Origin of the sequence: Burkholderia catarinensis, assembly GCF_001883705.2 — a bacterium.
GTDB classification, from domain to species: Bacteria; Pseudomonadota; Gammaproteobacteria; order Burkholderiales; family Burkholderiaceae; genus Burkholderia; species Burkholderia catarinensis.
Genome location: NZ_MDEQ02000008.1, coordinates 1 through 115343, shown reverse-complemented (window position 1 = coordinate 115343; position 115343 = coordinate 1). Strand labels below are relative to the sequence as shown.

General features: G+C 66.0%; 87 protein-coding genes and 11 pseudogenes (1 of these 98 running past the window's edge). 43 read left to right on the top strand and 55 right to left on the bottom strand.

Translation table 11 applies throughout. From position 1 onward, the window contains the following. The 3 genes in view from xylG to BFF94_RS14905 are tightly spaced (at most 35 nt apart) and all read left to right on the top strand, a layout consistent with a single transcriptional unit that may run on beyond the window. A protein-coding gene (gene xylG / locus BFF94_RS14915) for a D-xylose ABC transporter ATP-binding protein (protein WP_128849917.1) crosses the window boundary here: on the top strand, window positions 1–85 show its end. It extends 1475 nt beyond the left edge of the window; only the last 85 of its 1560 coding nucleotides appear in the window; its start codon lies beyond the left edge, outside the window; the stop codon is at window positions 83–85. After that, on the top strand, window positions 82–1281 hold the full coding sequence (locus BFF94_RS14910; protein WP_128849915.1) for a sugar ABC transporter permease: 1200 nt from the start codon (window positions 82–84) through the stop codon (window positions 1279–1281). The genes xylG and BFF94_RS14910 overlap by 4 nt, the downstream gene beginning before the upstream one ends. Window positions 1282–1316: 35 nt before the next feature. Continuing rightward, window positions 1317–1604, top strand: a complete 288-nt coding sequence (locus tag BFF94_RS14905) for a hypothetical protein (RefSeq protein ID WP_219139501.1) — start codon at window positions 1317–1319, stop codon at window positions 1602–1604. Between the two features lie 124 nt (window positions 1605–1728). On the opposite strand, the gene BFF94_RS14900 is transcribed toward BFF94_RS14905, so the two are convergent. The 3 genes and pseudogenes from BFF94_RS14900 to BFF94_RS14890 form a co-directional block, all read right to left on the bottom strand. After that, window positions 1729–2754 (bottom strand): mannuronate-specific alginate lyase, encoded by a 1026-nt coding sequence (locus BFF94_RS14900; RefSeq protein WP_246637316.1) that lies wholly within the window; start codon window positions 2752–2754, stop codon window positions 1729–1731. Between the two features lie 179 nt (window positions 2755–2933). Further along, window positions 2934–5039, bottom strand: coding sequence for a TonB-dependent siderophore receptor (locus tag BFF94_RS14895; protein ID WP_128849913.1), 2106 nt, complete (start codon window positions 5037–5039; stop codon window positions 2934–2936). A gap of 241 nt (window positions 5040–5280) precedes the next feature. Beyond that, window positions 5281–5733, bottom strand: a pseudogene (locus tag BFF94_RS14890) (FadR/GntR family transcriptional regulator); the annotation flags it as partial. 24 nt (window positions 5734–5757) lie between these two features. Between BFF94_RS14890 and BFF94_RS14885 the strand changes: the two are divergent. After that, window positions 5758–6168: pseudogene (locus tag BFF94_RS14885) on the top strand (altronate dehydratase); the annotation flags it as partial. Here BFF94_RS14885 and BFF94_RS14880 read toward each other — a convergent pair. Then, the gene (locus tag BFF94_RS14880) at window positions 6133–6708 is read right to left on the bottom strand and encodes a DUF308 domain-containing protein (protein WP_128849911.1); all 576 of its coding nucleotides are present in this window, start codon (window positions 6706–6708) and stop codon (window positions 6133–6135) included. The pseudogene BFF94_RS14885 and the gene BFF94_RS14880 sit on opposite strands and share 36 nt — an antisense overlap. 296 nt (window positions 6709–7004) lie before the next feature. On the opposite strand from BFF94_RS14880, the gene BFF94_RS14875 reads away from it, so the two are divergent. Beyond that, window positions 7005–8480 carry an HD domain-containing phosphohydrolase gene (locus BFF94_RS14875; protein ID WP_128849909.1) on the top strand — a complete coding sequence of 492 codons (1476 nt, stop codon included), beginning with the start codon at window positions 7005–7007 and terminating at the stop codon, window positions 8478–8480. 214 nt (window positions 8481–8694) lie between these two features. Here the strand turns inward: BFF94_RS14875 and BFF94_RS14870 are convergent, their stop codons facing one another. The 3 genes from BFF94_RS14870 to BFF94_RS14860 all read right to left on the bottom strand — a co-directional run bounded on the left by BFF94_RS14870 (window position 8695) and on the right by BFF94_RS14860 (window position 10900). Then, the gene (locus tag BFF94_RS14870) at window positions 8695–8994 is read right to left on the bottom strand and encodes a hypothetical protein (protein ID WP_128849907.1); all 300 of its coding nucleotides are present in this window, start codon (window positions 8992–8994) and stop codon (window positions 8695–8697) included. A gap of 369 nt (window positions 8995–9363) precedes the next feature. Beyond that, window positions 9364–9762: a cupin domain-containing protein gene (locus BFF94_RS14865; RefSeq protein ID WP_128849905.1), complete on the bottom strand. Its 399-nt coding sequence runs from the start codon at window positions 9760–9762 to the stop codon at window positions 9364–9366. 274 nt (window positions 9763–10036) lie between these two features. Beyond that, a complete protein-coding gene (locus BFF94_RS14860) occupies window positions 10037–10900 on the bottom strand; it encodes an SDR family oxidoreductase (protein WP_128849903.1) in 864 nt (287 codons plus the stop codon). Window positions 10901–11010: 110 nt separating this feature from the next. Between BFF94_RS14860 and BFF94_RS14855 the strand changes: the two genes are divergently transcribed. Next, window positions 11011–11910 carry a LysR family transcriptional regulator gene (locus BFF94_RS14855; RefSeq protein WP_219139500.1) on the top strand — a complete coding sequence of 300 codons (900 nt, stop codon included), beginning with the start codon at window positions 11011–11013 and terminating at the stop codon, window positions 11908–11910. A gap of 51 nt (window positions 11911–11961) precedes the next feature. Here BFF94_RS14855 and BFF94_RS14850 read toward each other — a convergent pair whose 3' ends face one another. The 9 genes and pseudogenes from BFF94_RS14850 to BFF94_RS14810 form a co-directional block, all read right to left on the bottom strand. Beyond that, window positions 11962–12132 carry a hypothetical protein gene (locus tag BFF94_RS14850; protein WP_006397039.1) on the bottom strand — a complete coding sequence of 57 codons (171 nt, stop codon included), beginning with the start codon at window positions 12130–12132 and terminating at the stop codon, window positions 11962–11964. Between the two features lie 68 nt (window positions 12133–12200). After that, window positions 12201–12409, bottom strand: a pseudogene (locus BFF94_RS14845) (DUF72 domain-containing protein); the annotation flags it as partial. Between the two features lie 183 nt (window positions 12410–12592). Then, on the bottom strand, window positions 12593–14551 hold the full coding sequence (locus tag BFF94_RS14840; protein WP_219139499.1) for a phosphatase PAP2 family protein: 1959 nt from the start codon (window positions 14549–14551) through the stop codon (window positions 12593–12595). A 231-nt stretch (window positions 14552–14782) separates the two neighbouring features. Continuing rightward, the gene (locus BFF94_RS14835) at window positions 14783–16303 is read right to left on the bottom strand and encodes a sensor domain-containing diguanylate cyclase (protein ID WP_128849899.1); all 1521 of its coding nucleotides are present in this window, start codon (window positions 16301–16303) and stop codon (window positions 14783–14785) included. Window positions 16304–16519: 216 nt separating this feature from the next. After that, window positions 16520–17992 (bottom strand): NAD-dependent succinate-semialdehyde dehydrogenase, encoded by a 1473-nt coding sequence (locus BFF94_RS14830; RefSeq protein ID WP_128849897.1) that lies wholly within the window; start codon window positions 17990–17992, stop codon window positions 16520–16522. Window positions 17993–18092: 100 nt separating this feature from the next. After that, entirely contained in the window at window positions 18093–18584 is a 492-nt protein-coding gene (locus BFF94_RS14825; RefSeq protein ID WP_006749694.1) for an Lrp/AsnC family transcriptional regulator, read from the bottom strand. Between the two features lie 86 nt (window positions 18585–18670). Then, window positions 18671–20071, bottom strand: a complete 1401-nt coding sequence (locus tag BFF94_RS14820; protein ID WP_128849895.1) for an aspartate aminotransferase family protein — start codon at window positions 20069–20071, stop codon at window positions 18671–18673. Window positions 20072–20233: 162 nt separating this feature from the next. Continuing rightward, window positions 20234–21160 (bottom strand): 2-hydroxyacid dehydrogenase, encoded by a 927-nt coding sequence (locus tag BFF94_RS14815; protein ID WP_219139498.1) that lies wholly within the window; start codon window positions 21158–21160, stop codon window positions 20234–20236. 12 nt (window positions 21161–21172) lie between these two features. After that, a complete protein-coding gene (locus tag BFF94_RS14810; RefSeq protein WP_219139497.1) occupies window positions 21173–22033 on the bottom strand; it encodes a GNAT family N-acetyltransferase in 861 nt (286 codons plus the stop codon). 463 nt (window positions 22034–22496) lie between these two features. On the opposite strand from BFF94_RS14810, the gene BFF94_RS14805 reads away from it, so the two are divergent. From BFF94_RS14805 to BFF94_RS14745, 13 genes are all read left to right on the top strand, one after another. Next, a complete protein-coding gene (locus BFF94_RS14805) occupies window positions 22497–23165 on the top strand; it encodes a haloacid dehalogenase type II (RefSeq protein WP_128845345.1) in 669 nt (222 codons plus the stop codon). A 174-nt stretch (window positions 23166–23339) separates the two neighbouring features. Beyond that, window positions 23340–24878, top strand: a complete 1539-nt coding sequence (locus BFF94_RS14800; protein ID WP_219139496.1) for a methyl-accepting chemotaxis protein — start codon at window positions 23340–23342, stop codon at window positions 24876–24878. 690 nt (window positions 24879–25568) lie between these two features. Then, window positions 25569–27152 carry an ABC transporter substrate-binding protein gene (locus BFF94_RS14795; RefSeq protein WP_128845347.1) on the top strand — a complete coding sequence of 528 codons (1584 nt, stop codon included), beginning with the start codon at window positions 25569–25571 and terminating at the stop codon, window positions 27150–27152. A 79-nt stretch (window positions 27153–27231) separates the two neighbouring features. Further along, a complete protein-coding gene (locus BFF94_RS14790; protein ID WP_128845349.1) occupies window positions 27232–28185 on the top strand; it encodes an ABC transporter permease in 954 nt (317 codons plus the stop codon). 30 nt (window positions 28186–28215) lie between these two features. Further along, window positions 28216–29172: an ABC transporter permease gene (locus tag BFF94_RS14785; protein ID WP_219139495.1), complete on the top strand. Its 957-nt coding sequence runs from the start codon at window positions 28216–28218 to the stop codon at window positions 29170–29172. Next, window positions 29172–31037: an ABC transporter ATP-binding protein gene (locus BFF94_RS14780; RefSeq protein WP_219139494.1), complete on the top strand. Its 1866-nt coding sequence runs from the start codon at window positions 29172–29174 to the stop codon at window positions 31035–31037. The genes BFF94_RS14785 and BFF94_RS14780 overlap by 1 nt, the downstream gene beginning before the upstream one ends. 197 nt (window positions 31038–31234) lie before the next feature. Further along, on the top strand, window positions 31235–32512 hold the full coding sequence (locus BFF94_RS14775) for an NAD(P)/FAD-dependent oxidoreductase (protein ID WP_128848800.1): 1278 nt from the start codon (window positions 31235–31237) through the stop codon (window positions 32510–32512). A gap of 154 nt (window positions 32513–32666) precedes the next feature. Then, window positions 32667–33122, top strand: coding sequence for a helix-turn-helix transcriptional regulator (locus tag BFF94_RS14770; protein WP_128848927.1), 456 nt, complete (start codon window positions 32667–32669; stop codon window positions 33120–33122). A 302-nt stretch (window positions 33123–33424) separates the two neighbouring features. Then, entirely contained in the window at window positions 33425–34159 is a 735-nt protein-coding gene (locus BFF94_RS14765) for a cupin domain-containing protein (protein ID WP_128848803.1), read from the top strand. Between the two features lie 2 nt (window positions 34160–34161). After that, a complete protein-coding gene (locus BFF94_RS14760) occupies window positions 34162–35487 on the top strand; it encodes an NAD(P)/FAD-dependent oxidoreductase (RefSeq protein ID WP_128848806.1) in 1326 nt (441 codons plus the stop codon). Window positions 35488–35624: 137 nt separating this feature from the next. Beyond that, window positions 35625–36902, top strand: coding sequence for an NAD(P)/FAD-dependent oxidoreductase (locus BFF94_RS14755; protein WP_128848809.1), 1278 nt, complete (start codon window positions 35625–35627; stop codon window positions 36900–36902). Beyond that, a complete protein-coding gene (locus tag BFF94_RS14750) occupies window positions 36899–38368 on the top strand; it encodes an aldehyde dehydrogenase family protein (protein WP_128848812.1) in 1470 nt (489 codons plus the stop codon). Before BFF94_RS14755 ends, BFF94_RS14750 begins: the two co-directional genes overlap by 4 nt. A gap of 68 nt (window positions 38369–38436) precedes the next feature. Continuing rightward, window positions 38437–39624, top strand: coding sequence for a M20 aminoacylase family protein (locus tag BFF94_RS14745; RefSeq protein ID WP_128848814.1), 1188 nt, complete (start codon window positions 38437–38439; stop codon window positions 39622–39624). A 288-nt stretch (window positions 39625–39912) separates the two neighbouring features. Here BFF94_RS14745 and BFF94_RS14740 read toward each other — a convergent pair whose 3' ends face one another. Beyond that, window positions 39913–40965 (bottom strand): RNA-guided endonuclease InsQ/TnpB family protein, encoded by a 1053-nt coding sequence (locus BFF94_RS14740; RefSeq protein ID WP_128848816.1) that lies wholly within the window; start codon window positions 40963–40965, stop codon window positions 39913–39915. 92 nt (window positions 40966–41057) lie between these two features. On the opposite strand from BFF94_RS14740, the gene BFF94_RS14735 reads away from it, so the two are divergent. After that, window positions 41058–41942 (top strand): GNAT family N-acetyltransferase, encoded by an 885-nt coding sequence (locus BFF94_RS14735; protein WP_128848818.1) that lies wholly within the window; start codon window positions 41058–41060, stop codon window positions 41940–41942. Between the two features lie 33 nt (window positions 41943–41975). Here BFF94_RS14735 and BFF94_RS14730 read toward each other — a convergent pair whose 3' ends face one another. Then, window positions 41976–44186: a LamG-like jellyroll fold domain-containing protein gene (locus tag BFF94_RS14730; protein WP_219139493.1), complete on the bottom strand. Its 2211-nt coding sequence runs from the start codon at window positions 44184–44186 to the stop codon at window positions 41976–41978. Between the two features lie 694 nt (window positions 44187–44880). Then, window positions 44881–45999 (bottom strand): helix-turn-helix transcriptional regulator, encoded by a 1119-nt coding sequence (locus tag BFF94_RS14725; RefSeq protein ID WP_128848823.1) that lies wholly within the window; start codon window positions 45997–45999, stop codon window positions 44881–44883. A 244-nt stretch (window positions 46000–46243) separates the two neighbouring features. Here BFF94_RS14725 and BFF94_RS14720 point away from each other — a divergent pair, with 244 nt between their 5' ends. Continuing rightward, window positions 46244–48307, top strand: a complete 2064-nt coding sequence (locus tag BFF94_RS14720; RefSeq protein ID WP_128848825.1) for a hypothetical protein — start codon at window positions 46244–46246, stop codon at window positions 48305–48307. A 156-nt stretch (window positions 48308–48463) separates the two neighbouring features. Here BFF94_RS14720 and BFF94_RS14715 read toward each other — a convergent pair. Next, window positions 48464–50023, bottom strand: a pseudogene (locus BFF94_RS14715) (methyl-accepting chemotaxis protein); the annotation flags it as partial. 285 nt (window positions 50024–50308) lie between these two features. Between BFF94_RS14715 and BFF94_RS14710 the strand changes: the two are divergent. Continuing rightward, window positions 50309–50717: pseudogene (locus tag BFF94_RS14710) on the top strand (transposase); the annotation flags it as partial. A gap of 146 nt (window positions 50718–50863) precedes the next feature. On the opposite strand, the gene BFF94_RS14705 reads toward BFF94_RS14710, so the two are convergent. From BFF94_RS14705 to BFF94_RS38450, 6 genes and pseudogenes are all read right to left on the bottom strand, one after another. Further along, window positions 50864–51748 carry a patatin-like phospholipase family protein gene (locus BFF94_RS14705; protein ID WP_128848831.1) on the bottom strand — a complete coding sequence of 295 codons (885 nt, stop codon included), beginning with the start codon at window positions 51746–51748 and terminating at the stop codon, window positions 50864–50866. A gap of 299 nt (window positions 51749–52047) precedes the next feature. Further along, the gene (locus BFF94_RS14700) at window positions 52048–52764 is read right to left on the bottom strand and encodes an O-methyltransferase (protein WP_128848833.1); all 717 of its coding nucleotides are present in this window, start codon (window positions 52762–52764) and stop codon (window positions 52048–52050) included. A 105-nt stretch (window positions 52765–52869) separates the two neighbouring features. Then, window positions 52870–53166 (bottom strand): 4Fe-4S binding protein, encoded by a 297-nt coding sequence (locus tag BFF94_RS14695; RefSeq protein WP_128848930.1) that lies wholly within the window; start codon window positions 53164–53166, stop codon window positions 52870–52872. A gap of 2 nt (window positions 53167–53168) precedes the next feature. After that, window positions 53169–53477: a hypothetical protein gene (locus tag BFF94_RS14690; RefSeq protein WP_128848836.1), complete on the bottom strand. Its 309-nt coding sequence runs from the start codon at window positions 53475–53477 to the stop codon at window positions 53169–53171. Between the two features lie 12 nt (window positions 53478–53489). Continuing rightward, the gene (locus BFF94_RS14685) at window positions 53490–54071 is read right to left on the bottom strand and encodes an RNA polymerase sigma factor (RefSeq protein WP_201260448.1); all 582 of its coding nucleotides are present in this window, start codon (window positions 54069–54071) and stop codon (window positions 53490–53492) included. 354 nt (window positions 54072–54425) lie between these two features. After that, window positions 54426–54632: pseudogene (locus tag BFF94_RS38450) on the bottom strand (IS66 family transposase). A gap of 614 nt (window positions 54633–55246) precedes the next feature. Here BFF94_RS38450 and BFF94_RS14675 point away from each other — a divergent pair. Continuing rightward, window positions 55247–55516: a type II toxin-antitoxin system TacA family antitoxin gene (locus BFF94_RS14675; protein WP_128848842.1), complete on the top strand. Its 270-nt coding sequence runs from the start codon at window positions 55247–55249 to the stop codon at window positions 55514–55516. Further along, window positions 55513–56001, top strand: a complete 489-nt coding sequence (locus tag BFF94_RS14670) for a GNAT family N-acetyltransferase (RefSeq protein ID WP_128848844.1) — start codon at window positions 55513–55515, stop codon at window positions 55999–56001. The genes BFF94_RS14675 and BFF94_RS14670 overlap by 4 nt, the downstream gene beginning before the upstream one ends. A gap of 704 nt (window positions 56002–56705) precedes the next feature. Here BFF94_RS14670 and BFF94_RS14665 read toward each other — a convergent pair. From BFF94_RS14665 to BFF94_RS14645, 5 genes and pseudogenes are all read right to left on the bottom strand, one after another. Beyond that, window positions 56706–57020 (bottom strand): annotated as a pseudogene (locus tag BFF94_RS14665) (transposase domain-containing protein); the annotation flags it as partial. A 129-nt stretch (window positions 57021–57149) separates the two neighbouring features. Next, the gene (locus tag BFF94_RS14660; RefSeq protein ID WP_128848846.1) at window positions 57150–57968 is read right to left on the bottom strand and encodes an oxidoreductase; all 819 of its coding nucleotides are present in this window, start codon (window positions 57966–57968) and stop codon (window positions 57150–57152) included. Between the two features lie 35 nt (window positions 57969–58003). Continuing rightward, window positions 58004–61144 (bottom strand): efflux RND transporter permease subunit, encoded by a 3141-nt coding sequence (locus tag BFF94_RS14655; RefSeq protein WP_128848849.1) that lies wholly within the window; start codon window positions 61142–61144, stop codon window positions 58004–58006. Beyond that, on the bottom strand, window positions 61141–62256 hold the full coding sequence (locus tag BFF94_RS14650) for an efflux RND transporter periplasmic adaptor subunit (RefSeq protein WP_128848851.1): 1116 nt from the start codon (window positions 62254–62256) through the stop codon (window positions 61141–61143). Before BFF94_RS14650 ends, BFF94_RS14655 begins: the two co-directional genes overlap by 4 nt. An 83-nt stretch (window positions 62257–62339) precedes the next feature. After that, complete coding sequence (locus tag BFF94_RS14645; protein WP_128848854.1) at window positions 62340–62957, bottom strand: TetR/AcrR family transcriptional regulator; 618 nt, start codon at window positions 62955–62957, stop codon at window positions 62340–62342. Between the two features lie 77 nt (window positions 62958–63034). On the opposite strand from BFF94_RS14645, the gene BFF94_RS14640 reads away from it, so the two are divergent. From BFF94_RS14640 to BFF94_RS14630, 3 genes are all read left to right on the top strand, one after another. After that, window positions 63035–64495 (top strand): efflux transporter outer membrane subunit, encoded by a 1461-nt coding sequence (locus tag BFF94_RS14640; RefSeq protein WP_128848856.1) that lies wholly within the window; start codon window positions 63035–63037, stop codon window positions 64493–64495. Between the two features lie 177 nt (window positions 64496–64672). Next, window positions 64673–65287, top strand: coding sequence for a TetR/AcrR family transcriptional regulator (locus BFF94_RS14635; RefSeq protein WP_128848859.1), 615 nt, complete (start codon window positions 64673–64675; stop codon window positions 65285–65287). Window positions 65288–65477: 190 nt separating this feature from the next. Then, window positions 65478–67676, top strand: a complete 2199-nt coding sequence (locus tag BFF94_RS14630) for a TonB-dependent siderophore receptor (protein WP_219139492.1) — start codon at window positions 65478–65480, stop codon at window positions 67674–67676. Window positions 67677–67698: 22 nt separating this feature from the next. Here the strand turns inward: BFF94_RS14630 and BFF94_RS14625 are convergent, their stop codons facing one another. After that, entirely contained in the window at window positions 67699–68505 is an 807-nt protein-coding gene (locus BFF94_RS14625) for a response regulator transcription factor (RefSeq protein ID WP_128848862.1), read from the bottom strand. A 1090-nt stretch (window positions 68506–69595) separates the two neighbouring features. On the opposite strand from BFF94_RS14625, the gene BFF94_RS14620 reads away from it, so the two are divergent. Then, window positions 69596–73189 carry a YadA family autotransporter adhesin gene (locus tag BFF94_RS14620; protein ID WP_128848865.1) on the top strand — a complete coding sequence of 1198 codons (3594 nt, stop codon included), beginning with the start codon at window positions 69596–69598 and terminating at the stop codon, window positions 73187–73189. Window positions 73190–73342: 153 nt separating this feature from the next. On the opposite strand, the gene BFF94_RS14615 is transcribed toward BFF94_RS14620, so the two are convergent. The 4 genes and pseudogenes from BFF94_RS14615 to BFF94_RS14600 all read right to left on the bottom strand — a co-directional run bounded on the left by BFF94_RS14615 (window position 73343) and on the right by BFF94_RS14600 (window position 75012). Next, entirely contained in the window at window positions 73343–73765 is a 423-nt protein-coding gene (locus BFF94_RS14615) for an ACT domain-containing protein (RefSeq protein ID WP_128848868.1), read from the bottom strand. Between the two features lie 267 nt (window positions 73766–74032). Continuing rightward, window positions 74033–74376 (bottom strand): annotated as a pseudogene (locus BFF94_RS14610) (transposase); the annotation flags it as partial. A gap of 46 nt (window positions 74377–74422) precedes the next feature. Next, a complete protein-coding gene (locus BFF94_RS14605; protein WP_128848870.1) occupies window positions 74423–74809 on the bottom strand; it encodes a type II toxin-antitoxin system VapC family toxin in 387 nt (128 codons plus the stop codon). After that, window positions 74806–75012, bottom strand: coding sequence for a type II toxin-antitoxin system VapB family antitoxin (locus BFF94_RS14600; protein WP_128848932.1), 207 nt, complete (start codon window positions 75010–75012; stop codon window positions 74806–74808). Before BFF94_RS14600 ends, BFF94_RS14605 begins: the two co-directional genes overlap by 4 nt. Before the next feature lie 192 nt (window positions 75013–75204). Between BFF94_RS14600 and BFF94_RS14595 the strand changes: the two are divergent. Next, window positions 75205–75561: pseudogene (locus BFF94_RS14595) on the top strand (IS66 family transposase); the annotation flags it as partial. A gap of 129 nt (window positions 75562–75690) precedes the next feature. Here the strand turns inward: BFF94_RS14595 and BFF94_RS14590 are convergent. From BFF94_RS14590 to BFF94_RS14575, 4 genes are all read right to left on the bottom strand, one after another. Next, the gene (locus BFF94_RS14590) at window positions 75691–76224 is read right to left on the bottom strand and encodes a P-loop NTPase family protein (RefSeq protein WP_128848873.1); all 534 of its coding nucleotides are present in this window, start codon (window positions 76222–76224) and stop codon (window positions 75691–75693) included. A gap of 477 nt (window positions 76225–76701) precedes the next feature. Next, a complete protein-coding gene (locus tag BFF94_RS14585) occupies window positions 76702–77550 on the bottom strand; it encodes an ABC transporter ATP-binding protein (protein ID WP_246637314.1) in 849 nt (282 codons plus the stop codon). Then, a complete protein-coding gene (locus BFF94_RS14580; protein WP_219139491.1) occupies window positions 77547–78401 on the bottom strand; it encodes an ABC transporter permease in 855 nt (284 codons plus the stop codon). The genes BFF94_RS14585 and BFF94_RS14580 overlap by 4 nt, the downstream gene beginning before the upstream one ends. A gap of 11 nt (window positions 78402–78412) precedes the next feature. Then, window positions 78413–79405 carry an aliphatic sulfonate ABC transporter substrate-binding protein gene (locus BFF94_RS14575; protein ID WP_128848878.1) on the bottom strand — a complete coding sequence of 331 codons (993 nt, stop codon included), beginning with the start codon at window positions 79403–79405 and terminating at the stop codon, window positions 78413–78415. Window positions 79406–79740: 335 nt separating this feature from the next. On the opposite strand from BFF94_RS14575, the gene BFF94_RS14570 reads away from it, so the two are divergent. Beyond that, window positions 79741–81168: an MFS transporter gene (locus BFF94_RS14570; RefSeq protein WP_128848881.1), complete on the top strand. Its 1428-nt coding sequence runs from the start codon at window positions 79741–79743 to the stop codon at window positions 81166–81168. A 64-nt stretch (window positions 81169–81232) separates the two neighbouring features. Here the strand turns inward: BFF94_RS14570 and BFF94_RS14565 are convergent, their stop codons facing one another. Continuing rightward, entirely contained in the window at window positions 81233–82633 is a 1401-nt protein-coding gene (locus tag BFF94_RS14565; protein WP_128848884.1) for an LLM class flavin-dependent oxidoreductase, read from the bottom strand. Beyond that, complete coding sequence (locus BFF94_RS14560; RefSeq protein ID WP_128848887.1) at window positions 82630–83889, bottom strand: acyl-CoA dehydrogenase family protein; 1260 nt, start codon at window positions 83887–83889, stop codon at window positions 82630–82632. Before BFF94_RS14560 ends, BFF94_RS14565 begins: the two co-directional genes overlap by 4 nt. A 173-nt stretch (window positions 83890–84062) precedes the next feature. On the opposite strand from BFF94_RS14560, the pseudogene BFF94_RS14555 reads away from it, so the two are divergent. Both BFF94_RS14555 and BFF94_RS14550 read left to right on the top strand, forming a co-directional pair. After that, window positions 84063–84227: pseudogene (locus tag BFF94_RS14555) on the top strand (UPF0182 family protein); the annotation flags it as partial. 341 nt (window positions 84228–84568) lie between these two features. After that, complete coding sequence (locus BFF94_RS14550; RefSeq protein ID WP_128848893.1) at window positions 84569–87328, top strand: UPF0182 family membrane protein; 2760 nt, start codon at window positions 84569–84571, stop codon at window positions 87326–87328. A 19-nt stretch (window positions 87329–87347) separates the two neighbouring features. Here BFF94_RS14550 and BFF94_RS14545 read toward each other — a convergent pair whose 3' ends face one another. Next, on the bottom strand, window positions 87348–88718 hold the full coding sequence (locus BFF94_RS14545; RefSeq protein WP_128848935.1) for an MFS transporter: 1371 nt from the start codon (window positions 88716–88718) through the stop codon (window positions 87348–87350). A 340-nt stretch (window positions 88719–89058) separates the two neighbouring features. Here BFF94_RS14545 and BFF94_RS14540 point away from each other — a divergent pair, with 340 nt between their 5' ends. From BFF94_RS14540 to BFF94_RS14530, 3 genes are all read left to right on the top strand, one after another. Next, complete coding sequence (locus BFF94_RS14540; RefSeq protein ID WP_128848896.1) at window positions 89059–90297, top strand: SfnB family sulfur acquisition oxidoreductase; 1239 nt, start codon at window positions 89059–89061, stop codon at window positions 90295–90297. A 294-nt stretch (window positions 90298–90591) separates the two neighbouring features. Next, entirely contained in the window at window positions 90592–91269 is a 678-nt protein-coding gene (locus BFF94_RS14535; RefSeq protein WP_128848899.1) for a heavy metal response regulator transcription factor, read from the top strand. Then, window positions 91266–92747, top strand: coding sequence for a heavy metal sensor histidine kinase (locus BFF94_RS14530; RefSeq protein ID WP_128848902.1), 1482 nt, complete (start codon window positions 91266–91268; stop codon window positions 92745–92747). The genes BFF94_RS14535 and BFF94_RS14530 overlap by 4 nt, the downstream gene beginning before the upstream one ends. On the opposite strand, the gene BFF94_RS14525 is transcribed toward BFF94_RS14530, so the two are convergent. Genes BFF94_RS14525 through BFF94_RS14515 form a run of 3 tightly spaced genes read right to left on the bottom strand, consistent with a single transcriptional unit; the run spans window position 92728 to window position 98900 of the window. After that, complete coding sequence (locus BFF94_RS14525; RefSeq protein ID WP_219139490.1) at window positions 92728–94221, bottom strand: efflux transporter outer membrane subunit; 1494 nt, start codon at window positions 94219–94221, stop codon at window positions 92728–92730. The two genes, BFF94_RS14530 and BFF94_RS14525, sit on opposite strands and share 20 nt — an antisense overlap. 31 nt (window positions 94222–94252) lie before the next feature. Beyond that, window positions 94253–95620, bottom strand: coding sequence for an efflux RND transporter periplasmic adaptor subunit (locus BFF94_RS14520; RefSeq protein ID WP_219139489.1), 1368 nt, complete (start codon window positions 95618–95620; stop codon window positions 94253–94255). A 49-nt stretch (window positions 95621–95669) separates the two neighbouring features. After that, entirely contained in the window at window positions 95670–98900 is a 3231-nt protein-coding gene (locus BFF94_RS14515; protein WP_128848905.1) for an efflux RND transporter permease subunit, read from the bottom strand. Window positions 98901–99170: 270 nt separating this feature from the next. Here BFF94_RS14515 and BFF94_RS14510 point away from each other — a divergent pair, with 270 nt between their 5' ends. Next, a complete protein-coding gene (locus BFF94_RS14510) occupies window positions 99171–99452 on the top strand; it encodes a DUF4148 domain-containing protein (RefSeq protein ID WP_128848908.1) in 282 nt (93 codons plus the stop codon). A 32-nt stretch (window positions 99453–99484) separates the two neighbouring features. After that, window positions 99485–99694 carry a hypothetical protein gene (locus tag BFF94_RS14505; protein WP_219139537.1) on the top strand — a complete coding sequence of 70 codons (210 nt, stop codon included), beginning with the start codon at window positions 99485–99487 and terminating at the stop codon, window positions 99692–99694. Between the two features lie 234 nt (window positions 99695–99928). Here BFF94_RS14505 and BFF94_RS14500 read toward each other — a convergent pair whose 3' ends face one another. Continuing rightward, window positions 99929–100312 carry a hypothetical protein gene (locus BFF94_RS14500; protein ID WP_128848913.1) on the bottom strand — a complete coding sequence of 128 codons (384 nt, stop codon included), beginning with the start codon at window positions 100310–100312 and terminating at the stop codon, window positions 99929–99931. A 249-nt stretch (window positions 100313–100561) separates the two neighbouring features. Here BFF94_RS14500 and BFF94_RS14495 point away from each other — a divergent pair, with 249 nt between their 5' ends. The 4 genes from BFF94_RS14495 to BFF94_RS14480 all read left to right on the top strand — a co-directional run bounded on the left by BFF94_RS14495 (window position 100562) and on the right by BFF94_RS14480 (window position 102396). Next, complete coding sequence (locus BFF94_RS14495) at window positions 100562–101002, top strand: Hsp20/alpha crystallin family protein (protein WP_128848916.1); 441 nt, start codon at window positions 100562–100564, stop codon at window positions 101000–101002. Between the two features lie 15 nt (window positions 101003–101017). Then, the gene (locus BFF94_RS14490) at window positions 101018–101425 is read left to right on the top strand and encodes an Hsp20/alpha crystallin family protein (protein WP_128848919.1); all 408 of its coding nucleotides are present in this window, start codon (window positions 101018–101020) and stop codon (window positions 101423–101425) included. 144 nt (window positions 101426–101569) lie between these two features. Continuing rightward, on the top strand, window positions 101570–101770 hold the full coding sequence (locus tag BFF94_RS14485) for a hypothetical protein (protein WP_246637313.1): 201 nt from the start codon (window positions 101570–101572) through the stop codon (window positions 101768–101770). Window positions 101771–101823: 53 nt separating this feature from the next. Then, window positions 101824–102396: an Hsp20/alpha crystallin family protein gene (locus BFF94_RS14480; protein ID WP_128848922.1), complete on the top strand. Its 573-nt coding sequence runs from the start codon at window positions 101824–101826 to the stop codon at window positions 102394–102396. Between the two features lie 145 nt (window positions 102397–102541). Here BFF94_RS14480 and BFF94_RS14475 read toward each other — a convergent pair whose 3' ends face one another. The 8 genes and pseudogenes from BFF94_RS14475 to BFF94_RS14445 all read right to left on the bottom strand — a co-directional run bounded on the left by BFF94_RS14475 (window position 102542) and on the right by BFF94_RS14445 (window position 111746). Continuing rightward, window positions 102542–104524 (bottom strand): heavy metal translocating P-type ATPase, encoded by a 1983-nt coding sequence (locus BFF94_RS14475; RefSeq protein WP_219139488.1) that lies wholly within the window; start codon window positions 104522–104524, stop codon window positions 102542–102544. Then, entirely contained in the window at window positions 104521–105564 is a 1044-nt protein-coding gene (gene hflK, locus BFF94_RS14470; protein WP_219139487.1) for a protease modulator HflK, read from the bottom strand. The genes BFF94_RS14475 and hflK (BFF94_RS14470) overlap by 4 nt, the downstream gene beginning before the upstream one ends. Next, on the bottom strand, window positions 105561–106598 hold the full coding sequence (gene hflC, locus BFF94_RS14465) for a protease modulator HflC (protein WP_128843570.1): 1038 nt from the start codon (window positions 106596–106598) through the stop codon (window positions 105561–105563). Before hflC ends, hflK (BFF94_RS14470) begins: the two co-directional genes overlap by 4 nt. Before the next feature lie 93 nt (window positions 106599–106691). Continuing rightward, a complete protein-coding gene (gene hflK, locus BFF94_RS14460; protein ID WP_219139486.1) occupies window positions 106692–108587 on the bottom strand; it encodes a protease modulator HflK in 1896 nt (631 codons plus the stop codon). Window positions 108588–108926: 339 nt separating this feature from the next. Continuing rightward, a pseudogene (locus BFF94_RS37870) lies at window positions 108927–109031 on the bottom strand (ABC transporter substrate-binding protein); the annotation flags it as partial. A 250-nt stretch (window positions 109032–109281) separates the two neighbouring features. Further along, window positions 109282–109683 carry a hypothetical protein gene (locus tag BFF94_RS14455; protein ID WP_219139485.1) on the bottom strand — a complete coding sequence of 134 codons (402 nt, stop codon included), beginning with the start codon at window positions 109681–109683 and terminating at the stop codon, window positions 109282–109284. A gap of 178 nt (window positions 109684–109861) precedes the next feature. Beyond that, window positions 109862–111100 carry a dicarboxylate/amino acid:cation symporter gene (locus tag BFF94_RS14450; protein WP_164497741.1) on the bottom strand — a complete coding sequence of 413 codons (1239 nt, stop codon included), beginning with the start codon at window positions 111098–111100 and terminating at the stop codon, window positions 109862–109864. Then, window positions 111084–111746 (bottom strand): GntR family transcriptional regulator, encoded by a 663-nt coding sequence (locus BFF94_RS14445; RefSeq protein ID WP_128843572.1) that lies wholly within the window; start codon window positions 111744–111746, stop codon window positions 111084–111086. Before BFF94_RS14445 ends, BFF94_RS14450 begins: the two co-directional genes overlap by 17 nt. A gap of 150 nt (window positions 111747–111896) precedes the next feature. On the opposite strand from BFF94_RS14445, the gene BFF94_RS14440 reads away from it, so the two are divergent. Further along, the gene (locus BFF94_RS14440; RefSeq protein WP_128843573.1) at window positions 111897–112361 is read left to right on the top strand and encodes a GNAT family N-acetyltransferase; all 465 of its coding nucleotides are present in this window, start codon (window positions 111897–111899) and stop codon (window positions 112359–112361) included. A 562-nt stretch (window positions 112362–112923) separates the two neighbouring features. Further along, complete coding sequence (gene rpoD / locus BFF94_RS14435) at window positions 112924–114951, top strand: RNA polymerase sigma factor RpoD (RefSeq protein WP_246637312.1); 2028 nt, start codon at window positions 112924–112926, stop codon at window positions 114949–114951. Window positions 114952–115343: the final 392 nt, after the last annotated feature.

Below are 115343 nucleotides of genomic sequence, written 5' to 3'. Positions count from 1 at the left end.
CGGCCTCACGCAGGAACAGATCCTCGGCGCCGCGCTGAAGCCCGCGCGGCGTCCGGCCGAACCCATTGCAACGAGTCCGACATGAATACCGAACTTTCCTCCTCTTCCGCCGTGCCGCCGGACGCCGACGTGCGTCGCGCGCACGGTCATCCGTTGCGCCAGGTCTTCGTGCGCTACAAGGTGCTCGCGCTGCTGGTCGCGGTCGCGGCGATCTGGGCGTTCTTCTCGGTGCTGACCGACGGCGCGTTCGTCACGCCGCGCAACGTATCGAACCTGTTGCGGCAGATGTCGATCACCGGGATGCTCGCGTGCGGGATGGTGTTCGTGATCATCGCGGGCGAGATCGACCTGTCGGTCGGCTCGCTGCTCGGGCTGCTCGGCGGCGTCGCCGCGATCCTCGACGTCAATCGCCACTGGCCGGTCGCCGCGACGGTGCCGGCGGTGCTCGCGCTTGGCGTGCTGGTCGGGCTGTTCAACGGCTGGTGGTCGACCTACCGGCGCGTGCCGTCGTTCATCGTCGGGCTGGGCGGGATGCTCGCGTTCCGCGGCATCCTGCTCGGCGTGACGGGCGGCTCGACGATCGCGCCGGTGTCCGACGGCTTCGTGTTCCTCGGTCAGGGCTACCTGCCGCGCGTGGCCGGCGATGGCCTCGCGGTGCTGCTGTTCGCGCTTGTCGCGCTGCTGGTCATGCGGCAGCGCGGTACGCGGCGCCGCTACCGGCTCGCGGTCGCGCCACTGTGGCAGGACGTCGCGAAGATCGTCGGCGCCGGTGCCGTGCTGTTGGCGTTCGTCGCGACGCTCGACCGTTACGGCGGTATCCCCGTGCCGGTGCTGCTGCTGCTCGCGCTGCTCGGTGCGTTCTCGTGGATCGCGACACAGACCGTGTTCGGCCGACGCATCTATGCCGTGGGTTCGAACCTGGAGGCGACGCGGCTGTCGGGCGTCGACACCGATCGCGTGAAGCTCGCGATCTTCGCGCTGATGGGGCTGATGTGCGCGTTCGCGGGCATCGTCAATACTGCGCGGCTCGCGGCCGGCTCGCCGTCGGCCGGCACGATGGGCGAGCTCGACGCGATCGCCGCGTGCTTCATCGGCGGCACGTCGATGCGCGGCGGGTCGGGCACCGTCCATGGCGCGCTGATCGGCGCGCTCGTGATGGCGAGCCTCGACAACGGGATGTCGATGCTCGACGTCGACGCGTACTGGCAGATGATCGTCAAGGGCGCGGTGCTGGTGCTGGCGGTGTGGATCGACGTGGTGTCGCGGTCGAACCGGCGGTGAGGCGGCGTTTGGCCACCACTCGACGAGAGGAAGACATGAAACGGAACCCGGTTCCCATGCCCGGTATCTCCGCGCTGGCGGCTGCGCCGATCACGGAACCGGACGTCGCACAGGATCACGAACCGGTGCTCGGCCTGGGCGATCCGCGCGACCGCCGCGTCATTGAGGACGCGCTGCGCGCGCTGCTGCGGGAGCGCTCCGAAGCGCTCGCGTTCGCGATGCGCATCGCGGACGAGTGCGACCGGCCGAGGCCCGACGTGAGCGATTTCACGCTGACCGACATCATTCGGCTGGCGCGTGTCGTCGAGCGAGCGCAGCGTTAGGGCAACGCAACCCAGGAACTCGCGATCGTCGGCATCCGCCACCGCTTCTGAACGCCAAACGCCAAACGCCAAACGCCAAACGCCAAACGCCAAACGCCAAACGCCAAACGCCAAACGTTGCGCGTCATGGCAGCGGCACGCCCCACGCCGCTGTCACGTCGCCGCCGAGCCGCCATTCGCTGAACGGGCGGCGCGGCGCGATGATCGCCGGCAGGCGGCGATCGCCGAAACGCGCGTAGTACGGCTCGATCCAGCTCAGTTCGTCGCGGAACGTCCACGGAAACAGGTCCTGCTTGATCGGCGTGATCTTCCTGAAGCTCGCGGGGTCCTCCACCGCGTCGATCACGAGATTGGCGAGGCGGCCGATCGCACCATCGTTCTCGCGATAGAGATCGATGTTGCGCCGTTGCACGAGTTCGGCCGCGAAAACGAGCGGCAGCAGGGCAAAGGTGTGATAGTGGAGTGCGCGGTTTCCGCGCTTGACTTCGCGCGCGAGCGAACCGTCCGGGCCGATGTCGCGAATGCCTTCGCGTACCCGCAGCAAACCGGAATCGATCAGGCTTGCATTGTCGGTGACGGTGCCGATGGCGATCAGGTCGAGCCCTGCCCAGTACACGAGATTGTTGTGCAGGGGGTTGATCGCTTCCGAATTGCGGGTCGCGATCGCGATGCGTTCGAGCCATGGGTCGATCGCGTTGAATTGCGCGCGGTTCGCTTCGCGCAACCCGCGCGGCATGCGCAGGATCACCATCGCGAAATCCGTGCCGGCCCACGAGCGCTCGTAATAGCCCTGATAACCGGATATCCGGCCCATCAACGCATCCGATTGTGCCCAGCTGTCGAGCAGGCTCAATGCGCACGACCAGTCGCCGTGATCCGCCGCGGTGTTCAGCTTCGCGACGAAGTCGCGCATCGGCTTCACGTCGCGCGCATAACCGGTGGGATCGTCATAGTAGCCGGGCGGATCGATCGTCCGCGCGGGGGCCGGCACTTCGCATGCGTGGCTGGCGGAGCCAGCGCCGACGAGCGTGCCGACGGCGAATGAAACGGCCAACAAGGTTCGAACGGAAAGGGCGCGCATGGGGTGCTCGACGGTGGCGTTGCGGGGCGGGCGCTGGACCGGAGGCAGTCTAGCGTCCCGGGCTTTCACCCGGCTTTCCCGGTCGAGCCGTTGCGGTTCCGATCCGGCAGGCCACCGGTGCGATGCCTTGCGGCCACGCCGGCCCGGCCGACCTGCTTTGGCACGTCGCGCAGCGCGGCGCTTACGCCCGGCCGCGCGGTTCGGGTTCGGCGGCTGACGCGCGATATCCGTCAGCCGTCCGGGCCGGCCTAGAACGAGTAGGCGAGTGATGCGAACAGGCTGCGCGGTGCGCCTGGCGTGACCCACAGGCTGTTGTACGAGCTGACGTAGGTGGTGCGATTGAACAGGTTGTTCAGCACGACAGACGCACGCAAGTGCTTGTTGACCTGAAGGTAGCCGTTGAGCTGGACGGTCGCATAGGCCGGCAGTTCGAAACCGTCGCTCGTGTTGGCCGTGTTGCCGGCCCGGCGCCCGACATAGATCACGCCGGCACCGGCACCGGCCTTGTCCGCGAACGGCAGCGTGGTCTCGTACATGAGCAGCGCGCTGCCGCTCAGCCGCGGTATGTCGACGAGGCGTGAACCGGGCGCCAGCACGGTGTCGCGCGTGACTTCGGCGTCGACGTACGCGAAGTTGGCGACGCCGCGCAAGCCGTGACCGAGGTCGCCGCTCCATTCGAATTCGACGCCGCGGCTGCGTACTTCGCCCGCCGCACGCGAGAAGCCCGCATTCGCCGGATCGGCGGTGAGCACGTTGCGCTTGGTGACGTAGAACGCCGAGACGGTCGTGAGCCAGCGCGCGCCCGCCCATTTCGCGCCTGCTTCGTAGCCATGGCCCTTCTCGGGATCGAATGCGCGGCCGTCGACGTCGGCACCGTTGTTCGGCCGGAACGAATACGCGGTGTTCGCATACAGCGACAACGCGGGACTCATTTCATACACGACGCCGATACGGGGACTCAGCGCGCTCTGCAACTGGCTGGTCGTCACTCCCTTCAGGCGGTTCTCGATCGATTGATGGAAGCGATCCCAGCGCAGCCCGGCCAGGATTTTCCAGTGCGGCCCGAACGCAAGCGTGTCCTGTGCGTAGATGCCTTGGCCGTTGTCGCGTTCGAGCAGGTCGGTCGCGGTGCGCGGCGTCGGCGCAGGCTGGCCATAGACCGGATCGAAGATGTCGATTGCATAGGGCGCAGCGGCGCTCGGCGTGGAGCGTGTGACGAACTGGTCGTAGTTGAAGCGATACGCATCGACACCCATCACGAGCGTATGGCCGATGCCGCCCGTGCGAAACGTGCCGGTCGTCTCGAGGCGGCCTTGCAGGTCGTTCGAGTGAAACGCGACTTGCCGGTAGCGGCGCCACAGTGTGCGGCCGTCCGGTTGCAATGCGAATGCCTCGGACGAGCGTCCCGACAGGTCGGTGTCGCGTTGCGCGACGCCGGCGTTGATCGACCAGCTTGAATCGATGCGATGCTCGAGCGTGAACTGGTGGCCCGTGTTGCGCACGTCGTAGTCGCCGTCGCGCGGCTCGCCGAGGAAGCGCGACGCCGGAATCGCGCCAAGCTGCCCATTGACCGCCAGCACGCCGCGATCGAGCGGTGCGCGCTGACGCGCGCTCTCGAACTCGTAGTGGAGCGTCGTATCCGCACCGATGTCCCAGGTGAACGACGGCGCGAACAGGTAGCGTTTGCTCGACACCGTATCGCGAAAGCTGCCGTTGTTCTCGTCCATCGCGATGAAGCGGTACGCCAGCGATTTCGTGACGGGGCCGGTCGAATCGAGTGTCGTGCGCAACGCACCGTAGCTGCCGGCCGACACGCCGATGGTGTTCGAGCGTGCAAACTGCGGCTGCTTCGTCGTATAGCTGATGATCCCGCCCGGATCGCCGCGGCCATACAGCGCGGACGCCGGCCCCTTGAGCACTTCCATGCGCTCGAGGGTGGCGGTGTCGCGCGGGACGCTCATCCCGCGATTCCACGAGAAGCCGTTGACCAGGTAGTCGGTGCCGGACGTGTTGCCGTCGCCGGCGAAGCCGCGCACCGCGTAGTTGTCCCACAGGCCGCCGAAGTTGTTCTGTCGCGAGACGCCCGCGACCCAGTCGTAAAGATCATCGCCGCGTGTCGCGGCAACGGTCTGGATCAGTTTCGTATCGACGCTGCTGACCGCGAACGGAATCTCCATCACGTCCGCCTCGCTGCGCGTCGCGCTCGTCGATTCGCGCGTTCGAAACGGCGCCGTCGCGCGTTGCGAGGAGATCTCGATGGCGGGCAGCGACATTTCCTGCGCGTCGGCGGTGCCCACGCCGGCCGTGCCGACGACGATGGCCATCGGTGCGGCCGCCCAGTTCTTCCTGCTCATACCCGTCCTTTGGTGTGGTTCGCGTTCGGGCACGGCGGGCGGCCTCGCGCCGGCATCGGTGTTCCAAACAGTACATTCGCGCGGAAATTTAATGCAAATGAGAGGCATTTGCAATCGTAATTTCAAGAATCGGCGAACGAAGCGAAACGGAGGGCAACGTGGACAAGGTCGGGGGTTACGCATGGCGCCGCACGATGCATCGCAACGCGGACGCAAACGCGTGCCGGCGCCCGTGCGCCGATCAATCCGGGTCGGTTTTCAGGCCGCCGTCGATCCATCGCGCTTCGGACGCGCGAAGATGGGCGCGAATCGCCGTCTGGGCCGCAATCGGATCGCCGGCCTGCAACGCGAGGAGTACGTCCTCGTGCTCCCGCACGGCGGCGGTCCAGGTCTGCGGATTCTCCGCGTGGCCGCGCATGGCTGCCGCGATCGGGTCGTGGCGGCTATCGAACAGCTCGCCGACGAAGCGGGTGAGCACCGAATTGCCGGCGGCTTCCGCGATCAGCATGTGGAACTGCCGGTCGGCTTCGACGGGTGACTTGCCGGCCTCCGCGAGTCGCTTCATCCGCTGAACCGTGCGCCGCAGGCGATCGAGCATCGCGGCCGTCATCCGCGCGGCGGCCAGTCCGGCGACGCTGCCTTCGTCGGCCGCTCGAGCCTGCATCAGTTCCGACGGACTGTCGCCGAGCGTGACCATCGTGCCGACAGCGTCGGCCGGCTGGAGGTGGCCGATGGCGCGCGTCGCAGCGCGGTGCCGGCATCGCGGCTGACGGTCGGCCTGCAATGCGGCGGGTCCGACGGCTACTCGGGGATCACGGCGAATCCGGCGCTCGGCGCGGCCGTCGATCTGCTGGTGCGCAACGGCGGCACGGCGATTCTGTCCGAGACGCCCGAGATCTACGGCGCGGAGCATCTGCTGATCGCGTGTGCGGCCTCGCGCGACGTGGCCGAGCGTCTCGTCGGCAGGTTGCAGTGGTGGGAGCGCTACGTCGCCGACAACGGCGGCGAAATGAACAACAATCCGTCGCCGGGCAATATCGCCGGAGGCATCACCACGATTCTCGAGAAGTCGCTCGGCGCGGCACGAACGCGCTCACGAAACCTTGCTCCTCACCTGCCGTACGTGCAGCCATAGCGCGGATATCAGGAAATAGACGGCACCTACCGCCGCATAGCCTGCAATCTTGATGATGGCCGGCGGCGTGGTCGCGTGGCTTTGGACGATGAAGAACGTGCCGGCCAGCGCGGATTGCGCGCCGCTCAGGACCATCACCCACTGCGCACCGAAATGCTTCCAGCGACGTACCGCGGTGCCGAGCTGAAGCCCGCCGGAAAGAATCGCCCAGATGCCGAACACCGTGAGCACGGCCTGCATGCCCGCATTCAACGCCAGCAATGCTGCAACCGTCGTGATGGCGCTGATCGCGACGTTGACGGCCTGCGTGCGGTTTTCGGCCATCCCGCCGCTGCGAGACATGTCGACGAAGTTGGCCAGCGCATCCCAGGCCGGATAAACAAAGAGCAGGACCGCCGCGCCGGCCGGGTTTTGCCGACCGACGGAAAACGCCAGCACGACCCAGATCGCCGAGAATATCGCTCGGGAAAAGTAATATCGTTTCAGCCATTGTTCTTCGCCGGGGAGACTGTATTCAGGGTAACGATCAACCATTCTTTCACTCCTTGGTACATCAAACCATCGTTCCGGTCGGCCTGGATGGTTTCCACGATCGGGACAGCAACGTGACCGGATTTCCACTGCGCCGAGTATCTCAATCGCCCTGACCGCCCGCTATCGGTCAGATGACCGATAGGGGCACGGCCAGCCGCTCGCGTCGGTGCGGACAGGCATTGCCCGTCGGTTGTCGCGGAGCGCTGCGCGCGGCCGCCGATGCGCCGGCTCACGCGTGACTCGACGTCGTCGCGTATGATCGATTGCCCATCCCCGTGAATTTCTCCCCCCTTCCGATGTTCGACGCCGAAGCCAGTCACGCCCCGCTGCGCATATTCGACTCCGTGAGAGCGCTTGCTTTTATCGGCGATCTCAGCATGGGACAGCCGACCGACCATTCGCTGCGTACCGGCTGGCTGGCGGCAAGCCTCGCGCACGCGGCAGGATTCGACGCGGCGGTTTGCGCGACGGTCCGCGAGGTGTCGCTGCTGCGTTGGTCGGGCTGTACGGCGAACGCGGCAGGTTTCGCGCAGGTGTTCGGCGACGACGTCGCGATCCGCACCGCGATGCTCGAGAGCCGGCCCGGCATGGCCGAAGCAATCGGCGGTGCCGGCGCCGCGCTGATCCCGCTTGCGCAGATTCACTGCGAAGTCTCGGGCGAAGTCGCGCGAATACTGGGTCTTTCGACGGCAACGGAAACCGCGCTGCGGCACATTTTCGAAACCTGGGACGGCAACGGGCTGCCCGCGCGACTCGTGCACGAACAGGTGCCTGCGCCCGTGTCGATCGTGGCGCTTGCCGGCGATCTCGAGGTGCTGAGTCGCGCGTACGGCATCGAGCGGGCCCTGGAATTGATCGGGCAACGCTCGGGGGCACGCTATCCGGCCGTTCTCGTCGAGACGACCGCACGCCAGGCGAGGGACTGGCTGACGGAACTGGAGCGCGTATCGGCGGACGACCTGGGTGCCGCATTGGCGACGCCGGACATGCAGGGCGCGACGTCGGCGGAATTGATTGCGGACATCATCGATCTGAAACTGCCGTGGATGACGGGTTTTTCGCGCTCGGTCGCGTCGACGGCGGCCGCGTGTCATGCCCGTCTCTCGCCCGATGAAGCGGGGCGCGAGCTCGTCTACCGGGCTGGATTGATTCATGGCATCGGCAGAGCCGCGGTGCCGAACGGTGTGTGGAATCTGCCGACGCGGCTGCCTGCGAGCGCATGGGAAAAGGTGCGCCTCGTGCCGTACTGGACCGAGCGCGCCGGCAGACAGACCGGCGCACTGGGTGAAGCCGCGGTGCTTGCGTCATATGCGTATGAACGGCAAGACGGTTCCGGGTATTTTCGCGGCGCGCGCGATCCGGCGCTGACGCTGGAAGCGCGCGTGCTGGCGGCGTCGGTGGCGTGGGTCGCGTTGCGCTCGACGCGTCCGTGGCGCACGGCGCTGACCGATGTGGCTGCCGCCAGCCTGTTGCAGGAAGAAGCTGCGCGTGGCCGGCTATGCGGCGAAGCGGTGGAGGCGCTGGTGACGGAAGGCGCACCTGTCGTCACGCGCGCCGCGAGACGCACGTCGCATGATGGCCCACGCCTGTCCGCACGGGAAGTCGACGTACTGCGCGCGATTTCCCGCGGCGCGAGCAACAAGGAAGTCGCGAAGGAACTGGCCATGAGCCCGAGCACGGTACGCACCCACGTCGAGAAGGCGTTTCGCAAGCTCGAATGTTCGACACGCGCTGCGGCGACGCTCAAGGCATCGGCGATGGGGTTGCTCTAACGGGATTGGCGTTGCGTATCCGCTTTCGTGCCGGTGTCGACGAGACGGCCCGGCCAGCACGATATCCGGTGTACCGCCGACCCGCACCGTCATGTGCCGGACCGTGCAACGCGCTTCGCGTAACGGCATCCGATACTGCACGTTGCCGTTGGCAAGCGGGATCTCCTTGTCGTCCGCTTCAGCGACTCGAAGTATCGATGATGCGTTGCGCCGTTCAAGTGGGCCAGTCATTCACGCGTTCGTGACGATCCAGCGCCCTTGCGTCGGCGTCTGCCCACCGGCACCACAACCCCGCGATAACGAAGTAGACCGCGCCCATGGCTTCGCTCGAAAGCAGCGCGCCGGCCAGCGCCGATCCTGCCCCGCACGAGATCGCTCTCCACGGTGCGCCGGTGCGCTTCCAGCGACGCGCCGCATTGCCGATCTGAAACAACCCCGAAAGAACGGCGCACACGCCGAATACCCGAGGTAGCCCGCTCGCCAATGTCATGATGAAGATTTGACGTACCGACATTGCAGTCATCCTCCTGGCATTCGGGCGAGCGATTGCTGATCGTGACATTCAATTGTTCGCGGCGCCATCGGACAAAAGACCGATAGCGCCGGAACAGAGCGGCCAGGATAGCGACGAAGCCGGACGTGTCGAACGTCGTTCGTGCGCGATGGGTAAAAAGGCAATCGCGTCGCCACGGAGAAGTTGCGAGCGAACCAAAGGGGCACCTCCGGTGCCTGCGCCGATACAGTTCGTCGCAGGCAGGAGAGGGGTGGCCACGGCTGGCGGTCACGGTTGTTTGCGTCCAGGGCCGAGCGCTGACCCGCAACGCGCTTTGCAGAGGCTCCGCGGCACGGTGATGGCCTCGTACATTTGCGCCGGCGCAGGAAATCAGCGAGCCTGCCCCAACTGCTCGTCGATCGTCCGGGTGAGCGGAGACTGGACATCTCCCGTGTGCCTGGTCTGCACGGGCTCGATCAGCACGATCCAGCATTCGTCGTCGGCGACCGGATTGTGCTGCGTGCCGCGCGGCACGACGTGCATCGAGCCGGCGGGCAAGTCGACGACGCGGCCGCCTTCATACTCGATCCGGAGGTGTCCGCGCACGACGAAGAACAGCTCGTCTTCATGCGCGTGGTCGTGCCACACGAGCTGGCCGCGTACTTTTGCGACCTTCACATACTGATCGTTGACCTGCGCGACGACCTTGGGTGACCAGTATTCGGATACATCGCCGAATGCAGCCTCGAGGTCGAACGATTCGGCAAACGGAACGGCAGGCAGGGTCATCTCGTCTCCAGAGGCAGTTGTACGTACTCGGGATCGAAACCGGCACGTTGCCGATCGTCGATACGTCGGGAAAAGCCCATTATATTGACGCCGCTACTACGCTGCGCGACGGGCGAATGCCGACCATCCGGCTCTCGTCGCGGGTCGCATCTGCGTTGCCGTCGTCGACGGCGGCGGCAGGACGGTCGCGGCGAACCGGTCGCGCATGACGACCGGTTCGCCCGCTTCCGACCTCGTGCGCTGTCGCTTGTGGCATGAACGTGCCGCGCCGCGCTCAGCGGGCGAGCGCTGCCACGAAGTCCCGGTACGCGCGCAGCGGGCGGCCAAGGATCGCGGTCAGCCGCTCGACATCGCCGGCCTCCGGCACCAGCCCGTCGCTGACATAGCGTTCGGCCATCAGGCGCATCTCGTAGGCCATCCATTTCGGCATGACATTCGCCAGATTGTTTTCGAACGCGGTGGGATCGTCGCCGCCGTAGGCTACCTGGCGGCCGAGCGTCTCCGACCAGATGGACGCCAGTTCCGGGCCCGTCAGCGTGTCGGGCCCGACCAGGTTGACGGTCTCGACCGGCAGCTTGCCGGGCGCGTCGTTGTGGCGAATCAGCTCGATCGCCGCGACTTCCGCGATATCGCGCACGTCGATCATCGCGACCCCCTTGCTGCCGATCGGTATCGGGTAGACACCGTGATTGACGATCGCGTCCTTGACCATCAGTTCGTTGTCCATGAAATACGAGGCGCGCAGGATCGTCGCGCTGAAGCCCATTTGCTCGATCATCCGCTCGGCGGCGGATTTCACCGCGAAGTGCGGCACGTTGACGAAGCGGTCGGCGTGGAGCACCGACAGATAAACGACGCGCTCGATACCCGACTCGCGGGCCAGGTTCAGCGCGATCAGCGCCTGCGTGAATTCGTCACCCGCCACCCCGTTGAGCAGGAACAGCGTGCGCATGCCGGAGAAGGCCGTGCGAAGCGAGTCGATGTCGAGCATGTCGCCCTGCACGACGGTCACCGCGGCCGGAAAATCGGCTTTGGACGGATCGCGCACCAGCACGCGCACGCCGGCGCCGCGATTGACGAGTTGATGGACGACCTGGCGGCCGACACGGCCGGTGGCGCCGGTAACGAGAATGGTCATGATGTTCACTCCTGGGGTAACGGTTGGGTTGACTGCCCACGTAAGTTAAGTGATCCACACATGATCCGGAAGATGTGATAAATAGACGAGGTGTCTCATTGGTGGAACGCATGGACCTTCTCGCTCTCGCCGATTTCAATCTCGTCGCCCGTCATGGCAGCTTCGGGGAAGCCGCGCGCGCGGCGGGGCGCCCGAAGGCGACGCTGTCGCGCCGCGTCACGGAACTGGAGAACAGTCTCGCGCTGCGCCTGTTCGAACGCGGCTCGCGTGGCGTGAAGCTCACGCAGGAGGGGCGCGCACTTTACGAGCGGACGGGTGCGCTGCTCGCCGAGCTTGCCGACAGCGCATCGGCGATCGCATCGGGGAGCGAGCGGCCGCGCGGACGGCTGCGCATCAGCGCGCCGATGGTCTTTTCCCAGTTCGCAATGGGGAAGCTGGTCGCGACGTTCGCGCTGAAATACCCCGACGTGCGGCTGGAGGTCACGACGGAGGATCGGCCCGTCGACATGATCGAGGAAGGGTACGACCTCGTGATTCGCGTGAACCCCGACCCGGATGAAAGCCTGATCGGGCGCGTGTTCCTGCGCGACCGGCTGGTCGTCGTGGCGAACCCCGCGCTGGCGCGGCCGAGCGGCGATGCGGCCGTGCCGGTTGTCGTTCGCGGTGTGGACGACAGGCGCGCGGCATGGGAGGTCACGGGCCCGGCGGGGACGGCCCGCCTGTCGATCGAGCCCGTCGCCCGGCTGTCGTCGCTCATCATGATCCGCGATACGGTCCGTATCGGCCTGGGCGCCGCTTGCCTGCCGGTGTCGCTCGTGAGCCACGACCTGGCCGCCGGCACGCTCGTCAGTTGGGGCGACGTGCCGGGGCCTGATATCGCGCTATGGGCACTGTATCCTTCCCGGCGGTTGTTGAACGCTCGCGTTTCCGCGTTTCTGGATCACCTCAAGGACGCCTTTCCGGCTGGCCGGCCGGAAGAACTGGCTGCCTACATCGGACCGGGGCAGTGAAAGGGCGCCGGTCGCGACGGCCGGTCGGGATGCCGCGGCGGCGCGATCGCGCTACGACCGGTCGCGATTGCGCGCGCGCGTCGCGCCCGTGATCACCGCGATGCCGAACAGAATGACGGCCACGATCTCGATGATGTGCTGCGACACGTGCAACGTCATCAATCCCCATGCCACGCCGCCGATGAAAATGATCCATCCGACCAGGTAGATAAGCAGGGTCATCGTTCTTCTCCTTGCGGTTCGGGTTCATCGATCGGACTGCCGTCGCGCGGCGGCCGTTTTATCCGGCCGAACGTAAAACCCGGCGGCGTTTCGTCGTACCCGTGCCGCCAGCTGTCGAGCGATTGCAGGCTGTAATGCGTGCCGTTGATCTCAATCGTTTGCATCCGGCCGGACGCATAGCGCAACGCATCAGGCCTTTCGAATAGCAGGTGCCGCGCCATCCGTCGTAGCGCCAGCCTGAAATGCCGATATGAATCTCGCCGATTGTGCATGTCACGTCGATGCGCGAATGCCCGTAGGTCGACAGGTAATCGAGGCGTCGAGCAATGCGCGTGCCACCGCGCGGCACGCATCTTGCTCAGCCGGCGTATCGCGTGAAGTATTCGACAGTCAGCGCTTCGTCCACGCGTTTAGCACGACGCGCGAGTCGCGCGGTCCGCGCGACCCGCCGCGTACGAGACTACGACGCCGACAACGTCACCGACACGCCCGTCGCCGTATAGACCGGCGTTGCCTTGAACCCGTCCACCGTCACCGTCGAGAACTTCGCCGCGCCGGCAGCGCCGTCGATCAGCGCGATGGTGTCGCCGGCCTTCGGCGCATAGCCGTTCACGAACTTCACGTGCAGCGTGCCGCCCGCGACGGTGAGCGTGCCGCCCACGCGCAAGCGCCCGCCGCCGTTGCCGTCGATGTCGAGTTCGAGCGTCGTGTTGTCGAGCTGCGTATAGCGGGTCGCGACCGTGACGGGCGCGCCGGCCGCAATCCGGATGCCGCCGCCGGAACCGACGTACACGTCGCCGTTGCCGAACGCGGTCGCGGATGCGGCGGCGAGCGTGCCGCCGCCGACTTGCGTGCCGCCCGTGTAGCGGTTGTTGCCGGCCAGCGTCAGCGTGCCGGTGCCTTGCAGCGTCAGCTTGCCGGCGCCCGCGATGTCGTTGCGCCACTGGTCGGCGGCGTTGAGTCCGCCCTTCGACGCGTCCATCGACACGGTCACGTTGCCGTTGAACGCGCCGTAGCCGTCGGCGGCCGCGAACAGGTTCAGGCGGCCCCAGCCTTCCGCATCGTCCATGACCGGATAGCCGGACGTCATTTCGGTGGTCTTCAGCACGACGCGCCGCTGGTCGGCGCCCAGATACGGGAAGCGCGTCTGCAGCAGGATCTCGGCCCCCTTCGGCACCACCGGCGGCGCGTCGGTCGATTCGATCGCACCGAAGCCGAACGTCATGCGGCGCAGGAACGCCGCCTTGTTCGTCGCGTAATCGGCGAACCGGTCGGTCGCGGTCGTGCCCGAGCGCGCGAACGCGCCGAACGTCGCATCGGTGGTGCCCGTGAGCTGCTGCAGCGTCTGGTGCGCCTGGCCGTACGCGGCCTGCGCGTCGCCGGCGTAAGCGCTCAGGTTGGCCGCGCTGACGGCCAGCGCGAGCATGCGGCCGCCGATCACGTCGAGCGGCGAGTGCATGCCGGCGAGGATCCGGTTCTCGCCCAGTTCGAGGCCGCGGCCGACCATTTCCTGGAAGCGCTCCGGAACGAGCCACGCCATCGTCGTCGCATCGCGCATCGCCTCGGCTTCGTGGCCGCTGATGAAACCGCCGTCGGTCGCGGGCGTCGTGCTTTCCGCGGGAACGAGCGTCGGCGCGACGACGACGCTCGTGCTCCAGCGATACGGCCGCGCGTACTTGTAGAAGCGCTTCGAGGGTTCGGTCGACGCGTTGTTGCCCATTTCGTTGAGCAGATCGACGACTTTCCCGAAACCGGCGTTGCCGCTGCCGCCGACACCGACGTTGTTGCCGGAGTCGTTGTACAGGACGGTCGTGGCATCGGCGGGCACGCTGGTGATGCTGGTCGCCTGCTGGGCGGCGGTGCGCCATGCCGCGGTGAGCGGGCCCATGCCGTCGGTCACGCTGTAGCCCTTGCCGCGCCGGTCGTCGTAGTACGCGGCATCGGCCTGCTGCGGCGTGCGTGCGGTCGTTGCGTTGACCACATATTGAACATTGGCCGCCAGCACCGCGTCGTTCAGGATCGTGCCGCACGGCGCGCCGCTGCCGGGCAGTCCCGAGCAGGTGGAAGGCGAGACGGCCGGAAATGCGCCGTTCGCCGGCGCGTTCACGCCCGCATCGACCAGCATGGTCGACGGTTGCCAGAGATCGAGGAAGCGGCTCACGACGCGCACCGCGGCGTTCGTCGACAGCGTCGCATAGCGCGCGTCGCCGCGCTGGTTGGTCGCGATGTTGTCGACGAAGGCCGGCACGCTCGGCACGGGCGCGCTGTCGACGAAGCCGGGGTCGGCCGGCGGCGCCGGAACGGCAGCGGTTGTCGTATTCGTCGAGACGACATCGTCGCCGCCGCCGCAGGCAGCCAGTACGATCGCGCTGGACAGGGCTGCGACGTGCAGCGGGAAACGGCTTCGTGACACGAGCATGCGAGACTCCATCCTGAGGGTCAAAGATGGCGGATTGTCGTGGGCGATCGTGACGCAGCCGTTAAGGATTTGTTTCGGAGCGCGGTCGATGCGCGTGAATTCTCACTATTTGGTGAATTCGTGATGCTGAACATGTCGGCGGATCGATCCGGTCGTCGGCGAAGCCCGGAAATGGACGGCTACGCGCAAGCCGGGCGTGCGCTTTCGAAACAGAGATCGGAACCGCAGTGCTCACGCCGCTTGGGCGGACGATTCCGCGTCGGCGAGGCACACGCGGTTTCGGCCCTGGCGCTTGGCCGCATAGAGGGCGAGGTCCGCCTGATGCGATAACGCATGCACGGACGCCGGCCGCGCGCGATGGCCGGTCGCGCAGCCGATGCTGACCGTGAAGGCCGGAATCGTCGCGTCGAATCCGTCGAGCCGGTTGAGTTCCACGGCGCGGCGAATCGCTTCGGCGATCTTCGCGGCACCGCGCTCGTCCGTATCGGGCAACACCGCGACGAATTCCTCGCCGCCGTAACGTGCGGCGAGATCGCCGCGCCGTCGCGTATGCGCGCGCACGCATGCGGCAAGAAAGCGCAGCGCGGTGTCGCCTTGCGCGTGGCCGTACCGGTCGTTGTACTGCTTGAAGTGATCGGCGTCGATGAACAGCACCGACAGGCTGCCGTCGCTGCCGCGCTGCAGCCGTTCCCATTCGTCGGCGAGCGCGGCATCGAGCGCGCGACGGTTGTGCAGGCCCGTCAGCGGATCGGTGCGTGTCAGGTCGGTGAGCAGCGTCTGCTTGCGCAGGTTGTCCCGCAGCGCGAATGCGAGCAGCCACACCACCGCGCAGAACAGCGCGCCGATGACGGACGCCGACACGCCGACCGTCCACGTCAGGTGCGTGATGCCGGCCAGCACGTCGCTCTCGGCCGGCGCGACCACGGCGATCAGCGGCGTGCCGGGTACCCGCTGGTACGTATACAGCCGCACCGTTCCGTCGATGCTCGAGCGCGCAGCATAGTAGCCCGATTCGTTGCTCACCATCCGCTCGAACGACTTCGACCGGCGCAGGCGAACCATCTGGTGATCGTTCAACGGCGGATTTCGCGCGAGGATCGTGCCGTCCGCGCGCAGGATCGCGCTGATGCCGTGCGGTCCGACGTTCAACCGCGACAGCAGCTGATCGAAGTAGGCGAGGTCGACGGCGACCACCGCGATCCCGTTGAACGCATGATCCGGCCCGTCGATGCGCCGCGACAGTGCGATCGATTCGGTGCCGCTGCGCGAACGCGCCCGGTACGCCTCGGACACGTAGAGGCCGACGTGGTCCGAATCGCGATGGACCTTGAAGTAGTCGCGATCGCTGAAGTCCCAGTTGTGGGTCGGGCCGCAACAACCGTCGATCAGCCGCCCGTGGCGGTCCGTCACCCCCATGCCGGTCACGTATTGCGCGGCCGTGCGCTCGAACAGCACGTCGTGACGCAACCCGGCGTCCAGGCGCACGATGGCGGGGTTGCCGAGATCGGCGGCGAGTGAGACCAGCGCGTTGTTGGAGGTTTCGACGGTGCGCGCGATCTCGCTGACCAGGACGGCCGCGACGTTGCGCGAAGTCTCGTGCGCATGTCTGACGACTTCGCTTCGCGCGGCCCACAGCGTCACCGCGCTGATGCCGAGCGCCGCGACCGACATCAGCGTACCCAGCACACCGACGATCATGGGGTGGCGGCCGGCCCAGTCGGCAATTTTCTCGATCGAAGTGGGTGCAGGCATGGCTCGCGCTCGTACGGGAAGCCGGCTGCGACAGCAGCGGCGCTGGTCAAACCCGAGTTAACGGCAGGGTTGCCCGGAAATCGAGGCCGGCATGCGAAGCGATGACTGCACGGGAGCCGCAAACGTGTGCGGTCGGGGCGCGCCGGCGGCGGCGCCCCGCGCAACGACTGCGTAACAGCGGCGGATGAGAGCGGCGGACGAGGGCGACGGGTGGCTTCAGTCGAGCCCGCCCTGGCACAGGTACTTGATCGACAGGTAATCGTCGAGGCCATAGCGCGAGCCTTCGCGGCCGTAGCCCGATTCCTTCACGCCGCCGAACGGTGCGGCCTCGCTCGCGAGCGCGCCTTCGTTGATGCCGACGATGCCGGTTTCGAGCCGCGCCGATACGCGCGCGATGCGCCGCACGTCCTGCGTGTAGAAATACGCGGCGAGCCCGAACGGCGTGTCGTTCGCGGCGTCGACGGCTTCATCTTCCGTGTCGAACGGAAACAGCGCGGCGATCGGGCCGAAGGTTTCCTCGCAGGTCAGCTGCATGTCGGCGGTGGCATCGGCGAGCACGGTCGGCGCGTAATAGTTCGGACCGAGTTCGGTCAGGCGCTTGCCGCCCGTGAGCACGCGTGCGCCGCGCTCGATTGCATCGCCGACGTGGCGTGCGATCTTGTCGACTGCGCGTGCGTTGATCATCGGGCCGATCCGCGCGTCCGGATCGGTCGCCGGCGCGACCTTCAGCGCGGCGACACGGGCGGTGAGTTTGGCGGCGAATGCCTCGTAGACGCCGGCCTGCACGTACACGCGGTTCGGCGACACGCAGGTCTGCCCGCCATTACGGAACTTGGCGGCCATCAGCCCGTCGACGGCGGCGTCGAGCTCGGCATCGTCGAACACGATGAACGGCGCATTGCCGCCGAGTTCGAGCGACAGCTTCTTGAGCGTCGCGGCCGATTCGCGCGCGAGCAGCTTGCCGACGGGCGTGGATCCGGTGAACGTGATCTTGCGCACGCGGCCGTCGGCGAGCCAGTCGCCCACCGCTTCGATGCCGCGCTCGCGCGATGCGGCGATCATGTTCAGCACGCCGGGCGGCAAGCCGGCCTCCTGCGCGAGGAAGGCGAGCGCGAGGGCGGTCAGCGGCGTGTCCTCCGCCGGCTTCGCGACGACCGTGCAGCCTGCCGCGAGCGCAGGCGCGATCTTGCGCGCGATCATCGCGAGCGGGAAATTCCACGGCGTGATCGCGGCGACGACGCCGATCGGCTCCTTGAGCGCACTCAGCCGCTTGCCGCGCTGCTGTTGCGGAATCAGGTCGCCGTAGGTGCGGGTCGCTTCCTCCGCAAACCACAGCACGTACGACGCGCCGTATGCAACTTCGCCGCGCGCTTCGGCGAGCGGCTTGCCCTGTTCGCGCGACATCAGCTTCGCGAGATCGTCGGTGTGCGCGACGATCGCCGCATGCCATGCGCGCAGGATCGCCGCCCGTTCGCGGGCTGGTGTCGCACGCCATCCGGGCAACGCGCGGGCTGCCGCGTCAGTGGCGGCGCGCGCATCGGCCGCGCCGCAGTCGGGTGCGTGGGCAACGGTTTCGAGCGTTGCCGGATCGGTGACGTCGAAGCGACGGCCGTCGAGCGCGTCGCGCCACGCGCCGTCGATCAGGTTGGCGGTGCGCACGAGTTCGGTTCGGGACAGCGTAAGCGGCATGACAGGTCCTTGGATGAAGCGGTTCGGCGGCGGCGCGGGCGTGCGACTCCCCCGCGCGGACAGCACGCTGCCGCGTTCGAGGGTGCCGCCCGCTGTTTCGTCAGTGCCGCTCGCCGAACAGCGATTCGAGTGGGTAGTGTCGCTTGACGAACGGCGACTTGATGATCACGTAGCTGAAATACTTCTCGATGCCGATGTTCTGCTCGAGCAGTCCTTCGACGATCGTCTGGTAGTGGCTCACGCTGCGCGTGATGAACTTGAGCAGATAGTCGTAGCCGCCGCTCGCGAGATGGCATTCGACGATCTCGTCGACATTGCGGATCGCCGCGACGAACCGGTCGAAGTCCTCACGCCGGTGATCGGCAAGCGTGACTTCGGTAAACACCACCTGCACGTCGCCGAGCTTCTCGAGCTGGATGTGCGCGCCGTACCCGCCGATGTAGCCGGCCTTCTCGAGCCGCTTCACGCGGATCAGGCACGGGCTGGGCGACAGCCCGACCGCATCGGCCAGTTCGACGTTGGTCATGCGGCCGCGCTTTTGCAACTGGGAAAGGATGCGCAGGTCGATGCGATCTAGCTTGCTGTCCGTCATGGTCGCGTGAGAGGGCAAAAATGGAATGTCCGGTTACTTTAGAGTCGAACGATGGTTGCCACAAGCCCGGCATTCCCTTGTCCGGCTCATGCCGGCTGAGCATGCGCGGCGTCGAGCGCGCGCTGCACGCCCGGGTCGGCCAGCACGTCGTCGAGCGTCTTGCGCACGCGTTCGAACATCAGGTCGAACTCGCCCGCCGTGAAGCTCAGCGCCGGCGCGAAACCGAGCACGCCGTCGCTGAACGAGCGGAACACGACGCCGTTCGCGTACGCGGCAGCGGTAATTTTTTCGGGCACGTTCAGCGCCGGGTCGAAGCGCGTCTTGCGCGCCTTGTCGGCCACCAGCTCGAGCGCGCCGAGCAGGCCGACCGAACGCGCATCGCCGACGAGCGGATGCGCGCGCAGCGCGTCGAGCCCCCCGGCGAAGTGCGGCGCCATCGCCTGGCCGTTCGCGAGCAAGCCGCCCTCGTGATAAAGCTTCAGCACCTCGAGGCCGATCGCCGCGCTGACCGGATGCGCGGAATACGTGTGGCCGTGCCCGACCACCGCGGAATCGGCGCGACTGCCCGCGATCCCTTCATAGATTTCATCGGACATCAGTACCGCGCCCATCGGCGCATAGCCGGCGGTCAACCCCTTCGCGACGGTCATCAGGTCCGGCTCGAGGCGCTCGGTCTCGGACGCGAACAGCGGGCCGGTACGGCCGAAGCCGGTGATCACCTCGTCGGCCACGAACAGGATGCCGAGGCGCCGGCACGCGTCGCGCATCGCCTTCAGCCAGCCTGCCGGCGGCACGATCACGCCGCCGGAGCCTTGCACGGGCTCGCAGAAGAACGCCGCGACGTTGTCCGCGCCGAGCTCGGCGACCTTCGCTTCGAGCGCGGCGACGGACGCGGCGATCAGCGCCTGCGGATCGTCGCCGAGCGGGTGGCGGTACGGATAGGGCGACGGAATGTGGTGCTGATCGGCGCGCGGCACGTCGAAATGGCGATGGAACACGGGCAGTGCGGTGAGCCCGGAGCCGATCGACGACGAGCCGTGATAGCCGCGCTCGAGCGCGATCATCTGCTTTTTCGACGGGCGGCCGGTCGAGTTGAAATAGTGCGTGATGAAGCGCACCGCGGAATCGACCGCGTCCGAGCCGCCGAGGGTGAAATACACGCGGTTGAGCGACGCGGGCGCGAGTGCCGCGAGCCGCTCGGCCAGCTCGATCGCCGGCTGCGACCCGAAGTGGAAATAGCCGGTTGCGTAGGGCAGCTTCGCCATCTGGTCGGCCGCCGCCTTGACGATGCTGTCGCGGCCGTAACCGACGTTGACGCACCACAGGCCCGAGAACGCATCGAGCAGCGTGTGGCCGTCCGCGTCGCGCAGGAATACGCCGTCGGCGGATTCGAGCACGGTGACGCCGCGCGCCTCGTGCGCGCGATAGTTGACGACGGGGTGGATCAGGTGTTGACGATCGGCTTCGATCAGCGCGGCTTGGTTCATGGCGGGGAGGGACTCTCGTCGGGGGTCAGCGATGAGTTCATCCTACCGGGCGAGAAATCCGCAGGCGCCTTCAATTTGCGGTGCGAAACGGTCGGGCGTGGCGTTTGCACGGGGCGCTTCGGCATTTTCTGCTGCGCAGCCCCGCTGCGCCGTGCGCGTGGATCAGTAGCCGCGCGCGCGATCGACGACGCCGATCATCGGTTGCCCCGCGCGATGGCGCGCGAGGTTCGCGAGCACGGCGTCGACGGCGGTGTCGGGCCGCGTCGCGCTGGCGATATGCGGCGTGATCCGGATGCGCGGATGCGTCCAGAACGGATGGCCGGCCGGCAAAGGTTCGGGGTCGGTCACGTCGAGGATCGCACTGTCGAGCCGGCCGCTGTCGAGCGCCGCGAGCAGCGCGGCCGCGTCAAGCTGCGGGCCGCGCCCGACCTGCACGAGCGACGCGCCGGCCGGCAGCGCGTCGAACACGCGCGTGCCGAGCAGCCCGCGCGTGCCGTCCGTCAGCGGCAGCAGGCAGATCAGGATGTCGGTGCGGGCAAGGAACGCATCGAGCGCCGCGTCGCCCGCATGGCACTCGATGCCGTCGAGCGTGCGCGGCGTGCGGCTCCAGCCGGCGCACGGGAAGCCGAAGCGCCGGAGCATGTCGAGCACCGCCTGGCCGAGCGTGCCGAGCCCGAGCACGCCGACGCGGCGCGACGCGGCCGCGCGCACCGGTTTCTCGCGCCACACCTGTGCGCGCTGTTGCGCCGCATAGTCGAACAGGTCGCGATGGATCGTCAGCACGGCTTGCGTCACATATTCGACCATCCCGTCGACGATGCCGGGCTCGATCATCCGCACGACCGGGATGTGCGCGGGTACGCGCGACAGGTCGAACTGATCGATGCCGGCGCCGACCGAGAACACGACCTCGAGATTCGGCAGCAGCGCGACCGGATCGTCCGGCGGCTGCCATGCGGCGAGATAGCGGACGGCCTCGGCGTCGCCGAGGTCCGGCCAGATCCGGAACGGCAGATCGGGCGCCTGTTGCGCGAAGCGTGCCGCCCACTGCGCACCGCGCACCGGGTCGGCCTTGTAGAGAAAGCTCATCGTATGTCCCGTTCAGCCGAGCGCCTGGCTCACGATCGCGAACGCGCGCAGTTCCGGGTCGCGCGCGGGCGTCGTGCCGCGCGCCATCGCGATGACGGTATCGACGCGCGGCAGCCCGAGCCCGTCCAGCCAGTCGGACAGCCCGCTGTCGCTCGGCAAGTCGAGCCGCACGAACATCCCTTCGTTCAACGCGAGCCAGTGACTGATCAGCGCCTGCGCGCGCAGCGCATCCGGCGCGACCACCGGGCCGATCACGTGGCCCGGGCCGAAGCGGCGGAACAGCGCGAAGCCGAGCAGTTCGCCGTCGCGGTCGAGCGCGATGCCGTTCGCGACGTCGAGCAGCGCATCGGTCACCGCGCCGCGTTCGTAGCCGGCCGCGCGCGACGCGAGCGCGGCGAGGCGCGGCCCGTCGTTGATGCCGAGCGGGCGCAGGCGCTCGCCGGGCGGCAGCGAGATCAGCGGTGGCCGAAACGCCGCGCCCTGATGCTGGTTGATCGTATCGATCGGCTCGAAGCCGAACGCCGCGTACAGCGGCTCGCGTCCCGGCATCGCATGCAGAAAGACGGTTCGTGTGCCGAAGCCGTCGAGCGCACGGGCGAGGAGTTCGCGCTCGATGCCGCCGCCCGCGCGCTCGGGCGACACGATCACCATGCCGAGCGCCGCGTGCGATTCGCCGAGGCGCCAGCCCAGCGCGGTCCCCACGACGCCGGTCTCGTCTTCGGCCACGATGCCGCCGCCGAGCTGGAGCACGAAGCGCCAGTCCTCGAGCCGGTGCGGCCACTTGACCGCCTCCGACAGCCGATGGGCGGCGGGCAGGTCGGTTTCGGCGAACGGGCGATAGGTGAGCGTGCGGGAAGGGTTGAGGTCGGACACGCCGGACTCCGGATGGGTGGAAATGACGCATTCACTCTGCCAGCGCGGGTGCGGCGCGGATAGGACGATTCGCCTGTTTTCCGGCGGTGACGGGCGCGCCCGCGAGATCTACGCAAACCCGTTCGATCGGCGCGCACGAACGCGCTGATCGTGCCGGCGCGGCCGGTCAATCCCACCACTCCTGCTGTGGGAACGCCACTACGATAAATGCACGGCCGCGCTGCCGCCTGCCCGGAGGGCCGCGCTGACAGGCGAGCCCGCTGCGGCAGCACGCCGCCCACCGGCCGGTCCCGCCGCGCCCGATCGCGCCGCAGATCGTGCTGCATGTGCCGGGCAACACGCGGCGATTCTGCGTTTTGAGCGGCGCCGAACGATGCGCGAACGACTTTTTGCCCTGATTCAATTTCGTTAAACCCAGCCCATCCCCGGCCCTGCCGGGGCTTCATACCGACAGGACCTGACCATGATCCAGTTTGAACCGAAGTACATCACCTTCGACTGCTACGGCACGCTGACCCATTTCCGGATGGCCGAGACGGCGCGCGAAATCTATGCGGATCGGTTGTCGCCGGCCACGATGGAGGCCTTCGTGCGCGCGTTCGCCGCCTATCGGCTCGACGAGGTGCTCGGCGCGTGGAAGCCGTACCGCGACGTCGTCGTCAACGCGGTCCGCCGCACGTGCGCACGGGTCGGCGTGACGTTCGACGAAGCCGAGGCCGAGCTTTTCTATCATGCGGTGCCGACGTGGGGCCCGCATCCGGACGTGCCGGCCGGGCTGTCGCGGCTGGCGACGAAGTACAAGCTCGTGATCCTGTCGAACGCGATGGACGAGCAGATCATGAGCAACGTCGACAAGCTCGGCGCGCCGTTCCATGCGGTGTTCACCGCGCAGCAGGCGCAATCGTACAAGCCGCGGATGCAGGGCTTCGAATACATGTTCGACAAGCTCGGCTGCAAGCCGGAGGACGTGCTGCACGTGTCGTCGAGCCTGCGCTACGACCTGATGACGGCCGAGGATCTCGGGATCAAGCACAAGGCGTTCGTGAACCGCGGCCACGAGCCGGGCACGCCGTTCTACAACTATTACGAAGTGTCGGACATCGGCCAACTGGCGACGCAGCTCGGGCTGTAAGCCACCTGCGCGGGCAGATCCATCGAGCGACGGGGCGCGGCCGTGATGCCGTCGCGTCCCGTCGCGCGTTCGATCAGCGTACGAAACGAGGGTAATTACCGATATTGAGTCGTTCAAGGGCGGGGTCACTCGGGCCGATATATGTACCGAACGGTTAATATTTCGAGGCCCCGCATGAAGTTGTCCACCAAACTGCTGATGCTCGTCGCCGCGGCGCTGCTCGGTGTCGTCCTGCTCGCCGCGTTGTCGCTGCACACGCTGCGCGACGCGCTGATCGACAGCCGCCGCGAAGAGATCGTCATTCTGCTGACCAAGGCCGAGCATCTGGTCGATTCGTATCGCACGATGCAGACCAACGGCACGCTCACGCAGGAGCAGGCGCAGCAGCAGGCCAAGGCCGCGCTGGCGGCGCTCAACGCGAATTCGAAGAGCTACTTCTGGGTCACGACGTCCGACGGCGTCAACCTCGTCCACCCGAACGCGAAATTCATCGGCACGCGCGCGAAAGGCAACCGCACGACCAGCGGCCTGACCGACAGCGAGGCGTACCGCGCGGGCATGGCGCAGTCGCATTTCGCGCTCGTCGACGTGCTGATCAAGCGCAGCCCCGACGCGGACCTGGAGCCGAAGCTGCAGGGCGTGGTCGCAATTCCCGACTGGAACTGGTGGATCGGCACCGGATTTTTCTACGACGACATCAATGCGGCGTTTGCCCGGCTCGCGACGGTGCTGGGCGCCATCACGCTCGTCATCGCCGCGGCGCTCGCGGCTATCGCATGGGGCGTGCTGCGCAGCGTCAGGCGCACGCTGGGCGGCGAGCCCGCGCATGCGACGCAGATCGCCGCCCGCATCGCCGCCGGCGAACTGGACGTGCAGTTCGATACGGCGCACGCCGCGCCCGGCAGCCTGCTCGTCGCGCTGGGCGACATGAAGGCGCGGCTGACCGACACCATCGCCGAGATCCAGACCACGACCCACTCGATCGTCACTGGCACCGGCGAGATCGCGCAAGGCAACCTGGATCTGTCGCAGCGCACGGAGCAGCAGGCCGCGTCGCTGCAGGAAACGGCCGCGAGCATGGAGCAGATCACGTCCACGGTCAAACAGAACGCCGACAACGCACGCCAGGCGAATGCGCTCGTGGCCCAGGCGAAGGATGCGACCGAACTCGGCGGCGCGGCCGTGCAGGCGGTCGTCGAAACGATGCGGCAGATTTCGGACGGATCGGTGCGGATCGCCGACATTACCGTCGTCATCGAAAGCATCGCGTTCCAGACCAACATTCTCGCGCTCAACGCCGCGGTGGAAGCCGCGCGGGCCGGCGAGGAGGGGCGCGGGTTCGCCGTCGTCGCGTCGGAAGTCCGCTCGCTCGCGCAACGCAGCGCCGCGGCCGCGAAGGACATCAAGGGATTGATCGACGCGTCGGTCGAGCGGGCCGGCAGCGGCAGCCGGCTCGTCGAGACGGCCGGCGCGCGCATGACGGAGATCGTCCGGTCGATCGACCGGGTGGCCGGCATCATGGGCGAGATTTCGGCGGCATCGGCCGAGCAAAGCACCGGCATCGAACAGATCGGGCTGGCGGTCGCGCAAATGGACGAAGTCACCCAGCAGAACGCCGCGCTCGTCGAGCAGGCAGCTGCGGCCGCCTCGTCGCTGGACGAGCAGGCGGCGCGCCTGCGGGCCGCCGTATCGGTATTCCGGCTCGCTGCGTGACGGCTTCGCGCCGTCCGCCCGCGGCCGGCGCATCCTCCTGTCTTCTGTGCGCCGCGCCGGCGCCCGCCCGGCGTGCGCGCCGACATGCCGGTGATGGACGCGTCGCCGCATCGCGGCGCGGTTCCTGACGGCTGCCCGGGCCCGGTTTCCGGGCAGTCCCGTCATCTTCCCGTCTTCCCGCCAAGCCGCTCAGATCGAGCGGCATTCTTCTGAACTTTCCTGCGCGACGTCCCGTCGCGATCCCCACCGTCGCTGCCCGTGCATGCGGCGATCTGCCGCAACCTGCCGCTCGTTTCAGCCGTCGTGGGCATGCGCGCACGCATTCGACACAAACGTGCGGTTTGCGTGAGCCAAACGCGCGCCGGATGCCGAACGGGCAATTTTGTCGGCGCAATCTGCGGCGGCTGCGGCCTTACGATTTCCTGCATCGACACGGGTTGGGCAGCCGCCGCGACGCGCCGCCGGGCACACGGCGACACGGATGCGCACGCAGCAATTCATGCTGCGCGGGCCGCTCAAAACGGTCGATTCGTATCGTGCGGGCCGCCCGAATCGCGACAAACCGCATTTTGGCGATGCTTAAATGAATTGCATGACAACGTTGCGACCGCCACCAGCAAGCGGGCGCGGCGCGATTCGAGAACCACGCTGGACCCAAGACCCCACTTTCCACAGTCAGGAGCAGTTCGGATGAGCGACGATATCGACAACGGCGGCAAGGGCGGCTTCACGCGCCGCGACATGATGAAGGTCATGGCGGCGAGCGGCATGATGGCCGCCGGCGCCGGCGGACTGCTGATGACCCCCGGCTCTGCATTCGCCGCGCCCGCGCCGAAGCGCGGCGGCAAGATCCGGGTCGCGAACGAAGCCGGCTCGACGGCCGATACGCTCGACCCGGCCAAGGGCTCGACGGGCGCGGACTACACGCGCTTCTTCATGTTCTACAGCGGCCTCACGCAGCTCGATGCGAGCCTGACGCCGCAGATGAACCTCGCCGAGTCGCTGCAGACGACCGATGCGAAAACGTGGATCATCAAGCTGCGCAAGGGCGTCACGTTCCACGACGGCAAGCCGGTCGGCCCGGCCGACGTGGTGTTTTCGCTGATGCGCCACAAGAACCCGGCCACCGCGTCGAAGGTCAAGACGCTTGCCGAACAGTTCACGGATGCGAAGGCGACCGGCCCGGACGAAGTCACGCTCACGCTCGCCAGCGCGAACGCCGATCTGCCGGTGATCCTCGCGACGCCGCAGTTGGTGATCGTCAAGGACGGCACGACCGACTTCTCGACCGGCATCGGCTGCGGCCCGTACAAGCTGAAGACGTTCAAGCCGGGCGTGTCGACCGTCGGCGTGCGCAACGACAGCTACTTCAAGCCCGGCAAGCCGTATCTCGACGAGATCGAGCTGATCGGCATCAGCGACAGCGCCGCGCGCCTGAACGCGCTGCTGTCGGGCGACGTGCACCTGATCAACGCGATCGATCCGCGCTCGACGCAGCGGGTCTCGTCGACGCCGGGCTACGCGCTGAAGGAAACCAAGTCGGGCCTCTATACCGACCTGATCATGCGCAGCGACAACCCGATCGTCTCGAGTCCCGATTTCGTCGAAGGGATGAAGTACCTGTTCGATCGCGAGCAGCTCCGCACGGCGGTGTTCCGCGGCTACTCGGTGATCGGCAACGACCAGCCGATTCCGCCGGGGCACCGCTACTTCAACGCGTCGCTGCCGCAGCGGGCGCACGATCCGGACAAGGCGAAATTCCTGCTTCAGAAGGCGGGGGCGCTCGGCGCCACGCTGCCGCCGATCTACGCGACGTCCGACGCGAACGGGTCGATCGAAATGGCCGTGCTGCTGCAGCAGGCCGGCCAGAAGATCGGGCTGAACCTGCAGGTCAACCGCGCGTCGCCCGACGGCTACTGGTCGAACCACTGGATGAAGCACCCGCTCACCTTCGGCAACATCAACCCGCGCTCGAGCGCCGACGTGCTGTTCACGCAGTTCTTCAAGTCGGATGCGCCGTGGAACGAGTCGGGCTGGAAGAACGCGAAGTTCGACCAGCTGCTGCTCGCCGCGCGTTCGGAAACCGACGATGCGAAGCGCAAGCAGATGTACGGCGACATGCAGGTGATCGTCGCGCAGCAGGGCCGGGTCGGCATTCCGGCGTTCATCAGCTTCCTCGACGGCTACGACAAGCGGCTCGCGGGCCTCGGCTCGATCCCCACCGGGCCGATGATGGGCTTCACGTTCGCCGAGAACGTGTGGTGGAACGCATGACGTTGTGGCTGGCCGCCGTCGCGCGGCCGGTGCGGACCACCGCGCCGGCCACGCGCGGTTTTTTCGGGAGTGCCGCACCATGAACCGGATTCTCATCGGGCTGATCGGCCGGCGCATCGCGGTCACCGCGCTGACGCTGCTGATCGTGTCCGCGATCATCTTCACGATCACGAACCTGCTGCCGGGCGACGCCGCGCAGGCCGCGCTCGGCCAGTCGGCAACGCCGGAGACGGTCGCCGCGCTGCGCCAGCAGTTCGGTCTCGACATGCCGGCGCACGTGCGTTACGTGCACTGGCTCACCGGCCTGCTCCACGGCGATTTCGGCCGGTCGCTGTCCGGCGACATGCCGGTGTCGGAGCTGATCGGCGGACGCCTGCCGAAATCGCTCACGCTGGCGGCGATCACGACCGTCGTGTCGGTGCCGATCGCATTGCTGCTCGGGATCCTCGCGGCGGTCAAGCGCGAGTCGGCGATCGACCGCGTGATCAGCCTCGGCACGCTGTCGCTCGTCGCGACGCCGGAGTTCCTGATCGCGACGGTCGCCGTGCTCGTGTTCGCGGTGAAGCTGCGCTGGCTGTCCGCGTTGTCGTACAGCGGCCCGATCGAAAGCCTGCACGACTTCCTGCGTGCGTACGCGATGCCGGTGCTGACGTTGTGCGCGGTCGTGATCGCGCAGATGGCGCGGATGACGCGCGCCGCGGTGATCGAGCAGTTGAGCGCGTCGTACGTCGAGATGGCCGTGTTGAAGGGCGCGAGCCCCGCGCGCGTCGTGCTGCGCCATGCGTTGCCGAACGCGATCGGCCCGATCGCCAATGCGATCGCGTTGAGCCTGTCGTATCTGCTCGGCGGCGTGATCGTCGTCGAGACGATCTTCAACTATCCGGGCCTGGCGAGCCTGATGGTCGACGCGGTCAGCAACCGCGATTTCCCGTTGGTCCAGGCGTGCACGCTGATCTTCTGCGTCGCTTACCTGACGCTCGTGCTGTTCGCCGACCTGTGCTCGATCGTGTCGAACCCGCGACTGCGCACCTGAGTGTTTCGTCTTTCTTCCGAGATGCCGCCCATGCAACCGATCGAACCCGTACAACGCAGCAGCGCGCTGCCGCCATCCGGCGACCCGCCCGTGGGGCGGGGCAGCATGCCGCCTGCCGCGCCCGCCCCCGACCAGCCGCGCAAGCGCCGCGCCGCGCGCATCGCCTTGACCGCCGGCGGCCGCGTCGGCCTGTCGATGGTCGGCCTGATGCTGTTCGTCGCCGTGTTCGGGCCGCTGATCGCGCCGCATGACGTCGGCGCGATCGTCACGCCCGACGTGTTCGCGCCGTTCGGCGCGAAGCTGCCGGCCGGCTCGGACTTCCTCGGCCGCGACATGCTGAGCCGGATCCTGTACGGCACGCGGCTGACCGTGCTGCTCGCGCTCGCGGCGGTGCTGCTCGCCGCGCTGACCGGCACGACGCTCGGGCTGCTCGCCACCGTGTCGGGCCGCGCGGTCGACGAGACGATGAGCCGGCTGCTCGATGCGCTCACGTCGATTCCGTCGAAGATGTTCGCGCTGATGTTCGTCGCCGCGTTCGGCTCGTCGCTGCCGCTGCTGGTCCTGACGGCCGCGGTCAGCTACATGCCGGGCTCGTACCGGATCGCGCGCGCGCTGGCGGTCAACATCAGCACGCTCGAATTCGTGCAGGTCGCCCGCGCCCGCGGCGAGAGCGCGCTGTACATCGCGTGCGTCGAGATGCTGCCGAACATGATTCATCCGATGCTCGCCGATACGGGGCTGCGTTTCACGTTCGTCGTGCTGCTGCTGAGCGGCCTGAGCTTTCTCGGGCTCGGCGTGCAGCCGCCGTATGCGGATCTCGGCTCGCTCGTGCGCGAGAACATCGCGAGCCTCGGCGACGGCTCGGCCGTCGCGATCATGCCCGCGGTCGCGATCGCGATCCTGACGGTGGGCGTCAACCTGCTGATCGACGGCTTGCCGCATCGTGGCCGCCGCAAGGGCGCGGCCGGCGCGGCGGGAGGACACTGATGCAAAACGAATCGAACCCGCTCGTCGAGGTGCGCGGGCTGCGCGTGGTCGGCGGCCGCCCCGGCGGCGAAGAAACGACGATCGTCCACGGCGTCGACTTCGAGATCCGGCGCGGCGAGGTGCTCGCGCTGATCGGCGAGTCCGGCTCCGGCAAGACGACGATCGCGCTGTCGCTGATGGGCCACGCGCGCACCGGCTGCCGGATCGCCGGCGGCTCGGTGAAACTCGGCGGCACGGACCTCTGCACGTTGTCCGCGCAGGCGCTGACCGCGCTGCGCGGCCGCAAGGTCGCTTATATCGCGCAGAGCGCGGCCGCCGCGTTCAACCCGTCGCGCACGATCCTCGACCAGGTGATCGAGAGCGCGCTGATCCACAAGACGATGTCGAAGCGCGACGCGCAGGCGAAGGCGGTCGAGCTGTTCCGCGCGCTCGCGCTGCCCGAGCCGGAGACGATCGGCAAGCGCTATCCGCACCAGGTGTCGGGCGGGCAGCTGCAGCGGCTGATGGCCGCGATGGCGCTGATCACCGATCCGGAGCTCGTGATCCTCGACGAGCCGACCACCGCGCTCGATGTGACCACGCAGATCGACGTGCTGCAGGCGTTCAAGAGCGTGATCCGGCAATACGGGATGAGCGCGGTGTACGTGTCACACGATCTGGCCGTGGTCGCGCAGATGGCCGACCGGATCGTCGTGCTGAGTGACGGCGTGATCCGCGAGGCGGGCGATACCGAACAGATCCTGCATGCGCCGACGCACCCGTACACGCAGAGCCTGATCGCGGCGGTCACGCCGGGCGAAGCCGAACGCGATGCGAAACCGGCGCCCGCGCCGCTGCTCGACGTGCGCGGCGCGATCGCCGGCTATGGCGGCCGCACCGCGAAAGGCTGGCCCGCGAAGGTGATCCTGCACGAAGTGGACCTGCGCATCGGGCGCGGGCAGACGGTCGGCGTGATCGGTGAATCGGGCTCGGGCAAGACGACGCTCGCGAAGGTGATCGCGGGTCTCGTGCCGGCGACGGGCGGGCAGATCCTGCTCGACGGCGAGCCGCTCGCGCTCGACATCGGCAAACGCTCCAAGGAGCAGCACCGCCGCGTGCAGATCGTGTTCCAGAACGCCGATACCGCGCTCAACCCGGTGCATACCGTCGAGCGCACGCTGGCGCGGCCGCTCGCGTTCTATCACGGGATCAAGGGCGCGCGTGCGCGGCAGCGCGTCGCGGAACTGCTCGAACTCGTGCGGCTGCCGCAGGCGGTCGCCACGCGACGCACCGGCGAGCTGTCCGGCGGGCAGAAGCAGCGCGTGAACCTCGCGCGCGCGCTCGCCGCCGAGCCGGACCTGATCCTGTGCGACGAGGTCACGTCGGCGCTCGACACCGTGGTCGGCGCCGCGATCATGGATTTGCTGCGCGACCTGCAGGCCAAGCTCGGCGTGTCGTACGTGTTCATCACGCACGACATCGCGAAGGTGCGTGCGATCAGCGACGACATCGTCGTGCTGTACGCGGGCCGGCGCGTCGAGACCGGCAGCCGCGACGCACTGTGCGCGCCGCCTTACCACCCGTATTCGCACCTGCTCGTGTCGTCGGCGCCGGAGCTGCGCGCGGGCTGGCTCGACGATGCGGCGGAGCGTTGCCACCGGCCGCTGGTGCCGATCGGCGCGAGCGTCAACGAGGCCGAGCTGTGTCCGTTCCTGTCGCGCTGCTCGATGCGGGTGGACGGCGTGTGCAACCGGACGGCGCCCACGCTGCGCACGCTCGGGAACGGCGCGAAGGTGTTGTGTCATCGCAGCGAGGAAGACCTCACGCGCTTCCAGGCGGAGCCGGTGGCGGCTGACGTGACGCCGGTGCAGCCGGTACGTCTGTAGCGCCGCGTCATTCGTTCGTCGCGTCCGCCGGCCGGGGCGAGCGGCCTTCCGCATAGTGTGCTGCGGCGGTCGTGAAAAACGGTGGATCGTGCGCGCGCCGTGCGCGAATACGCGGCAACTGCGCTTTTTGACGGTGATTTAATGGTTTCAATGGGCGATCGCCGATCGCTGTTGCCGGAATGCTCGAGAAGGATCGGATGAAATTCGAATCGTACTGGCTGGATACCCGCCCCGCGTTTCGTGCCGCCTGCGAAGGGCCCGTCGAAGGGCGCGCCGACGTAGTCGTGATCGGCGGCGGCTTCACCGGCCTGTCGGCGGCGCTCGCGCTGGCACAGCGCGGCGTATCGGTGGTCGTGCTCGAAGCCGCGCAGATCGCTGGCGAGGCGTCGGGCCGCAACGGCGGCCAGTGCAATACCGGCGTCGCGCAGGACTACGCGTCGCTTGCCGCACGGATCGGCGCCGAACCCGCAAGGCAGTTCTATCGCGCCTACGAAAGTGCGGTGAAGAGCGTCGAGGCGATCGTCGCCGAACACGCGATCGACTGCGATTGGCGGCGTGCGGGCAAGCTGAAGCTCGCCGCGAAGCCGCAGCATTTCGCGGGACTGGCGAAGACGTTCGAGGTGCTGCGGCGCGAAGTGGATCCCGACATCGAACTGGTCGAGCCGTCGCGGATCCGCGATGAAATCGGCTCCGACGGTTTCTACGGCGGGCTGTTGCAACGCAACGGCGCGCAGATGCACATGGGCAAGTTCGGCGTCGGCCTGGCGCAGGCGGCCGTGGGGGCGGGCGCGCGCATCTACGAGCAGGCGGCCGTCACGCGGCTCGAGCGGCTCGGGGGCGAGCGCCACACGGTCACCGGCACGCGTGGCACGATCGTCGCCGATCGGGTGCTGGTCGCGACCGGAGCATCGCAGCACGGCCCGTTCGCATGGTTCCGGCGGCGCATCGCGCCGGTCGGCAGTTTCATCGTCGTCACCGAGCCGCTGCCCGACGCGCAACTGAACCGGCTGTTCCCGCACCGCCGTGCGTACGTGACGTCGCGCCAGATCGGCAACTACTTCCGCGTGACGCCCGACAACCGGCTGCTGTTCGGCGGCCGTGCGCGCTTCGCGATGTCGAGCCCGCGTTCTGACGTGAAAAGCGGCGAGATTCTGCGTGCCGGCATGGCCGGCTATTTCCCGGAACTGGCCAACGTGCGGCTCGATTACTGCTGGGGCGGGCTGGTCGACATCACCGCCGACCGGCTGCCGCGCGCGGGCCAGCACGACGGGCTCTATTACTCGATGGGCTACAGCGGCCACGGCGTGCAGATGTCCGTGCACATGGGCCGCGTGATGGCCGACGTGCTGTACGGCGCGGCTGCGTCGAATCCGTGGCGCGAGCTCGACTGGCCGGCGATGCCCGGCCATTTCGGGCACGCGTGGTTCCTGCCGTTCGTCGGCGCGTATTACCGGGTGCAGGATTTCCTGCACTGAAGCGACTGCCCTCGGGAGGATTCGTTATGACCGCACGATGTGTTTTCCCGCTCGCCGCCGGCGACACGATGGCGGCGCCGATCGAGCCGTTCTCGATCGCGCATTTCGCCGCGCAGGCTGCAGCCGTGAAGGCGGCCGCATGAGTACTGCGAACATGATCAACCTGTTCCACGATCCGGTCGACGGCGCGGCGCCTCGCGCACCGCGTGTTCCGCTGCCCGTATCGGCGGCGATCGGCGACGTGCTGCGCACGATCGATGCGGCGTTCGCGCAGCCGCTGAATCTCGACACGCTCGCGGCGGTGGCCGGATTGAGCGTGTCGCGTTTCACCGCGCGCTTTCGCAGCGAAGTCGGATTGTCGCCGCATCGGTATCTGTGTCTGGTGCGTGTCACGCGTGCGCAGGACTTGTTGCGCGCCGGTCAGGCGCCGTCGGTGGTCGCGACCGAGGTCGGATTCTTCGATCAGAGCCACCTGTGCCGGCATTTTCGGCGGGTGCTCGGGATCACGCCGCGCGATTACGTGGTTACGCGGCTAGCTGGTGCTCCGGCGCGAACGCCGCCGGTGCGCGCGCGCGCCGAACGCCGCGAAGCGTCGTGTCACGTTGCGTAGGCGCAGCGCGGACGGCGTCCGCGACCGGCGGCCCGGCCAGGCTGTCGATTGGCCCGCGGCGCGACCGTTATCCGGCGTTTAACGCAGGCTTTTTGGATGGTTAATCCGATCTACGGGCTGGCCCGGCACAATGGCAGGAACGGTTGGCCGCCCGCTGGATTGAACGGGATTCGCGGGCGGCACACCTTGCCGAACAGTTCAATTGTCCTAACGGGTTTGTGGATCGAATGTCCGCGAACAACGATTTCCGATACCGCGCGACGGGTTCTCGATAACGTCGTCGCGCACTGGCAGGAGCAAAGATGACCGCAGCTTTGGTGTTGCATCGTGCCGATGGAGCGGCAACTTCAACCGCCTTCCGCAAGGGGGCATTCGGCGAGCACGATCCTTTCGCGCAACATCGGGAAATCGCGTGGGAGGGACCGGACTCGATGGTCGCGGGGCGTATCGGCTTCGTCGGCGAGCTCGACGTAGCGAGCTATCCGCACATTGAAACCCTCGTCGTCGTCGAAGGAGAGCTGACGCTCGAAGCGGCCGGCGCCGCGCCGTTGGTTCTCGGCCCGCGAGAAGGGGCGGTGATCGGCGGCGGCACGGCACTTCGCGTCGCCGCGAAGTCGCCCGTGCTCGTCATGTTCTGCGCGGCCGCGTGCCCGAATCCGACGAAGCGCGGCCTGTTCCCGCTGCGTGCCGACGCCGACTTCAAACCGTCTGCAACGCTGCCGCCGGAGGTGTTGCTCGGCCCCGCGCCGCAATGCCGCAGCGACAATGTCTTCCTCGACGACGGCGCCGGGTACTGCGCGGGCACGTGGGATTCGACGCCCTATCACCGGATCATTCGCCCGCATCGCGTGAACGAGTTCATGCTCCTGCTGGCCGGCGGCGTACGGTTCGCCGCACCCGACGGCAGCGTGCTGTCGCTCGACACCGGCGACGCGCTGTTCGTGCCGCGCGGCGCGTCGATCGGATGGGAAAGCAGCGAACGCGTGGCGAAATTCTACGTCGTGCAAAACGTCCCTGCATCAACCGAACGAGACTGAACATGTCCCCTCCGCTGCGCCTTATAGAAACTTCGCCCACGCCGCCGGCTTCGGCTGACGTCGTCGTGATCGGCGGCGGCATCATCGGCGTCTTTACCGCCTACTACCTCGCCCGGCGCGGGGTGTCGGTCGCGCTGGTCGAGAAGGGCCGAATCGGCGCCGAGCAGTCGAGCCGCAACTGGGGATGGTGCCGACAGCAGAACCGCGACGCGCGCGAATTGCCGATGGCCAGCAAGAGCATCGATCTGTGGGAACGATTCGCCGCCGAATCCGGCGAGGACACCGGCTTTCATCGCTGCGGGCTCTTGTATCTGAGCAATGACGATGAAGAGCTGTCTCGCTGGGCCAGCTGGGGCGACTTCGCGAAAACCGCGGGCGTGGCGACCTACATGCTCGACAGCAAGCAAGCCGGCGAGCGCGGGCACGCCACCGGGCGGCCGTGGAAAGGCGGCGTGTTCTCGCCGAGCGACGGCACGGCCGATCCGGGCAAGGCCGCGCCGGCCGTGGCGGCCGCACTGATGAAGCTCGGCGGCAGCGTTCACCAGCACTGCGCCGCGCGCGGCATCGAGCTGGAGGGCGGGCGCGTGAGCGGTGTCGTCACGGAGGCCGGCGTCATCAAGACCCGGACGGTCGTGCTTGCCGGCGGCGCATGGGCGTCGTCGTTCTGCCGCCAGCTTGGGATCCGTTTTCCGCAGGCGTCGATCCGCCAGTCGATCCTCAGCGTGTCGCCCATCGAGCAGGCGCTGCCGGATGCGCTGTATACCTCCGGCGTGTCCGTTACGCGCCGCAGCGATGGACGCTACGCACTGGCCATCAGCGGCCGCGCGCGCGTGGACGTGACGCCGCAGTTCCTGCGATTCGCGCCGCAGTTCGTGCCGATGTTCGCGAAGCGCTGGCGCAATCTTCTGCCGGGCGGCCTCGAAGGGGTGCGCGGCGGTCATGAAACGCTGAAGCGCTGGCGCCTCGACGCGCCGACGCCGATGGAGGCGGTGCGCATTCTGGATCCGAAGCCCGATATGCCGACGGTCAACGAAACCTACCGCCGTGCGGTCGAACTGCTGCCCGAACTTCGCGAAGCAACGATCACGCACGCATGGGCCGGGTTCGTCGACAGCACGCCGGACGGTGTGCCGGGTATCGGCGAAGTGCCGGGCGTGCCGGGATTGATCCTGGCGGCGGGCTTTTCGGGTCACGGCTTCGGGATCGGCCCGGGCGCCGGGCACCTGATCGCGGATCTCGCCACCGGTGCGCAACCGCTCGTGGATCCGGTGCCGTATCGGCCCGGCCGGTTCGCCGATTCCGCGTGGGGCAAGGTCGCGGATTTCTAGGCCAGGGCCGCCACGCTGGCGATGGCGGCGGCCTCTGGACGATGCATTTCGATCCGGCCTGCGCGCGAGCGGCCGGGTCGGTGCGGTGAAGGCTCGCCTCGCTTTGCAGCCTGGTGCTGCCGATATTGGAGTGCGTGATGCGTTTCGGTTCCTATTGGCTCGATACGTCCGAGCCGTTCGTGAGCCGCTCGCCGGAGCGGCCTGACGGAAGTTGCGACGTAGTGGTGGTGGGCGGCGGGATCACGGGTTCGGCGGCGGCACTGGCGCTGGCGAAGAAGGGCGCACGCGTGGTCGTCTGCGAAGCGGGCACCGTGGGGCAGGCGGCGTCGGGACGCAACGGCGGCATGTGCAACAACGGCTTCGCGCAGGATTACGCGTTCCTGTCGCAGCGCATCGGCACGGAACTGGCCAACCGGCTGTATCTCGCATTCGATGCGGGGGTCGACACGGTCGAGCGGCTGGTCAGGGAGGAGTCGATCGATTGCGATTTCGTGCGCCGCGGCAAGCTCAAGCTCGCGGCGAAGCCCGAGCACTTCGACAAGCTCGTGCGAAGCCAGGCGCTGCTCGCCGCGAGCGTGGACCCCGACACGCGGGTGGTGACGAAGGCGGAACTGCGCGACGAGATCGGTTCGGACCGCTATCACGGCGGGCTGCTCTTCGAGAAGAGTGCCGGGATGCACGTCGGCCGCTATGTGCGCGGCCTGGCGAACGCCGCGCAAGCGCGCGGCGCGCACATTCTCGAGCATGCACCGGTGCTCGGGTTGACGAGGGAAGCGGGCGGCGGATATGCGGTACGAACGCCGCTCGGAGAGATCCGGTCGCGCCAGGTGCTGCTCGCGAGCGGCATCTCGCAGGTCGGCCCGTTCGGCTGGATCCGGCGCAGGATCGTGCCGGTCGGCGCGTTCATCATCGTCACCGAGCCGTTGCCGCGCGAGCTGCTCGACCGGTTGCTGCCGACCCGCCGGATGGCCACCGACACCAAGAACTTCGTCAATTTCTTTCGCGTCACGCCCGACAACCGGATGCTGTTCGGCGGGCGCGCGCGTTTCGCGACGTCGAACCCCCGTTCGGACGAAAAGAGCGGGCTGATCCTGCGACAGCAGTTGGCCGCCGTGTTTCCCGAACTGGCCGGCGTGCGCATCGACTATTGCTGGGGCGGGATGGTCGACATGACGGCCAACCGCCTGCCGCGCGCGGGCCAGCGCGACGGCGTGTATTACTCGATGGGCTATAGCGGCCACGGCACGCACATGGCGACGCTGATGGGCACGCTGATGGCGGAGATCATGGATGGGCGCGCCGATCTCAACCCGTGGAACAGCTTCGACTGGCCCGCGATTCCCGGCCACTTCGGCAAGCCGTGGTTTCTGCCGCTCGTCGGCGCATGGTATCGACTCAAGGACACCCTCCAATGAACTCACCCATCGATTCACCGGTTCGTCACCTGATGGAAGCCGGCAGGCTGGATCGCTTCTTCATCGACGGCGACTGGGTCTTGCCCGACGGCGGCGATCGGTTCGCGGTCGTCTGCCCGTCCACGGAAGACACGCTGTGCGAAATCCCGCTCGGGAACGCACGCGATGCCGACCGCGCAGTGCAGGCAGCGCGCAACGCTTTCGAACGCTGGGCCGCGACCTCGCCGCAGCAACGCGCCGCGCTGCTCGACCGCGTTCATGCGTTGATGCTCGAGCGTGCCGAGCGATTCGCGATGGCGCTCGCGCTGGAAATGGGCGCGCCGATCAGCTATGCACGCGGCGCCCATGTGCCGCTCGCGGCCGAGCATATCCGGGTCGCACGCGACAATCTGGCCAGTTATCCGTTCCGGACACGGCGCGGGACGACCGCGATCGTGCGCGAGCCGATCGGCGTATGCGCGCTGATCACGCCGTGGAACTGGCCGATCTACCAGATCACCGCGAAGGTCGGCCCGGCGCTCGCGGCAGGCTGCACGGTGGTGCTGAAACCCAGCGAGCTGTCGCCGCTCAGCGCGCTGCTGTTTGCGGAAGTGATCGCCGATGCGGGCGTGCCCGCCGGCGTATTCAACCTGGTGAGCGGCAGCGGAACGGAAGTGGGCGCGTCGCTCGCGTCGCACCCGCAGGTCGACATGGTGTCGATCACGGGGTCGACGCGTGCCGGCGTGCTGGTTGCGCAAGCCGCGGCGCCGACCGTCAAGCGCGTCGCGCAGGAACTGGGCGGCAAGTCGCCGAACATCGTGTTGCCGGATGCGGACCTGTCGCGGGCGGTCCCGCCGGGCGTGGTCGCCGCGTTCCGGAACATGGGCCAGTCGTGCAGCGCGCCGACCCGCATGATCGTGCCGCGCAACCTGCTCGGCGAGGTCGAGGCGCTGGCCGTCGAGGCAGCGCAACGGTTGGTCGTAGGCGATCCGTTCGACGACGCGACGACGCATGGGCCGCTGGCCAATCGTGCGCAGTTCGGTCGGGTCGCGCAGATGATCGACGCAGGCATCGACGAAGGGGCAAAGCTGATCGCCGGCGGTCCCGGGCGGCCAGCGGAATTCGACCGGGGCTTTTATGCGCGGCCGACGATTTTTTCCGGCGTCCGCACCGACATGGCGATCGCACAGGAGGAGATCTTTGGTCCGGTCCTCGCGATCCTTCCTTACGACACGGTCGACGAAGCCGTCGCCATCGCGAACGACACGGTCTATGGGCTGGGCGCGCATGTGCAGGGCACGGACAAGGAGCGCGCACGCGAGGTGGCCGCGCGCATCCGGTCGGGGCAGGTGCATCTGAACTACCCGGCATGGGACCCTCAGGCGCCGTTCGGCGGATACAAGCAGTCGGGCAACGGCCGCGAGTACGGGGTCGAAGGGATGGAGGAGTACATGGAGGTCAAGTCGATCCTGGGGTTCCATGATTGACGCAGCCGCCGCGCGCGATGCAGCAGCAGTCCTGATTTGAATCGGTTTGCTTCGTAAAGGTGCCGAGATTGGAAAACGCCATCATCCCCGAGACGTCGTTGAAAGCGTATCAAGCGCACTGGGCGACATTGCGTCGCGACCTGCATGCGCATCCCGAGTTGCGGTTCGAGGAACACAGGACGGCCGACATCGTCGCCCGCGAGCTCGAAGCACTCGGCTATGCGGTGTCGCGCGGGCTGGGCGGTACGGGCGTCGTCGCGAGCCTGCCCGGTGCGGATCCGGGCCGGGGAATCGTGCTGCGCGCCGATCTGGATGCGTTGCCGATCCACGAAGCGAACGACTTCGCGCATGCATCGTGCACGCACGGGATCATGCACGCGTGCGGCCATGACGGCCATACCGTGATGTTGCTCGGGGCCGCGCGCGTGCTGAAAGAGCTGCCGCAGTTGCCGGGCACCGTTCATTTCGTGTTTCAACCCGGAGAAGAGGGCGGCGCGGGCGCGCGGAAGATGATCGACGACGGGCTGTTCGAGCAATACCCGACGCAAGCGGTGTTCGGCATGCACAACTGGCCCGGATTGCCTGCCGGGCATTTCGGGTTGCGCACCGGCCCGATCATGGCCGCGGGCTCGCGGTTCAGGATCACCGTGACCGGCAAAGGCGCGCATGCGGCGCAGCCGCATCTGGGAATCGATCCCGTTCCGCTCGCCTGTTCGATGGTGCTGCAGTGTCAGACCATCGCCGCGCGGCACAAGGATCCGGTGGATCCCGCCGTCATTTCCGTCTGCATGTTCCATGCGGGAACGACGGACAACGTCATTCCGGACAGCGCCGAGTTGCGCGGGACGATTCGCACGCTGTCGTCTGCATTGCAGCAACAGCTGCAGCGCGACGTCCGGCTCATGTGCGAGGCGCTGGCGCACGCCTATGGCGCGCAAGTCGACGTCGAATTTTTTCAGTACTACCCCGCGACGGTCAACACGCCGGCCGAGACGGCGTTCTGCGAAGCGGTGATACGCGAGACGTTCGGCGACGAACGCCTTTACCGCGACGTGCCGCCGAACATGACCTCCGAAGACTTCGGCTTCATGCTGGAGGAGCGCCCCGGCGCCTACGTGCTGGTCGGCAATGCACCGGCCGGATCGGCCGCACCGGCGCTGCATCACCCGAAATACGATTTCAACGACGACATCATTCCGGCCGGCGTCCGGTATTGGGTCGCGTTGGCACAGCATTATTTCGCGCGATTCCCGTGAGCCTGGGCGTGATGCCGGACCGGTCGGCAGCCGGGCTGCATTGAATGGTCATGCGCGGGCTCGGCGTTAAATCCTCGTTAATGGCTCATTTATTGATCGTTAGACACAGGAAAAGCATTTCTTTCTATAGTTCGTTCCATCGGCTTGCCAATGCCGTGAGCGGGCCGCGAACGCACGACGCAGATGCCGACTCGGCGAACATCCGGTGCGACCGCCGCGCGCTGTCGCTCGCGTCCGGTTGTGAAACAGCGCTATTTCGAAGGATCATTTGTTGACGCCCTCCCCCGCCTAAAGGCAGGGGATTCCCACAACTGGCGATGCACGTCCGCATCGGAGAATGTTTAGCGCAGCATTGATATCACGATCATGCACGACACCACAGCTAATGCACGTCCATTCCCTTATTCGCAGTCCCGCGATACCTTTCGGCCGCGTCGTGCTGTCTTTCGACCCGCACGCCGAACAGAACTGGGTAGAACCGCTTTCGTCCACTTCCTCGAACGTGGCTCCGTGCGCGATCGCCTTGTAGCGGAGCTTGTTCCGGAAGGACGACCAGGATGCGTCATAGACGCTTCTCGCCATCCTGGTTCTGGCAAGCTTGGCAGCCGACACGTTGCCGACAGCGAGGTAATCGAAGCGTCGCACCAGATCGAGCGCGAGCTTGTGCTGGAAATCGGCGCGGGCATTCGCCACCTTCGCGTGCAACTTCGCGATATGCCGCTTGTGCTTTCGCGCTCGCTGCGCTTTCGCCAGCTTCTCGGCCGCGCGTTGACCGAACCGGTCGTTGGCCAACTTTTCACCGGTCGAAAGTGTCGCGAAGTCTTTCAGGCCGAGGTCGATACCGACGCCAGAACGGATCGGGCGAGCCAGAACGTCAGGCATCTCGATCACGATGTTGAGAAACCAATTGCCGCGCGCGTCCTGCGCAAAGTTGGTTCCGTCCTTGATCTTGCCTTCAGGAAGCGGCCGGCTATTGAACACGCGAAAGGTGTTGCCAGCGAAGCGAAACGCATCACCTTCGCGCTTCAGGTCACGCCCCTTCAGCGGCACCCAGCCAAGCGATTTCCTGCCGCGATATCGCAGGTAAGAGCGCCGATGCTGGCTGCGCGACCTCGCGTACTGCTCGCACGTTGCGTTGATCGTGCCGGAGTGGATGCCGAGTTCCTTGCTGCTTCCGGTGGTCAGCACGTTCAGGTCGAAACCGGTCGGCCATTTCTTGCCCCACTTGAGCGCGTGTTTCTGCGTGTCGTTGCAGAAATTCCAGACGTAGTTCACCGCACGGCTCTGTTTGTTAAGCAGTCCGTTGAGCGACTTAACTCGGTAGCGGTAGACAAGAATCATACCGGTCATCCTAACCTGCGGAAGAAGCTGCCTGTCAACGGCACTCCTTTCCTCCCCGCCATGAATGGCGGGGTTTCTCGGAGCAAAAACTGATGAACGCTTCAGGCTCGACGCCGGCACTTCACTATCGAAGGTTTACCGCGGCTGATGTACCCGCGGCCCACGCGCTCTCGATGGCGCTTCGCTGGCCATTCAGGGCGGAAGACTGGCAGTTTTCCGCGGACACGTCGACCGCGTTCGCGGCCGAGGAAAACGGGGTGGTCATCGGTACGGCGATGTGCTGGAAGTACGGTGCGGACCGTGCTGCCATCGGGCACGTGATCGTGTCGTCCGAGCATCAGGGCCGCGGTATTGGCCGCGCGCTGATGGAGACCCTCCTCGAGGAACTGGGGCCGCGCATCACGTTCCTGCATGCGACGCCGGCCGGCCAGCCGCTCTACGAAAAGCTCGGTTTCAACGTGTGCGGATCGCTGGATCAATATCAAGGGAACGTGAGTCAGCCTGCCGCGGTTGCGCTGCCCGACGGTGCGCGACTGCGGGCTGGCACGCCTGCCGATCTGAGCCGCTTCGTCGAACTGGACGCGGGTGCTTCCGGCTTCGAGCGCGACGCGCTTCTGTCGGCGTTGCTGAAGCGGGGCGAAAGCGTCGTGCTCGAACGCGATGGCGAGATCGCCGGATTTTCAGTGCTGCGCCGCTTCGGTCGCGGTTACGTGATCGGCCCGGTCGTCGCACGGCGTTCGAGCGACGACGCGTGTGCGAAGGCGCTGATCAGCTATTGGCTGAGCGGACGGGAGAACGAATTCGTTCGCATCGACGTACCGTCGGGAACGAGTTTGCCGGACTGGCTCGACGCGCAGGGATTGAAACGCGTGGACACCTGCTCGAAGATGGTTCGCAACGCGCCGGCCGCGGCGCACGTCAGCGCACCGGATCCGGCATGGGGACTGTACGGCTTGATCAGTCAGGCGATGTTGTAGGCGGCGGCCGCGCGCCCGGCGGCAGCACAGGCATCACGTGCCCTGCGCGAGCGCCTTCACCTGCTCGGCGGGCATCGCGCCGCGATAGATGCGGAACGCGTCGATCGCGCCGTTGAAGAACGGGTCGCCCGGATACTGCGAACGCCCGATCCAGTTCTGCGCGGTTCGCCCGATGCGCCAGGGCGCGAAGATGACGTCGCTCGCCGAGCCGATTGCATTGCCATTCAGATAGAGCGTCGCGGTCGTGGCCGACAGCGTGACCGCGACGTGCGCCCATTGTCCGGCCGGCAGTGCGGCATTGCCGTCGATCGTGCGTTCGCCATGTCCGCCGTTGGTCGTGATCGCGAAGCGCATCGTGCCGCCATGGCTCCTCGGCGTGACGAACAGATAGCGTCCGGTGCCCGAACCGAAATCGAAAATGCGCGCCCACGTCTGCCCGCCGTTCCAGTTCACCCAGGCCGCGATCGTGAAGTCCGATACGTCCGCGACGATGTCGTCCGGCAGCGCGACGTAGCCGGTCGAGCCGTCGAGCGACACCGCGTTGCCCGTTTTCCCGGGCCTGCGCGACGCGCCGCCGATGAGCGTGCCCGCATGACCGTTGCCGCTCGCGTCCGCCGCACGCGTGCCGCCTGTCTCGTCGAACGTCAGCAGCGTATGCAGTTGCAGGGCCGTCGATGCGGCGACTTCCGTCGAATTCGCCGATTCGCCCGATGCGCTTCGCGCGCTGATCGCGTAGTACCAGGTGCCCGCCGCGGGACTGTCGGTGACCGTCAGCGGATCGACGATGCCGCTCGCGATGGTCGTATACGGGCCGCCCGATACGGACGCACGCTTCACGTCGTAGCTTGCCGCATTCGCGATGCCCCACCACGACAGCACGACCCGCCCGGCGGCCGGCCACGCGGTCAGCCCGCTCGGTGCGATTGCGGGTGCAACGGGATCGCGGGTGCACGTCAACGTGCCGTAGCCGAGCTGATCGTAGCCGCTGCTCGTTTCGCCATAGTTACCGCCGCCCCCTTCGGGCTGGATCGCGCGCGCGAACTTCGCGGACCACGGTGCGGACAGTCCCTTGCGGTTCACGTAATGGTTGTAGACGAGCGCCCAGCACGGACGAATCGAGCCCTGGCTGCCGGTCGCGAATTGCGCCTGAGTGACGTTGGCGTTCGAATACGGCGCGTACGGTACCGGCAGAAACCTGCCGTCCGGCTGGACGAGGTTCGCCTTCGCGACGTATTCCGCGCCGGCGAGAAAGCGGTTGTTGTCGTGGCCGTACAGGTCGATGCCCTGGTTCCACGCCATTTCGCAGATCGCGCCGCCGAGCGCGATGCCGAGCGTGTTGTGCCCCTGGTCGCGGCCCGATTCCTGCCATTGGCCCAGATGGCCGGGATGCACGTAGTAGACGGCCTGCGCGATCGCACCGTTGCCGGGGCCGTCGATGAAGTAGTTGGCCGCCTCGTCGAACTTCGCATGGTCGTCGCACAGCACGCCGATCGCCATGATCGATGCGATGTTGCACAAATCCCAGTTGGCCCAGTAATGCGTGATGTCCGTGCCGTTGTGGCGATTCAGGAAGTCGGCGTTGATCGGGTAGAACTTGTCGGCCATCATCGTCCGGAACGCAGCGAAGTCGGCCGCCGCCCAGCCGGGATAGGTGCGCATGATTTCGCCGGCGTTCGCGAATTCATAGCCATAGAGGCCGGCTGCCAGGTCGACGTTCGAGTCGCCGGCGAGGTTCTGCAGCGTCGACGACCACGCATTCATGATCTGCACGGACTTGTTCGCATACGCGATATCGCCCGAGATCTTCCAGCGCAGCGCGCACGCATAGGCGGCCGCGATGTCCCTGTACAGCACCGGGTAGTTCTGCGCGCCGGTGCCGCCGCGCGTCACGACGGCCTGCGGTCGCGGCAACCACGACAGTTGCGCATGCCCGTTCGTGATCAGCTTGTTCCAGCCGTCGAGCCAGGGCGACGCGGCGGCCGATACCTTCTGCGCGATCCGGTGGAAATCGGCTTGCGTGTGCAGCAATCCCGGATGCGCGAATGCTTCACGCGTGACGATGCTCGCGGCGCCCGTCGCCATGCGCGCGAGCGCACGGTTGCCCGCCGCGGCCGTGATGCTGGTGGCGCTCTCGGCGGCCTTCGTGCTACCGCATGCCGACAGCGCGAGCGCGCCGAGGCTGTAGAGGAAGGTGCGCCGGGAGATACCCGCGTCGGACCCGGATCGAAGTTGCGTGTCGTTCATGGTTGCGTCGTTCCTTGACGAGGCCCGGTTGAAACAGGCGATTCGCACGGCGGCAGACGGGGCTGGCCGCGGCTCGCGAGACCCGCCGGCAAGCGGGGCGACGATCCGTTGGATGCCGCGTGGGGGGGGCGATGAAATCAGTCATCTCACATCGACGCGAATTGTAGCGGAAGCCTCACCGTTCCGGAGTACAAAGTTGTCACGAAACAACTCGTCGATGAGTGATCGATTATCACCGATTCGATTCATTATCATGCTATGAAAACGAAAGAAAAGGGCGATTGCATCGTTTGCGAGCTATTATCGTCGCCGCTCTGCGAGCAGGCAACGCTTCACGTGTACCGATCGATACGGGTTCGCTATTTATGATGTTGTCGTACAACTGACAACATGGTGGTGTTCTGCAACGCACGCCGGCTCGCGGCCCGGTATACGCCCCATGCCGGCGCAGCAACGCCGGCGTCGCTCGACGTTCGAAAAAAGCCGGAGAACGGCACGATGACGCATTGGGTAGCAGTCCTTGACGATCGATTCGTGCGACGTGCGGCATGGATGGCTTCGCTTGCGGCGCTGGCTGGCACGGGCGTGATGGCAAGGCCGGCCGCCGCCATCGCGTGAATTCCGTTTTTCTCGACGGCAGCGCACGCCTGTATCCGTGCGGCATGGCCGACGGTCGCCCGCCGCTTCGAACGTGTCAATCTTCGCGCGTGTGCTGCGGGAGCACCCACAGCATCTTTCCGACCGCCTCGGCCTGATTCCTGGAATGCGTCTTGTCGTAGATCGCGCGCAACTGGCTGCGAATGGTCGCGAGCGACACGCCGGCGCTTGCCGCGCATTCGTCCGGCGTCTTGCCGCCGATCAACGCTTCCGCGACGGCGGCCTCTGCGCTCGACAAGCCGAACGCCTGCCGCAGCTGTTGCGCGACGACGAGCGGGGCGGCGCTGCGTCGCCTGACCGTCACCAGCATCGTTGCGTCGCCGAACGTCGCATGGTGTGCCTTTCCGGACAGTGCCGAGATGCCGAGAAAGATTTCGTGCGTGGCGTTCAAGGTACCCGCAAGGGCGACGCTCTCACCCTTGCGGGTCTTCGCGACGCGCGCCAGCGCCGCCTTGAGCGCTTCGTTCTGCTGTGCGTTCACCGCGCTCAAGTGTCCGTGCTCGAGCTTGATGCAGGTGGTCGCACGCAGCATCGACTCTGCTGCCCGGTTGACGAATACGACGCGCGAATGTCGATCGAGTGCGAAGACGGACAGACCCAGCTCCTCCATCAGTTCGGTGCCGAGCGCGGCGTCGCGGTGCAGGATTCGCGCGTCTTGCCAGAGATTGATCGAGCGTTGCAGATGCCCCGCCATGCCGGCCAGGGTCGCGCGTTCGTTCGCCGAATAAGGCGGCCGGCCGTGCGCCCTCAGTAATCCGAGCAGCACGTTGTCGCTGCCCGGACGCGCGAGGCGTATCCCCATCAGATAGCGAATGCCCGACGGGATCTGATAGTCCTGGAAGAACTCGCTGCGCGCGACGTCGCGTTCGGTCAGGTGATCCTGGCAGCAGACGAATTCGCCGAGCGGTGCTTTCTCGACAAAGCCGCGGCGCGGGTCGAGCGCACCGTAATACTGGTCGTAGAGCGCAACGATTCCGTCCAGTTCGGCGCGTGGCGAGTAGATCGAGAACTTCGGTGCATTGCGCGCGGTATCCCAGCTGAACATATGAAAAACGTTTGCGCCAAGAGATTCGGATACCTGATGGAATACTTCGAGAAAGCCGTCCGCGCGCAGCGCGGCTTCATAGAGGTCGCCGATGAGTTGGTCCCGTTGCATTCTTTTTCCCCCGCCGTGCTGCGATCTCTTTCGCGGAATTTTGTCTGATGATTTTTATTTCGAACGGCAAACAGGTTTTCAGGCTAACACAGGTTATTTGCATGATGTACCGCGTTGTTTCCCGTTTTTCATTCACCTGAATGATGTTTGAAAAAATCGGCTTTGCGAGAATCCTCCGGCATTCAGCGTGCGTGCGCGGTGCGCATGACACGCATCAACCAGAAGACACTCGGGGGAGACAACCATGAAACTCACACCTGTCGTGCTTGGTATTTCGGCGCTCGTCCTGACCGGTTGCGGGGGCGGCGGCAGTTCGTCATCCGGCCCCGAGCCCGCTGCGCAGACGGTCAGCGGCGTCGCGGCGGCGGGCGCAGCGATGCAGGCTGCAACCGTGAAGCTGATCGACGCGACCGGCAAATCGGTCGACTGTCCGGCCGATGCGTCGACCGGCGCGTTCCATTGCACGGTGACCGGCCTGAGCGCGCCGTTCGCGTTGTCCGCGTTCGGCAACGTCGCCGATTCGCAAGCCACGCTGATTGCGCTCAGCGCCACGGCCGGCACGCAGACGATCAACATCACGCCGATCACGAACGCGATCGCCGCCACGCTCGTCGGCGACAATCCGACGAAGTTGCTGGCCGACCCCGCGCTGCTGCGCAGCAAGGTCACCGCGCAGGCCGTCGCCGGCACGGTGCAGGCCTATTCCGCCGCACTGGCCGATGTGCTGGCCGCGACCGGCAACGCGGGTGTCGACCTGATTTCCGGCCCGTTGACCGCCGGTGCGCCGGGGCTCGACCGGCTGCTCGACCAGGTGAAGGTCAACGTCCTGCCGGATGGCAGCGTGCAGATCAGTTCGGTGGCGGGCGGGTCCAGCGATACGCCTGTACAGCTTCAGCTCGCACCCGGCGTCGCGCCGCAGGCCGGCGACAAGGCCAGCCTGCCGGCCGTCGCGACCATCAATGGCGCGGCGGTGTCGAACCTGCCGAGCGCAGGCGATCTGGCGGGATTGCAGCGCGCCTTCAACCAGTGCTTCGCCGGTTCGACCGGCGCCTCGCGCACGGCCGGCAAGGTGCCGGCGTGCGCTCAGCTCGTCGTCGACGACGTCGCGTCGGGTGCGTTGAATGCAGGCGTGCCTGTCGCATACCTCAACAACGGAATGTCGGCCGACCAGGAGTTTGGCGCGCGGGGCATCGTGGCCGACGATGCGATGAACAACGCCAGCTTCAGCCTGCCGGAAGTGATCCGCGTGGTCGCCGGCGATACGATGTGGGTCAAGCTCGCGTGGACGCGCGCCGACGGTATTCGCGATGGCATGCAGCAGCATGTGCAGCTCGCCGTGCGGCCGGGCAGCCTCGCGAGCGGCGATACCGGCTGGCGCGTGATCGGCAATCAGCGTGCGGTACTGAGCAAGGTGAACGCGAACGCGCAGAAGTGGGACTGGCTGAATCCGGCCAATCCTTCGACCGGTACCAACGCGTTCGTCGATTCGCTCAACCTGCAGGTGGGGAGCGTCGACGCCGCGGGCACGGCGGTGGACTTCGCGATCGTCACGGGCCCCGGATTGCGCAACGGCGTATTCCTCCAGCCGTCGAGCGGCACGTGCGACACGCTGAATATCCGCGCGCAGATCGCGAGCGGACAGACGCCGGCTCAGCTTGCGGCGCTGGCGAAGGGCAATCAGTGCCGCAACAATTTCCGCCTGGCCGGCGTCGCGCAGGACCCGGCCAGCCAGGGGCAGTTTTCATGGCCCGGCGACGCGCCGCGCAACAATACCGCGTGGGCGAAGCCGCAACTGAGCGCCGCCGAACTGGCCGACATCAAGCCGTTCAGCGCCTATACGATCGACGTCTACCAGCACGGCAACACCGCGGCGCCGGCCAGGCACTATACGGTTCGGCTGCGCACGCCGTCGCCGTTGCCCGACGCATTGCGCCAGTACCAGTGGCACGACTTGGCGCAATCCGCACGCGACAGGCTGACGCCGGGCAATGCCGGCACGTTCGCGGGCGGGGCGACCTTTCAGTTGGGCTGGACGTCGAAATCGGGGTTGCCGTTCGTCAAGCGCGGCAACGTGCAGATTCGTGCAACCGCGGCGGGGCAGGCGTCGGCGACCTTCGTCAACGGGTCCGCGCGGGCGTTGCCGGCCCAGCCGGGCAGCGCGGTAACGCTCGACGTGCCGGGCGACCAGGGCGTGGCGTTCCCGTCGGTGGCCGGCTGGACGGGCATCACCGACTTCTCGTTCGCGAACCTGACCTGGACGGACACGGTCGACACGCTGTTCACCGAGTCGGTCGAATACGACCGGTGACGGGCCGCTCGACGGATAAGTCCGTCGGGCGCATGGCCGGCGGGACGGTGCGCGTTCCCGCCGGCTCGTTCGCATCATCGCGCGGACGCGGGGCGCGGCAAAGCAGCGCCGCTCGCGTAACGGCTCGCGCCTGAACCGCTAGACGAGATGTTCCAGGCGAAAGAATTCCACCGATGCGGTAAGCCGGTGCCCTTGATCTTCGAGCGATTTGGATGCGGCCGCCGCCTGCTCGACGAGCGCTGCATTCTGCTGCGTGACTTCGTCCATTTGCGTGATCGCGAGGTTGACCTGCTCGATGCCGCGACTCTGTTCGCCGGATGCCGCGGCGATTTCCCCCATGATGTCCGTGACCCGCGCAACGGCCTGCGTGACTTCGTGCATTGTCCTGCCGGCATCGTCGGCGAACCGCGCGCCGTCCTGAACCTTGACGACGGAGTCCGCGATCAGATCCTTGATCTCCTTCGCCGCATTCGCCGAGCGCTGCGCGAGGCTTCGTACTTCACTCGCAACCACCGCGAAGCCGCGGCCCTGTTCGCCTGCGCGGGCGGCTTCCACGGCTGCGTTCAGCGCCAGGATGTTCGTCTGGAACGCAATCCCCTCGATGATCCCGGTGATTTCGGCAATTCTGGCCGAGCTCTGACGGATCTCCGACATGGTCTCGACGACCTGCGTCACGACGGCATTACCTTTTTGCGCAATGTCGGAAGCGGTGCCCGCGAGGCCGCTTGCCTGTTGCGCGTTTTCCGCGTTGGTTCGAACCGTCGATGTCAATTGCTCCATGCTGGAGGCGGTTTCCTGCAGCGAGGCGGCCTGCTGTTCGGTGCGCGACGACAGATCATGGTTGCCGGATGCGATTTCGCTGGAGCCTGTCGCGATACTGTCGGCCGCCGTGCGGACCTCGGCGATCAGCCGGACGAGGCTGCTCTGCATTTCGCCCATCGATGCGAGGACGCTGCCGCGCGGCGCATCGGCTGCGCCGGGCACCGGACCGAGATCGCCCGACGCCACGCGGCGTGTAACGTCGCCGAGGGTTGCCGGTTCGGCGCCGAGCGCGCGCGTGAGGCCGCGCGTGATGAGTATCGCCGAGAACAGGGCGACCGCGACCGACGCAAGACAGACCAGAAGCACGAGGGTTCGCCGGGTCGCGTTGTGCTCCGCCGATTCCTGCACCATCTGTTGTGCGCGATTGCGGGTGTAATCGGCATAGGCATCGGTCGCCGCGACGAGTTGCGCCAGGAGCGGACGGCATTGTTCGTCGATCATCGAGATCGCCTGATCGCGCCGGTTGTTCAGCGCAGCATCCACGATCGCCATCGCTACGGGGCCGTACAGACTCTCGACACGATCGATTTCCGCCACCAGAACGCGAGCCTTCTCGCTCACGTTCGAGCCGTGCGCAATCGCTTCGTTGAGTTCGTGGAGGTGCGTCTGGACATCATGGTGCGCCTGCAGGACCGCATCTTTCTCCAGCTGCGTGTCGTGCGGCGTCGTCACGAGTACGACGTTGCGTGCCGCGATGGCGCGGCGGTCGACGGCGGTGCGAACCTGCGTTACAAGGTTCGCGCGGGCGCTGAAACTGCTCACGTAGTCGGCAAATCCGTCTTGTGCATCACCGAGCGCCAGAATGGCGAGGCACGACACAAGGAGAATGAGGCTGACGAGCAAACCGAACGTCGTTGTCAGCTTTGCGCGAACTGTCATCTGTTTGAAGGACATGTGAGTATCTGGCTTTCGTGTTTGTATGGAAATTTTTTCGGTTGGCATTGCTGAGCTATCGATAATGTCGGCACTTCGAATGATTTTCTGAAGCCGCAAACTAACGGTGGCTCATATATTTTTTCTTCGGATCATGGGCGCGGGAGTTTTATTGGTGCGAAGTTGCATCGCTATCAATTGACCTGGCCGACGGAAAACGTATGATCAATGTGAGCTGAAACCCATGGGCCGCAGTGCACAAGGTCAAGCACTGCATGAATGTTTAGAGGGGGCGACGTCTGGCAATTGCGCTGGCGCGACTTGCCAGCCGACATAGGATGCGGCTCGGGCGTGACATGTTGGCGACGATTACGCTATTGGCAGGCAGCCGGCGTCTGGGACCGCTTGCACGCGCCGCTGCTGGCGAAGCTGCGCGCTGCAGACCAGATACGAGCCGGTGATCGCCAAGCGCCGTACCGAACATCGCAGCGGCCTTGGAAAATATCGCTGGGACGTTGAACGCACGCATGCTTGGCTGCATTACTTCCGTCGCCTTCGTATTCGTTTCGAGCGCCGTGCCGACATTCACGGCGCGTTCCCGTCTGGCGAGCAATTCGTGCGTCACAGGGCTGTCCGGGTCTGGCGTAAACCTTTCGAGAACATTTCGAGCGTTGTCGTCGGCGTGCCCGGTTCTTGCCAGGTCCGGTCTGCGTAAAAAGGATCTTCGTGGCTCCCGAAATACGCAAACAGATGGCCGACGACGGCTATTTTTTGGTTCTTCGCAGATTCCCGGGGAGAGGCCCCGGCAGCCCGGCAATCGCCGTTCGTCGGCCATGAGTCAGCACGGCGCGTGAGCAACCCCTAATGCGACAGCGCCGCGACATGATGGTGCTCGCGCAGTTGGCCAGGAATCACGCACTGCGCGAGCCCGCCCGCATCGATCCACGTGCGCGTGCGTTCCGCGGCCGCGTCGATCAGTTGCGCGCACTGCGAGTAATCGTATGACGACACTTCGAGTGGACAGAGCGGCGGCACGACATGGATTTGCGCGTGTGCCGCGTACAGCTCCAGATCGCGCACCAGTTGCCGCGCGATCACGAGCGTCAGCGCGTGCGTCGCATGCGCGATCGCGCTGCGCGGCGGTACGCGCAACGCACAGGCAAACCCGGCCGGCAGCACGACGATCCGCTTGGCGCCGAGCGCGATCGCAACGGAGATCGGCGTGTTGTTCGCGACGCCGCCGTCGACGAGTTCCACGCCGCCGATGCTGACCGACGGAAACACGCCGGGAATCGCCGCGCTGGCCTGCACGGCATCCACGACCGAGCCGGCGGACAGCACGACTTCGTGGCCGTTCAGCACGTCAGTCGCGACGATGTGGAGCGGCAACGCGGCCTGCTCGATCTGCCGGTACGGCAGGTTCTTTTCCAGCAGCAGGCGCAGCGCACCGGCCTCGACCAGATGCGGCCGGTTGCGCAGCAGCATCGCGATGATGCTGCGCATCGAGAACGGCATGACGTCCTGACGGCGGATTCTGCACCACAGCGCGGCGAGCATCGCGACGCCGTCCGCGTCCGGCCGGCCGGCGAAATAGGCGGCATTGATCGCGCCCGCCGACGCGCCGACGACGCAATCGGGCCGTTCGCCGCTCGCGACCAGCTCGCGGAGCATGCCGACCTCGATCGCGCCAAGGCTGCCGCCGCCGGCGAACACGAAGGCGGTCGAGGGAGTGGGATCGGCAGTCACGGTGCGCCCTCCTGCGGTTGGCTGCGACAGTGCTTTCTCCATAATGGATCGTGCCGCGCCCCGGATGTCCTGATGAAAACCCTGCCGGCATGCGGACCCAGCCGTTCGGCCGACGATGCGCGCTGTGGGCCGCGCTCCCCGGAATCCCGCGATAAACCTATTTTTTATCTGTCGGATAGTCGCGCTCGTGTTATCGGATGAAGGATGTTCTTGATTTCTTTCGGGTCGTAATATCGACCTATCACAGCGTTCTTCAGTCGGAGACTGCCGCAGCAGGAACCTGTCGACGACATCTCCGCTTAAGAAACGACGACCGTAAATTCGACCCCTGATTCAAAGTTCAGCGTCGTGGTCGAAAACCGCGGATCGTTGTCGAGGTAGCGCTTGTACGGTCGAACGGCATCCTCGGCTGTGTACATGTTGCCGGCAAGTACGACCGAGCCCGGGCGGAGCAGGCGCTCGATCTGCTTGAACAGCTTCAGATAGGCGTCGGCCCATACGTCGATGAATACCAGGTCGAAGGTACCGTCCAGTTCGGCAACAGTCTCGAATACGTCGCCCTGCCGCAAGTCGATATAGGCGTCCAGGCCCGTTGTTTTGACGTGAGCGCGCCGATGTATGCACTCGAGCGCATCGCGTTCGGTCGCTACGACCACGCCACGGCCCAACGTGCGCAGCGCGTCGCCGAAATACAGGGTGCACACGCCGCGGGAACTGCCGAGTTCAAGGATTCTGGCCGGTCGTTGCGCGAGCACCAGGTTGCGTAAAAATCTTCCCGTTGCCGCGGACGCGGCTAATGATAGCCGACTGCCTTCCGAGGACGCGAAGTCTTCGCTGGACAGTCCGAGCGTTTCGAGAAACCGTCCGCGCAGCCGGGGTGCGAGCGCTTCGTATTCGTCGACGAGCGTCGGAAACGCCTCGTTCGGCCCCTGGAACTGCGCGCGTGCGCGGGCAATGATTTCAGTCCGGCACGCTTCATGAAGCCGTCGCAAAAGAACGGTGGTGGGTGAAGCCATGGGCGTTCCTTGACGAGATTGATGACGTCGACGATGTATCCAACGAATGCCGCTTCCTTCAGGCTTCCCGCGCAATCGTTCCGTCGTCGGCGAACACGGGTGATGCTATGCCCTTCGGGCGAGCTTGATTGCGCGCTCAGGGCACGCCGTCACGCAAAATCCGCATGACCGGCAGGCGTTCGCATTCGGCGTGTAGGCGACTTTCATTCCATGCACGCGCAGCTTCAAGCGATGCATCAGGTCGAGACCGAGGTAATCGGCCTGGTCGATTCGCCGGATCTCGAACACGTTCTCGGGGCAAACGGTGACGCAATCTCCCTTGCCTTCGCAGCGGTTCAGATCGACGACCGGCGCAATCACGCCCGGCTTTTGCTGGCAGTCGCTCGTTGATTTCTCGCGCATGCTCACTCCCCCGTGTCCCGGTTGCCGCCCGATCGCCATGTGCGCTGGAACAGCTCGCGTTCTTCGGGCGTCATGGATTCCCACTTGCGCCAGTGGCGCCGGCCGTGCCAGCCCCGGTGCCCGCGGAAGCCGCCGAACAGGATGCGGCTCAACACGAGCAGGCCCAGCGCATGGGCGAAGTCGATCGTACGGGCGCCGACGAATAGCGCCGGAATCACCCAGTTCCATAGCATCATGACGACCCATCCGAGCACGCCCGCGGCGATCACCACGAGCAGCGCCTTGCCTGCACATCTGATTCGAAAATTCATCAACCGACTCCTCTAGATATCCAATTCGTCATAAATGGGCTGCAGTCGGGCACGCAGATGCAAGACCGCATATCGTTTGCGCGCCAGCAGGGTATTGAGCGCGACGCCGCTTTGCGCGGCCATCTCCTTGAAGGAGCGGCCCTCCAGTTCGTGCGCGATAAACACCTCGCACTGATTCGCCGGCAACTCGTCGAGCGCATCCTGCAAGGCCTTGAGCAATCGCGTGCGGGCGTAGAGTGCTTCGGGGCCGGCATCGTGCGCCGGTAGCGCGAGGTCCAGGCGATACTCGCTGTTCGCTTCGTCGTCGGCCTCGAGCAGATCGGTCAGCGGCTGCTCCTTCTTTTTGCGAAAACGATCGATGATGCGGTTGCGCGCGGTGCGGAAAAGCCACGCGCTCGCCTGTTCAATGGGCGCAGGGAGTCGATAAGCCTGCACAAACTCGTGAAACACATCCTGCAGAATGTCCTCGGCATCATCCGGATCGCGTATCCGACGCCGGATAAAATTCACCAGCCGCGTTCGTTCACGCATCACGGTCGCGGTGATTTCGCGGTCTGGGTCGGTCATCGTGTGCGAAGTGGGTGGCGATTCCATGCGTCTGAAGACGTTTCAGGCGCCCGAATATTGTGGCGAGTGTGAAAAATCTGCGTAAGCGTCCAATCAATGACACCCGTCAGACGCGCAGACGGAGGATCGGAACGAACCTGCCTGGCTTTGCGAGTGGGTCTGCGTCGGAGGGGCGGCCAGCCCGCATCACAAAGGTGCGACGCAGCTCGTCTCGTCTTGTGATCGTGGTGTTTCGACTGGCGACATCCGTGGCAAGCGTACCTCGTCGTCACCCGCGGTGCTCGCGAACGGAAGTTTCCGGAATAGCCGGACAAGAGGGCGGTATGGGTCGATGCCGTTAGCCTTGGAGGTCTCGACCAGCGAGTGGAGATTGGCGCCAGCCTATGCACAGGCGATCGTATCGGAGAACAGCCGGCCCGTGCGGCCGACGACGAACGGCTGGATCGCGTTCTCGCACAGGTTGTTCGGGATCGGCCCGTTGCCGTTACCGACGTATCAGACCAGCTTGTGCCACTGTCTGCTCATGTACTGCAATGTCTTGCCGAGCAAACTCGACGGCACGACGCCCGGCAGATGCTCGACCAGCATGCGCTCGATGAGGGAGAGCACGCGGGCGCTGTACCGGGTGCGCGGTCGCTGCCGGCGTTCAGACTAACGCTGGTCGAGTACTGGGACAGCGTGCTTTCGCCGTGGCCGCCCGCCTAAGGCCGATCGGGCCGCCTGACTGCCGCGCCTGGCGCTCGCCCTCGGCGCGCGCGTGACGCGGACCGCCGTGAACGAAGGCGCCCGGGTGGCGGTCAGGACCGCGGTGCTCACGTTGCTGAGCGGCCCTGCGAAATAGCCTGTACGACCCACGCTCACGTATTCCCCAACCCGGCTTCGGCCGGGTTTTTTCATGGGCGGCGCAGGCAGGCAGCGAGGCAGGGCGCAAAAGTACCACTTCTGATAACTCTGCTTATCAGATGGGCGATTGAGTGTGGCATGCCGATCGCACATCGCAACGTGTACCCCAAGCTGTGTCCCTTGCCCGGCGGCGCCGGCGCACTCAACGGTCGCCGGCGGAACTCGGGCAGCACCTTAACGCGATTAGCGTGTTGACCAACGAGGGACAATGCCGGCGTCGCGCATCGACCCGGCAATTTTCCGTACGACTTGACGCACCCGGCAATTTTCCGTACATTTGCACGAGGAGGTAACAACTCATGGCTACTACCCGCTTTGAAGCGCGCATCGAGACCGACGTGCTGTCCGTGATCCGCCGGGCCGCCGAGATCCAGGGGCGCACGATGTCGGACTTCGTCGTGTCCGCTGCGCGCGAAGCCGCGCAACGCGCCATTTCCGACGCGGAAGTGATTCGCCTGTCGGTGGCGGATTCGGAGCGCTTCGCCGAGGCGATTTTGTCGCCCGCCAAGCCCACGGACGCATTGCAGCGTGCACTCGATCGTCACGATCAACTGCTGCGTAACGAATGACCGGTCCACAGCTGACGGTGGCCGTGCTCGGCGCGGCCCATGATCGAACCGGTTTTGAATGTGGCACGCCGGCGCTTGACCGCTACTTGCGCGAAACGGTGACGCAGGACGTTCGGCGCCGAGTGGCCGCGTGCTTTGTGATGCTCGATAGCAACGTCGTCGTGGGCTACTACACGGTGTCGGCCGCCAGCATCGCGTTGGCCGATTTGCCCCGAGAGGTGGCGCGCAAGCTGCCTCGCTATCCCGCGATCCCGGCGGTCCGCATGGGTCGGCTGGCCGTTGACCGCCGTTATCGGGGGAGGGGACTGGGTGCAGCATTGCTGGTCAATGCCCTGCGACGGGCCGCCAGCTCGGAAATCCCTGCCGTTGCCTTGACCGTCGACGCGAAGGACGAGGGCGCCGCAGCGTTCTATGGACACTTCGGCTTCCAGTCCCTCACGCACGATCCGTTGGCGTTGTTTTTGCCGTTGGCGACGGTGAAGTAGGCGTGGCCGCCGCATCATGCACAGACATGACGCACGTACCAAACCGCGTGCGAAACGGTCGCTCTGGCAAGCGTGGCGCGGGTTCAAGGTGCACCACATTGCTGAACAGTGAAACGTTGTTGCGGCGATCGTGGATTGCGCGGAGTCCGAACTGACAAGGCTCGCGGGGCGTGGTGCAGATTGCACCGCGTGGTGCGGGCCACTGCGCTTACTGTAGCGCTTGCGTACCCGGTCTGCGTCCCGAATGTTTGCCCGGATGATGTTCCCTCAATGTGCCATCGGCGTGCGCCCATGTACCAGTCGCGTTCCGGTTGTGTTCGTTGGTCTGGGTCGAGAGGGGCAAGGGAGCTATTGCAGGATAGGCGCGTGGTGCCAAAACGTGTGACAGGGCTTGCGGGCGTGATGCGGAGCGCGCCACGCCGTGGTCGACGCGCGGCGTCGAATGGCCTTCCTTGATCGAAGCCGATTTATATAAATAGAAATAGCTTCCCCAACCCCGGCCGTCGCGTGGGGTGAAGAGCAGTTCGAAGTGAGCGGCTAACGAGGGAGGTCAATCGGTGCAATTGCTGAGCGAGCACGGAATCGACCACTTGCGTATCGATCGTATCTCCGATCTGTATTCGTATTCCGCATCTCGATCGAATGAGCGTAAGCACTCGATCAGCACCGTGGCGTAGGTCGTTGACGGCGGGAGAATCGCGATGCTATAGGATGGGTTCGACGTGAGCGGTAGAGGGCAGCGACGGCGCCACGTTCCACGGCAGCAGTTCGTCGATGCGGTTGATCGGATGGTCAGCGATGCGCTCGAGCACGTAGGAGAGATACGCCCCGGGATCGGGGCCGTTCAGGCGCGCCGTGCCGATCAGGCTATACATCGCGGCAGCACGTTCACCGCCGGAGTCGGCGCCGGCGAACAAGTAATTCCGCCTTCCGGCGACGAACGGCCGGATCGCGTTCTCGCACAGGTTGTTCGAGATTGGCCGGTTGCCGTTCTCGACGCAACGGACCAGCCTGGGCCACGGTCCGCTCATATTCAGCGAGCAGCCCGCGCGGATTGTCACGCTGCCGGGCGACGATCCGCCGTCGATCGCAACGCAGCGTCACCGGCAGAAGCTGCTGCCCTGCGAGGCGGTCGTACGTGAAAGCAGCTAGGCCGTTTTTTTCGGCAAGCCGAAGGTTTTCCTCAGGCTCGCATCGACGGGGCCGGCCGGCATGAAGCGCCGCAATTTGCTCAGGAGAGAGGCTTCACCGCTCGGCGTGCGGCGCATGCGCCACGCGCCGAGCGCTGCTTCGACAAGGGTGCTGGCCACGCCGTCGGGTTCGGGCGCGTCTTTGATGCTGTTGACGACAGCGCGCGACGCAAGCGTACGCTCGCGGTCATAGTCGGCGACTTTCACGCTCGCCTGCGGCGCATTGACGTCCAGGTTCGTCCGCGTATAAGACGGTTCGACCAGCGTCGCGCGGATGCCGAACTGGCGCACCTCGTGGTCCAGCGTTTCAGTCAGCCCTTCCACCGCATGCTTGGACGCCGAATAGAGCCCCATGTAGGGAGCCGGCAAGAAACCGAGCACCGAACTGACATTGACGATTCTTCCGCGACGCCGTGCCCGCATATGCGGAAGTACCGCCTGTATCGTGCGCAGGATGCTGAATACATTGGTGTCGAACAGTGCCGTCGCTTCGGCAACCGAGGTTTCCTCCACGGCACCGATCAGGCTCGCTCCGGCATTGTTGACGAGCACGTCGATCCGACCGGCGCGATCGATGATGGTCTGGATTCCGGATTGAACGGAAGCATGGTCGCGAACGTCCATTTCGACAAGTTCGACACCGGATACGGGCGCTGTTTTGGTGAGGCTGCGCACGGTGCCGAATACGCGGCACCCGCGCTTGGCAAACTTCTCTGCGGCGGCGCGCCCGATGCCCGACGACACGCCGGTCACGACGACAACGATGGAGTTCGACATGGCAGTTTCCTTCGATACGGTGAGTTGATTATGTTTTACCCGCGCGTGTCGAGCGCGTCCTGCAGCTTCTGTTCGGAAAGCGGTGCCGGTTCATGCCGGCTGTGGTGCGAACCCGCGGGTTTGCCGGGCCTGATCTTGAACCAGATCGAATACATCGCAGGCAGGAACACCAGGGTCAGAATCGTCCCGGCGAATGTGCCGCCGATCAGCGTGTAGGCGAGCGTTCCCCAGAACACCGAATGGGTCAACGGTATGAAGGCGAGAATCGCCGCCATGGCCGTCAGGATCACCGGGCGAGCCCGCTGCACGGTAGCTTCCACAACCGCTTGGAACGGATCCAGGCCCGCCTGCTCGTTCTGATGGATCTGCCCGATCAGGATCAGCGTGTTGCGCATCAGGATGCCCGACAGCGCGATGAGGCCGACCAGCGCGTTGATGCCGAACGGCTGCCGGAACAGGATCAGCGTCGGCACCACGCCGATCAGGCCGAGCGGGCTCGTCAGGAACACCATCACCATCGCGGAAATCGAGCGAACCTGGAAGATGATGATGACCAGCGTGATCGCCAGCATGATCGGGAACAGCGGCAACATGGCCGTCGTCGCCTTGCCCGATTCCTCGATGGAGCCCGCTTGCTCGATGCGATAGCCGCTGGGGAGCTTGTCCATGATCGGCTGAAGCTGCTTCGTGATGGCGGTCGACACGTCCGGCGGCTGCAAACCGTCGGCGATGTCGCCGCGCACCGTGATCGTCGGCACGCGATCGCGCCAGCGCATGATCGGCTCCTCCATCCGCACGTCGACCTTGCCGACCTGCGACAGCGGAATGCGCTGCCCGTTGGCGCCCGCGAGCGTGAAGTCGCCAAGCCGCGCCGGGTCGAGTCGCGCCTCGCCGGCCGAACGCGCCATGACTTGCACCGTTCGAATATCTTCACGCACGGCGGTGACGGACACGCCGGTGAGCAGGAACTGCAGTTGTTGCGCGACCGCGCTGGACGTCAATCCCACCGCCTGCAGGCGATCCTGCTGCAACGTGAAGTGCAGCGTCGGCGAGCGCGTGCCCCAGTCGGCATTGACCGTGCGCATCATCGGGCTGTTCAACATCACGCGCTGAACCTCGGCCGCGATACCGCGCAGCTTGTCGGGATTGGGGCCCGTGATCCGGTAGGCCACCGGGAACGGCGAATACGGGCCGAACACGAGTTGCGTCACGCGCACGCGCGCTTCGGGCGCAAGGCCGCCGGCGACGGCTTGCCGCAATCGCTCCTTCAACGCATCGCGCTCGTCCTGGCTGTCCGTGCGGATCACGATTTTCGCGAACGACGGATCGGGCAGTTCCGGTCCCATCGCAAGGTAAAAGCGTGGCGCGCCTTGACCGACATAGGCGGTGACGATCCTCGCCTCCTTTTGCCTGGCGAGCCATGCCTCGACCTTCATCGTGGCGGCGCTGGTTTGCGAGATCGACGTGCCGTAGGGCATCTGCACTTCGATCAGCACTTCGGGGCGATCGGAGATCGGGAAGAACTGCTTCTTGACGACCGCCATGCCGAGAATGGCCAGCACGAAGAGGCCGACGACCGACCCGGCGACCAGCCATTTGCGGGCGATCACGCGAGTCAGCAGTTGGCGGAAGCGGTTGTAGCGGGGCGTGTCGTAGATCGCATCGTGACCGCCTTCGAACTTCTTGAAGTCGGGCAGCATCTTCACGCCGAGGTAGGGCGTGAAGACGACCGCGACGACCCAGGATGCGATCAGCGCGATGCCGACGATCCAGAACATGTTGCTGGTGTATTCACCGGCGGTGGAGCGCGCGAAGCCGTTCGGCATGAAGCCGACGGCCGTCACCAGCGTGCCCGCCAGCATCGGCGCAGCCGTATGGCTCCACGCATACGCGGAGGCGGCCACGCGGCTGTAGCCTTCCTCCATCTTCACCACCATCATTTCGATGGCGATGATCGCGTCGTCCACCAGCAGGCCCAGCGCCAGGATCAGGGATCCGAGCGTGATGCGGTCGAAGTTCTTGCCGGTCGCGGCCATCACGACGAACACCACGGCAAGCGTCAGCGGTACGGCTGCGGCAACCACCAGGCCCACGCGCCAGCCCATGCTCACGAAGCTCACGAGCATGACCACCAGCAGCGCGGCGAAAAACTTGACCATGAACTCGTCGACCGCCGAGCTGATGTTCACGGCTTGATCCGTGACCTTGGTCAGGCTCATGCCCAGCGGCATCTCGGCGTTGATCGTGCCGACTTCGCTGTCGAGCGCCTTGCCGAGATCGAGCCCGTTCCAGCCGTCGCGCATGACGATGCCCAGCAGCAGGGCCGGTTCGCCGTTGTTGCGGATCATGAACGTCGCCGGGTCTTCATAGCCGCGTTCGACGGTGGCGATATCCGACAGCTTCAGCGTGCGGCCTTGCACCACGACAGGCGTGTCGCGAATTTTCTGCAATTTGTCGAAGGCGCCATCCAGGCGAATGAACACCTCCGGCCCCCTGGTTTCCACGGAGCCCGCCGGCGTCAACGCATTCTGGCCATTGAGCGCGGCGAACACGTCCTGCGGGCTGACGCCCAGCGTCGCCAGCCGGTCATGCGAGAACTGGACGTAGATGCGCTCGGCCTGCTCGCCGATGATGTTGACCTTCTTCACGCCCGGCACATGCAACAACCGCTGGCGCATCGTCTCCGCGTCGCGCACCAGCAGGCGCTGCGGTTCGCCCTTGGCCTTGAGCGCGAAGAGTGCGAAGGTGACGTCCGCATATTCGTCGTTGACCATCGGCCCGATGATGCCCGACGGAAGATTGTTCGCTTCGTCGCCGATTTTTTTCCGGGCCTGATAGAACTGCTCCTGGACCTCCGACGGCGGCGTGCTGTCGAGCAACGTCAACGTCGTGAAGGCCAGGCCGGGTCGCGTGTAGGTCTCGCTCCGGTCGTACCAGCGCAGCTCCTGCATGCGCTTTTCGATCTTCTCGGCGACCTGGTCGTGCATTTCCTGCGCGGTGGCGCCCGGCCATGCGGTGATGATGGTCATCACCTTGACCGTGAATGCGGGGTCTTCCGCGCGGCCCAGCTTGAAGAACGACACGAGCCCGGCCAGCGAGATCAGGCAGATCAGGAACAGGGTGATGGCGCGCTCGCGTACCGCGAGCGCCGACAGATTGAATCGACTTTCGCTCACGGACGTGCTCCCTCGGTTGCCATGGCGACGGCTTGACTCGCCACCCGGACCGGTTCGCCTTCGCGCAGCAACTGAGCGCCGAGCGCAACGATCCGGTCGCCTTGCTTGAGTTCACCGGCGACGTGGGCGCTGTCGTCGTCCAGATGTTCGACCGTCACCGGCCGCCACGAGACTTTGGCCGGCTGGCCGTCGACAACCCACACCCCGGAGCCTTTGCCCGCGTCCAGCAGCGCGCCGATCGGCACCTGCCAGCCGTCTTGCAGCGCCGCGCGCGCGTCCGGAATCTCGATCGTGACGGTGGCGCCCAGCGGGGCGTCGGCCAATGCATCCCGCAGCACATAGCGCGCTTCGAAAGTACGCGTACGGGGATCGGCGTTATCGGAGAGCTGGCGCAGCGTGGCGGGGACGCTCACGCCCTGCTTGCTGAACAGCGCCGCCTGCGCGACCGAGCCGACGGCGGGGCGCAGGGTTTCCGGCAACTGGATGACGGCCTCCCGGCTGCCAGCGTGGGCGAGACGTACCACGGGCTGGCCCGCGCTGACGACCTGGCCCGGTTCCGCCAGCGTTTCCATGACGACACCGTCGCCGTCCGCAACGAGCTCGGCATAGCCGGTCGCATTGCGCGCAACGTCGGCGTCTGCTTCGGCGGCACTGAGCTGGGCCCGGGCAGCATCGGCTGCCGCCTTGACTTGATCGTATGCGGAGGCCGATATCGCGCCGGTGCCGCGCAGGTCGCGATAGCGGGCTTCGTCCTCGCTCGTTTGCCGGGCCCGCGCCTGCGCGGCCGCAACCGCTTCCTGGCGTGCGCGCGCCGCGAGTTTCAGGTCGACGGGATCGACGCGCATCAGCAGTTGACCGCGCTTGACGGTCTGCCCGGCGTCCACCAGACGCTCCAGCACCTTGCCGGACACGCGAAACCCGAGATCGCTCTGCACGCGTGCCGCAACGGTCCCCGTAAACGAGCGGGACGCCGGAACTGCCGCCTGGACGACGGCGGTACGCACGAGGGGCGCCTCGGTGCGCGGATCGGAAGGCGCTTTTCCGCTGCAAGCGACCAGCACGAAGGGCAGCGCGCAAGCGACTGCGGAAAGAGTGAGGCGACGCCGAAGCATGACAGTCCCATTGACGGAGTGATTGGGACTTTTATTGTTATTCAAGTGACCAAACTAGTCAATGGTCACAAAACGGCACCCCATCACGGCGACAGGCTGCGCAGGACGAGACTCGACAACTGGGCCGGCGCGACCTCGGTGTATTCGAAGTTGAATTGCAGCAGCAGCGGATTGAGATAGGGGCGCATCACCAGATAAATCGCCATCGCGGCTTCGTCCAGCGGCGTCTTGCGTTCGAAGTCGCCGCTTTGCCGGCCCTCCAGCAGAACCTCCTGCAGCAGCGTCTGGACGCGGGCTTCGTAGGCTTGCACCGACTGCCAGTTTTCCGTGGCTGCCGATGCGGCGATGTCATAGAGCTTGCGGTCCCGGAAAAACAGCCGGAGGCTCGCTTCGGTAACGACTTTGAACATTTGCCGCAGCTTTTCCGGCGGCGACTCGGCTTGCGCAACGGCTGACCGGACATCGGTTTCGATCTCGTGCAGGCAGTTCGCGCAAATCATCTCGCCGATCGCTTGCTTCGACTCGAAGAACTTGTAGATATAGGCCTTCGAAAAACCGATGGCGCGGGCCAGGTCCGAGACCGTCGTTTTTTCGTAGCCGTACCGGCTGAAATGCTCGGTGGCGGCGATCACGATCTGATCCCGGACGTCATGGTCGGCCGGGCCGCGCGCCGGGGCCGGGGCAGGAGAGGTTTTTTTCATGGTTGCAGCTTACAGGAATAGACAACTAGTGACTATTTGGTATTATAGTCACCATCGGAACCTTGCGAAAACCTCCCATGCTACCCAAACCCTTTCTTGCCGCGGCGATTGCGGCCAGCCTGTCAGGTTGCGCTGTCGGCCCCGACTATGTCCGGCCTGATATCGCCATGCCCGAACAGTTTCAGGGTCAGGCTGCCGTCGGACAACGGCACGCCGCCACCGATGCCGAACTTGCCACGTGGTGGACGGGTTTCGGCGACCCCCGGCTGGCACGGTTCGTCACGCTCGCGCTGAATCAGAACCTGGATCTTGCGCAGGCCGCCGCTCGCGTCGCGCAGGCCCGTGCGGGACTCGGCGCAGCGAACGCCGCGCTGCTGCCGTCGGGCAATGTCAGTGGCCAGGCCGCGCGAGCCTATCAATCGGTCGAAACACCGTTGGGACGCGTGTTGAATTCGACACCCGGTTTCGACCGTTACGGTAACGACCATGAGGCCAATTTCAGCGCGAGCTGGGAACTGGACGTGTTTGGCGGCCTGCGCCGTGGCCGTGAAGCGGCGCTGGCCGACTATCAGGCGTCGGAAGCGGGCGCAGCGGCGACTCGGTTGGCCGTCGCGGCGCAAACCGCGGACATTTACATCACCATTCGCGGGTTGCAGGGCCGTCTGAAGGTCGCGCGCAGCCAGGTGCAAACGCAGCAGGATCTGCTGTCGACCATCAATCTGCTGTATGGGAAAGGCCTCGCGGCGGAGCTCCAGGTCAGGCAGGCGGAAGGCGCGCTGGCCCAGGTTCGCGCATCGGTCCCGGTGCTGGAAGCGGCGCTGGATGCGTCCATGAACGCGCTGGACGTGATGCTCGGTTCTCAGCCGGGCACGCATCGGGCGGAACTCATGGAAGCGGGCGACATCCCGGTTGCCCCGCAGTTCGCGGCGATGGGGTCGCCCAGGGAACTGCTCAGGCGCCGGCCCGACCTGATCGTGGCCGAGCGTCGGCTGGCTGCGTCAAACGCACGCATCGGGGTGGCCATCGCCGAGTATTACCCCAAGTTCTCGCTGAGCGGGCTGATCGGCAGCGCAACGTCGATGGGCGCGGGCAATCTGTTCAGCGGGGGCGCCAATCAGGCCGCCGGCGTGCTGGGACTGCGCTGGCGCCTGTTCGACTTCGGTCGCATCAATGCGCAGATCGGGCAGGCCAAGGGGCAGGAAGCCGAAATGCTGGCTGCCTATCGACTCGCTGCATTACACGCAACCGAGGATGTGGAAAACGCGTTCTCGGCCCTCGTCAAGCGAGACGAGCAGGCGGCCGTCCTCACGGACGGCGTGAACTCGCTGGGCCGGGCGCGAGCCGCATCATTTGCGGCATACCAGAAAGGGGTCGTCAGCCTGATCGAGGTCTTGCAGGCCGACGAAAACTTGCTGCGCGCATCGGATGAGCGCGTGCAGGCGCAAACGGAATCGGCACGCGCGGCGGTTGCCGCCTTCAAGGCGCTCGGCGGTGGTTGGCAACCGAGCGAGGCCGAGACGGCGGTCGCCGCCAGGTAGCGGCCGGCCGCGTCCAACGGGGACTACGGCAATTCGCCGGCTTGGTCACCCACGGTTATTGTTAAGGATTCCAGTTCGATAAAAAGGCGGAACGGTTTCCTGTCGAACGGTCCCTGCTGTCGCCTGCCATCAGGGACGCAACGAAACATGTGTGCCGGATGGCTGGGTGCCTGTCGTATGCGACGCAAACGATTGACCCGGGATGAAACCCGCGAACAAACGCGCCGGCGCCTGCTCGACGCAGCGGCCTCGATCATTGCCGGAAAAGGGCTGGCCGCGGCCAGCGTGGAGGAGATCGCCGCCCGGGCAGGCTATACGCGCGGCGCATTCTATTCCAACTTCGACAGCAAGAGCGAACTGCTCGTCGAACTCCTCCGTCTCGATCACCGGAGCATCCAGGAAAATTTGCGGGAACGGCTGGACGCTGCTCCGTCCCGGGAAGACCTGCAAAAGCAGCTCGCGTGGTTGCATGCACGGTGCTATCGCGACGACAACCACTACATCATCTGGGCCGAGGCGCGTCTGCATGCCATGCGTGATGCGCAATTCCGGCAACGCGTGAATGCCATGTACCTGGAAAAGCGCGATCTGATCGCGTCCGTTATCGAGCAGCTCCACAAGCGCGCTGATACCCGGTTTTCATGCGCGTCTTCCGACTACGCGCTCGCCGTCATCGCACTGATGGACGGCATCCGCTACTTCACCATGACCCTGCCCGACGCACCGCCGAACGCTTCGGCCGGATCGGTTTTGAGCATCGTCTTCACGCAATCCGCCGCGCGCCCTCAATAATTTTTTTAAAGACCGTGCCATGTTCCGCCGATATCATCCAGGCGTTCTAAAAAAGGACGCAATCGGCCGATGCGCACCGCCTGGTGCGCGCCCCGCCTGAAAAGCACGACCGGGCAGGGGATGCCGGCGGCATGCCGCCCGTCGGGCGGGCCGGCCGGGCCGCGACAGCACGACGGAGAATACTGAAACGATGATGACGGAGACAAGGGCGGCGCGACGCGCAATGGCGATCGCGGCCGGGGGAGCGCTGTGCATGGCGGCGGGCGGCGCATACGCGCAGGCGGCCCGGCCGGCGAGCGAAACCGCGGCACCGCAGGCCGCAGCGGCGGCCGTCGTACTGCCGTCAATCGACGTGACAGGAACGGCCGGCGGCGCGTCCGCCGGGCTCGTCGGGCTGCGCACCACGGCCGGCACGAAAACCGACACGCCGGTGGCCGAGATCCCGCAGACGATCAACCTCGTGACCGCGCAACAGATCGAGATGACCGGCGCGGCCGACCTGAACCAGGCGCTGCGCTACGTGCCGGGTTTCGCGACGTTCGGCGCCGACAGCCGGACCGACTGGTATGCGGCGCTGCGCGGCTTCACGCCGACGCTGTACGTCGACGGCGTGGCGGCGCCGAATACGGCCGTGATCGCGAACTGGCGTGTCGACCCGTATACGATCGACTCGATCGCGGTGCTGCGCGGGCCGACGTCGGTGCTGTACGGCGCGGGCGAGCCCGGCGCGATCGTCGACGCGCATACGAAGCTTGCCGACGGCGAGCGCGTGCGCGAAGCCGGCGTGCAGATCGGCAACGATGCGCGCAAGCAGTTCATGCTCGACGTCGGCGACAAGCTCGACCCGGACGGCAAGTATGCGTACCGGTTCGTCGGCGTCGCGCGGGACGGCAACGCGGTGACCGGCCCGAACGGCGACCGGCGCGTCGCGCTGGCGCCGTCGTTCCGATGGCGGCCGAGCGCCGACACGTCGCTGACGTTCTCCGCGACGTACCTGCAGGACAGCGGCGACATCTCGTCGAACTTCCTGCCCGCGTCGGGCACCGTATTGCCGAACCCGAACGGCCGCCTGTCGCAGGACATCTACATGGGCGACCCGTCATTCAACGACTACCGGAAGAAGCAATGGTCGCTCGGCTACGCGCTGGAACACCGCGTGAATGCGATCTGGACGCTGCACCAGGACGTGCGCTGGTCGCACCTGTCGCTCGACGACGCGACGGTGTTCGGCAACGGCCTGGCGCCCCGCAGCACGACGAACATGATGCGTTTCGCGGGGCTGTTTCAGCTCAACTACAGCCGGCTCGACGTCGACAACCACGCGCAGGCGCGCTTCGGCACGGGTCCGCTCGAACACACGCTGCTGCTCGGTCTGCAATATGACCGGCAGACGACGACCAACAGCGTGTGGCTCGCGCTCGCGCCGTCGCTCAACCTGTACCACCCCGTCTATCGGCCCGTCACGGCCGCGATCTTCTCCGGCCCGACGTCGCTCGGCCACGTCGACCAGTACACGGCGATGAACACGTTCGGCGTGTACGCGCAGGACCAGATCCGCTGGCAGCGCTGGACGCTGACGCTCGGCGGCCGCGAGGACTTCGTGAATGCACGGTTCGACAACCGGACGGCCGGCACGCAGACGCAGCAGGACGTCAGTGCGTTCTCCGGGCGGGTCGGGCTCACCTATCAGGGCGACGCCGGGTTGTCGCCGTACGTGAGCCACTCGACGTCGTTCGATCCGGTCATCGGCGTGCGGATCGCCGGCGGCGGCTTGCCCAAGCCGACGCGCGGCACGCAGACGGAAGCCGGGCTGCGCTGGCAGCCGCCCGGCAGGAACCTGATGCTGAACGCGGCCATCTATCAGATCGACCAGACCAACGTCGTGACGCCGACGCCGGTGAATCTCGACCCGACCGGCACGACGTCCGTGCAGACCGGCAAGGTGCGCTCGCGCGGCATCGAGCTGAGCGCGCTCGGCAACGTGACCCGCGAGCTGTCGGTCGTCGCGTCGTATGTCTACCAGGACGTCAAGAACGTGCAGGCGAACGACGCGTCGCTGAACCACTGGCCGGTGGCCGTGCCGCTGCCGCGGCAGATGGCGTCGATGTGGGCCGACTGGACCTGGCACACGGGCGCGCTGTCGGGCCTCGGGATCGGCGGCGGCGTGCGCTACCAGAGCGCGTCGGCCGGCGCGCCCGACAACTCGCTGACGGTGCCGAGCGTGACGCTGTACGACCTGGCGATGCACTACGAGATGCAGCATTGGCGCTTCGCGCTGAACGTCGCGAACCTGTTCGACCGGCGTTACGTCGGCGGCTGCCAGTCGTACGCCGTGTGCGTATTCGGCAACGAGCGAACCGTGCTGGCCAGCGCGAAATACAACTGGTAATCGCGATCGCGCGGAACGCGGCCTACGCGCCGCGTTGCGGTTCCCGGGTGGCGGCCCGCGCGCCCGCGTGGCGCTGGCGCCGCCACTCGGTCGGCGTGATGCCGAAACGTTCGCGGAAGGCGGTCGCGAAGTTCGCCGGCGTGGAAAAGCCGATTTCCTTCGCGATGCTGGCAATGCTGAGCGATGTCGAATCCAGCAGATCCTGAGCGATCCGCAGCCGCTCGTGCCGCAGATACTCGAACACCGTCTGGCCGAGATTGTCGCGAAACGCACGCGACAGCCGCTTTTCGTGCGTGCCGACCGCGCGCGCCAGTTGCTCGACCGTCGGCGGATCGTTCAGCATCCGCGACAGGTGGCGGATGGCCGCGCGCACGATGATGTCGTCGTCCTTGCCGGCCGCGAACGGGTTTTCCGTATCGACGGGCCGTTCGCGCTCCGTCCGTGCGAGCTGCACGCGAATCCGCGCGATGACTTCCGCCGGCTCGAACGGCTTCACCACATAGTCGACACCGCCGATTTCCAGCCCCTCGAGGCGTTCGTGCAATGCGCCGGCCACAGTCAGGAAGATGACCGGAATCGCACTCGTCAACGGATCGGCGGCGAGCAGCCGGCACGCGGTGAAGCCGTCCATGTGCGGCATGCGGACATCCATCAGGATCAGGTCGGGCAGCAGCGCCTGCGCGCGCTGGCACGCTTGCGCCCCGTCGGAGGCGATGCTGATCCGGCAGCCCGTGCCGCGCAGGATGTCGATCAGCAAACGCAACTGGTCGGGCTGATCGTCGACGATCAGGATATGGGCGCCGCTCAACGCGGAGATCGATGGAGACATCGTGTACCTGTTCTGGAAAGGCGGTTGGCTGCGATCCCGCGGGCGGCCTGCCCGGTTCGGGGGAATCGTCGGAAGCCGCTCTATGACGATGCACAAACGCATCGCACGCTCGCATCGACAGCCGGATTTCGCCGGACTGCGCGACAGGCAACCGGTCGGCGCAATACCCGGTGTTGGTTGTTCTGATCACTGAGCCGGCAAAGCCGCGGAGCGTTGCCGTGGTCGCGCGCTGAAAAGTGCGCGACTGCCGGTATCGATGCGAGCGGAATTGTAGGAGCATATTTCGATTCTCGCCAGACGCGCCGACTCTATTCATTTCACGCCGCTTTCCGGATGGTTCGCGGCGCTTCGCGGTTTGTGCTGACGAGCAGTCCGCTGGCTTTATGTCGGCATTTCTTTGGCGGTATTTAATTGCAATCCGCTTCGGCAAAGCATTTATCCGCTTCAAAAAACATCCCGATTAACCGATGTGAAGCGCAATCGTTTGCGAGGCGCTGAAGTTTATCGTAACGCATTGAATTTATTGAGTTTTACAATCTATAAAGAATGTTGTCTTCAATAAATTTAGGTCGTGTCTCATAATTCGTCCGAACTTTGAATGTAACGAAGCGCAACGCAAGGCACGGTGAGATGTGACGGGCGTTGTGCGATTCGGGTCAAATGCATCAATTGATGTGTGTCTCCGAACGCAGGTTCGTTGCGCGAAAGCGGAAATCCGGTTGCCGGAGATGAAATAAAAGAAACGGGGTTGGCCGCGGTCGGCGCGGCGCCAGATTCAAGATGTTTATAACGGCGGGTTGAATCTCGGGATTCAGTTCGGGGGCAAACTCGTCCATAAACAGCGATATGTATTCCTAATGTAATTGCCGGATTAACGGAACGGGCCGGAACACGAACGGCGTGCCCGGGCCTTCGAACGCCCTGTCGATACGGGCGGTCGATGCGTGTCGCCTTCGACACGGTCAGGCCGGGCACCGGAATCCGGTTCCGCACTGAAGTCGCAATCGCAGTCGTAATCGCAGTCGAATCCTTCGATAAAAGTAAGTAGTCCGTATTCAAACCAAACGCTACACAAACGGAGCAGAAGACCATGAAGAGGAAGCAGATTTCGGCGCTCGCCGCCGCCATGTTCACCGGCGCAGGCGTGCTGATCGCCGGAGCCGCACACGCGGACAATTTCGTCGATCGCGGCAACCCGGACAACGCGCTGAACGGCCAGTGCATCGACGGGACGAACCCGCTGTGCGTTGCAACGAAGAACGGGACCTTCGTCGCGGTGAGCACCACGAACGTGACGCAGGGCACGAATGCGAAGGCGGGCTCCAGCGGCATCGCGATCGGCGACCAGTCGAATGCAGGCAGCAAGGGCAGCGCCGGCAGCGGCGGCGCGATTGCGATCGGCGTCGGCTCGCAGGCGCTGGCGAACTCGGCCACGGCGATCGGCACGGTGGCCGTCGCGCAAGGCAATACGTCGCTCGCCGTCGGCCGGCAGTCGGCCGCGATCGGCGACTACTCGATGGCGCTCGGCAACGTCGCGGATGCGCACGGCACCAGCTCGATCGCGCTCGGCCACTCGGCGCTGGCGAGCGGCGATCGCTCGGTTGCGATCGGCGGCGCGAACCCGACGTCGAGCGACGGCGTATCGAACGGCGCCGCGTACGACGCGGCGACGCAGACGCGCGCCGGCGGCACGCAATCGGTGGCGATCGGTGCGGGCGCACAGACGAACGACAGCAACCAGGTGGCGATCGGGTCGGGCAGCGTCGGCGCGAACAACGGCGGCACGCCGGTATTCGGCGGCACGGCCGCGCCGGTCGGCGGCGCGGTGTCGTTCGGCGCGCTCGGCAGCGAACGCCAGCTCAAGAACGTCGCTGCAGGCGCGGCCGATACGGACGCCGTCAACGTCCAGCAGTTGAAGAACGTGAACAGCACGCTCAGCACGAGCATCGGCAACGTCGACGCGCGCGTGACGTCGGTCGGCAATTCGCTGTCGACCACGATCTCGAACGTCGACCAGCGCGTGACCAGCGTGGGCAACAGCCTCAGCACGAGCATCGTCGCGGCGACCCAGAACGTCGTGAAATACACGGACAATTCGCATGCGGCGATCGCGCTCGACGGCAGCAACGGCACGACCATCGGCGGCCTCGCGGCCGGCGTCGCCGATACCGACGCGGTCAACGTCGGCCAGTTGAAGGGCAGCATCGCGCCGCTGCAAACGTCCGTTTCGACGGCGGCCTCGAACATCACGAACCTGCAGGGCAGCGTCACCGGCATCAACGCATCGCTGAGCACGGCGGCGTCGAACATCGGCAACCTGCAGGCGGCCGATACGCGCAACGTGAAGTACGACGGCGCGAGCGGCTTCGACTCGGTGACGTTCGCCGGCACGAACGGCACGACGCTGCACAATGTCGCGGCCGGCGTCGCCAATACCGACGCGGTGAACGTCGGGCAACTGAACGGCGGCCTGGCGTCGCTCAGCACGAGCGTGACGAACAACCTCAGTACGACGCTGGGCAACCTCAGCACGTCGATCACCAGCCAGATCAGCAGCGCGACGAAGAACGCCGTGCAGTACGACGACGACGCGCACAGCGGTGTCACGCTCGGCGGCACGGGTGCGTCGGCGCCGGTCGGCCTGCACAACGTCGCGGACGGCGTTGCCGCGAGCGACGCCGTGAACGTGGGCCAGCTCGGCAAGGCGACCGACACGCTCAACCAGTCGATCACGAACGTCGGCAACCAGGTGACGACGAATACGGGCAACATCGCCGCGCTCCAGCAGGATGCGCTGCAGTGGAACCCGGGCCTCGGCGTCTACGATGCGAGCCACGGCGGCCACGGACCGCAACGCATCGGCAACGTCGCGGCCGGCAAGAACGGTACGGACGCGGTCAACGTCGACCAGTTGAGCGCGGCGATTCACGACGGCACGAGCCAGCTCGACGCGCTCGCCGTGAAGTACGACGATGCAAGCAAGCAGCAGGTGTCGCTCGGCGCGGGCAACGGCGGGAGCCCGGTGCGCGTGACCAATGTCGCGGCAGGCAACGTCGCGGCAGGCAGCACGGACGCGGTGAACGGCGCGCAACTGCGCGGCGCGATCGACAGCACCGCGGCCGCGCTCGGCGGCGGCGCGACGGCGAATCCGGACGGCTCGATCAGCGCACCGAACTACAAGGTCGGCGGCGGCTCGTTCAACAATGTCGGCGACGCGCTCACGAATCTCGACGGCCGCGTCGGCAGCAATACGACGACGCTCGAGAATCACGAAACGCGCATCGGCAATGCCGAAACGAATATCGCCGGCAACACGGCCGCGATCGCCGGGCTGCAGCAGGACGCGCTGCAGTTCGACCCGAAGCTCGGCGCGTACAGCGCGGCGCGCGGCGGTGCGCCGACGAAGCTGACGAACGTGGCTGACGGCAACGTCGCCGCGGGCAGCACGGACGCGGTGAACGGCGGCCAGCTGTCGGGCGTGAAAACCGCGCTCGAACAGCAGATCACGCAGGTGTCGAACCAGGCCGGCGAAGCGGTGAAGAACGTCGTCAAGTACGACGTCGACACGAACGGCAACCGGCTGAATTCGGTGTCGCTCGTCGGCGGCGATGCAACCTCGGCGGTCGTGCTCAAGAACGTCGCGGCGGGCACCGACGATACGGACGCGGTGAACGTGAAGCAACTGAAGGGCGTGCAGTCGAGTCTCAACCAGCTCGGCGCGCTCGCGGTGCAGTACGACGACAGCTCGAAGAGCTCGATCACGCTCGGCGGTGCCGGCGGCACGCGCATCTCGAACGTGAAGGCAGGCACGCTCAGCGCCACCAGCACGGACGCGGTGAACGGCTCGCAGCTCTACGCGACCAACCAGCAGGTGTCGAAGAACACGACCGACATTTCGAACCTGCAGGGGAACGTGAACAACATCGCGAACGGCAAGGCCGGCCTCGTGCAGCAGCAGGATCCGAACGGCGCGATCACGGTCGCGAAGGACACGGGCGGTACCAGCGTGAACTTCTCCGGCACGGCGGGCGACCGCGCGCTGACCGGCGTGGCGGCGGGGGTGAACGACAACGATGCGGTCAACGTCGGCCAGTTCAACAACGCGTTGAAGAACGTGGCGGCCAACGACAAGATCCGCGCGGCGGCGACCGATGCGAATACGACGTGGATCGCGCGCGCCGATGCGGGTTCGATCGGGTCGACGGCGACCGCAACCGGCAAGAACGCGGTGGCGGTCGGCCAGGGCTCCGTCGCCGATCGCGACAATTCGTTCTCGGTCGGCGCGAAGGGCAGCGAGCGCCAGATCACGAACGTCGCGGCCGGGACGGCGCCGACCGACGCGGTGAACGTGCAGCAGCTGAACGACAACCTCACGGCCGCTTCGACGCAGGCGAAGGGTTACACCGACCAGCGTATCGGGCAGGTGTACAACGCGGTCAACGACCTGAAGAAGGACATGTACGGCGGCGTGGCATCGGCGATGGCGGTGGCCGGCCTGCCGCAACCGACGGGCGCGGGCCGCTCGATGGTGTCGGCGGCGACCTCGAACTATCACGGCCAGCAGGGTTTTGCCGCCGGGTACTCGTACGTGACGGAGAGCAACCGGTGGGTCGTCAAGGCATCGGTGACGGGCAACGCCCGGTCGGACTTCGGCGCGGTGGTGGGCGCGGGGTATCAGTTCTAGCAGGCATGTTTGTAATGATGGAACTAACAGCCCGTCTCCCCGTGTGGTTACGGGCTGTTTCCCTTGCGGCTAGTTGCGTCTGCCCGTGGATTTGCCCCTCCCAGTCACTCACGGCAAGCAGGTACCGTTAGGTTTGCGGTGCCGTACTGTCCATCATGCCCTCTGCAGAATATCGATCGCCTGATTGGCGTCGTTCAGTGTATCGACCGCGAGATAGGCTATGAATTGCGTGCCGAGTACCGCGGCCGATACTCCGCGTAGATTGATGCCCCCATCTGCAAGTTTCTGGGTCAAGTCCGCGATGATCCCCTGCTGGTCCAGTCCCATCACACGAATGGAATGAAGGCTGGACGTTGGCGTAAAACCCACCTGCGCGGCGGCACGAATCTCGTTATCCCCCTGCAGTGGGGCGACGAACACCACTCCCGCCCCTGTCTTCTCGGGCGTGCGCCGCGCAACGATGAACTGCAGGTCGGCACCTGCATCCCGCAATACGCGCAACACTCGCGCAAGCCCGCCCGGCTTGTCCTCGATAGTCGCAGCCCAGACCTCGATACGATCGGCGATCAGTTCCATGGTGCCCCCTACGACCGGATGCGTCTCAAAGAGAAATCTATGTCACGCGCGGCCTGCAAACAAGCCTGCCCACCCGGACAACCCGGAGGAATTCCGGGACGTCGTGCCGTGGCCGATCTGCTTGTTCGCGCTGACTCCCGAATAGGGCGAGGCCGGTGCGGGAGCCTCGTTCGTGGACGCTGCCCTGGAACCTATAGCGGCCGAACGTACAACGGTATGAAGGGGGCGCCGGACGATTTCGGCGGGATACCGGTCGTGCTCGACTTTGCCGATTACTCGCAAGGCTCGGCGTTCGCTCAAGCCATGCTGGGTCATTTGGCGCACCAACTCTCGGCGTGACGGTGCGCTCACTACTTTTTTCGCAAGGCTTCGCGCGTGACCTCGTTCTCCAACAGCGATTCGGCCAGTCGCTTCTTCAGCCGGGCGTTCTCGGCTGCCAGTTCCTTCAGGCGCTTGGCGTCAGGCACGCTCATGCCGCCGAACTTGCTGCGCCACAGGTAGTAACTGGCCTCCGAGAAGCCGTGCTGGCGGCATAGTTCATTGATCGGAATCCCGCTCTCCGCTTCCCGCAGGAAGCCGATGATCTGTTCTTCGGTGAACTGCTTCTTCATGTCCAATCTCCTGACGACGTGATTGGACTCTAAATCGCCGCGCTACTCAAATCGGGGGAGACGTCGGTACGTAGTGAACCCCAAATTGTTCCGCCAGTTGCTCGAGCCGCCGATCGCGCGTCCAGAGCCTGGTGGTCGGGGTCAACAGCACCGACGCCAGCAGGGTGCAATCGACGGCACCGCATCCGCGCCCATACAGCCGTTCCCGCTCGATCCAGTCCGCGACCTCGGCCGATGTCGCGAGCCGGGTTTGACGCAACATCGCGAGGTCTCCCAGGGTACGTGCCCGCGGCTCGGGCGGCGTTCCGCACGTGAGCTCGAGCATCACCAATGGATGCGTCAGGACATCGTCGACGCGCAGCAACTGGATCAGCGCTGGTAGCGGCCGCCGGAAATGCTCGACCCACACGGACGTATCGACCAGGACGCTCATCGGGCGGCCGCCTCCGTCGCGCGACGCGGCACGTCCGACATGTCGGGTGCGCGACCGCCCAGCGCGGCCAGGCGTTGGCCGGCCTGGACACGCACGAACGTTTCCAAGGCGGCTCGGAACAGGTCGGCGGGAGACATGCCCGGCTCGGCGAGTTCGAGCGCGCGCGCGTAGAGGGTGTCGTCAACGGTGACAGTGGTACGCATGATGGCTCCTTTGATGCTATCGAGCATCAATTTTAGCATCAATGCGTAGAGAGTCCAGCGGTCGATGGGCGGCACTTGACCCGACGAATTGTCGTGCGTGTTGGCGTGCGACGTCCACCAGCTGATCGAGATCGAGATCGACATCGCTGGCCTGCTCGGCGGGGAACAGCACTTCCGCATGCTCGGAAGTGCAGACGAGAGCATCCCCAGCGACATCTCGCCGACTTCGTCGGCGTACTACACGCCGACGCGTTCGCTGGCTACGCTGAGCTGTATCGCAATGGCACCATCCAGGAAGCCGCCTGTATGGCGCACGCGCGTCGGAAAATCCACGACCTGCATGCGGTGCGTCCCAACGCCGTCACGGAAGAGGCGTTGCGTCGGATCGGCATGCTCTACGAGCTCGAAGAGCAGATCCGAGGCAAGCCACCCGACGAACGACGCAGTCTGCGCCAGGCGCGAGCGGTGCCGATGCTCGACGACATAAAGCGCTGGTTCGGAGCGACGCTGGCCACGCATGCCTGCAACAGTTGCATGACCGGGGCGTTGCCAACGGCGGAGATGCGTCGCGGCTCCCGATCCGGCTTGCAGGCGGCGAACGCGCGGCATCCGTCAACGACGACGCGCATCCACTCGACACACATTCGACGACTGACGCGGGGACGGCGCGCGCCGCGCTCAACTGCCGGTGCGGGCAAGCCTGTCGATGAACGTACGGGCGCGCGATGGCTCGGTGATCTCCGTCCATTGCAGATGCGCGTATTTCGGGTCGTCGCGCAGGCTGGCGAACTTGACGCGGTTTCGGGCGAATGTGGTGTACGACCACAGCAGTACCGAGTCTCGCGAGCAGAATGCCATCCGCAGCGACTCCCGGTTGCCGTGAGAAAGCTCGGTGCGCATGAGAGCGCGGCTGATCGTGCGCCAGAGCACCCGGGAGAACACCGTCCATCGCCCGAAGTTGAGCCAGACGACGTGCGTGGCGCTCGACCACAGCACGTCGCGCACCGCGCTGTAGTTCCCGTCGACGACCCATCGGTCGCCGGCTGTCGCCGCCAGCACGGCACGCTCGAACTGCCCGGGCGGCACGGCGGTCCAGCCGGGCCCCCAGTAGAGTCGATCCAGCTCGATGTACGGGCAGCCGGCGGCAGCCGCCAGCGCGCTGGCGAAGGTGGATTTTCCCGATCCACTGGTTCCGACGACGACGAAGCGCATGGGTTTGACAGCGATCGAATGGCGAAGCCGGGTATTGTGCCGGATGCATCGAAGCGGTTGATCCGCGCACGCAAAACGGGGGCTGCGGAACCTGGCCGGCCCGGTTCATCGAACGTATCAACGGACGGCGGCACGACGCCGCGAGAGGATTCGGAATCGAAATTCCGGCGTCAGCGGTGTGGAGTGGGATGTCTTCTACAACGTTGTCATCGCTAATTACCGGCAGGTCGGTGGCATCGGGGTCTATAAAGCCAGTCAGACGCTGAGCGCGGAACTGGGGACGTCATGGAACTGGTGGCATTGCCCGCGATGAACTGGCTGCCGCTGTATGGTTGGCGGTCGCTGTTCGGCCTGGGCCGTAGGCGTTTCGATGCGGGACCGGTCGGGATGCCGGCTGCTTCGCCCGTCACGAATGCGTGGCTGACTACCGTGCTTCGATGCGATGGCGCAGCGCGGGGAACCTGAACCGGCCGCTTCTTACGGGCGCGGATACGAGTCCGACATGCCGGCGCCGGATGTTTGACGGTCGTGCGGCGGGTGTTGCGCGCCATCCGCACGATCGTGAAACCGCTGGAACGCATCCAGCAACCGTGCGCGCTGCGCGGCCAGCGACGGGTCGCGCCGATCGCGCGGCCGCGCGACGGCGACATGGATTTCGTCGTCGACGCGGCCCGGGTTCGGCGCGAGCATCAGCACGCGATCGCCGAGATACAGTGCCTCGTCGAGATCGTGCGTGACGACGATCGCGGCCATCCGGTGCCGGTGGACGACATAGAGCAGCAGCGTCTGCAATCGCATTCGGGTGATCGCGTCGACCGCGCTGAACGGCTCGTCGAGCAGCAGCAGATCCGGCTCGCCGAACAGCCCGCGCGCGATCGCGGCGCGTTGGGCCATCCCGCCCGACAACGTGGCCGGCAGTTGCCGCGCGACGCCGGCCAGGCCGACTTCGTCGAGCAACCGCCCGACGCTCGGCGCACGGCCGCCTCCCGGGCCGGACGCGAAGCCGACGTTGTCCGCGATCGAGAGCCACGGCAGCAGCCGCGGCTCCTGAAAGATCACGCCGATGCGCGCAGACGGCCCGGCGAGCGCGCTGCCGTCCAGCGTGACGCTGCCGCGGAAGTCCGTGTCGAGACCGGCGACGATCCGCAACAGCGTGCTCTTCCCGCAACCGCTCGGACCGACCACGCAGACGATTTCGCCGCGCGCGACCTGCAACGCGATATCGGCGAGGATCGTGCGATCTCCGTAAAGCTTGCGGGCGATTCGCAGGTCGAGCAGCGGCGTATCGCTGCCGGGTGCCGGGTGGCCGGAACGGTATGCGCTCATTTCGATGCCGCCGGCGGCACGCCGTCGAACGCATCGCGCCAGCCGAGCCAGCGCAACTCGATGCGGCGCATCGCACCGTCGGTCAGCTTGCCGAGCAACGCGAGCAGCAGGATCGCGCCGAACACGAGGTCGGGGCGCCCGGTTTCCCGGCCGTCGCTCAACAGGAAGCCGAGGCCGCGCGTGGCCGCGATCAGCTCCGCGGCGACCATGAACATCCACGCGAGACTGAGGCCCGTACGCAAACCGGTGACGATCTGCGGCAACGCGGCCGGCAGCAGGATCCGGCGGAACAGCGCGAGCGGGCCGAGCCGGTACACCGCGCCGAGCTCGACGAGCTTGCGATCGACGTCGCGAATGCCGGCGACCACCGCGAGGTGAACCGGGAAGAATGCGCCGATGGCGATCAGCGTGATCTTCGGCGCTTCATCGATACCGAGCCACAGCAACAACACCGGCACCCATGCGAGCGACGGAATCGCGCGCAGCGCCTGGAACGTCGGCTCGAACAGCGCGTCGATCCGCCGGCTCAGGCCCATCGCCGCGCCGACGACGAGCGCGAGTCCGGCGCCCGCCGCAAAACCCGCCGCGACCCGCAGCGTGCTCGCGCCGACATGGCGTGCGACCCGCGTGACGCCCATGCGCGCGAGCGTATCGAGAATCTCGCTCGGCGCCGGAACGAGGTGATCCGGCAGCCAGCCGCGCCGCACGACGCACTCCAGCAGCACGAGCATGGCGAACGGCAGCGCGAGGCCCGCGATACGCCACGCACGAAGCGGGTCACGCCGGCCCGCGCGGGGCGATGCGGCTTGGCGGGACGCGAGCGTGTCGCCGCGGGCAGCGGTGTCCGTCATCGGTGGCAATCTCAGTGCGAGGCGGCCACGATCGGGCGCGCGAACGACGGATCGATCAGCGTATCGACGATCTTTGCAGGATCGACGCCGGGCCGGGTCAGTTGCTCGGCCGTCAGCACCGGTGCCGCTGCCTTCAGCGCGGCACGCTGGGTATCGCCGGGCACCGGGTCGCTGAAATCGTTACGCTGGAGCTGCAGCTTCGCGACCGGCATCGACACCTTCGATTCGTCGGCGACGATCTGTGCGGTATCGGCCGGATGCGCAACGATCCACTGGCGCGCGCGGTCATAAACTTTCAGCACGCGCGCAACCGCCTGCGGATACTGGCTGGCGAAGGCATCGCGCACGTTCAGGAACCCATACGTATTGAATGCGACGTTGCGATACAGGAGGCGCGCACCGTCGTCGAGCTGTGCGGCAGCCATATGCGGATCGAGTCCGGCCCATGCATCGACCTGACCGTTCGCGAGGGCGGTGCGGCCGTCCGGATGCTGCAGGTTGACGATCTCGACGTCGTCGCGTGTCAGGCCGACCGTGTGTAGCGCTCGCAGCGTGAACAGGAACGGATCGGTACCGCGCGTCGCGGCGATTTTCTTGCCCTTCAGGTCGGCGAGCGAACGGATCGGCGAATCCTTGCGTACCACGAGCGCCGTCCACTCGGGGCGGGAGAAGACGTAGACCGCGTGGATCGGGTTGCCGTTCGCGCGCCCGAGCACCGACGCAAGCCCCGCGGCGGAGCCGAAATCGACCGCGCCGCTGTTCAGGTATTCGAGCGCGCGATTGCTGCCGAGGCTCAGCACCCAGCGAATCGACGTACGGTCGGCCTTGAATTCGTCATCGAGCCAGCCGAAGTGGCGAATCACGAGACTCTCGGGCGAGTAGTACGCATAATCGACGCGGATTTCCGCGGGCGTCGCCGCGTGTGCATGCATCGATGCGAGGCCGGCAAGCGCGGCCATGACGAGGGCCGCGGATTGCCACGCGCGGGACCAGAACGGCTTCATCGGGGATTCTCCGGAAGAGCGGCAACGCGCCGCGAACAGGCAGGTGACCGTCTAATGTAGCGAAGCACCGGCGATCCGGTAACGAAGAAATCCGCGATTGAACATGCGCGCTGCTGCTAAGCGAGCCTGTCGCGCAACTTTATGACACAGGCCGATTAATTTATCGGTTTATATCGCTTGGTATAACCGGATCGGGGGAACAGAATTCCCGCTGCCGGCACTCGACGACAGCAGGGCCGCATTCGCTCGATGTCCAGACGGTTGCGAATGCACCCGCCTGGTTCCCGGCGGCATGCGAACCTCGCCGGTCATCCGGCATGAAATTAAGGAATGCGATGAGTTCGATCGATCTGAACACGGTCACGCCGGTTTCTTCTCCCATCCGCTCGGCCAGCGACGTCGCGCGCCTGATCAATACGGTGGACAGTTCGGTCAGCCACGCACGGATGATCGTGCTGCTGGCGCTCGGCGGCGTGTTTCTCGATGCGTACGACCTGACGACGCTGTCTTACGGCATCGACGACGTGACGCGCGAGTTCGGCCTGACGCCTGCGCTGACCGGGCTGGTCGGTTCGGCGATCATGATCGGCACGATCTTCGGCAGCCTGATCGGCGGATGGCTGACTGACCGGATCGGCCGCTATCAGGTGTTCATGGCCGACATGCTGTTCTTCGTGGTCGCGGCGATTGCGGCCGGGCTGGCGCCGAACGTCTGGGTGCTGATCGGCGCACGCTTCGTGATGGGGCTCGGCGTCGGCATCGACCTGCCCGTCGCGATGGCGTTTCTCGCGGAATTTTCGAAGTTCAGCGGGCGCGGCAACAAGGCGTCGCGGCTCGCGGCGTGGTGCCCGATGTGGTACGTCGCGTCGTCGGTCTGCTTTCTGCTGATCTTCGGCCTGTATTTTCTGCTGCCGGCCGAGCATGCGGGATGGCTCTGGCGCGCGTCGCTGATCTTCGGCGCGGTGCCCGCGCTCGTCATCATCCTGTTTCGCAACCGGTTCATGAACGAATCGCCGCTGTGGGCCGCGAACCAGGGGGATCTGGCCAATGCCGCACGCATCCTTCGCGAGTCGTACGGCATTCATGCACACGAAGCGGAAGATGCGCGACGCGAACCGAGCCGGCCGCCCGTGCGGATTCGCGTGCTGTTCCAGCGTCCGTATCTCGGCCGTACGATCGTCGCCAGTGTGATGAACCTGTGCATCCCGTTCGAATACACGGCGATTGCGTTCTTCCTGCCGTCGATCCTGTCGCAGTTTCTCGGCGCGGGCGTGTTCGAGACGATCGCCGCGTCGCTCGCGTTGAACGTTCTGTTCGCGTTTACCGGCGGGTTGCTGGGCATGCGCCTGGCGTATCGATATCCGTCACGCCATGTCGCGATCGCGGGTTTCGCGCTGCAGTTCGTCGCACTGGCCGCGCTCGCGCTGGCCGGGCATCCGCACGGTGCACTCGCGGTCGGCATCGTGCTGCTGATGCTCGGCATGTGGCTGTTCGCCGAAGGTTTCGGGCTGGGTGCGCAGATGATGATCTATCCGACGCTGTCCTATCCGGCCGCGATCCGCGGCACCGGTGTCGGCTTCGGACGTTCGCTGTGCGGCATCGGCCAGGCACTTGCGCTGTTCGTGTTGCCGATCCTGCAGGCCCGTCTCGGTACCGACATGTTCTGGGTCGTCGCGATCAGTGCGGTCACGCCGATCGTGTTTCTGTTGATCGTGCGTTACGAGCCGACGGCGCGCGACATCGACGACGAGGGCGCCGCGTGAATGCTGCCGGGGGCGTTCGTCCTCCGGCAAACGCGTACGGCTTCGCCCGGCCTCGGCATTGCCGTTACGCACCGACCGCGACGCGTTCGGCATCGCGCTTGACCTGCTCGATATCGCGAAACTGCGCGGCCGGATGCTCGTCCGGCAGCAGCGCCGAGCCGCCGAACAGCTTTTCGCGCAGCGTGCCCGGCGCATACGCGGTCGGATACACGCCGCGCCGTTGCAGCTCCGGAACGAGATGGCGCACGACGTCTTCGAAGGTTTCATGCGCGACCACATACGCGAGATTGAAGCCGTCGACGTCGGTCGCGTCGACCCATTCCTGCAGGATGTCCGCGACGGTTTGCGCCGAGCCGACGAAAACGGGCCCCATGCCGCCGATGCCGCCCCATGCCGCCAGTGCCTCGATCGTCCACGCAGTGTCGCCGCCCGACAGGTGCTCGACCGCCGACACGATCGCATTCGTTTCGACGCGCCTGACGGGATCGGCCGGCGCATACTGGCCGAAGTCGATGCCGGTCCAGCCCGACATGAACACCAGCGAGCCGTCGTACGACACATAGCGGCGGTACTCGTCGAACTTGGCCTGCGCCTTCTCGTCGGTTTCGTCGACGATCACCGTGACAAGGTTGTAGATCAGCACCCGGGCCGGATCGCGCCCCGCGGCGGCGGCCTGGGCACGCACATCGGCCACGTAGCGCGCGAGCTGGTCGCGGGTCGGCGCGGCGACGAACACGCATTCGGCATGCTGCGCGGCGAATGCCTTGCCGGGGCCGGACGCGCCGGCCTGGAACAGCACCGGCGTGCGCTGCGGCGACGGCTCGCACAGGTGATAGCCGGGCACGTCGAAGAAGCGGCCCTTGTGGCCGATCTCATGCACTTTCTCGGGGTGCGTGAACACGCGGCCCGCGCGATCGCGCACCACCGCACCGTCCTCCCAGCTGCCCTCGAACAGCTTGTACAGCACCTCGACGTATTCGGCCGCGACCGCATAGCGGTCGTCGTGCGTGCGCAAGCCGCGATCGCCGACATTCTTCGCGCCGCTCTCCAGGTACGACGTGACGATGTTCCACGCGAGCCGGCCCTTCGTGTGATGGTCGGCGGTCGACAGCCGGCGTGCGAACGTGTACGGGTGCTCGAACGTCGTCGATGCGGTGATGCCGATGCCGAGATGCTCGGTCGCCATCGCGATCGGTGCGGCGAGCTGCAGCGGATCGTTGACCGGGATCTGCGCGGCCTGGTGCAGCGCGTGGTAGTTGCTGCCCTGGTAGACGTCGTAATAGCCGATCACGTCCGCGATGAAGATCGCATCGAAGATCCCGCGTTCGAGCACGCGGGCGAGGTCGGTCCAGTAGTCGAGATCCTTGTACTGCCACGAGCGGTCGCGCGGATGCGCCCACAGGCCGGGCGACTGGTGGCCGACGCAGTTCATCTCGAATGCGTTGAAGCGGATGATCCTGCTCATTGCGCGGCTCCCGTATCCGCGCCGGCGCCCGCACCGTTGCCGACGCGCCAGACGAACGGCGGCGTGCGGCCGTTGATGATCCAGTCGCCGACGATGCGCGCCTTGTAGACGAGCGGATTGTGCGACGACACCGTGCGCGCGTTGCGCCAGTGGCGGTCGAGCGCGGTCGTGCTGCGGGTCGCGGATGCGCCGAGCGCGTCGAACAGGCGCGTCGCCGCGCGCAGCACGAGCTCGGACACGACGAGCTGGCTCTGCGCGGATTCGATTTCGGCCGCGACGTTCGCAGCCAGCTCGGCCGCTTCGTCGCCGCCGAAGCGTGCTTCATAGGCCTGCTGAAGCGGCTGCGCGGCGCGCAGCGCGAGTGCGTCGGCCGCATACGCCCATGACGCGATTTCGCCGATCACCTGCTGCAGTTGCGCGTCGTCGCCCGCGCGCGTCGCATTGCCGTGGCTGTACACGCGCGTGCGGCTGCGCACGAGTTCGCCCGCGTCGCGCACGATCGCATGACCGATGCCGGCCAGCGTCGCGACGTGGAACAGCTGGTAGAACGCGGTCTGGTACTTGAAGCGGCGCGCGAAATCGATCACGTTGCCGGCGTCGACCGCCGCATCCTCGAAACGCGTCGTGCCGCTGCCGGTCGTCGTCTGGCCGAAGCCGTCCCAGTCGTCTTCGCGGATCACGCCGGGCTGCGCGGTCGCGACGGCAACGATCACGTCGCTGCCGTCATGCGCGCGCTGCGCGAACACGTCGATCCAGTCGGCGAACAGGCTGCCCGTACTGTAGAACTTCCGGCCGTTCAGCACGAGCCGGCCGTTCTGCTCCGAAACCTTCGTGATGGTCTGGCCAAGCGGCACGTCGCCGGCCTCCGACCATGCATTGCCGACGAGCTGGCCACTCGCGAAACGGTCGAACCATGTCGTGCGTTGCGGCCCGGGCGGCACATTCAGCCAGTCCTCGACGAACGCGAAATGCCCGCGTAACGCTTGCGGCAAATTGGAATCGGCGGCGGCGAGTTCGATCAGCAGCCGGAACAACTGCGGCAGCGATGCACCGGCGCCGCCGGCGCTTGCCGGCAGCCGCACCGCGCCGAAGCCCGCCGCCTTCAGCCAGCCGATTGCCTCGTGCGGCAGTTCGCGGCGGCGTTCGCGCTCGGTGGTGCCGGCGGCGATGCGATCGAATATCGGCCGGAACCGGCTCGCGAGCGCGTCGTAGTCGGTGCCGATGGAAAGGTCGGGGTCTGCGTGCGACGAAGTCATGCGATTGTCCTCGAAGGGCGGGGCCGTTTGCACCGGGAGGTCAGTATAGGAAGCGCGACGCGGGCGTTCCAATAACGGATTCTCAGATCGTTATCGTCGATGCGTATTACCGCGACCGGATACGAGCGATTGCGCCGTTTCTCGCGCTCGACCAGACCCCGTATGTCGTGGCTTATCGCATGGATGCACCAGAAGTGTTTTATAACCGCGGGGACCTCTGGCAGTTTCCTCGCGCGCTGGGCGATATCGACGGGAGCGACGCGCAGACCGGCTTCGTGCTCATGCTGCCGATGGAGCCCAGCCGGCGCGAGAACATGATCGCCTGGCTGGCCGTGCGTTGAAATCCGCCCGGCTTCGGCGCGGAACGCAATGCGCTCCGGCCATTGCTCGAAGCGCCGGGCGCCGTTCGCACGGGTAACAAGAAGCGCGTGGCGCGCAATTGAACGGGCGCGAGTTCGACTGCCCGCCACCGGGCAGTCGCCGCGGTTTTCCGAGCGAGCGCGTTGTCCTGACGACCGGTCGTCCCAAGTGACGTCGCGTATGCCGTTGGGTGGCGACGTGCCGGAAACGGGCGTAGCATTCTGACATGCGGCCGGCCGCGATCCTGACTGACGGCTCAGCGGGTCACGCTGATCCGGCCGCAGCCGGCCACGCATGATGGCCAGGCAAAGGAGCCTCGATGCGCTCGCAAGCAACGTCCGTCTCGCGCCTGAGGCGCTATGGGATCGCGGCTGCGGTCGTCATCGCCTGCCTGATCGTCATCGGGCGCGTCACCGGTATCCTGGTCGACTGGCTATGGTTCTCGTCGATCGGCTATGCCGGCGTCTTCTGGACGATCCTGTCCACGAGGGTGCTGCTGTTCGGCGCGGTGTTCGCCGTGTCGGCGGCCGCGATCGGCGCGTCGGGGTTGCTCGCGCATCGTTATGCAAGGCCCGTCGATGTCTGGCAGGTAGAGGACACTTCGTCGACGCGCGCGGAGGATGTCCTTCGGGCGCTTGCGGGGGAGGTCGCGTCGCGCATTCCCTGGCGCGCGATCATCGCCGCTGGTGCCGCCCTCCTTGGGCTTGCGATCGCCGCCGGTGCGATGTCGAGCTGGGATGTTGCGCTTCGCTTTCTACATCAGGTGCCGTTCGGCGCGCACGATCCGATCTTCGGCAAGGACATCGGTTTCTATCTGTTCGCGCTACCCGTCTGGATCGTGCTGAAGAACTTGCTGCTGCAAGTACTCGTCTGCTGCGCGATCGTCGCAGTCAGCGTCTACTGGCTGCGCGGCGACATCATGCTTCGCGCGCCGAAGGGGCTTTCGTCGGCTGCTGCCGTTCACGGTTCGGCGTTACTGGCACTGTTCTTCCTGCTGAAAGCCTGGTCCTGGTGGCTCGAACGCTTTCTGCTGCTCTACGACAACAACGGTGTCGTGGTTGGCGCCGGCTACACGGATGTCCACGTGATGCTGCCGGTGCTGTGGCTGCTCGTCGGCCTCGCCACGGTGTCGGCCGCTGCGATGCTGGTCAACATGCGCCGGCCCGGCTATCGGCTGCCGGCCGCTACGGTGCTGCTTGTGTTCGGCACTTCGTTTGCGCTCGGCATCATCTACCCCGCGCTGTTCCAGCGCTTCTACGTCAAGCCGAGCGAACTGCAGCTCGAGACGCCCTATATCCGGCACAACATCGCGTTGACGAGACAGGCTTACGGTCTCGCGCAGATCGAGGTCAAACCGTTTGCGGCCGGGCAGGGCCTGAATCTCGCGTCGCTGCAGGCCAATCGCGCGACCGTCGACAACATCCGCCTGTGGGATGTGCAGCCGCTGATGGATACCTATGCACAGTTGCAGGAGATCAGGACTTATTACAAGTTCTTCTCCGTGGATATCGATCGCTACCGGCTCGACTCCGGCTACCGGCAGGTCATGCTGTCGGCGCGCGAACTGGAGCAGACGATGCTGCCGGAGAATGCCCGAACCTGGGTGAACCTGCATCTGCTGTTCACCCACGGCAACGGCGTCGTGATGTCGCCGGTCACGGAGAAATCCACGGAAGGCTTGCCGTCGCTCTATCTGCGCGACATTCCACCTGTCGCGGATGGTGGACCGGCGATTCGCGAACCGCGCATTTACTTCGGTGAAGGCGGGCAGGGCTATGTGATCGTGAAGGGCAGCGTGCCCGAATTCGACTACCCGAAGGGAGACAGCAACGCCTACACGTCCTACAGCGGGCACGACGGTGTCGCGATCGACGGCGCGGCGCGGCGCAGCCTTTTCGCGTGGCAGTTCGGCGATCCCAACATCCTGCTGACGCACTACATCACGAACGAGAGCAGGATTCTGTTTCACCGCAACATCCGGGACCGGATACGCACGATTGCACCGTTTCTCGCGCTCGACCACGACCCCTATGTCGTAGCAAGCAACGGACGCCTGTTCTGGATGCAGGATGCCTATACGACCAGCCGCTGGTTTCCGTATGCGCCGCCCGGTGTCGGCGACGGCGCCAACTACATTCGCAACGCGATCAAGGTGGTGGTCGACGCGTACAACGGCACGGTCGACTTCTACGTCAGCGATCCCTCCGATCCGCTGGTGCAGACTTACGCGCGCATCTTCCCCGGCATGTTCAAGCCGCTCGAGGCGATGCCGCAGGATCTTCAACAGCATATCCGCTACCCCGAAGATCTGTTCCTGATCCAGGCGAACCTCTACCGCGCTTATCACATGGATGCACCGGAAGTGTTCTATAACCGCGAGGACCTCTGGCAGTTTCCTCGCGCGCTGGGCGACATCGACGGGAGCAACGCCGGGAACACGCCGATGGCGCCGTACTACACGATCATGAGGCTGCCCGGCGACGCGCAGGCCGGCTTCGTGCTGATGCTACCGATGGTGCCGAGCCAGCGCGAGAACATGATCGCGTGGCTGGCCGCGCGTTGCGATCCGCCCGGGTACGGCAAGCTGATCGTCTACGCGTTCCCCAAGGACAAGCTGATCTACGGGCCGTACCAGATCGAGGCGCGCATCCAGCAGAGCACGGAAATCTCGCAGCAGATCTCGCTGTGGAACCAGATGGGCTCGCGCGTGATCCGCGGCCATCTCGTGGTCGTGCCGATCGAGAACTCGATTCTCTACGTGTCGCCGCTTTATCTGCGCGCGGCGTCGGGCCAATTGCCCGAGCTGAAGCGGGTGATCGCGGCCTATGGCGATCGCGTCGTGATGGAGGAAAACCTGAGCGAGGCGCTCGCAGCACTCTTCAAGGAGACGGGGCCGGGGCCGGTGGCGGCGCCGGCCGGCGGCGCAGCGGATGCGCGCGCCCGCGACGCGCTGGCCCATTACACCCGCGCGATCGAGCGGCTGAAGGCGGGGGATTGGGCCGGCTTCGGCGCGGAACTCGATGCGGTCCGGCCGTTGCTCGAAGCGCTGGGCTCCGTTCGCGCGGATAACAAGAAGTGAGTGGGGCGCGGCCGACCCGTCAGGTCACCGGCGGCGCGTGCCCGTGATCCTCCAGACCTCGCGCGTCGTCGTATTCCCGCGAAATATCCTTGTTCGTGTAGTCCCCCAGCTTCGATGCGGCGACCAGGCTCAGCACCGCGCACATCAGCACGTACACCGCGATCGCATACCCAGAATGGTAGTAGGCAAACAGCGCCGTCGCGATCAGCGGTGCCGGGCCACCTGCAATGACCGAAGCGAGCTGATAACCCATCGACGCACCGCTGTATCGCAACCGGCCGGTAAACGACTCGGCAATCAATGCGGCCTGCGGCCCGTACATCATCGAATGCGGGACCAGCGACAGCACGATGGCTGCGAAGATCCATACCGGATTCCGACTGTCGACCATTGCAAAGTAGAGGAATCCGAACACACCGACGGTAGCCGCGCCGATCATGTACATCCGCCGCCGCCCGATCAGATCCGACACGTGCCCGAACAGCGGAATGGTGAAGAACTCGACCACGGATGCCACCAGCACCGCCGTCAGCAGCAGTTCACGCGTGACGCCCAGCGCCGTGATCCCGTAAGTGAACACGAACGCCGTAAAGATGTAGAACGGCGCCTGTTCGGCCATCCGCGCAAACGCCGACAGCACGATGTCCCTCGGCTGCTTGCGCAGCACTTCGAGCATCGGCGTTTTCTCGATCCGGCGCTCGGCCAGCAGCTTCGCGAAGATCGGCGTCTCGAGGATATTCAGGCGGATATAGAGCCCGATCGCGACCAGTACGATGCTGAGGAAAAACGGCACGCGCCAGCCCCACGCGAGGAAACTGCTGCCGGAAAACCAGCTCATGGCCAGCACGGCGAGGTTGGCGAGGAACAATCCCGCCGGCACGCCGAACTGCGGCCACGACGCGACGAAGCCGCGATGCGCATTGGTGCGCGCCCACTCCATCGACATCAGGACCGAGCCGCCCCATTCGCCGCCGACGCCGACGCCCTGGATGAAGCGCAGCACCGTGAGGATGACGGCACCCCAGATGCCGATCGTTGCGTAGGTCGGAACGAAGGCCACGGCGAACGTGGCGAGCCCCATCAGCAACAGGGTCACGATCAGCGTGGCCTTGCGTCCGATGCGGTCGCCGTAATGGCCGAAGATCGCTGCGCCGACCGGCCGCGCGACAAACCCGACGGCATAGATCAGGAACGCCTGCAGCGTGCCGACTAGAGGGTGGGACTGCGGGAAATACAGCTTTGCGAAGACCAGGCCGGTGACCGTGCTGTAGAGGAAAAAGTCATACCATTCGATCGTGGTGCCAACTGTGCTGGCTATGACGGCGCGGCGCAACTGGCGCCGGGCTTCCTCGTCGGAGAGGGGCGTGGCCGCGGATTGCATGGCAGCCATTTTGATATCTCCCGGAAAAGGGTGACAGTCAATAAACCATACGCCCCGCGACAAGTTCCGGCAAGTGCAAGCCACGAATGGTTTGCACGGCGTTCAGGGCTTTCAGTCGGAAATTTGCACTGCTGAGCATTGCATCGTTCAGATGAGTATTACAGCGACCGGACGGCGCGCGCCGACGCTCCGGCATCCGTTGCGACGTCAGGGCGTGGACTCGCCGGTGACTGTGCCAATCCCGATGTCGTTTGTTACCCAGAGGAATATCGTTTCGAGAATCGCTCGTTTTTCCGGCCCGCGATGCACTGCTAGATTGAATGCTTTCGTCATTCGACAGGAGAGCCCGATGTCAGACACGAGCGCCACGATTCAGGAGCGGCCGGCCGATGCAACACACCATACGGCCCGCGTGATTGCCGACGACGCGCAGGCGATCGCGGCTGCGCACGCGCTCGCACAGCGGCTCGCGGAAGGCGCGGCCGAGCGCGATCGGTCGCGCCGCCTGCCGCGCGACGAAATCGAATGGTTCTCGCAGTCGGGGCTGTGGGCGATCACGGTGCCGAAGGCATACGGCGGCGCAGGCGTGTCTCATGTGACGCTCACCGAGGTGATCAAGATCGTTGCCGCGGCCGATCCGTCGCTCGGGCAGCTTCCGCAGAATCATTTCGGGCTGGTCGACGTGATCGCGCTGACCGGCACCGATGCGCAGAAACGTCATTTCTTTGCCGAAGTGCTGAGCGGCAAGCGATTCGGCAACGGGTTCTCGGAGAAGGGCACGAAGCACGTGCTCGACCTGAAGACGCGCGTGCGCCGCGACGGCGACGATTATGTCGTCGACGGCACGAAGTTCTACTCGACCGGTGCGCTGTTCGCGCATTACGTGCCGGTGCTCGGCCTCGACGACGCGCGCCAGGCGTGGCTCGCGTACGTGCCGCAACCGACGCCGGGGCTGACCGTGATCGACGACTGGTCGGGCTTCGGGCAGCGGACGACCGCGAGCGGTACGGTCGTGCTCGATGCGGTACGCGTACCGACGTCGCACGTGCTGCCCGCGCAGCGCGTGTCGGATGTGCCGACGCTGAACGGCCCGCTGTCGCAAATCATCCAGGCGGCGATCGACGCCGGCATCGCGAAGGCGGCCATCGACGATACGCTGGCGTTCGTGCGTACCCGCACGCGGCCGTGGGTCGACAGCGGCGTCGAGCGGGCGGCGGACGATCCGCTGACGATTCGCGAGATCGGCCGCCTGCATATCCAGCTGCATGCGGCCGACGCGTTGCTCGAACGCGCGGCGCGCACGCTCGACGCCATCGCGGCACGCGGCGAAGTGACCGAAGACGACGTTGCGCGTGCGTCCGTTGCGGTCGGCGAAGCCAAGGTGCTGACGACCGAGGTCGCGCTGCTCGCGGGCGAGAAGCTGTTCGAGCTGGCCGGCACGCAGTCGACGCTCGCCGAGCATAACCTCGACCGGCATTGGCGCAACGCGCGCACGCATACGCTGCACGATCCGGTGCGCTGGAAATATCACCTGGTCGGCAACTACTACCTGAACGGCGTGCGTCCGGCGCGCCATGCGTGGAATTGAGCCGCTCGCTGCGCAGCCGCGCTAGCCGGACACCGGGAGCGCTCCGAAGGAACAGTGTGAGTGTCGTGATCCAGCTGGGACAAGGCTTTGCTGGCAGGAGGAGACCGGAGCCACACGGATTTCGGCCACACCTGTTTTTCTTCCTGAGGGATTCTGGTTGCCGCGGCAGTCACGACACTGACCGGCTGATTACAATTTCGTAATCAAACCGTATCGCCAGCCGTCGAAGCGCTTCGCTCCGCCGTTTCCCGGTAACATCGCCGCTTGTCCCCACCGAAAGCGACGGAGCCGCACATGCGCATCCTGATAGTCGAAGACGAACCGAAGACGGGCGCGTACCTGAAGAAAGGGCTCGAGGAATCCGGCTTCAGCGTCGATCTCGCGAAGGACGGCGCGGAAGGGCTGATGCTCGCGCAGGAAGAGCACTACGACGTGATCGTGCTCGACGTGATGCTGCCCGTGCTCGACGGTTGGGGCGTGCTCAAGCGCCTGCGCGACACGCATACCACGCCCGTGCTGTTCCTGACCGCGCGCGACGACGTGCAGGACCGCGTGCACGGTCTCGAACTCGGCGCCGACGATTACCTCGTGAAGCCGTTCGCGTTCGTCGAACTCCTCGCGCGCATTCGCACGCTTGCTCGCCGCGGGCCGCCGCGAGAGACCGAGCGCATCGTGGTCGGCGACCTGGAGATCGACGTCGTGCGCCGCCGCGTGAAGCGCGGCACGTTGCGGATCGACCTGACGCCGCGCGAATTCTCGTTGCTGCAGCTGCTCGCGCGCCGGCAAGGCGAAGTGCTGAGCCGCACGCAGATCGCGTCGTACGTGTGGGACATGAACTTCGACAGCGACACCAACGTCGTCGAAGTCGCGATCCGGCGGTTGCGCGCGAAGATCGACGATGCGTTTCCGGTCAAGCTGATCCATACGGTGCGCGGCGTGGGCTACGTGCTCGAACCGAAGGACGGTGCATGACGCTCGGTCGATCGCTCGGCGCGACGCTCGCGCTCGCGTTCGGCGCGACCCTGCTCGCCGTCTTCGCGCTCGTCGGCACCTACGTGTACACCGGCCTCGAGCGGCAGGTGAGCTCGCAGGACGATCTGGACATCGTGCTTGCCGCGCGACACACGCGCCGGCTTGCGGGCGAACTCGATTCGCTCGACGCCGTGCGCGCGCATGCGGACCGGCTGACGAGCCAGGTGCTCGGCAACGCGGCACTGTCGATGGCCGTGGTCGACGGTCGGGGCCATGTGCTCGCACGGCACGACGTCGGGCGGAACGAGCGCGAGGATCTGCCGACGGCGGCATCGGGCACGGCGTCGCCCGTGCCGCCTGCGTTGCCCGACGCCGAGCTGATTCCGCAGCACGCGACGCCGGTGCCGGCGGCCGAACGAATTACGGCTGACCGGATCTCGACATGGAGCGCCGACGGCGGCACGCCCGTGCGCGGCGTCGTCGCCGACGCCATGCTGCGCGACGGCACGCTGGTCCGGATCGCGATCGCGCGCGACATGAGCGATCGCGCCGAGCTGCTCGACGGCTATCGCGACAAGCTGAAGATTGCCGGCGGGCTGGGCGCGCTGTGCGCGATGCTGCTCAGCTACTGGCTGATCCGCACGGCGCTCGCACCGCTGCGCGAGATCGTCGCGAACACCGGCCGGATCACCGTCGACAAGCTCGACGCGCGGCTCGACGCGGCGCGCGCGCCGCGCGAACTGCGCGCGCTCGTCGATGCGCAGAATGCGATGCTCGGCCGCCTGCAGCAAGCGTTCGGGCATCTGTCGCAATTCAGCGCCGATCTCGCGCACGACCTGCGCACGCCGCTGAACAACATGCGCGGCGCGACCGAGGTGGCGCTTGCGCGGCCGCGTTCGCCCGACGAATACCAGGCGCTGCTCGAATCGAATCTCGAGGAATACGACCGTCTCGCACGGATGATCGAGAACGTGCTGTTTCTCGCGCGCGCCGAACACCCGACCTTCGTGACGCGGCAGCGCGCGTTTGACGTGCATGACGAGCTCACGCGCATCGCCGAGTACTTCGAAGGGCTCGCCGATGAAGCGGGTTCGGCGCTGCGCGTCGAAGGGCACGGCCAGCTGACTGCCGATGTCGAACTGTTCCGCCGCGCGGTCGGCAACCTGCTCGCGAATGCGCTGCGCTATACGCCCGCGGGCGGCGTCATCGCGCTGAACGCGGCCGAAACGGCGGACGCGGTACGCGTCGTCGTCGAGAATCCGGGCGAGCCGATCGATCCCGCGCTGCTGCCGCGCATCTTCGACCGATTCGTGCGCGGCGACCCCGCGCGCAGCGGCGGCGTGCCGGGCGGCACGGCCGGGCTCGGCCTCGCGATCGTCCGCTCGGTGATGGAGCTGCACGGCGGCACCGCGCGCGTCGAAAGCGACGCGGCGGGCACGCGCTTCATCCTCACGTTCGTCAGGAACCCTGCGCCTTGATCGCCGTGCCTGACGCGGCGGCGGAAGCGGTGATATCCGCACCCGCGTGCCAGCCGCCGCCCAGCGCCTTCAACAACCCGACTTCAGCTTCCATCCGGCGCGCGGCGATCTGGTCGGCCTGGCGCCGGTTCGTCAGCGCGATCGTCTGCGCGGTCACCACGTCCAGATAGCTGACGGCGCCGGCTTTGAAGCGATTCGTCGTCAGCCGCAGCGACAGGTCGGCCGCGTCGGTCGCACGCTGCTGGCTGGTGGCTTCCGACGCGAGCGCATCGAGCGCGGACAGTTGATCCTCGACTTGCTGGAAGGCGACCAACACGGTCTGCCGATAGTCGGCGACCTCGCCATCGTATTGCGCATGCGCGCCGCGCAGCGTCGCGCTGCGCCGGCCGCCGTCGAACAGCGTGCCGACGAGTTGCGGGCCGAGCGACCAGAACAGGCTCGGCGCGCTCAGCCACGGTGTGAAGAAGCCGCTTTCGAGCCCCGCGCTCGCCGACAGCACGAGGTCGGGGAAGAACGCGGCGTGCGCCTCGCCGATCTGCGCGTTCGCGGCCGCGACGCGGCGCTCGGCCGCCGCGATGTCCGGCCGTCGCTCGAGCAGTTGAGACGGCACGCCGGCCGGGATGGCCGGCACGTCGAACGCTTGAACGCGCGGCGGCAAGGCGAACGTCGACGCGCTTTCGCCGACGAGCGTCGCGATCGCATGCTGGCGCTGCGCGCGCGACGCGTCGATGTCGGTATCCTGCGTGCGGGTCGATTCCAGTTGCGTCTCGGCTTGCGCGACGGCCGACGCGTCGATCGCGCCGGCCGCGAGCTGTTGTTGCAGCAGTTTCAGTGCCTCCGCATACGCGTGCACCGTGTCGTCGAGCAGTTGCTTTTGCGTATCGAGCGAGCGCAGCGCGAAATAGTCGGTCGCGAGTTCGGCCGTGACCGCCAGTTTGACGGCCTGCAGATCGGCCGCGCTCGCGTCCGCGTTCGCCTGCGCACCTGCGACCGCGTCACGCACGCGGCCGAACACGTCGGGTTCCCAGCTTGCAGCCACGCCGACTTGATGGTCGGGTGTCGTCTTACCGGCGAGTGACGAACCAAGCTTGTTCTGCGATATGCGTGAACGGCTTTGCGCAACACCCGCCGTGATGGTCGGAAGGAACCCCGCATGCTGGTAGTCGACCGTCGCGCGCGCTTGCTGGAGATCGGCGACGGCTTTCTTCACGGTCTGATTCGACACGTCGACGCGCGCTTCGAGCGCGTTCAGGCCGGCGTCGTTGAACACGGTCCACCATGCGCCGCGGGACGCGGCATCGGCGGGCGCCGCGACATTCCAGCCCGGTTGCGCGGCCGGTGCACCGGCATAGTGCGCGGGCACGGCGACAGTTGGCGGCGAATAGGGCGGCAGCGTCGAGCAGGCGGCCAACGCGGCGGTAACGCCGAGCGCGACGACGCGGCGGGCGAACGGGAGCGGACGAAAGAGGCGCATGACGGATATCTCGCGGGTTTTCATGGTCGGGTCAGCTGCGGGCGTTCGGTGAAGTCGAAATCGGCATCGAGGCCGGCATCGACGTTGCCGCGCGTGGCGCCGCCGGCGCACCGGTTGCCGAACCTGGTTTCGCTGCGGGCGAAGCGGCCGGCATTGCGCCGTGCTCGACCGACATGACCTTCACCGCTTCGCCGCTTGCGATCGAATCGCCCGGGTTGTCGATCACGCGATCGGTCGACGCGAGCCCCGCGACGATCTCGACATGCGTGCCGAAATCGCGCCCGATCTGCACGGTCTTCAGCACGGTGCGTGCGTTCGCGCCGACCGTTGCGACCGTCACGCCATTCGAGCGAAACAGCAGCGCACTGACCGGCAGCTCGAACGCGGGCGCCGCGCTCGCCACGAGCAGGTGTGCCTGCGCATACGCGCCCGGCAGCAACGCGCCATCGCGATTGTCGACGTCGATCTCGACACGCAGCGTGCGCGTGACCGGGTCGATCGCGCCCGCGCTGCGGGCGACGTGCGCGGCGAAGCGCCGCCCCGGATACTGTTGCGTGGTCAGGTAGACGGCCGTGCCGGTGGAGATGCCGGCCGCGCTGTCCTGCGGCACGTCGACGAACACGCGCAGCGTGTCGGTCTGCTCCAGATGGAACAGTTCGCCCGACAGCCCGGGGCTGCCCGGGGTGCCGCCCGCCGTTACGAGCGTGCCGACGTCGACGTTGCGCGCGGTAATCACGCCGTCGAACGGCGCGCTCACCGATTCGAACGACACGAGCTCGTTCAGATGGGCGGTATTGGCCTGCGCGGATGAGAGCATCGCGCGCTTTGCGTTCATGTCGGCAACCTTCGTGTCGGTGTCCTGCTGCGACACCGATTGCGTCGTCAGCATGTCCTGCCAGCGCTGCGCGGTCGATTTCGCATAGTCGTAGTTCGCTTGCGCGGTCGCCGCGTCCGCGCGCGCCTGGCGCAGTTGCGCGTCGAGGTCGGGCGCCGTGATCTGCGCGAGCGTTTGCCCGGCCTTCACATGCGTGCCGATGTCCGCGCTCCAGTGTGCGATGTAGCCGCTCGTGCGCGCGTAGATCGACGCTTCCGCATACGGCGTCACGGCACCCGGCAGCGTGAGCGTCTGGTCGGCCGGTGCGGCGCCGGGCTGGATCACGGTCACCGGCAGCGCCTGCTGCGCAGCCACCTGATGGCGCTGCGCGGCGCGCGCGTCGATGCGCGGCACGATGCCGATCGCGAGCAGCGCGGCGGCGACGGCAATCGCGGCAAGCGGGACGGCCAGCTTGCGGCCGCGCGGCGGCGGCGGCGTTTCTGGCGCTGCGCCGCGCGCGGCAGGCGGCATCGTTTCCGGTTCGGCAGCCGGCGGCGGGGTGAGAGGTTCGGTCGTGTCGTTCATGATGAGTTCGATGTCGGGCGAGTCGAAGGGAATCGGGATGCGCTCGCGTTCAGCGCACCACCGGCATGTCCTGCGCGCGGCGGGCGGCGGCCGCTTCGCTGCGTCGGTCGAGCCACGCGTGGATGAAGCCGAACAGCACAGGTACGAACAGCAGTGTCGACAGCGTGCCGAACGCCAGGCCGCCGATCACGGCACGGCCAAGCGGGGCGTTCTGTTCGCCGCCGTCGCCGAGGCCGAGCGCCATCGGCAGCATGCCGATCAGCATCGCGAGCGCGGTCATCACGACCGGACGGAAGCGGCTGAATCCGGCCTCGAGCGCGGCCTGCCACGGTGGCGTGCCGCCCGCGATCAGCTCGCGCGCCGCGTTGACGACCAGAATGCTGTTCGCGGTCGCGATGCCGATGCACAGGATCGTGCCGGTCAGCGCGGGTACCGACAGCGTGGTGCGCGTGACGAACAGCATCCATGCGATGCCGGCGAGCGACGCGGGCAGGCCGCCGACGATCACGAGCGGGTCGAGCCACGACTGGAAGTTGACGACCATCAGCAGGTAGACGAGCCCGATCGCGAGCGCGAGCCCGCCGAGCAGCCCGGCAAACGATTCGTGCATCGCCTGCACCTGGCCGCGCAGCACGATCGACGAACCGGGCGGCAGTTGCGCGCGCGCATCGTCGACGAGCTTCGTCACGTCGGTCGTGACGCCGCCGAGGTCGCGCCCCTGCACCGACGCGAAGATGTCGAGCACGGGCTGCACGTTGTAATGCGACACCACGGCCTGCTGCGTCGCGCGCGAGAACGCGCCCAATGCGCCGAGCAGGTTCTGTGCGGGCGCGCCCGCGGCCGGGCCGCCGACGGGCGTCTGCGGCGTGCGTGCGGCACCCGTCGGCAGCGGTATGTTCGCAAGCGCCTGCAGCGAATCGACGGAATACTGCGGTGCCTGCACGATCAACGGATAGCTGACGCCGTTGCGCGGATCGAGCCAGAAGTTCGGCGTCGTCTGCGAACTGCCCGACAGCGCGATCAGCAGGTTCTGCGCGACGTCGCGCTGTTCGAGGCCGGCCTGAATCGCCTTCGTGCGGTCCACGTCGACGTTGATCGCCGGTTCGTCGCCGGGCTGCTGGATGCGCGTATCGACGAGGCCGCGCACGCCGCGCAGCCTGGCAAGCAGCGTATTCGCCACCGCGCGGTTCTGGTCCAGCTTGTTGCCGACGATCTGGATGTCGATCGGCGCGGGCAGCCCGAAATTGAGAATCTGGCTGACGATGTCGGCCGGCAGGAACGCGAACGTGACGCCCGGGAACGACTGCGCGAGCAGGTTGCGCAGCGTCGCGACATAGGCTGCCGTCGGCGCGTGGTTCGGCTTCAGCGTGATGAACACGTCCGCATCTTCGGTGCCGATCGGGTCGGACGCGTCGTACGTGAGGTTGATCCCGCTCGCCGGCACGCCGATGTTGTCGAGCACACCCGCCAGTTGGTTCGCCGGAATCACGGTACGGATGCGCGCTTCCACTTCGTCGGTGAGGCGCGCGGTTTCCTCGATCCGCGTGCCGGTCGGCGCACGCAGATGCAGGCGGATCTCGCCCGTGTCGACCGACGGAAAGAAATCCTGGCCGGCGAACGCGAACAGGCCGGTCGATGCGGCGCACGCGAGCAGGAACGCGGCCGCGAAGCGGCGGCGGCGTGCGATCGCCGCCGACAGCAGCGCGCGATAGCGCAGCCGGACCGCCTCGAAGCGACGTTCGAACCCGGCCTGGAACCGTGCGATGCGCGCGAACACGCCACGCGGCGGCCGGCCGTGTCCCTTCGCGCGCATCAGGACCATCGCGAGCGTCGGCACCAGCGTGCGCGAGAAGAAATACGACGCGACCATCGCGAAGATCACCGCTTCGGCCAACGGCACGAACAGGTAGCGCGCGACGCCCGTGAGCATGAACATCGGCACGAACACGATGCAGATCGACAGCGTCGACACGAAGGTCGGCACGGCTATTTCACCCGCGCCGGTCAGGATGGCCTCTTCCAGTGGCGCGCCGCGTTCCAGATGATGCGTGATGTTCTCGATCGCGACGGTCGCGTCGTCGACGAGTATCCCGACCGCGAGCGCCAGCCCGCCGAGCGTCATGATGTTGATGGTCTGGCCGAGTGCGCCCAGCGCGAGCAGCGACGTGAGCACCGCAAGCGGAATCGATACCGCGATGATCAACGTCGCGCGCCAGCTGCCGAGAAACAGCAGGATCATCAGCGCGGTCAGGCACGCCGCGATCAGCGCTTCGCGCACGACGCCCTGGACCGCCGCTTTCACGAACACCGACTGATCGCCGAGCGCGGAGATATGCAGCGCCTTCGGCAAGCCGGCCGCGATCTTCGGCAGCATCGCCTTGACCTGGTCGATGATCGTCAGTGTCGACGCGCTGCCGGTCTTCTCGACGGTCAGCAGCGCCGCGCGCTTGCCGTCGACACGCACGATGTTGGTCTGCGGCGCGTAGCCGTCGCGAACGTGCGCGACGTCGCGCACATAGACGACGCTGCCGTCGATCGTCTTGACCGGCAGGTTGTTGAGCGCGGCGACCGTCTGCGTGCTGCCGTTCATCTGCACGTTGTACTCGCGCGTGCCGATCTTCGCGGTGCCGCCCGGCAGGATCAGGTTCTGCGCGTTGATCGCGTTCACCACGTCGATGGGCGCGAGCCCCTTCGCCTGCAGCGCGTGCGTGTCGAGATCGACGACGATCTGGCGGATCTTGCCGCCGAACGGCAGCGGCACCGCCGCGCCCTGCACGGTCGCGAGCTGGGTACGGATGAAGCTGTTGCCGAGGTCGTACAGTTGCTGCTCGGCAAGCGTGTTGCTCGACAGGCCGAGTTGCAGGATCGGCACCGTCGACGCGTTGTACGTGATGATGTTCGGCGGCAGCGTGCCGGGCGGCAGGATCCGCAGGATCGACGCGGAATTGCTCGCGGCTTCCGCGATCGCGCGATTGATGTCGGCACCGGGGTGAAAGAAGATCTTCACGACCGACACCCCGTTCAGCGACTGCGATTCGATGTGCTCGATGTCGTCGACGTCGGACGTCAGCGCGCGCTCGTAGTTCGACGTGATGCGCTTGGCCATGTCCTCGGCGGAGAAGCCGTTGTATGACCAGACGATGCTGACGACCGGAATGTCGATGTTAGGGAAGATGTCGGTCGGCATGCGCAGGATCGCGAGCGGTCCCGCGATGAAAATCAGCAGCGCGAGTACGACGAACGTATAGGGCCTGCGCAACGCCAGCCGGACGATCCACATGATGTTGTTCCTCGAAGCAGGGGCATGGGTGCCGCATTCGATGCGGTGAGCCTGCAGTCTGCTGGCGCGGCGTTGACCCGATGCTGACTCGAAGATTACGAAACTGTTATCCGTGCGCGGGTGTTGGATTTCAAGATTGTCATCTGCCGGTCAGCGTCCGGTGCGGGGCGATCGCCAGAATGGACGTGTCAGGCGGCGAATCGCGATTGCGGTCACGCCGGCGGCGCATCGACGATGCGTCTTCATTGAACCGTTCTCGGGAGTTTCATCATGAATCGCAAACTGATCGCAGCCGCACTGCTCGCCGTCGTCGTCGGAACGCCGGTGGCCGCTTTCGCACAAACTTCGTCGTCCGGCGTGACCCGCGCCGAGGTGATCGCCGATCTCGTCCAGGCACAACGCGACGGCGTCGTGCCTACTTCGAACTCCGACTATCCGCCGAGCGCGGCGACGGTCGCACGCAACCGCGAGCTCTACGCGATCGCGCACGGTGAACAGCGCACCGCCATGGCCACTGCGGCAACGACCGTATCGACCGCGAGCGCACAATGAAGCCGGGGAACGTGACAAGGCTCCGTTCCCGGATGGTGGTCGCCGCGCTGCTCGCGGCGACGGCCATGCCGGCCTTTGCGCGCGGGCAGCCGGAATTGCCGAGCGACGACGGCGGCCGTGCCAGCGTGCTGAGTGAGCTGAATCCGACGCGAGTGACCGGCGGTGCGCGGCCGCAAGCTGGCGTCGTCGTTTCGCATCGAAGGGGCGAGACCGACGGGAAGGCGGCGACTTGCCGGAGCTGAGTCTCGTTGAGCGCTGCGGCGACCGCCGTCATACTGCCCGGTTTCGGTCTCGACTGGCGGGTGCGTGCCTGGAATGCATGCAACCGTGCGATCGTGAAGGCGGTCGGTTCGCCCGCAATACCCGGAAAGCGTGCGCCGTTTTCTTTGCCGCCTGCCGCCTGTCATGCATGAGCGCCGGCATGGCAGGACGCTCGAACCGGCGCCGGCCGCACGGCGCGGCGCCGGACCGGTCGATCAACTGATCGGCGGTGCCGTCCCCAGCTTCTCCGACAGCATTCGCTCGTACACGCCAAAGTGGAGATCGACCTCCTTTTGAGTGACGGGGGTGACCGTAATGTTGATCCGGTCAGGCAACAGGCCCAGCACGACCGCAACCGCGGCTTCAAGTTGCGGCGCACAAATCTTGTCCTCCGCCATCGTCGTGCCGACCAGCACGTCGTAGGTCTTTTCCTGCCGGCAGACGACCTCGACCAGCCGCGCCCGCGCGCTCATGTTGTTGTCGATCGCGAGCCGGACGACCTCCGCCACGGTGCGCATCGTCTCGGTCGGAAAGCCCTTCGTCGAGCGCAGCCGGATACGATGCCTGCCAAGCGTGAGCCAGTCCGTGTCGAATTCCATGGGGGCCTCCGTAACGCAGTCTCGATTCGCCGCCATGATAGGAGCCGGCGCAAAAATTTCAAGGGCAAAAACCGCTGCCGGCTCTTGAAATTTTCCACGGAATTCCTATCTTGAATATCGCTCAGGCAGACGCGCGGGTCGCTTCAATCCGCGCGCTGCGTGTTTCGATTTGTTTGCCGGCAGTCCGGCAGGCGAACTGGAGCGCGTAGGCCCGTTCGCCTTCCGGCTGCACTCAAGGAGGATACGATCGTGAGCGATCTTTACTTCGGAACCGACCTCTTCGGCGAGTTCGACCGCCTGCAGCAGCAGATGGCGCAACGCTTCGGCGGTTTCCCGTCCAGCATCCGCGCCGGCCGGTTCGGCGCGTTTCCTCAGATCAACATCGGCGCGACTGACCAGTCGATCGAGATCGTCGCCTTCGCTCCGGGCATCAACGCCGCCGAACTCGACGTATCGATCGACAAGGGCCTGCTGACCATCAGCGGCGAACGCAAATCGACCCAACCCGACGCTGGAAGCGAGACGCGCACCTATGCGCAGGAACGCTTTGCCGGCACCTTCCGGCGCGTCATCGAATTGCCCGATACCGCTGATCCCGACAAGGTTCAGGCACGCTACGAAAATGGCTGCCTGTCGATCAGTGTCGGCAAGCGCGAGTCGTCCAAGCCGCGCGCCGTCGCTGTCCAGTAACCCGAGGAGCCGATCATGACCGACACGACCCAACTGGCTGAACGCGACCCATCCGCCGTAGCGCGTCGCGACACTGAACAGGCCACGCGCCGGATCACCCTCGTCCCGGCCGTCGACATTTACGAGGACAGTCAGGGCGTCACGCTGTGGGCCGATTTGCCCGGCGCGACGAAGGACAAGCTGGACGTCAAGGTTCACGACAGCAGCCTGTCGATCGAGGCCGAGGCAGTGGTGCCGACGCCGGCAAATCTGCGGCTGCAGCATGCCGAGGTCCGCGAACCGCACTTCGCCAGGACGTTCACGCTGTCACCGGATTTCGATACGTCGAAGATCGAGGCGAGCCTCCAGGACGGGGTGCTGAAGCTGACAATCCCACGCCGCGACGAGGCGCGCCCACGGCGCATCGAAATCAGGACCAGCTGACGCGCCAGCGGGGGCAGGGTGGCAACCAGGGCGTCACCGCGGAACGGGAGCAGGGAGCCTCGATGCCTGATAGGACGCAGGAGCCGTGAAAAAGGGCACGCGATCCACATCCGCACGATCCCCGTGCGGCGGATCGTGGCACGCGTGTTTGCACCGGACGGCTACATCGCTATTGCGCGGATCGAACGCAGCGGTGAGGTGTGGGCCGACTGGCCTCTGCCGCGCCTAGGCGAACGCTGGACGCGCGCGGCCGAAGGGCAGCGCGACGCGCTCGAGTACGCGGTGAAACCGATCGATCGCGGCGTGCCTGGAGCAGTCGAAGCTCAGGGCGCGCTCGCGACCTGATGGGCTCGTCGCCGCCACGCCCAAAGCAGATTGAAGATGAATCGGAGGACGCGATGAATACTGATCCGAAAAAGTGGAACCCCTTCAAGTTCCTTCGCGGAGCTGCCCGCAAGTCCGATGCGGAAGACCCGGAAAGCCCGGAAAGCACGCCGGCAAGCGACCCGTGGCGGGCCTCGTGGCCTGACATTCCGCGACTGTTCTCACGCGAACCATGGCGTGCCATGGAGGAGTTCTTTCACGACCCGTTTGCTGGCCGTGGCGCGCTCGAACGATGGTTTGGCGACTTCAGTTCGTCGCGCTTCCAGCCGCGCATCGACGTCGTCGATGAAGGGCCGATACTGCGCGTGACCGCCGAACTGCCCGGCATGGAGCGCGAGGATCTGAATGTGAGCGTCGAGGACGGGGCAATCGTGCTGCGCGGAGAGAAAAAGCAGGACATGCGCAGCGAGGAAAACGGCTGCTACCGGCTGGAGCGCGCCCATGGAAGCTTCGTGCGCACGATCCCGATGCCGGAAAACGCCGACCCCGCTCACACGTTGGCCAAGTTTGACAACGGTGTCCTCACGCTGACCGTGCCGAAATCCGAGCCGGCCAAATCCACGAGTCGCACGATCGAGATCGGCTGATATGACCTGCGCGCCGATCGGTTTCGGTTTTCGGATGCGTTATCGACGAACCGTGTAGCGTTCCCAAAAGGATGCCTGGTTCGCGTTGTTCGACCACGAAACACGGACGCCCGACTTCTTGAAGACTGAGTAGATGTCGCGACCGCTAAATGGCTTGACTGGTACTGGACACAGGTGAAGGAGCGAGCGCCGAACTCGGGGTCTCGTCGATCCGTAGCAGCCGCCCGGCGTTGGCAATCACGATGAACGTGCCGACGTTGTGCAGGATCGCGGCCCACACCGCGCCGAGCACGCCGGTCGCGGCCAGCGCGATCACCGCGAGCGTCCACGCGAGCCCGATCGCCGCATTGGCGGTTGCCGTGCGCCGGCAGTGCCGGCCGAGGCGGATGCAGGTCGGAATCCGCCGCAGGTCGTCGCCCAGCAGCACGACGTCGGCCGATGCGATCGCAATATCGACGCCGCGCTCGCCCATCGCGATGCTGGTCGAGCCGGCCTTGATCGCCAGCACGTCGTTCAGCCCGTCGCCAACGACGAGCGGATGCAGGCCGGCGCCGATCTCGCGCATCACATAGTCGAGCTTGTCGTGCGGCAGCGCTTGCGCGACCACCGTCTCGATGCCGGTCTCGGCCGCGACCTTGCGGGCGACCGCCTCGCGGTCGCCCGTCAGCAGCGTCTGCCGCGCGAGGCCCAGCGCACGCAGCTCGGCGAGCGCTGCGTGCGCGTCGGGCCGCAGCGTGTCGGCGAAACCGAACCACGCGAGCAGCCGCCCGTCGAGCACGAGGCCGACGAGCGGCCCATCGAATCCTTTCGGAGGTGACGGCAAGTCACCGGCATGGTCGGCGAGCAGCGCGGGCCGGCCGAGTACGGCTGTGCCGTCCGGCGTGTCGGCGACGACGCCGAGCCCGCGCAATTCCCGCGTGCGCTCGAACGGCGCGACGGCGGCGCCGGTGAGGCCGGACGCGGCGGCGTCGCGGACGAGCGCGCGGCTCGCCGGGTGCGCGCTGCTTTCGCCGAGCCGCGCAGCCAGCGCGCGCGCCTGCGCCCCGTCGACGCCGGGCTGCAGCCACACCTGCCGGACCTGCAATTCGCCGCGGGTGAGCGTGCCCGTCTTGTCGATCACGAGTGCGTCGACCTCGGCGATCTTGTCGAGGAACGCGGCATTGCGAAACAGGATACCGTGCCGCGCGCCGACCGCGATCCCGGCGATCGCCGTGGACGGCGCGGCGAGCACCAGCGCGCACGGGCATGCGGCCACGATGACCGCGAGCATCGCCGACGCGTTCGCGGACGTGAACCAGACGATCGCCGCAATCAGCAGCACGAGCGCGAGATAGGCGCCCATGTGTCGCTCGAGCACCTGCGTCACGGGCGGTTTCGCCTGTTCCGCGTGCTGCATCAGCGCGATGATCTTGCCGAGCGTCGAATCCTGGCCGGTGTGGGTGACCTCGATGCGCAGCACGCCGTCGAGGTTCAGTGCGCCGCCGTAAACGGTGCTGCCTTCGTCGACGTCGAGCGGCACGGATTCGCCGGTGATCGGCCCGTTGTCGACGCTCGACGTACCCGACACCACGATGCCGTCGACCGGAATCCGCGCGCCGGCCACCACTTCGATGCGGTCGCCCGTGCGGAGCGCGTCATACGCGACTTCGGCCACGCTGCCGTCCGCGCCGATGCGGCGCACGCGGCCGGCCGTCAGCCGGCCAAGCGCGCGGATCGCTTCCTGCGAGCCGAGCACGCTGCGCTCTTCGAGCGCGTGCCCGAACGTCATCACGATCGGCAGCAGCGCGGCCGTCGTCATGTCGCCGATCGCCCAGGCGGCCAGCATCGCGAGCGCGATCAGGCGATCGGTCACGCCGTGCAGGCTCGGCGCGCGCAGGCTGTGCCACGCGCTCGCAAAGACGGGCCCCGCGACGATCAGCGATGCGAGTGCGGCCAGCATCTGAGCGAGCGTGTCGCTGCCGGACGACAGCATGCGCCACGCGAACGACAGCACGAGCAAGCCGCCCGCGAGCAACGCCAGCGCGATCTGCCGCGTGATCGTGCGGCGTTCGTCGGTGGACAGCGCGTACACCGTCGTGGCGGCGGGAGCGGGGTCCGGCGTTGTGGCCGGTTCGGCGAGCGAATTCATCGGGCGTTTCCGGGCAGGATCAGGTTCGAAGTATCGCGCGGATCGATCGTCGTCACGCGTCCGGCTTTCGACAGCACGCGCTGCACGCGATCGCGATACAACCGCGCCAGCAGGCCCGGATCGCCGTTCTCGCGCAGCGTCGCGTCGAGCTGCCGGATTTCCAGCGTATTGGTCTGCGCGGTCGCGACGCGTTCGGCCGCGCGTGCCTGCGCGTCCTGGACAATCCGGTCCGCGTCCTGCTGCGCGTCCTGCCGCCGCTGTTCGGCGGCCGTGCGTGCTTCGGCGATGGTCCGCTCGGCGAGCTGCAGCGACGTCAGCACCGAGTTGAACGCATCGGCCGCCGCGCCGGGAAACGCGGGCTGCACGTCGACGCGCGCGACTTCGACGCCGAGCCCCACGTGCGCTGCGTCGAGCGCGCGCAGGTGCCGCGCGATCGCGTCGGCGAGATCGCCGCGCAACCGCTCGCGACGCGCGGCCATCTGCCGGTCGGCGGCCAGTTGCTCGGGCCGCGCGACCAGGATTGCGTCGAGATCGCGGGTCGCCGCGACCTCGACGGCCGATGCGGACACGATCCGTTCCAGCGCCGCGTCGAGACGGTCCTGCTGCAGCACATACGCGTACGGATCGCTGACCCGGTAATAGAGGAGCGCGCTCAACGCGACGGCGCCGCCGTCGCCCGTCAGCACGTAGCCGGAGCCGGCGAGCGCGTCGGGCAGTCGCGCGACGCCCGCCGCGGACGGCGCAAGCGCCCGCGGATTGCGGTCGAGCGAGCGGATCCGCTGCTCGAGCACGCGCGCGGCACCCGGCACGAGCAGGACCGACTCGAACGGCCGCGGCCACGCGATCACGAGCCCGGCGTCCTGGGTGCGTACGAGCGCGCCGAAGCGCATCACGACCGCGCGGCTGTCCGCCGGAATCCGCCGGATGTTCGAGCCGGCCCACGCGCACGCGGCGAGCACCGCGAGCGCGGCGACGAACCAGAACGACAGGCGCACGGCCTGGGCGCCGGGCCCGAGCGGCGGTGCGGACGGGCCGCTCATCGTGCGGCCTTGTGCGTCTTGGGCGCCGGCGCGGCCTGTCCCGACGCGTCGGCCGGGCCCTGCACGAGCACGCGGAACGGCGCGGCATCGGTGCGCAGGATCAGGTTCGTATTGGTGCCGACCACTGCGTTCAGCGTGTCGAGCGAACGCAGCATCGTGTACAGATGCGGGCTGCCCGCATAGCTCTTGCCGTAGATATCGGCCGCGTCCTTGCGCGATTGCGCTTCGATGCCGGCCGCTTTCACGTTCGCATCGGCCAGCGTGATGCGGGCGTCGCGCTCGGCGTCCGAACGGATCTGCGCGGCCTCGCGATTGCCGTCCGCGGTACGCTGCGCCGCCACGGTCTCGCGTTCCGCGCTCATCCGGTCGACCGTCGCGGCGAGCGTGACGGCCGGCAGCGTGAGCCGTTCGAGCCCGACCTGGGCGACGCGCACGCCATAGGCCGCATAGAGCTGCGCGTCGATCTGCCGGCGCAGCGTGTCCTCGAATTCGCCGATCTTCACCTGGGCCGGATCGGTGTTCACGAGCGACGCGAGGTCATACCCGGCGGAGGTCGTCTGCAGCGCGGACCCGACCAGCGAGCGGATCTGGCGCGCCGCTTCGTCCGGCTCGTTGCCGACCGCACGCATGAAACGGCCGATGTCGCGCGCATCGGCCGGCACGCGCCACGCGACGTAGGCCTCGACGATGATGCGCAGTCCGTCGCGAGTGCCGACGTCCTGCAAGCCGCTCGATGTGGTGTGCAGGCGCAGGTCGACAGGCGTCACCGCATCGATCGGCGCAGGCAGGCGCCACGCCAGCCCGGGTTCGAGCAGCACGCGCACGGGGCGCCCGAAGCGCGTGATCACCGATGCCTCGCCGGCCCGCACCTGCACGAAGCTCGCGACCGCGAGCGCGACGAGCACGCACAGCAGCGCGACGGCGACGCGCAGGCGGAACGCGCCGGGCGGCTGCGGTGCGCCGCGATGCGCGTGGTGGTCGTGGCCATGGCCGTGGTGCGCATGATCATGCGCGTGCGAATGAAACAGACTCACGATGTCGCCCCGGATGCGGCGTCGCCCGCGTGCGGGGCAGCGGCACGGCCTGCCGCCGTGTTGCGCCGCCCGCGCGGAAATCGCCGCGACATGTCAATGGATGCCGGCCAGATCGCCGGCGGGAGTGTTGCGAAGATCGACGGTCGCCCGCGTGCCGTCGGCCAGCCGGTCGTCGATGATCGTCATGCGCGCGTTGCGCAGGCCGCGTTGCAGCCGATCGAGGTAATACTCGAACGGAAACGCGGGGCCGCCGAGCCGGTACGCGACCAGATCGGCGTCGAAATCGATCCGCTGCACGCGTGCCGACGACAGCGTATCGCCCGCCTGCGCTTCGGCTTGCGCGACCCGGACGAGCGCCTGCTGCTGCGCGTTGCCGAGCAGGCCGGCCGCGAACCCGCGCGCCTGCGCGACGCTGCCCTGCGCGCGGATCTGCGCGGCCTGCACATCGTGAAAGGCGGCCGCCGCGCCGGTCGGCGGGTGCACGCTCTCGATCACGACCGCGATCACGTCGACGCCGCTCTGCAGCCGGTCGAGCTGCTGCTGGATCGCGCGCTTCAGCTGGTCGGCCATCGCGGCCTGATTCGTCTCGAGCAGCGATTCGAGCGTATGCGACGCGAGGTAGTGGACCAGTTCGCGATTGGCGCTCACCCGCACCGTGCTTTCCGGGTCGATCGTGCGATAGAGCGCCGCACGGGCATCGGCATCGGTCGGACCGAGACGGTAGTCGACCCGCACGTCGGCGTTGACGATCTGGAAGTTCTGGCGGTCGCCGTTCGCGCCGGCGATCACCTGGGTGGTGTCCCACGGATGCGGCGCATCCCAGAGGCGGTCGAGGCGTTCGGGCGTGGGGCCGTCGGCGAGCACGGCAGGCGTGCCGGCTCTGTCGTCGTTCGCGCTGCCCGCGATCGCGACCTGGTGCACGGCGCCGTTGTCGACGATGCGCGCGCGCCCGAACGGCCAGGGCAGGCCGACGTGCAGGCCCGGCTGCCAGACCGCGACCGGCGCGCCGAAACGTTCATAGACCGCGCGCTGCTCCGGGTTCAGCACGACGACGGCGGTGAGCAGCCACGCGCAGGCAACGGTGGCGCCGAGCGCGCCGGGCAGCAGCCGCACGAAGCTGCGCCAGCCCCAGCTTTGCCGCAGGTCGATGCCGTAACGATGACGCAGCTCGGCGCCCAGCGACGCGAACGGCGACGGGCGCCGGCTCAACAGGCCGGCGATCGCGCTGGTCGGCACGACGGCGCCACGCGGCACCGCAAACCACGACAGCACGCCGCGCAGGGCCAGTTCGGCGGCCACGGCTGCGTTGAGCAGCGCGGCGGCATGCACGAGCCCGTCTGCCGAGCGGTGCCGGAACGCGAACCACGCGGCGGCCAGCGCGCCCGCGAGCGCGGTGACGAGCGCCACGCGCAGCATCCGCATGAGCGACGCGGAAACCGTCGAGCCGCTTGCGGCCGCCGCATGATGGCGTTCGGCGACGAGCGTGAGAAAGGCGAGGACGATGCTGGCCGCGCCGGCCGCGAGCGTGGGTTCGGACGCCGCCATCGCGCGAATCAGCGTGGCGGGCGACGGCGGCAGCCACGCGAGCGCGGCAAGCACGACGGAGAGCACGCCGCCAGCGGTGACGGCCCACGGCCGCCAGTCGATCGCGGCGGCGATCGCCGGCCACGGGTGGCCGTCGTGCTCCGGTTCCTGCTTGCGGCGGAACGCGCTGCCTAGCCAGTCGGCGAGCAGCGTGGCGGCCGATCCTTGCGGCGGATGCCGGCGTGCGCGGTCGGCGAGCAGCGCACCAATGGCGACGACGAGCACGTTGCACCATGCGCTGGCAAGCGGGGCACACCAGCGCAGATCGACCGGCAGGATGTCAACGGCGCTCAGCGTGCCGAGCGAAGCGACCAGCAGCGCGGCGGCCCATGCGGCCGGCGCGAGCGCGTCGCGGCCGGCCGGACTGTCGGGAATGTCGTCGTTGCCTTCCGCCTGTTGCCCCATCGGGGTTCCTTACGTACGCGTTACAGGGCGCAGGTTCCTGCGCGGAATTCTGCGAGCGGCAATGTAGCGCGGCGGAGGATGAAACTCAAGGCGGCCAACGCGATTGGGACAATGAGCAAAACATTCTTGTCGATCGGCCATTAACGGCATCGCGGGCAACAAGCCTACCCGACACAACGGTCGAACACCACGGCCTCACCGACCGCATGACTCTCTATAGGGGCCGTATCCACTCTGGTTTTCCGGACCGTCTCGAAGCGACGACAAAATGGTCGGGGAGAGACGACAAGCGTCTATTGGCTTAGCGTCGGGTAGCGTCGGGTACGTGCCTGTCCTCGACTATGCCGCGGGCGCAACCGTCGCTCCGATGATCTTGTGCCGTGCGTTTGCCTGGGCGACGAACCCCGATGCCTTCGCTTCGTCGACAAGTGCCCGCAATGCCTCAATGGTGGTGATGCGAAGGCATGAAACATCGAGGGTGAAGAAAGCCAACCGTTGCAATCGGCTCGATGAATAAAAAGGCTGGCCGATGACTTGGCCAGCAAAAATGGTCCTGGCGATCCGAGGGTGATGTGTGCCAGAACCACGGGCACTGAACGGCGTGCGCGTGCAGACAGACGGGCATGTCAAACGATCGGTCCCGAAAATCGGGGCTTTTCCGGCTCGAGCGCTCGAAACAATCTGTGATCGCAGTTTAGGCCAGGCTAACGGATGCGACCAGGTGTGCACTCACGCTCGGAAACTTGAAGGCATCGTCGGGCTTCGGTACTTCCCATGTCGCGATCATCGCGTCAGTCGGAAGATAGTCAGGATCGGCCGACGCGACACCGGCCCACATGCCTTGAGACACCTGTTTGCCATGGAGATAAAAGTGCAGCTCCTGGCCAGCGCGGTCGCAAGTACATCTGATTCTCTCCACCGATTGGCTCAATCCTCTAATCCGTGCGACTTGGTCGCGATCCAGCTCGAACATGGCACTCATCACCCCGTCGCAATCGCCAATGCCAATCATGTTGCTGTCATCAGTGAACGTCCACGTCGGATGCGGCGTGCCTAAGCGCAGCATAAAAAAAGCTGCGGATTCTGAACCAACCATAATGTTTCTCTCGAAAAAATACGTCGCTTTACTAACTGAAACTTAATAAAAACGCTCGCTCATCCAATCCTGTTCTCCTCGCCGTTCCTGGATGCTCGAGTGGAAGTACCCCAGCCTTGCAATGGGCGGGCGCAACATTGAAACTTGAAACGCCCTGCGCCCATAGCTTGCGAAGCACCTACACGCTGGCCTGACGAGTCACGGGTTCTGCGGCGATACTGTCCGAACCGGAAAGTCTCACCGCAACAGCAGCTGCCGCCGTGCTCCCGTAGACGTTGAGGGCGGTTCTCCCCATGTCGAAAAAGGCGTCAACGCCCAAAAGCAGCAGCACCGCATCGGCCGGCAACCCGATCGACGTCAGAACGATGGTGATGGCTACGATCGCCCCGGAGGGCACATTGGCTGCTCCGTCGATGGTGATGATCGTCAAAATCAAAATCGTAATCACCAGCGGCCAAGACCAGACAAGGTGATATGCGTCGGCCAGGTAGCCGACCGCAAGGGCCGTGTAGAGGACTGCGCCGTCGCGATTGAAAATATATGCCAGAGGCAAAATCGTGGACGCCACGCCGTAGGGAACGCCCAATTCAACCAACTTCTTCAGGTGCAATGGGTATGTAATTTCAGACGAACGCGTCGTGAAACCAAGGATCAGTGGTTCCTTCACCTTCCTGAGAACGGCGAGAGGCGACTGGCCGGCGACGCGAATGACGGTGGTGAGTACAACCGCCAGAACCGCCATGCCGAGATATGCCACGCCCAGAAGCTCGATAAGCGAGTGCACGCCGGCAAAGCCCTTAGCCGACAACAGCTGCGCGAGCGCGGCGAAGATCGCGAGCGGCGACCATGCGATCACCCACTGGGTCATCTTGAACAGTCCCGACAGCAGCGCCTCGAAAACGGCAATCGCCGGCTCGGCACGCTCCGGGGCAGCCGCCAATGCTGCGCCGAAAATTACGCCGAAAACGAGCACGGGGAGAGAATTCCCTGCAGAGAGCGCAGCGACGATGTTTGCGGGGATCAAATCAACGAGAAATTTCGTCCAGTCGATGCTGGACGCGAGAGCTGTGGGCATCGATCCAGAGTGAATCACGCTCGCACCGAGACCCGGTCGAAATACAAAGTTGAGCAGCAGGCCGAGCGATGCAGCCAGGCCAGTCATCAAAACGAAGAAGCCGATACTGGACAGTGCGACCTTTCCAAGCCGCTCGCGAAGTCGGCCCGCACGAAAGACACCGACCGTGACCGACAGGAAGATCAACGGCATGACGACCATCTTGATCGCGTGGCCGAACATCGCGCTTAGAAAGCCCAGCTTCGCGGCAAAGCCCGGAGCAAACACGCCGCAAGCGACGCCCAGGACAAGTCCGCCAAGCATTTGCATCGGGAGGGAAGGTCTCTTATTTTTCGTGTTCATACCGCGCCTTTAGCAGTTTTATTCGTGCGGGAGTACCGTCAACGATGTGATTCCACATATGCTGACGCGCAAGCTCGCCGTTGTTCGCTTCGATTGCGTGAAAGATGTGCAGGTGCTCGATCGTGCCGCGCCGAACGGTTTCAGCGTCGCCACGCGGGAGTTCGTTCAGGGCCAAGGTTTGGGCCCGCAATAAACCATACGCCGATGATATTCGCGCGTTTCTTGCGGCGGCAAACAACGCTTGATGAAACACCCAACCGACACGTTGCTCGAGCATAATGTCTGCGACGTCTCGGTCAATCAGCTCCTGCATTTTCTCTGCCGCCTCGCGAAGGCCCGCCGTTACTCCCGACCTGGCTGCAAGAAACGCTGCTGTACTCTCGAGGGCCAGCCGCATTTCAAAAATTTCGCGGAGATCGCTCGTAGTCGGCGATGCGACATAGGTCCCACTCTTTTCGATCACGACGACCAGCCCTTCAGACTCAAGCAAATGCAATGCGCTGCGCACCGGCATTTGGCCGAAGCCAAGTTCGTCCGACAGGCCTCGGTGGGATACTTTCTGCCCAGGCGCAAGGCGGCCGTCAAAGATCCTCGATCGGATCTCGTCGTAGGCAAGCTCTGCATCTGTCGAGACTTTCGACGTCATCTGTGATCGCAGTCAGCGTATGATTAGAAAAGAAGCGGCGGATAGGAAATTACCCTTAATGGTAACGCCCGGCAACTGTTAATTTTGCGAGTGGGTATGCCGAAAGAGAACCGGAAGAAAATCTGCGTTACGAAGAGAGCTGAAAATTATATGACTTCACAAGATGTGCGCTTTACCATCTGTGCCGTCCGTGCGGAAGAAACCTATCCCCTCAGGGCCGCCATCTTGATGGCAGGAGATGAGGAGGGGAGCGCTCTACCCGGAGACCTCGCCCCAACGACAATGCACTTTGCCGTTCGTGATAACGAGAGTATTGTTGCTGTGGCGTCCGTGTGTAAAGAAGGACAATCCGGCGTTTCGAACTCTGAAGCCTGGCGCCTTCGCGGCATGGCCGTCCATCCATCGGTACGAGGTCTAGGATTCGGACGCCTTCTGGTCAATCTGTCCATTCGCTATGTCCGCGAACAGCGTGGAATTCTGCTCTGGTGCACGGCGCGCGAATCAGCATACCCATTCTACGAAATGCTCGGCTTTAATCGCGATCCGATACCGATTTCAATGCATGGTCGCGACGACATGAGATTCTATCTAATGCAGCGCGAGATCGAGTGCTGATTTTAGTCTGCTACTGACGTTCGATCGCAATCGGGGGGCGATAGATGGAAAGGAATCGTGCTGTTCTCCGCCAAGCAAGTTCAAGTCTGAGGGCCAGTCCAAAGTGTACGGAAAAATGCTGACTCTGATGTCGGGGACAAGTAGCGGAAGCAAAAGTCGCTACCTGGAGTTTTTCCGAACCAAAATTTGGAAAAGCGCGATTTCCTAGCCTCAAAGTGACCTTACCCCGATCCAGGTAAGCCTGACTTGCGCTTCGACCACGTGCCGATCTCCAACGTCTCCTTCGGGGAACATTGAGGGACCGTTGTGGGTCGACAGCACGCATTCACTGGCAGGGACAGAGGAGGCGACTGCTCCCCCCTTTGTCGCAGCGAGCGCGGGCTACACCGGTAAAGGGTATGGAAATCCAAGGGTCCCGTGTTGCGCCGCACAATATATTCCGGTATCATTCGCGCCCCCCACAAGCTGCGCATACCGGATTTTGAGCGAGGCGTCCCGGCCTCGACTATCTGTGCGTATCACGATTCCGTCCGCATCCCGGCAGGCAACCCATTCTGGCGTCATGCTCGCGACGATCGTCGGCTCATCTGTCGAGGAGCATGTATTGGCAATTCCTGATCGGAACGATTCCACATCCCCTGAAATCACAGCCACGGCAAAAGCCGGCCGCCGCGCGTCAAAGGGAAAGGCCCAGGCCCTGACGCCGACGGACATCGCGTCACTGGCACGCCAGAATGAGGAGCGCCAGCGCCAGATGCGCGCGTTGATCGCGCTCGGTCGCGAGCGCGGCTATCTCACCCACGCGGACATCAACGATCACCTGCCCGACAACTTTACCCAAACGGCGGCGATGGACACCATCGTCAGCACGTTTAGCGACATGGGCGTGGCCGTGTACGAACAAGCGCCGGACGCCGAAGCGCTCCTGATAACCGACGCTGCGCCGGCCGTAGCATCCGACGATCAGGCGGACGAGGAGGCGGAAGCCGCGTTATCGACCGTCGATTCCGAATTCGGCCGCACCACGGATCCGGTTCGGATGTACATGCGTGAGATGGGGGCCAGCGAACTGCTGACCCGCGCCGGTGAAATCGAGGTCGCGAAACGGATCGAAGATGGTCTGCAGGACATGATTCAAGCGATTGCCGCGTGCCCGTCGATCGTGTCCACGATTCTTGCCGATGTCGACCGCATTTTTGCCGGCGAACTCCGCATCGACGAACTGGTCGATGGCATCAGTGTCGACGCAGATGAAAGCGAAATGATGCCGGAGTCCCAAGAGGAGAATGAGGAACCACTCGCCGCCGCCGATGATTCGGACGAAGACGACGTCGAAACGGACGCCGGGGATTCGGAGAAGGTGAACGCCGCACGCCTCGAAGAACTCACGAACGACAGTCTTATGATTTTCGCGCGCGTGCGTGCACTGTTCGAGCAGTTGCCGGATGTACCTGTCACTGGCGATGCCCGTTCCGCAGCCGCTGCGCAAGTGCGCACGGCGATCCAGCGTGAACTCGCGCCGATCCGCTTTACCGCCAAGACCATCGACCGCCTGTGCGCCATTGTGCATGGGCAAGTGACTGAGGTTCGCGCAATCGAGCGCAGCATCCTGGCGATTGCTGTCGACCGTTGCGGCATGCCGCGCGACGCGTTTGTCGAGTCGTTCCCGGGCCACGAGACCGACCTCGAATGGACGAACCGCACGGCGGCGACTTCGCAGCAGTTTGGCGCGGCGCTCGAGCGACATCAGCCGGCGATTCAGGCGGCGCAGCAGAAACTCGTCGACATCGAGTCCCGGGTGTCGTTGCCGCTCCAGCAGCTCAAGCAGATCAACCGCCAGATGAGTGCCGCGGAACTGAAAATGCGGCAGGCCAAGCGCGAGATGATCGAGGCGAACCTTCGTCTTGTTATTTCAATCGCCAAGAAATACGTGAACCGCGGCATGCAGTTCCTGGATTTGATCCAGGAGGGCAATATCGGCCTGATGAAGGCCGTGGACAAGTTCGAATACCGGCGCGGCTGGAAGTTCTCGACCTACGCGACTTGGTGGGTCCGGCAGGCTGTCACGCGTGCGCTCGCCGATCAGGCTCGGACCATTCGCGTGCCGGTTCACATGATCGAGACGATCAACAAGCTGAACCGGATATCGCGCGAAATCTTGCAACAGACAGGGCAGGAAGCGCATCCCGCGGTGCTGGCAAAGCGCATGGAGATGTCCGAGGAGAAAGTGCTCAGTATCCTCAAGATCGCCAAGCAACCTGTCTCGCTCGAAACCCCGGTGGGTGACGACGCAGATGCAACGCTCGGCGACATGATCGAGGATGTCTCGGCGAGTTCACCGGTTGAGGCGGCGATTCACGCGAACATGCGCGCGGCGATCGACGAGGCACTCAGCGGGTTGTCGCCGCGCGAGGCCAAGGTTCTGCGGATGCGATTCGGGCTCGACACAAACTCCGATCACACGCTTGAAGAGGTCGGCAAGCAGTTCGACGTGACTCGCGAGCGGATCCGTCAGATTGAGAGCAAGGCGATGCGCAAGCTGATGCATCCCAGCCGTGCGGACAAGCTCAGGCCCTTTCTTGAGCGCTGAGGCAAGCCGGGCGTGGTATCCCTTCGACGCCCGGCTCCAGACTTGCAGCGATCACGCGTCGGCCTGATCGTTGTCCTGACCGGGCGTGATCGCTGTGGGGAAAACTTACAGCGGCTTGATGCTGGCAGCCTGCTTCCCCGATTTGTCATACCCGGATTCAGATGTCCACCTTCCAGCTATTTAAAAATGTCCGGTTTTCAGGTTGGTTTTGCTACTTCTGTTTCCTCGCTTTAACCGTTACGCAGTGTCGAAGGTCGGCGCTTGAACGGGCAGGGCGCTCACGTCTGTTTCTCCAGTTTTTGCAGACCGACGGCCAGGTTTTTCTGGTGGCTTTGCGGTTTGCCGGCGTTGCGCCAGATCCACGATCACATGCTCGACGTCGGCCTGCGTGA

Excerpts from the sequence above, each read along its gene's own strand:
- BFF94_RS14640 (WP_128848856.1), top strand. The coding sequence starts at position 63,035 with ATGCTACCCAAACCCTTTCTTGCCGCGGCGATTGCGGCCAGCCTGTCA.
- BFF94_RS14505 (WP_219139537.1), top strand. The coding sequence starts at position 99,485 with ATGGTGGTCGCCGCGCTGCTCGCGGCGACGGCCATGCCGGCCTTTGCG.
- BFF94_RS14880 (WP_128849911.1), bottom strand. The coding sequence starts at position 6,708 with ATGGTTGATCGTTACCCTGAATACAGTCTCCCCGGCGAAGAACAATGG.
- BFF94_RS14625 (WP_128848862.1), bottom strand. The coding sequence starts at position 68,505 with ATGTCTCCATCGATCTCCGCGTTGAGCGGCGCCCATATCCTGATCGTC.
- BFF94_RS14795 (WP_128845347.1), top strand. The coding sequence starts at position 25,569 with ATGAGCGACGATATCGACAACGGCGGCAAGGGCGGCTTCACGCGCCGC.
- BFF94_RS14820 (WP_128849895.1), bottom strand. The coding sequence starts at position 20,071 with ATGAACCAAGCCGCGCTGATCGAAGCCGATCGTCAACACCTGATCCAC.
- BFF94_RS14700 (WP_128848833.1), bottom strand. The coding sequence starts at position 52,764 with ATGGCTTCACCCACCACCGTTCTTTTGCGACGGCTTCATGAAGCGTGC.
- BFF94_RS14605 (WP_128848870.1), bottom strand. The coding sequence starts at position 74,809 with ATGAGCGTCCTGGTCGATACGTCCGTGTGGGTCGAGCATTTCCGGCGG.
- BFF94_RS14780 (WP_219139494.1), top strand. The coding sequence starts at position 29,172 with ATGCAAAACGAATCGAACCCGCTCGTCGAGGTGCGCGGGCTGCGCGTG.
- BFF94_RS14730 (WP_219139493.1), bottom strand. The coding sequence starts at position 44,186 with ATGAACGACACGCAACTTCGATCCGGGTCCGACGCGGGTATCTCCCGG.
- BFF94_RS14815 (WP_219139498.1), bottom strand. The coding sequence starts at position 21,160 with ATGAGCTTTCTCTACAAGGCCGACCCGGTGCGCGGTGCGCAGTGGGCG.
- BFF94_RS14480 (WP_128848922.1), top strand. The coding sequence starts at position 101,824 with ATGAATACTGATCCGAAAAAGTGGAACCCCTTCAAGTTCCTTCGCGGA.
- BFF94_RS14670 (WP_128848844.1), top strand. The coding sequence starts at position 55,513 with ATGACCGGTCCACAGCTGACGGTGGCCGTGCTCGGCGCGGCCCATGAT.
- BFF94_RS14440 (WP_128843573.1), top strand. The coding sequence starts at position 111,897 with ATGACTTCACAAGATGTGCGCTTTACCATCTGTGCCGTCCGTGCGGAA.
- BFF94_RS14770 (WP_128848927.1), top strand. The coding sequence starts at position 32,667 with ATGATCAACCTGTTCCACGATCCGGTCGACGGCGCGGCGCCTCGCGCA.
- BFF94_RS14800 (WP_219139496.1), top strand. The coding sequence starts at position 23,340 with ATGAAGTTGTCCACCAAACTGCTGATGCTCGTCGCCGCGGCGCTGCTC.
- BFF94_RS14620 (WP_128848865.1), top strand. The coding sequence starts at position 69,596 with ATGAAGAGGAAGCAGATTTCGGCGCTCGCCGCCGCCATGTTCACCGGC.
- BFF94_RS14630 (WP_219139492.1), top strand. The coding sequence starts at position 65,478 with ATGATGACGGAGACAAGGGCGGCGCGACGCGCAATGGCGATCGCGGCC.
- BFF94_RS14550 (WP_128848893.1), top strand. The coding sequence starts at position 84,569 with ATGCGCTCGCAAGCAACGTCCGTCTCGCGCCTGAGGCGCTATGGGATC.
- BFF94_RS14750 (WP_128848812.1), top strand. The coding sequence starts at position 36,899 with ATGAACTCACCCATCGATTCACCGGTTCGTCACCTGATGGAAGCCGGC.
- BFF94_RS14675 (WP_128848842.1), top strand. The coding sequence starts at position 55,247 with ATGGCTACTACCCGCTTTGAAGCGCGCATCGAGACCGACGTGCTGTCC.
- BFF94_RS14530 (WP_128848902.1), top strand. The coding sequence starts at position 91,266 with ATGACGCTCGGTCGATCGCTCGGCGCGACGCTCGCGCTCGCGTTCGGC.
- BFF94_RS14565 (WP_128848884.1), bottom strand. The coding sequence starts at position 82,633 with ATGAGCAGGATCATCCGCTTCAACGCATTCGAGATGAACTGCGTCGGC.
- BFF94_RS14635 (WP_128848859.1), top strand. The coding sequence starts at position 64,673 with ATGCGACGCAAACGATTGACCCGGGATGAAACCCGCGAACAAACGCGC.
- BFF94_RS14735 (WP_128848818.1), top strand. The coding sequence starts at position 41,058 with ATGAACGCTTCAGGCTCGACGCCGGCACTTCACTATCGAAGGTTTACC.
- BFF94_RS14855 (WP_219139500.1), top strand. The coding sequence starts at position 11,011 with ATGGACCTTCTCGCTCTCGCCGATTTCAATCTCGTCGCCCGTCATGGC.
- BFF94_RS14875 (WP_128849909.1), top strand. The coding sequence starts at position 7,005 with ATGTTCGACGCCGAAGCCAGTCACGCCCCGCTGCGCATATTCGACTCC.
- BFF94_RS14825 (WP_006749694.1), bottom strand. The coding sequence starts at position 18,584 with ATGACGGACAGCAAGCTAGATCGCATCGACCTGCGCATCCTTTCCCAG.
- BFF94_RS14835 (WP_128849899.1), bottom strand. The coding sequence starts at position 16,303 with ATGCCTGCACCCACTTCGATCGAGAAAATTGCCGACTGGGCCGGCCGC.
- hflK (WP_219139486.1), bottom strand. The coding sequence starts at position 108,587 with ATGGGGCAACAGGCGGAAGGCAACGACGACATTCCCGACAGTCCGGCC.
- BFF94_RS14775 (WP_128848800.1), top strand. The coding sequence starts at position 31,235 with ATGAAATTCGAATCGTACTGGCTGGATACCCGCCCCGCGTTTCGTGCC.
- BFF94_RS14870 (WP_128849907.1), bottom strand. The coding sequence starts at position 8,994 with ATGTCGGTACGTCAAATCTTCATCATGACATTGGCGAGCGGGCTACCT.
- BFF94_RS14590 (WP_128848873.1), bottom strand. The coding sequence starts at position 76,224 with ATGCGCTTCGTCGTCGTCGGAACCAGTGGATCGGGAAAATCCACCTTC.
- BFF94_RS14695 (WP_128848930.1), bottom strand. The coding sequence starts at position 53,166 with ATGCGCGAGAAATCAACGAGCGACTGCCAGCAAAAGCCGGGCGTGATT.
- BFF94_RS14905 (WP_219139501.1), top strand. The coding sequence starts at position 1,317 with ATGAAACGGAACCCGGTTCCCATGCCCGGTATCTCCGCGCTGGCGGCT.
- BFF94_RS14740 (WP_128848816.1), bottom strand. The coding sequence starts at position 40,965 with ATGATTCTTGTCTACCGCTACCGAGTTAAGTCGCTCAACGGACTGCTT.
- BFF94_RS14535 (WP_128848899.1), top strand. The coding sequence starts at position 90,592 with ATGCGCATCCTGATAGTCGAAGACGAACCGAAGACGGGCGCGTACCTG.
- BFF94_RS14860 (WP_128849903.1), bottom strand. The coding sequence starts at position 10,900 with ATGACCATTCTCGTTACCGGCGCCACCGGCCGTGTCGGCCGCCAGGTC.
- BFF94_RS14575 (WP_128848878.1), bottom strand. The coding sequence starts at position 79,405 with ATGAAGCCGTTCTGGTCCCGCGCGTGGCAATCCGCGGCCCTCGTCATG.
- BFF94_RS14585 (WP_246637314.1), bottom strand. The coding sequence starts at position 77,550 with ATGAGCGCATACCGTTCCGGCCACCCGGCACCCGGCAGCGATACGCCG.
- BFF94_RS14865 (WP_128849905.1), bottom strand. The coding sequence starts at position 9,762 with ATGACCCTGCCTGCCGTTCCGTTTGCCGAATCGTTCGACCTCGAGGCT.
- BFF94_RS14600 (WP_128848932.1), bottom strand. The coding sequence starts at position 75,012 with ATGCGTACCACTGTCACCGTTGACGACACCCTCTACGCGCGCGCGCTC.
- BFF94_RS14910 (WP_128849915.1), top strand. The coding sequence starts at position 82 with ATGAATACCGAACTTTCCTCCTCTTCCGCCGTGCCGCCGGACGCCGAC.
- BFF94_RS14500 (WP_128848913.1), bottom strand. The coding sequence starts at position 100,312 with ATGGAATTCGACACGGACTGGCTCACGCTTGGCAGGCATCGTATCCGG.
- BFF94_RS14840 (WP_219139499.1), bottom strand. The coding sequence starts at position 14,551 with ATGCTCGTGTCACGAAGCCGTTTCCCGCTGCACGTCGCAGCCCTGTCC.
- BFF94_RS14790 (WP_128845349.1), top strand. The coding sequence starts at position 27,232 with ATGAACCGGATTCTCATCGGGCTGATCGGCCGGCGCATCGCGGTCACC.
- BFF94_RS14515 (WP_128848905.1), bottom strand. The coding sequence starts at position 98,900 with ATGTGGATCGTCCGGCTGGCGTTGCGCAGGCCCTATACGTTCGTCGTA.
- BFF94_RS14805 (WP_128845345.1), top strand. The coding sequence starts at position 22,497 with ATGATCCAGTTTGAACCGAAGTACATCACCTTCGACTGCTACGGCACG.
- BFF94_RS14450 (WP_164497741.1), bottom strand. The coding sequence starts at position 111,100 with ATGAACACGAAAAATAAGAGACCTTCCCTCCCGATGCAAATGCTTGGC.
- BFF94_RS14895 (WP_128849913.1), bottom strand. The coding sequence starts at position 5,039 with ATGAGCAGGAAGAACTGGGCGGCCGCACCGATGGCCATCGTCGTCGGC.
- BFF94_RS14510 (WP_128848908.1), top strand. The coding sequence starts at position 99,171 with ATGAATCGCAAACTGATCGCAGCCGCACTGCTCGCCGTCGTCGTCGGA.
- BFF94_RS14755 (WP_128848809.1), top strand. The coding sequence starts at position 35,625 with ATGCGTTTCGGTTCCTATTGGCTCGATACGTCCGAGCCGTTCGTGAGC.
- BFF94_RS14785 (WP_219139495.1), top strand. The coding sequence starts at position 28,216 with ATGCAACCGATCGAACCCGTACAACGCAGCAGCGCGCTGCCGCCATCC.
- BFF94_RS14850 (WP_006397039.1), bottom strand. The coding sequence starts at position 12,132 with ATGACCCTGCTTATCTACCTGGTCGGATGGATCATTTTCATCGGCGGC.
- BFF94_RS14520 (WP_219139489.1), bottom strand. The coding sequence starts at position 95,620 with ATGAACGACACGACCGAACCTCTCACCCCGCCGCCGGCTGCCGAACCG.
- hflK (WP_219139487.1), bottom strand. The coding sequence starts at position 105,564 with ATGAGCGGCCCGTCCGCACCGCCGCTCGGGCCCGGCGCCCAGGCCGTG.
- BFF94_RS14545 (WP_128848935.1), bottom strand. The coding sequence starts at position 88,718 with ATGGCTGCCATGCAATCCGCGGCCACGCCCCTCTCCGACGAGGAAGCC.
- BFF94_RS14615 (WP_128848868.1), bottom strand. The coding sequence starts at position 73,765 with ATGGAACTGATCGCCGATCGTATCGAGGTCTGGGCTGCGACTATCGAG.
- BFF94_RS14580 (WP_219139491.1), bottom strand. The coding sequence starts at position 78,401 with ATGACGGACACCGCTGCCCGCGGCGACACGCTCGCGTCCCGCCAAGCC.
- BFF94_RS14525 (WP_219139490.1), bottom strand. The coding sequence starts at position 94,221 with ATGCGCCTCTTTCGTCCGCTCCCGTTCGCCCGCCGCGTCGTCGCGCTC.
- BFF94_RS14830 (WP_128849897.1), bottom strand. The coding sequence starts at position 17,992 with ATGCCGCTTACGCTGTCCCGAACCGAACTCGTGCGCACCGCCAACCTG.
- BFF94_RS14455 (WP_219139485.1), bottom strand. The coding sequence starts at position 109,683 with ATGGTTGGTTCAGAATCCGCAGCTTTTTTTATGCTGCGCTTAGGCACG.
- BFF94_RS14760 (WP_128848806.1), top strand. The coding sequence starts at position 34,162 with ATGTCCCCTCCGCTGCGCCTTATAGAAACTTCGCCCACGCCGCCGGCT.
- BFF94_RS14685 (WP_201260448.1), bottom strand. The coding sequence starts at position 54,071 with ATGGAATCGCCACCCACTTCGCACACGATGACCGACCCAGACCGCGAA.
- BFF94_RS14720 (WP_128848825.1), top strand. The coding sequence starts at position 46,244 with ATGAAACTCACACCTGTCGTGCTTGGTATTTCGGCGCTCGTCCTGACC.
- BFF94_RS14560 (WP_128848887.1), bottom strand. The coding sequence starts at position 83,889 with ATGACTTCGTCGCACGCAGACCCCGACCTTTCCATCGGCACCGACTAC.
- BFF94_RS14650 (WP_128848851.1), bottom strand. The coding sequence starts at position 62,256 with ATGCTTCGGCGTCGCCTCACTCTTTCCGCAGTCGCTTGCGCGCTGCCC.
- BFF94_RS14445 (WP_128843572.1), bottom strand. The coding sequence starts at position 111,746 with ATGACGTCGAAAGTCTCGACAGATGCAGAGCTTGCCTACGACGAGATC.
- BFF94_RS14570 (WP_128848881.1), top strand. The coding sequence starts at position 79,741 with ATGAGTTCGATCGATCTGAACACGGTCACGCCGGTTTCTTCTCCCATC.
- BFF94_RS14475 (WP_219139488.1), bottom strand. The coding sequence starts at position 104,524 with ATGAATTCGCTCGCCGAACCGGCCACAACGCCGGACCCCGCTCCCGCC.
- BFF94_RS14765 (WP_128848803.1), top strand. The coding sequence starts at position 33,425 with ATGACCGCAGCTTTGGTGTTGCATCGTGCCGATGGAGCGGCAACTTCA.
- rpoD (WP_246637312.1), top strand. The coding sequence starts at position 112,924 with ATGCTCGCGACGATCGTCGGCTCATCTGTCGAGGAGCATGTATTGGCA.
- BFF94_RS14540 (WP_128848896.1), top strand. The coding sequence starts at position 89,059 with ATGTCAGACACGAGCGCCACGATTCAGGAGCGGCCGGCCGATGCAACA.
- BFF94_RS14660 (WP_128848846.1), bottom strand. The coding sequence starts at position 57,968 with ATGTCGAACTCCATCGTTGTCGTCGTGACCGGCGTGTCGTCGGGCATC.
- BFF94_RS14490 (WP_128848919.1), top strand. The coding sequence starts at position 101,018 with ATGACCGACACGACCCAACTGGCTGAACGCGACCCATCCGCCGTAGCG.
- BFF94_RS14690 (WP_128848836.1), bottom strand. The coding sequence starts at position 53,477 with ATGAATTTTCGAATCAGATGTGCAGGCAAGGCGCTGCTCGTGGTGATC.
- BFF94_RS14725 (WP_128848823.1), bottom strand. The coding sequence starts at position 45,999 with ATGCAACGGGACCAACTCATCGGCGACCTCTATGAAGCCGCGCTGCGC.
- BFF94_RS14645 (WP_128848854.1), bottom strand. The coding sequence starts at position 62,957 with ATGAAAAAAACCTCTCCTGCCCCGGCCCCGGCGCGCGGCCCGGCCGAC.